The following is a 101,265-nucleotide window of genomic DNA, read 5'->3' as shown; positions in this document are numbered from 1 at the left end:
AGCTGACCGGTACTAATTGGCCGACAACTTGACTACAACAATATTTGCTACGCGTCCACTGTGCGGTTCCCGAGATACGAACGGGCACCCGAGAGCCACACCTTGACCGGTGGCACCCTCGGGCCCAGACATCTCCATAGAGTTACGGCGGTCATAGCGAGAGGGAAACGCCCGGCTCCATTCCGAACCCGGAAGCTAAGCCTCTCAGCGCCGATGGTACTGCCCTGGAGACGGGGTGGGAGAGTAGGACGCCGCCGAACACCCATTCACGAAGGCCCACCCCGACACCGGGGTGGGCCTTCGTCGTACCCGGAGGCACCACCCCAGAGCTAGCACGCGGAAGCCGGATGCGCAGCGCTGATCGCACGGCCGGCCTATCGGTCGCCCGCGGTCTCCTGCCGGCGCACCATCTCTGCGATCCAGGTGGGCGCATAGGGCGACGTGCACCCCGGCGAGGTCGGATAGTCCTCGAGAACGCGCAGACGCTCGCCGATCTCGAGCGCCCGCACCCGCAAGGCGGGATGCTGGATCCCGATCTGCGCCAAGCAGGTGTTCATCGCCCACTGCAGACGCTCGGGCGCGTCCTGCATGCGCGCCTCGATCGCATCGAGCAGCGTGGGCAGCGCCAACCCCTCCGGGCTCTTCACCACGCGCTCGGACGTCAGCGCCCACCCCGCCGCCTCGACAGCCGGGTCCGGGTCAGCCATCCAGGCCACCCTGAGCTCCTCGACCGAGGGACTCTTCTTCACGACGTAGCTCAGCAGCCAGTCCCGGACCTTGGGCGCCGACGTCGTGCGGATCATCGAGTCGAGCTCGGTGGCGGAGAACGCGCGGGGCCGACACACCAGCAGGGCGAGCAGGCGCGGTGCCGTCTCGCCGGTGTCCCAGAGCTCACGCGCGAGCTCGTGCTGCGTCTTCAGCTCCTTGGCGAGCACGCGGAGCCCGGCCAGCTTCACGCCGTGGTCGTCGCCGTGCCGTTCGTTCACCGCACGGATCGCAGGGTCCTCGAGCGCATCCAGGCGCGCAAGGACTGCCTCCAGGCCGGGTGGCGCTGCGGTCACGGTCAGGCCGCCCGCTCAGTACCCCACGGTGAAGCGCGCCTGGTGGTGAGCGCCCTTCTCGATCTCGTCCACGAGCGCAACCGCGAGGTCCGCCCCGGAGATCGTCGACTCGCCGTCGTCGGTGACCACCGGCTCGTCCTTGCCCAGCCGATAGTGGCCCGTCGGCTTTCCCGGTGCCTGCGCGCCGAACACCGGCGGCGGGCTCAGGTAGAACCACGAGACGGGGGTGTCAGCGGCGCGCAACGCGTCGAGGACGTCCGCGTGCGCCCTCGCCTCCGGGAGATAGTCAGCCGGGAAGTCGGGCTGCTCGAGGAGCATGCCGTCACCCGCGCGCAGCGAGCCCGCGCCACCGACGAACCCGAGGCGCGCGCCGTGCTCTGCGCAGGCGGCGAGGAGGTGGGGGACCGCCTCCACGAGCGGCGGCGTGCCCGACGCTGGCGTGGCGACGACGACGACGTCCGCTGCCCGCGCCAGCTCGTCCACGAGGTCGGCATCACCCACGTCGCCCTGTCGGTAGGTCGTCTCGTCCTTGAGGGAGCCGTCGATCACGCGGGACCGTGAGACGACCACCACGGAGTGGCCGCGTGACCCCGCCTCGTGGACGATGTTCCGTCCCGCAAACCCGGTCCCGCCGAACACCACGATGTGCGCCATCCCGGCCACCTCTCACTCAGGACGTGCGCGAGCGCACGCCGAACGTCAACGTGACCCAACCTACGCCGACGGCGGGCCCGGGGCGCATCGGCACGGCCTAGGCTGGCACGGTGGCCCGGCTCTCTCATCCCAGCGTGCGCACCCCGGTCTGGGGCGTCGCGTCGCTCGTCCTGGTCGCGCTTCTCGCGACCCTGGCGGCGGGGATCGTCGGTGGAGTGTTCGAGGCCAGCGCGATCGCGGACGCTGGCGCGACGGTGCGGGTGCTCCTCCCCGTCACGGGCGTCCTCGGCAACCTCGCCATCGCCACCACGGTCGGCGGACTCCTCGCCGCCGCCTTCTTGCTCCCTGCGGACAAGGACCGGTCGCGCGCCCTCACCACGGCGGCCGTGGCCGCTGGGGCCTGGACGCTCGTGGCGCTCATGGACGTCTTCGTCGTGTTTGCCGATGTCCTCGGCGCCCGCCTCGGCGAGGGCGACGTCGGGGAGCTGCTGGGCAGCTTCATGCGGCTTCCCCTCGGGCGGGTGCTCGCCGCCGTCGTCGTGGTTGCCGCCGTCGTCACGGTGCTCACGCTGCTCGTGGAGACGCCCACGGGCTCGGCCTGGCTCCTCGGGCTCGTGGCCGTCGCCCTCGCGCTCGTCTCGCTGACGGGCCACACGTCGGGAGCGGACAACCATCGCGTCGCGGTCTCGGCCATGTTCTTGCACCTCGCCGGCGCCGCGGTCTGGCTCGGCCCGCTCGTCGTGCTCGCGGTGCTCCGGGTGCGCGGCGGTCTGACCGCCACGCTGCCCGTCGTGGTCGCGCGCTACTCGCGGGTCGCCCTGTGGTGCTACGTCGTCGTTGGCGTGTCCGGTCTCGTGAGCGCCTGGGTTCGCGTCGGCTCGCTCGACGCCCTGGGGACCGCGTACGGGGCGCTCGTCCTCGCCAAGGTCGTGCTGCTGGTCCTCCTGGGCGCTCTCGGCTGGGCGCACCGGCGCGGCCTGTCGCGCCGGCTCGCGTCCGCCGACGGCCAGCAGCGCTGGGTGTTCTGGCGGTTGGCGGCGGTCGAGCTCGCGGCGATGGGGGCCGTCTCCGGCGTCGCCGCCGCCCTTGCGGGCACCTCACCGCCCGTCCCGGACGAGGCGCCCGCGGCACCGACACCCGCGCAGGTGGTCACCGGGGAGCCGCTGCCTCCCGAGCAGACCGGAGCGACCTGGTTCACCGAGTGGCGCCCCGACGTGCTGATGCTGCTCGTCGTCGTCGCAGGGGTGCTCGTGTACGTCCGCTGGCACCTGCGCCTGCGCGCGCGGGGCGACCGCTGGTCGGGCGGTCGCACGGCGTCCTGGCTCGTCGGCATGGCGATCCTCGCGTGGGTCACGTCGGGCGGACCCGCGGTCTACGGCCACGTGCTGTTCAGCGCCCATATGGTCCAGCACATGGTGCTGGCGATGGTCATCCCGATCTTCCTCGTCATGGCCGCGCCGGTGACGCTCGCGCTTCGCGCCCTGCCGGCGCGCAAGGACGGCTCCCGTGGGCCGCGCGAGTGGCTGCTCGTGCTCGTGCACTCCCGCTGGGGCAGGTTCTTCGCCCACCCCGGGGTGGCTGCCGCGAACTTCGCCGGCTCGATGATGGTCTTCTACTACTCGGGCCTGTTCGAGCTCTCGCTGACGACCCACGTGGGTCACCTCGCGATGATCGCGCACTTCTCGCTCGCCGGGTACCTCTTCGCCAACGCGCTCATCGGCATCGACCCGGGACCCCAGCGACCGGGCTATCCCCAGCGGCTGCTGCTGCTGTTCGCGACGATGGCCTTCCACGCGTTCTTCGGGGTCACCCTCGTCACGAGCGAGTCGCTCATGGTGGCGGACTGGTTCGGTCTGCTGGGCCGTCCGTGGGGCGACTCGGCGATCGTCGACCAGCAGCTCGGCGGCTCGATCGCGTGGGGCATCGGGGAGATCCCGACGATGCTGCTCGCGATCGTCGTGGCGGTGCGCTGGGCCAAGGACGACGAGCGCACAGCGACGCGCCGCGACCGCCGGGTCGAGCGGTCGGGGGACACGGAGCTCGACGACTACAACGCGATGCTCGCCCGCCTGGCCGAGCGGGACTGACCAGCATCCTGCGAGCCGCTGCCGCACCCGCCCGCAGGCGTTCGAGGTGCGGAAACGTCCATCGGCCGCAACACTGGCCACGGGCGGCCCCTCGCCCACGGACGAAGGAGCGGACATGGGAATCGGTCTAGGAATCTTCCTCATCGTGGTCGGAGCGATCCTCGCCTTTGCGGTGCAGGACTCTATCGCCAACGTGGACCTGACGATGATCGGCTACATCTGCCTCGGCGCTGGGCTCCTCGCGCTCATCATCGCGTTGATCGTGAACGCGCAGCGTTCCAACACGAGCCACCGGACCGTGGTGGAGCGTCGCGACGACGGCCTGCCGCCGTCGGGCTCCACGACCACGCAGCAGACGACGGTCCGCCGCGAGGACCCGCCCGTCGTCTGACGGGTCTACGCCGCGTCGGGCTGTGCGCCCACGGCGCGCAGGACGAAGGCTTCGGTCGCGCGGACGGCGTCCGCGCGACCAGCCTCGTCCTCGCTGAGGTTGCGGCCGGACAGGCAGGCGTTGACGAGGCTCACGGTCACCGTGAGGTCCTGCGGGGGGAGCACGCCGGACTCGATACCCGCCTCGATGATGCGGCGCAGGATCGACTCGATCATGACGACGTGCTCGCGGAGCTGGCGCTGGGTGCCGCGCGAGAGCACGGTGCGCAGGTCGGGTCCGGGAGCCAGGTGAAAGACGCGCTTGAGGCGCATCTGCGCGCGGACGTAGGTGCGCAGTTGTTCGACGGGATCGGCGACGTCGCGCAGGTCCGCCTCGAGTGTCGCCACGTACTCGCTGGTCTCGTGGTTGATGAACCCGACGAGCAGCGACTCCTTGTCGGGGAAGTGGTTGTACACCGCAGTGCGGCCGATCCCCGCCCGCTGGGCGATCTCGGCGAGCGTGATGGCGTCGAATCCGCGGTCGGCCATCAGGGCAGAGAGGGCGGCGAACAGCCGGAGGCGCGTCTGCTGCCGGTGCTCGGCCAGCGAACCTCCGATGATCTTGGGCATAGTGACATCTTGCCATCAGATGTCACGTCCGATGACACGCGCCGGTGTTGCGCTCGCAACAGCGGCGACCCAAGGCCCCACCAGGGTCCGATGCCGTGACCACAGGTGAGGGACGCGACGACCTGACGTGCGTCGTCGTGCCGCCGTCGACGGACATCCTCGGGCTGGCGCGATCCTGGTTCCCGGAGGCCCGGTGGGTGACTGCGCCGAGGTCCGCCGACGACCTGGCGGCGCTCGGGCGCCCGCTGACGGGCGCCCGGTTCCGCGGGGCTGGCGTCACGCCGACCACGGTGACGGGAGAGCTCGAGCTGGGCTCCGGGACCACGCTCGTCGGCCCGACGCCCCTCGGGGAACCCGACGCCGCGCGCTTCGCGCTGCCTCACGCGTGGCAGGTGCACGCCCTGCATGCCCCGACGCCGCAGACCCTGGGATGGTTGCACGCCGTCGCGCGCCACACCGGCGGCGCTGTCCTCGCCGACGGCGCGATCACGCGTCCAGGGATGGGCGCCTGCGTCAACCTGCGGGTGTCGTCCGCGCGGACGCTCTCGGCGGAGGAGTCGCTGAGGCTCGTCCGCGGGGTGACCCCGAGGGCGGTGCTGGTTGGGTCCGACGAGGTCGGCTACCTCCTGGAGGTCCCCTCGAGCTACGACGGCAGCGTGCTGGTCGACGTCCGCACGGTGCCGGGCGGCGTCGAGCACCGGTTCCGTTGGGTCTCGCCCACGGGAGAGGCGGACGACGGCGAGCACCACGGTGCCACGTCCCTCGACGCGATCGCCCGGGAGCGGCTCGTGCCGGTCGTCGCGAGGATCGCGCTCCGGCTGCTCGAGTCGGTCGCGGGTGAGGCGACCGACGCCGACGGTCTGATCGTCACGACCGCCGAGCTGGAGCGTCGCGCCCAGCGGTGACGCCTCAGACCGTCGCGGTGCGTCGCAGCCGGATGTCGTTGCACGCCTCGCACACCGACGCAGGCACGAGCCCGACCGCCTGGAGCCGCCCGAACATCCAGCAGCCCAGGCAGAAGCCCGCGAACGCCTCGAGCGAGGCGGCGATGACGAGGACGCCGAGCAGGACGAGCGTCACCGCGGGTGCGTCGAGCAGCAGCGCGACCGTGGCGGCGACGGTGAGCGTCGCGCCGATCCCCTGCGCGAACCGCTTGGGCGGTCCCGGCACGAGGCGCGCGGGGCCGAGCCGCGGCGCGATGACGCGTTGTGCCACCCAGCCCAGCGGCGACAGCCGGGGCCCCGCGAGGAGCCGGCCCACGAACCCGGCGGCGAGCACCACGACCACGGGGGTCCAGAGCGTCACGGCGGCCGTGAGCGCGAGCACGACGACGCCGGCGGCGACCGTGCGGGCCGCGAGCTCGTTGACCGGGTTGGGGAAGGAGAAGAACGTGCGCATGCACGCATCATCCGTCGCCGGCCCCGATCGCGACGAACCGGCCGCCGAGGGTCCCAGCAGGTGGTCGGTCCGCCCGTGCCACGATGGTCGCGAGCCGCGCACGCGGTCCCGCACCCACCCGAGAGGCACCCATGAGCGAGCGTCCCCGCAGCCGCTGGGAAGAGATGACCGAGCGCAACCCCGAGCACTCCGTCTGGTACGCCGACCGGTTCCGCCAGATGGCCGCCGCCGGGCAGGACCTCGATGGTGAGGCGCGGATGATCGACGCGCTCGCTGGGCGCGGCGCGCGCATCCTCGACGCGGGCAGCGGTCCGGGCCGCGTGGGCGGCGAGCTCGCGCGGCGCGGGCACACCGTCGTGGGCGTCGACATCGACCCGTACCTGATCTCGGTGGCGCAGCAGGACCACCCGAGCGCGACGTGGCTCGTGGGCGACCTGTCTGCCCTGGACCTTCCCGCGGCCGGGATCGCCGACCCGTTCGACGTGATCGTCTGCGCGGGCAACGTCCTGACGTTCCTCGCGCCCGGGACGCTCGGCGACGCGCTCGCGGGGATGCGCGCGCACCTCGTCCCGGGGGGACGCGCGGTCATCGGCCTCGGGGCGGGACGCGGGGTGGAGTTCCGCGAGCTGCTCGACGACGCCCAGCGTGTTGGGCTCGCCACCGACGTCCTGCTCTCGACGTGGGACCTGCGCCCGTTCGAGGCAGACTCGGACTTCCTCGTGGCGGTGCTGCGCGCCGTCTGAGGTGGCAGTGGCCCCAGACGACTCGAGGGGCCGCCGGACGGCGGCCCCTCGATGTGGAGCGGATGACGGGAATCGAACCCGCGCTATCAGCTTGGGAAGCTGAAGTTCTACCATTGAACTACATCCGCATGGGGTGAACCGCGAGCGGTTCGTGGACGATCATACCCAACCTGGCGCTACGGTGGCACCGTGCTTCTCTCCGACCGCGACATCCGCGACGAGCTCGCCTCCGGCCGCGTCCGTCTGGACCCGTACGACCCCACGATGATCCAGCCGTCGAGCATCGACGTCCGGCTCGACCGGTTCTTCCGGCTCTTCGACAACCACCGCTATCCCGTGATCGACCCCGCGGCCGACCAGCCCGAGCTCACCCGCCTCGTGGAGACCGCGCCGGGCGAGGCGTTCGTGCTGCACCCCGGCGAGTTCGTGCTGGGCTCGACGTTCGAGACGGTCGGGCTGCCCGACGACGTCGCGGCGCGCCTCGAGGGCAAGTCGTCGCTCGGGCGCCTCGGCCTGCTCACACACTCCACCGCGGGGTTCATCGACCCTGGCTTCGACGGGCACGTCACCCTCGAGCTGAGCAACGTCGCCACCCTGCCGATCATGCTGTGGCCCGGCATGAAGATCGGCCAGCTGTGCTTCTTCCGCCTGTCGAGCCCGGCCGAGCACCCGTACGGCAGCGCCCAGTACGGTTCCCGCTACCAGGGCCAGCGCGGTCCGACGGCGTCGCGCTCGTGGCAGGGCTTCCACCGCAGCGAGGTGTGAGGTGCCGGTGACCCTGCGGCCGCTGCCCGCCCAGGCGCCCGCCGGTCCGGGCATGCGACAGTCGCGCCACCTGCTCGTCGTGGGCGCGGAGGTCGAGGCGGAGGAGGTCGAGCTCCTCGCGCTCAGCCGGTTCCCGACCACCCGCTGGGAGGTGCCGCCGACGCCCGGGCGGGACGGGGTGCTCGAGCCGGGCCTGCTGCGCACCTCGCGCCACACCGCCCTGCGCGGTCCCTATGCGTCCAACGGCGGCCGCGGGGGCAGCGTCTTCGTGGTGTCGTGCCCGCGCGAGCGGGGGGAGCCGCCCTTCCCTGGCGGCGGCGACCGGGACGGCCTCGGCCGGGCCTTCCCCGCCGGGCTTCCCGTGCGCGAGGAGGACCGCGTGGTGCGGTGGCTCGTCGCCGCCGCGCGCCGGCTGGCCGGGACCGCGGTGCTCGACGGCGTCGTCGTCACGCCCGACCCCGACGCGCAGATCGACCTCACCGTGTACTCGGACGTCTGGCTCGAGCCGGAGGCGGCGCTCGCCGTGGCGCGCCACGTCGACGCCCGCACGGTGTATGCGCCCGGTGGTGAGGACTGGGCCGGACCGCCCGCGCACCTGGTGTCGCCGGCAGACCTCGACGCCGCCGATGCCGCCGAGCTGCACGCCGCCGCCGACGACGTCGACATCGCCGCGCTCACGTCGCCCGAGGCGCTCAGCGGCTATGCGCTGCACCTGCCGCTCGGGCTCGACGGTCTCGTGGTCGTCGAGATCGCCGGTGAGGAGCTGCTGCCGGTCTCCCTGCGCGGCCTCCCCTGGGCCGACGGCGGTGCCATCGCCTACCGCGTGCGCTGGGTTCCCGACGACTTCACCGAGCTCGAGGAGGAGCGTCCGCCCACCGCGCACCGGATCGCTCGGGGGCGGGCGGCCATCTCCGTGGCGAAGCTCACAGGGGCGCTGCACGACGTCGTCGGCGGTGAGATCGCTGATCAGAGCGAGTTCCTGGTGGCCCGCTCCGACCTGTAGCACCCAGGCACCCTTGATAACATTCGGGCAACCCGCGGTTCGCCTGGTGCCCAGCCGACGCCTGCCCTGGGGGTGACCGACCACCCGCCCACCACAGGACGGAGCCGGACGTGCTGGCAGTGCTCCTCGCCCATCTGGTGCTGGCGATCGTCGCGCCCACCGTCATGGGCGTGCTGGGCCGCCGGGGCTACCTGCTGCTCGCGCTCGCGCCGGCGTCGGCCGCGGTCTACGCCGCTGCCCACACGGCTGCCGTGATGCGCGGTGACCACCCCACCGCCGTCGTCGAGTGGATCCCCGCGCTGCAGCTCGAGCTGGCCTTCCGCATGGATACGCTCGCCTGGCTGATGATGCTGATCGTCGGCGGTGTCGGTGCGCTCGTGCTCGTCTACTGCTCGGCGTACTTCTCGGCCGCGGCGTCCGGCCAGCGGCGGTTCGGTGCGGTGCTCGTCGGGTTCGCCGGTGCGATGGTGGGCCTCGTCGTCAGCGACGACCTGCTGCTCCTGTTCGTGTTCTGGGAGCTCACGACCGTCTTCTCCTACCTCCTGATCGGCCACTATGCCGACCGCAAGGCGAGCCGGCGTGCCGCCATGCAGGCGATCATCGTCACCACCATGGGCGGCCTCGTGATGCTCGGTGGTGTGGTCGTCCTCGGCGAGGCGGCCGGGACGTACCGGATGTCCGAGGTCGTGGCTGCGCCGCCCGGGGGCACCGCCGCGACCGTGGCCATCGTCTGCCTGCTCGTCGGCGCTGCGACCAAGGCCGCCCTGATCCCGTTCCACTTCTGGCTCCCCGCGGCGATGGCGGCCCCGACGCCCGTGAGCGCGTACCTGCACGCCGCCGCGATGGTGAAGGCCGGCGTCTACCTGGTCGCGCGGTTCGCGCCCGCGTTCGGCGAGCACGCCGTGTGGCAGGGCCTGGTCGTGGCGCTCGGCACCGGCACGCTGCTGCTCGGTGGCTACCGCGCGCTGCGGCAGCAGGACCTCAAGCTCGTGCTCGCGTTCGGCACCGTGTCGCAGCTCGGGCTGATCATCCTGCTCGTCGGCCTGGGGACGCGCAGCGCCGCGCTCGCCGGGCTCGCGATGCTCGGCGCCCACGCCATGTTCAAGGCCTCGCTGTTCCTGGTCACCGGCATCGTGGACGCGGCCACCGGCACCCGTGACCTGCGCCGTCTCACGGGCGTGGGGCGCGCCCTGCCTGTCACCGCGCTCGCCGGCGCGCTCGCCACCGCCTCGATGATCGGCCTGCCGCCGCTCGCGGGCTACGTCGCCAAGGAAGCAGCGCTCGAGTCTCTCGTGCACGACGGCGCGGGCAACCTCCCGGCGTGGGTGTCCACCTACGTGATCGTCGCGGTCGTGGGGGGCTCCGCGCTGACCTTCGCGTACGGGCTGCGGTTCTGGTGGGGGGCGTTCTGGACCAAGTCTGCGACGGACCTCACGGCGGCGACCGACCCCGACGCGTGCCCCATCGACCCGGCGCAGATCCACCGTCAGTCCCGGCTCATGGTCTGGCCGCCGCTCATCCTCGCGGTGCTGGGCCTCGCCTCCGCGCTCGTCCCGCACCTGGGGGAGGACCTCCTCGCGCCGCACGCGGCCCTGTACCCGGGCGAGGACGGTCACCTCACGCTCTGGGGCGGCGCGGGTCCCGCCTTCTGGCTCACCGTCGTCGTCGTCGGCTCCGGGATCGCGCTGTTCTGGTGGCGCAAGCCGGTCGAGCGGCTGCAGCACCGCATCCCTCGCGGCGTCGAGGCCGACCGGGTGTACCGCCGGTCGATGCGGCTGCTCGACGAGATCGCCGCCGACGTCACCGCCCTCACCCAGCGTGGTTCCCTGCCCTTCTACCTCGGCGTGATCCTGCTGACGACCGTGGTGCTCTCGGGCGGCACGTTGCTGCTGTCGGGCGTCGGGCCCGGCGAGGTGCGGCTGTGGGACAGCCCGGTGCAGGCGCTCGCGGGCATCGTGGTCGTGGTCTCGGCCGTCCTCGCCGCCCGCGCCCGCCGCCGCCTCAAGGCGGTCCTGCTCGTGGGGGTCAGCGGCTACGGCGTCGCCGTGCTGTTCATGATCCACGGCGCCCCCGACCTCGCCCTGACCCAGGTCCTCGTCGAGACCATCACGCTCGTGGTGTTCGTCCTCGTCCTGCGCCGCCTGCCGGCCTACTTCTCCAACCGCCCGCTGGCTGGCAGCCGGTACCTGCGCCTGGCGATCGGCGTCGCTGTCGGGGTCACGATGGCCGCGTTCGCGCTCGTCGCGCCCGGCCTGCGCTCGGCCACGCCCGTCTCGGTGGACTTTCCCGACGAGGCCTACGTCTACGGCGGCGGCAAGAACATCGTCAACGTCACGCTCGTCGACATGCGCGCCTGGGACACGATGGGCGAGATCTCCGTGCTGCTCGTCGCCGCGACCGGCGTCGCGAGCCTGGTCTTCCTGCGGATGCGCAGCGGCGCGATCCTCCGGGCGCCCGACCCCGACGACGCAGACCCCAACGAGCTGGTGCGCGTCAACGCCGCGCTGGGTCTGCTGCCGGACTCGGCCCGCACGGACGAGCGCGCCCGCTCCGAGATCCTCGAGCGGGCCACGCGGTCGCGCGTGTGGCTGGCCGCGGGACGGACGCTCGCGCCGCAGCGCCGGTCCGTGGTGTTCGAGGTCGCGACGCGCCTGCTGTTCCACTCGATGATCGTGCTCGCGATGTTCCTGCTGTTCTCGGGGCACAACGCACCCGGCGGCGGCTTCGCGGCCGGCCTCGTGACCGGCATCGCGATCATCATCCGCTACCTCGCGGGCGGGCGGTACGAGCTCGGCGAGGCAGCCCCCGTGCACCCCGGGCTCCTGCTCGGTGCCGGACTCTTCCTCAGCGTCGGCGTCGGCCTCATCCCGCTCGCCTTCGGGGGCGAGCCGCTGCAGAGCTTCATCGTCGAGACCGACGTCCCGCTCTTCGGGCACGTCAAGCTCGTCACCTCGCTCTTCTTCGACATCGGCGTCTACCTGGTGGTGATCGGCCTGGTCCTCGACATCCTGCGCTCGCTCGGGGCGGAGGTCGACCGCCACGCGGACCGCGGCGACGACGGCGAGGGTGGCGGACGCACCGGCGACACGCTGCTGTCCGACGGGGGCTACGGCGCCGCGCAGGCGTCGACGACGGGGCACTCCTCGACCCAGGACGGGGGCGCGGCATGAGCTTCGACATGAGCCCGAACATCGTCCTCGTCGTCGTCATCGGCGTGCTCTTCGCCGCGGGCGTGTACCTGCTGCTGGAGCGCAGCCTGTCCCGCGTCCTGCTCGGCGTGCTGATCATCAGCAACGGCGCTAACCTGCTGTTCCTGGTGGCCGGCGGCAACGCGGGACGCGCCCCGATCGTCGGGAGCACCGATCCGTCGGAGATGAGCGACCCGCTGCCGCAGGCGATGGTCCTGACCGCGATCGTCATCACGCTCGGCATCGCGGCGTTCGTGCTGTCGATGGCCTACCGCTCGTGGCAGCTTAACGGCCACGACGAGGTGCAGGACGACCTCGAGGACCGCCGGATCGCCCGTAAGGCCGCGGTGAACGCCCCCACCTACACGGACTCCGACTCCGACGAGCCTGAGGGCACGCTCGACGACGACGCCGCCGACACCCGCGACGAGACGACGGAGGAGGCCCGGTGACGCCGGCGCTGCTCGTCCCGCTGCCGGTGATGCTGCCGCTGCTCGGGGCCGGTCTTGCCCTCGCGATGTGGCGCCACGCGCAGGTCCAGCGCATCATCAGCGTCACGGTGCTGAGCCTCATGCTCGCGATCGGTGTAGTCCTGCTGTTCGCGGCGGACAACGGGCCCGTGGTGATCGACATCGGAGGATGGGCGGCACCGGTCGGGATCGACCTGGTCGCGGACCGCTTGTCCGCGCTCATGGTCACGGTCTCGAGCGCCGTACTGCTGTGCGTCCTGATCTACTCGCTCGCCCAGGGTGTCGCCGACGGGGACGACGCCGCCCCGCTCGCGATCTACCACCCCACCTACCTCGTCCTGGCGGCTGGCGTCTCCAACGCCTTCCTCACCGGCGACCTGTTCAACTTGTACGTCGGCTTCGAGATCCTCCTCGCGGCGTCGTACGTGCTGCTGACGCTCGGGGGGACCGGCGAGCGCATCCGGGCGGGGACGATCTACGTCGTCGTCGCGCTCGTGTCGTCGGTGCTGTTCCTCGTCTCGATCGCGCTCATCTACGCGGCGGCAGGCACGGTCAACCTGGCCCAGCTCGCCAACCGGATGGCCGACATCGACCCCGGCGTGCGGATGAGCCTGGAGATCCTGCTCACGCTCGCCTTCGCGATCAAGGCCGCGATCTTCCCGCTGTCCGCGTGGCTGCCCGACTCCTACCCGACGGCGCCGGCACCGGTGACGGCGGTCTTCGCGGGCCTGCTGACGAAGGTCGGCGTCTACGCGATCATCCGCACGCAGTCCCTGATCTTCCCCGACGGGCAGATCAACGGCCTGCTCATGTGGGCGGCGCTGCTGACCATGGTGATCGGCATCCTCGGCGCGGTCGCGCAGCACGACATCAAACGTCTGCTCTCGTTCACGCTCGTCAGCCACATCGGGTACATGATCTTCGGCATCTCGCTCGGGACCGAGGCTGGCATGGCGGCCGCCATCTTCTACGTGGCGCACCACATCACCGTGCAGACCACCCTGTTCCTCGTGGTCGGGCTCATGGAACGCCAGGGCGGGACGACGTCGCTCGACAAGCTGGGCGGGCTCGCGAAGATCGCACCCGGGCTCGCGATCCTGTTCTTCATCCCCGCGATGAACCTCGCAGGAATCCCGCCGATGTCTGGCTTCCTCGGGAAGGTCGGCCTCCTGCAGAGCGGCGTCGCGGTCGGCACACCGCTCGCGATCACCCTGGTCGTGGGCAGCCTCCTGACGTCGATCCTCACCCTGTACGCGATCGTCAAGGCCTGGAACAAGGCGTTCTGGCAGACCCCGCCGGAGGAGATCCAGCCGATGCGCCTGCCGCGCGGCATGGTCGGCCCGACGGCGGCTCTCGTGGCCGTCGGTCTCTCGCTCACCGTGCTCGCGGGACCCCTGTACTCCTACGCGGAACGTGCTGCGTCGACGCTGATCAACCGGGCGGAGTACGTGGGCGCGGTCCTGCCCGACGGCCTGCGCGGTCAGGGTGAGTCCAACGACGTGGTGGACGAGGGCGCGGCCGACGACGTCGACGTCGAGGGGGAGGAGGCGCCATGACCCTGCACCCCCGCCGGCGCGGCTTCTTCCGGCAGTGGCCGACCGCCCTGTGGCTCGCGGTCGTCTGGACGCTCCTCTGGGGCGACCTCACGGTCGGCAACGTCCTCGCGGGTGTCGTCGTGGGCTTCGTCGTGACGTACGCGTTCCCCCTGCCCGCGATCGGGTTCCGCGTGCGCGTGCGCCCGTGGCCGTTCCTGGTGCTCGCCGGGTACTTCTTGTCCGAGCTCACCGTGGCGTCGTTCCAGGTCGCGGGGCAGGCGCTCAACCCGCGGTTCACGCCGCGCGGCGCGGTCATCGGGGTCAAGCTGCGCAACCCCGCGGACCTCTACCTGACCATCACCGCCGAGCTGAGCTCGCTCGTCCCCGGGTCGCTCGTGATCGAGGCGCACCGCCTCACCGGCATGCTCTACCTGCACGTCCTCGACCTCGAGGCGCACGGCGGTGCCGACAAGGTGCGCCAGCACACGCTCGACCTCGAGGCGCGCGTCCTGCGCGCCATGGCGTCCGACGACGAGCTCGCCCGGGCCGGTCTGGCCCGCCACCCGCGGCAGGAGGCATCCGCATGATCTACGCCGTGATCGTCGCCGGGGCGTTCCTCTTCACCGGCGCCGTGCTCGCCCTGGTCCGGGTGGAGCGCGGCCCGACCATGCTCGACCGCACGGTCGCGCTCGACGTCCTCACCGCCACGCTCGTCGGCGCCCTCGCGCTCGAGGCGGGCTGGCACCGGCGCACCGACACGCTGCCGATCATCGTGGTGCTCTCGATGGTGGGCTTCGTCAGCTCGGTGACGATCGCGCGGTTCGCGGCCGTCGAGCCGGAGGACGCGGGTCGCATCCTCACCCGGGAGGAGGCCGCGCTCGAGGTGGCGCGCCAGGAGGAGGCGCAGGCGCGCGCCCTGGAGCTCGAGAACACGCCCGAGCGCACGCGCGCCTCGGCCGAGGAGTCCGAGCACCACGGCGGCGGCGCGGACGGGGCGGTGCGCTGATGACCCTCGATTCCGTGCTCGACGTGCTGGCCGCGGTTTGCTTCCTGGCGGGCGCGTTCCTGTCGCTCGCCGCAGGCGTTGGCGTCCTGCGGTTCCCGGAGCTGCTCGCGCGGATGCACGCGGGGACCAAGCCGCAGGTGCTCGGGCTCATGCTGATGCTCCTCGGTCTCGAGCTCCGGCTGCGCACGGTCGCGGTCTTCGTGGTGATCGTCCTCGTGGTGCTCTTCCAGATGCTCACGTCACCGGTGGCCGCGCACATGGTCGGCCGGGCGGGCTACCGCACGGGCAAGGTGCGCACGGACGACCTGGTGCTCGACGACCTCACCTCCGACCTCGACGCCGCGGGCATCTTCGAGCACCGCAGCGAGCTCACGGCGTTGGCGGCGCAGGACCCCGAGCGATCGGACGAGCAGGGCTGACGAGCGGCGCCGGCGCAGCCCGTCGGACGGTCAGCGGCTGCGCGTCGCGCTACGGCGCTCCAGCCAGTGGTGCACGAGGTTGAGGTACTGCGTGCGCGCCGGCTCGGGTGAGAGCGCGAGGTCGTGGGCCCCGCCCGGGACCTCGACCACCGTGACATCGCGGCCGAGCCTGGGGGCGCGGGCGTGGATCTGCTCGACGGACAGGACCGAGTCGGTCGAGAGCACAGCGGCGTGCGCCGCGTGGTTGTCGCCCGTGGCGTCAGACGTGCACACGAGGACCGGGCAGGCGATGTCGAGGCCGCGTGCGACGCGGGCGTGCCCACGGCGCACCGCGCTGAACCACGCCGCGCGGACCGGGAAGCCCGCGTGCGGCTTCCACGTGAGGTCGTAGTCCCACTCGCCGCCGCTCTCCCGGTGCAGGGCGCGGCCGTAGTGCTCGGCGAGGCCGCCGACGACGGTCCGTGGCGAGACGCGCGAGAAGGCCGCGACGACCGGCGTCAGCAGGACGCGGTGGAACCAGGACTCGTTGAGGTCCAGCCACGGGGAGTTGAGCACCAGGGCGGTGACGCGGCCGGGGCGGGCATGCGCCCAGAGGCTTGCGACGAGGCCCCCGGTGGAGTGGCCGAGCACGACGAGCTCCGTGTGCTCGTCCTCGACCCGGATGATGTGCTCGGCCTCGTCGAGCTCGGTCGCGTAGTCGGCGAGCTCGGTGACGTAGTTGGGCGTCTGGCCCGGACGGAGCGCCCGCCCGTGCTTGCGCAGGTCGAGCGCGTAGAAGTCGTACCCGGCGTCGATGAAGCTCTGGGCCATCGCGGTCTGGAAGAAGTAGTCGACGAACCCGTGCAGGTACAGGACCGCGCGCGTGCTCGCGGGAGCCCCAGCCCGTACGAGGACCGCGTCGAGCGGCCCCTCGGCGTCCGACCCGAGCGGGATCGATCGCGCTTCCCAGGGCCCGGCGAGGATGTCGGGCTCCCATGCGCGTCGTCGTTCTCGTGCAGCACTCATCGTCGCCATCCCCTTGGTCGTCGTCTGGCGACGATCCTGCCAGAGGGGCTGGGACGGGGCCAGCAGGCAGCGGCCGCACGGCCGCGGCGAGGGATCAGGGCACGGGCGGGTGCGTGTCCGTGCCGGTCGTGTCCTCGGTGTCGGCGCGCGTGCTGCCGCTCGACTCGACCTTGCGCGCGGCGTCGGTGCCGATCTTCTCGTCGAGCGTGTCGCGTCCGCGCGTGATCTTGTCGGTGTGCTTGCGCCCGGTCCCGGCGTCGACCAGGCTGGCGGCGCGATCGAGCGCGGCGTCCGTCGCCTGCTCGCCCTTGTCGCTGTTGAGGTAGCCGGTGGCCTTCTTGCGCAGGTCGTCGATGCCCATGACGTGTCTCCTTCGGTCGGTCCGTGTGCCCCCAGGTTCCCCCGGCGGTCTGCGCTGCGCATCTGGAACGACGACGATGTTCCCTGCGATACAGAGTTGAGCGGAATAGACTCAAGGTTGACGCCGTTGGGCCGAGCAGGACGTTGTTACGCCAGGAGGAACCCATGGACATGAAGCTCACGACGAAGTCCCACGAGGCGCTGCAGAGCGCCGTGCAGTCCGCGGGTGCGGCGGGCAACCCGAGCATCGAGCCCGTGCACCTGCTCGGCGCGCTGCTCGAGCAGGAGGGTGGCGTGGCCACCGGGCTGCTCGACGCGGTCGGCGCCGACCGTCACGAGCTTGGCCGGGCCGCGCGCGCCGCGTTCGTCGCCCTCCCCTCGGCGTCCGGCAGCGCCGTGGGCGAGCCGGGCACCAGCAGGGCCTTCGACCAGCTCCTCGCCGCGGCGCGGAAGGAGGCCGCCGACCTCGGCGACGAGTACATCTCCGCCGAGCACCTCCTGCTCGCCACGGCCGCGACGCCGAGCCCGGCCGCCGAGGTGCTGCGCCGCGGCGGCGCCACCCCGGAGGCGTTGCGTGCGGCGCTCCCGCGCGTGCGCGGCACCGCCCGCGTGACCTCGCCCAACCCCGAGGGCACCTACAAGGCCCTCACCCAGTACGGCGTCGACCTCACGGAGGCCGCCCGCGAGGGGCGCCTCGACCCCGTGATCGGGCGCGACTCCGAGATCCGCCGCGTGGTCCAGGTGCTGTCGCGGCGCACCAAGAACAACCCGGTGCTGATCGGGGAGCCCGGCGTCGGCAAGACCGCCGTCGTCGAGGGCCTCGCCCAGCGGATCGTCGATGGCGACGTGCCCGAGTCTCTGCGCGGCAAGCGGCTGATCTCGCTCGACCTGTCCGCCATGGTCGCCGGCGCGAAGTACCGCGGCGAGTTCGAGGAGCGGCTCAAGGCCGTCCTCGAGGAGATCAAGGGTTCGGACGGCGAGGTCGTGACCTTCATCGACGAGCTGCACACCGTCGTCGGCGCGGGAGCCTCCGGTGGGGACTCGTCGATGGACGCCGGCAACATGCTCAAGCCCATGCTCGCGCGCGGTGAGCTCCGCATGGTCGGTGCCACGACGCTCGACGAGTATCGCGAGCACATCGAGAAGGACCCTGCCCTCGAGCGCCGGTTCCAGCAGGTGTTCGTCGGCGAGCCCAGCGTGGAGGACACCGTGGCGATCCTCCGCGGCCTGAAGTCCCGCTACGAGGCGCACCACCGAGTGACCATCTCGGACAGCGCGCTCGTGGCGGCCGCGACGCTCTCGCACCGCTACATCTCCGGGCGCCAGCTCCCCGACAAGGCGATCGACCTCGTCGACGAGGCCGCCTCGCGCCTGCGGATGGAGATGGACTCCTCGCCCGTCGAGATCGACACCCTCGAGCGCGCCGTGAAGCGGCTCGAGATGGAGGAGCTCGCCCTGTCCAAGGCCGACGACCCCGCCTCGGTGCAGCGCCTCGCCGAGCTGCGCGCGCAGCTGGCAGACCGCCGCGAGGAGCTCGCCGGTCTCAACGCCCGGTGGGAGCGGGAGAAGGGCGGCTTCAACCGCGTCGGAGAGCTGCGCAAGAAGCTCGACGAGCTGAGCTCCCAGCAGGAGCGCGCCGTGCGCGAGGGTGACCTCGAGACCGCGTCCCGCATCCGGTACGGGGAGATCCCCACGGTCGAGCGTGAGCTCGCCCAGGCGGAGGAGGCGGAGGTCACCCCGGTGTCCGACGACGATCCCGGCCGGTTGGTCGGCGAGAAGGTCGACGCCGCTGAGATCGCCGAGGTCGTCGCGGCCTGGACCGGCATCCCGGCCGGGCGGCTCCTGCAGGGCGAGAGCGCCAAGCTGCTGAGCATGGAGGACCTGATCGGCGGCCGTCTGATCGGCCAGCAGCGCGCCGTCGCCGCAGTCTCCGACGCGGTGCGCCGGGCCCGGGCGGGGGTCTCGGACCCTGACCGGCCGACCGGCTCGTTCCTGTTCCTCGGCCCCACCGGCGTCGGCAAGACCGAGCTCGCGAAGTCGCTCGCGGACTTCCTGTTCGACGACGAGCGAGCCATGGTGCGGATCGACATGTCCGAGTACGGCGAGAAGCACTCGGTCGCGCGCCTCGTGGGGGCGCCCCCCGGGTACGTGGGGTACGAGGAGGGCGGCCAGCTCACCGAGGCCGTGCGACGTCGGCCGTACTCGGTGGTGCTGCTCGACGAGGTCGAGAAGGCGCACCCCGAGGTCTTCGACGTGCTGCTGCAGGTGCTCGACGACGGTCGCCTCACCGACGGCCAGGGCCGGACGGTCGACTTCCGTTCCACGATCCTGGTCCTGACGTCCAACCTGGGGTCCCACGCGCTGGTCGACCCGACGCTCGACGACACCGCGCGGCACGAGGTCGTCATGAGCGCCGTGCGGGCGCACTTCAAGCCGGAGCTGCTGAACCGCCTCGACGACATCGTGGTGTTCGACCCGCTGAACCTCGAGGACCTGGGTCGGATCGTCGAGCTCCAGGTGCACTCGCTCGCGTCTCGGCTCGTCGACCGTCGCCTCACCCTCGACGTGACGCCCGAGGCCCGGGACTGGCTCGCATTCGCCGGCTACGACCCGGCCTACGGCGCGCGCCCGCTGCGGCGCGTGGTGCAGCGCGAGATCGGTGACCGGCTGGCGCGGGCGCTGCTCGACGGCTCGGTCGTCGACGGCGACACGGTGGTGGTCGACCGCGGTGAGGGTGACGAAGGGCTCACGGTCCACGCCGCCCCACGTCCGTGAGGCGGCGGTAGGCTGGGCGGTACGGGACAACAGGTGTGCGCTGAGAAAACTGGGTGGGCGGCGCACCGCTGGAGGCCACCCGGATGTCCCGCACCACCCAGTCCACCCTCGACCGCGCCCCTGAGGCCGCCCCGGTAGCACCGCGGGCCACCGCGAGCGGTTACCGGATCCTGCCGCAGCTCGCTGGCCGGTGGTTCCTGCCGCTCGCCTTCCTCGCGCGGCTGCCCTTCTCCATGACGGTCATCGGCGTGATGCTGCTCGTCACGTCCACGAGCGGTTCCGTCGCCCGGGCCGGCCTGGCCACGGCGGCCTGCTCGGTGGGCACCGCCGTCGTCGGTCCGCTGCAGGGGCGGCTCGCCGACCGCCTCGGCCAGCGGGTCGTCCTCCTCGTCGCGGCGCCCGTGCACGCCGTCGCGCTCGTGCTCGTGGTGCTCGCCGCGCTGGGCGACCGCTCGCTGGCCGAGCTCCTGACGGTGTGCGTCGTCGCTGGCGCCTCCTCGCCGCAGGTGGCGGCGTTCGTGCGCGTCCGCTGGATGGGCCTCACGGGCGGGCGGCCGGGCTCGCTGCGCACCGCGATGGCCTACGAGAGCACGGCCGACGAGGTCACGTTCGTCCTCGGCCCCGCGCTCGTCGGGGTCCTGGCCAGCGTCGCGCACCCGGCGGTGGGGCTGGGCGTGGCCGCCGCGATGGTGGCGGTCCTCGGTGTCGCCGTCGCGCTGCACCCGACGGCCTCCGCTGCACCGTCCCGCGCCGGGTCGGCGAGCACCGCGCGCGCCGCGGGCATGGCGCAGGTCGCGCGCGCGGTCGCCGGTCCCGTCGTGGGGATGCTCGCCGTCGGCGGATTCTTCGGCGGCACCCAGGCGGCAGTGACGGCGGCGGCGACCGGTGCGGGCCGCCCCGGCCTCGCCGGGCTGCTCTACGCACTCATGGGCATCGGGTCCGCCGTCACCGCGCTCGCGGTCGTGCTGCTGCCCGACGCGTTCGGCATGCGGGCGCGCTGGCTGGTCGGTGCGTCTGGCATGGCCGCAGGCTCGGGTCTCTCGGTGCTCACGGGCTCGCTGGGCCCGCTCGCGCTCGCGCTCGTGGTGACGGGGCTATTCGTGGGCCCGACGCTCGTGACCCTATTCTCGCTCGGCAGCCGCGGGGTCGACCCGCGCGACGGCAGCACTGCGATGACGTTGCTGATCAGCGCGAACGTGGTGGGCGTCGCGGCAGGCGCGGTCCTCGGCGGAGTCGTCGCGGACCGGGCGGCCGGTGTCGCGTTCGTCGTCCCCCTCGCGATGGCGCTCGTGCTGCTGGGCGCGGGTGCGCTGACCCGGACCGGACGGGCACGGGCGAGCTGACGCACGGGTGCGCACCGATGGCGGTGCGCACCCACCCGCCGCCTCAGAACGTGAAGGTGGAGACCTTCTGTCGCAGGTCCGCGGACATGCGCGCGAGGTCCGCGACGGCGTCGCCCATCTGGCCCACGACCTCTGAGCTGGTCGACGCGGCCTGCGCGACGCCCGTGATGTTCGACGCGATCTCGGACGACCCGGTCGCCGCCTCGGTGACCGAACGCGACATCTCGTTGGTCGTCGCCGTCTGCTCCTCGACCGCGGACGCGATCGTGAGCTGGTAGTCGTTGATCGACGCGATCACCTCGGAGATCCGACCGATCGCCGCGACGGCGGAGGTCGTGTCGCCCTGGATCGCCTCCACCCGGCGCGCGATGTCCTCCGTCGCGCGTGCAGTCTCCTGCGCGAGGTCCTTGACCTCGGAGGCGACGACCGCGAAGCCCTTGCCGGCCTCGCCGGCACGTGCGGCCTCGATGGTCGCGTTGAGGGCGAGGAGGTTGGTCTGCTCGGCGATCCCGGTGATCGCCTTGACGACGTTGCCGATCTCCTGGCTCGAGGCGCCCAGGCGGGTGACCGTGACCTCGGTCTCGGAGGCCGTGGACGTCGCGGCGCGCGCGACGCTCGCCGCCTCCTGGGCGTTCTGGGCGATCTCGCGGATCGACGCGCCCATCTGCTCGGCACCGGCCGCGACAGTCTGGACGTTGCGCGAGACCTGCTCTGCGGCAGCCGCGACCACGCCCGCCTGGGCGCTGGTCTCCTCGGAGCCGGACGCCACCTGCGAGTTGGAGGCGGCGAGCTCCTCGGACGCGGCCGCGACCGTCTGGGCGGTCTCGACGACGCCGGACAGCGTCGCCGCGAGCGACTCCTGCGCGCTCGTGAGCGCGCGCGCCATCTGTCCGACCTCGTCCGCGGAGACGACGTCCACGCGGCGCGTGAGGTCACCGCCCGCGAGGGAGTCGAGTGCGGCCTTGACCTCGAGGATGGGGCGGACGATCATCCGCGCGATGGCGAGCCCGACGATCACCGTGAGGACCGCGGCCACGACGATCGCGACGAGGGTCAGGGTGATGGTCTGGTTGGCGTTGCTGGCCGCGTCGGCCGCGATCGCCTTGGTCGCTGCCCCGACCTCGCCGCCGACCTCGCCGAGGCCGGCGATCAGCGCCGCGCCTGCAGCGCCCTGCTCGTCGGTGACAGCCTCGTAGGCTGCCGTGTCACCGGACACGGCGGCGGGCACGACCTCCTGGGTGACGAGCCCGACGTACGTCTCGAACTCACCGACGAGGTCGGTGAGGCGCGCCGAGGGCGTGCCCGTGGCAGCCTGGTACGCCGCCGTGAACGTCTCGCCCGCGACGCTGACCGCGCCGACCGCCGCCTCGATCTCCTGGGCGATCGCCGGGCGCTCCGTCTGCGGGACGCCACCGATCTTGACCGCGAGGACGCGCATGTTCCACACGGCGTCCGTGAGCACGGAGAGGCTTCCGTTCATGTCGCTCGCGCTGTTGGCCATCTTCTGCGCGTCCGAGCGCATCGACGTCAGAGAGACGGTGGCGAAGGATCCGAGGCCGACGATCACAGCGACGGCCAGCGCGACGAGCGCGAGCACCTTCGTGCGGATTCCCGCGTCGCGGAATCGCGCGGTCAGGCTGCGTCCCGTGCGGCGCGCAGTGGTGGTCGTGGTCATGATCTCTCCTCGGGGCGGTGTGTTCCGGGCACACGTGCCGCGCGACAGGCGCGGCGGGTGCGCGCCTGTCCTATCGGCCGTCCGAGCCGAATCGCGAGAGATCCGATGCCGACACAGCGCGACGGGACCCTGTCCGCGGACAGGGTCCCGTCGCGCTGGTGCCGGTGATGGGGCGACGTGTCAGGCGTCAGACCCGGATGAAGGTCGGGTTGTGCTGCCAGATGGAGCGCACCTTGATGGACTTGCCCGGACGCGGCGAGTCGATCTGCTTGTTCCCACCGAGGTAGATGGCGACGTGGCCGGGGGACCAGATGAGGTCGCCGGGCTTGGCCTTCGAGCGGGAGATGACCTTGCCGACGTGGCGCTGGGCGCTCGAGCTCTTGGGGAGCCTCTTGCCGGCCTTGCCGTACACGTAGCTCGTGAACCCGGAGCAGTCGAAGCCCGTGCGCGGGCTCGAGCCGCCGATGCGGTACTTGGAGCCCACGAACTTCTTGGCGATGCGCACGACCGTGGCGCGGCGGTCCTTGACGCGCACCTGGAACTTCTTGGTCGCGGGAGCGGCCTTCACGGCGCCGCGGGGGAAGTACCGCACGGTGATCGTGTGGCGCTTGGCCTTGAGGTTCTTGGGCAGCCGGATCGCGGTCTTGCCGTTACGGAGGGTCTTCGTCTTGAGCGACTTCTTGCCGGCGTAGACGCGTACCTTGCCGGTCGCCGCACGGCCACCTGCACGGACCTTCACGACGATGCGCGTGCCCTTCTTGCCCTGGACGTAGGTCCGCTTCGAGGTGCGGACGACGAGCTTGCTCCCGCTCGTGGGAGCCTGGGCCGCCGCGGTGGGCGCGGCGGTGGAGGCAGCAGCGCCGGTGCTGGCGCTGGCGGTGGGGGCTGCGAGGAAGAGCGAGGCGCCGAGAGCGGCGACCGCGGCGAGACTGATGCTGCGCCGGTTCCGGGCAGGGGAGAGTGCCTTGAGCATGGGTGACCTCAGGACGCCTACGAGGTGAGCTGTCGGGTTCGGGTCGAGGTGGACCCGGCCGGAGAGTTCCGGCTTCACCCCAAGGTCGTCACGTGCGCGACCGGTTGGTGGGTCCCCCGCCGCTGCCGTGTGGTTCTGGGTCACGATCTCCAGGCGGCAGCGCTCGGCGTTCCAGGAGTCGTGGCCGGGAGCGAGCGCTACCGACCCAGCGACGTTAAGCGGTCAACTTCCCAAATGTCACGACGAGATAACGTCCCTCACGAATTCTTCACAACTCTCGCGCGGCGCCGCCACGTAGATGAGAGGACTGCCACCTGTGGATGTGATAGGCGTGACGTGGCCCACACCCCGCCCTAGCCCGTGCCCCCGGCGCGCGCCACGCATGAGAGAACGCTCACGTACTTCTCCTGCCGTCCTCACGCGCGTGGCCGAGACTCTCGGGAGAACAGCCCGGACCTGGAGGAGAATCATCATGAAGTCGCGTACCTGGATCGTCAGCGGAGTGCTCGGAGCGGTCGGCGCGGGAGCAGCGTTCGGCACGGCGCTCGCAGACGACGCGCCGTCGACGACCCCCGCTTCGGGCGCGGTCGTCCTGGGCGCTGGATCCGACGCGGCGGCGACCACGGTGGCGTCGGAACCCAGCGCGTCGCCGACGGCGACCGCCCTGCCGAGCACGACGACGACGGTGACCGTGGCGTCGACCTCCACGACCGTCAGCGCGCCCTCGCCCGTGTCGACGAAGACGGTCGTCACCCCGGCGAGCCCGGTCTCCGTCCAGACCCCCGCGTCGGCGGTCAGCGCCCCGACTCCGCAGTCCGTCAAGTCCGCGCCTACCCCGAGGTCGGTGAAGTCGGCGCCGTCGCCGCGCTCCGCGAAGTCCGCGCCGAGCCCCCGTACCGCGAAGAGCGTCGCGTCCGCGAAGTCCGCGCCGAGCCCGCGCTCCGCCAAGAGCGCCGCCTCGGCGAAGTCGGCTCCGTCCGCGCGCTCGGCCGGCTGAGCCCCAGCTCCGGCCCCTGCTGCGACCGCGCCCCGCTCCGGCGGTGCGCGGTCGCTCTGCGTCTCAGGCCTCCGCGATCTCCACGATCACGGGCACGTGGTCGGACGCGCCCTTGCCCTTGCGCTCGTCCCGGTCGATCGTCACTCCGGCGACCCGGGGCGTGAGTGCCGGTGACGTGTACGCGAAGTCGATCCGCATCCCCTGGTTCTTGGGGAACCGCAGCTGCTGGTAGTCCCAGTACGTGTACTTGCGCTCCTCGGGCACGAACACCCGTGACACCTCGGTGAAGCCCGCCTGCGCGAAGGAGGCGAACGCGGCCCGCTCGGGCGCGCTCACGTGCGTCGCGCCCTCGAAGAGCGACAGGTCCCACACGTCCTCGTCCTGCGGCGCTACGTTCCAGTCCCCGACCAGCGCGACCTGGGCGGCCGGGTCAGCCGTGACCCAGGCCTCCGCGTTGCTGCGCAGCTGCTCGAGCCACGCGAGCTTGTAGGCATAGTGCGGATTGTCCAGGGCGCGGCCGTGCGGGACGTAGAGCGACCAGACGCGCACGCCGGCGCACGTCGCGCCGATGGCGCGGGCCTCCACGACTGCGGGGTCGCCAAACTCGGGCTGACCGGGGAAACCCGCCTCGACGTCGGCCAGGCCGACGCGGGAGAGGATCGCCACGCCGTTCCACTGGCTCAGGCCGAAGGTCGCGATCTCGTACCCGGCGGCCTCGAAGGCCTCCCGCGGGAACTGCGCGTCCTTGCACTTGGTCTCCTGCAGCGCGAGGACGTCGATGTCCTCCCGCTCGAGGAACGCCAGGGCGCGGTCGGCACGGGCACGGATCGAGTTGATGTTCCAGGTGGCCAGGCGCATGGGGGAAGGCTATCGCTGGGGTGTCCCGGCCCGCACGCCTAGGGTGGTGGCATGGGAACGGCACTGGTCACGGGAGCAAGCGCAGGTCTGGGCAAGGAGTTCGCGTGGCAGCTCGCCACCGCGGGCCACGACGTCGTCCTCGTGGCGCGGGACGAGGAGCGCTTGCAGAGGCTCGCCGCCCAGCTGCGCGCGTACGCCGGCGTGCACGCGGAGGTCATCGCCGCCGACCTGGGCGTGCGGGCCGACGTCGAGCGCGTGGCCGAGCGGCTGCGGCAGCCCACCCGTCCGGTCGGGCTGCTCGTCAACAACGCGGGATTCGCTCTGCACCAGAGTTTCTCGACCGGCTCGCTCGAGGACGAGGAGCACGCGCTCGACGTCATGGTGCGCGCCGTGATGGTGCTGTCGCACGCCGCGGCGGGCGCGATGCGCGAGCGGGGGCGCGGGGCGATCCTCAACGTGTCCTCCGTCGCTGCGCTGATGGCCTCGGGGACCTACTCGGCGGCCAAGGCCTGGGTGCGGACGTTCACCGAGGGCCTCGCCGCCGAGCTGCGCGGCACGGGGGTCACGGCCACGGCGCTGTGCCCAGGGCTCACGCACACGGAGTTCCACCAGCGCGCCGGCTTCGGGCGGCTCGCCCCGGAGGTCGCGTGGCTGGACGCGCGCGGCGTCGTGAGCGCGGCGCTCGCTGACGTGCGCCGCGGCAGCGTGATCTCGACGCCGAGCGTGCGCTACACCCTGGCGAGCGGCCTCCTGCGCCTGCTCCCGCGCCGCGTGGTCAGGGCCGCCAGCAGACTGGCCTGAGCGGCTACCCTGGCGCACGTGAGCACCTCGGACGCCTTTCTCTCCCCGACCCCCCGCGAGCAGCTGCGCGACCTGATCCGTGACCTCGCGGTCGTGCACGGACGGGTGACGCTCGCGTCCGGCAAGGAGGCCGACTACTACGTCGACCTGCGCCGCGTCACGCTGCACCACCGGGCCGCCCCGCTGATCGGGCACGTGCTGCTCGACGCGCTCGACGAGGCGGGCCTCGGCCCGGGCGACGTCGACGCCGTCGGCGGCCTCACGCTGGGTGCCGACCCGGTCGCGCTGTCCCTGCTGCACGCCGCGGCCTCCCGCGGGCAGGACCTCGACGCGTTCGTCGTCCGCAAGGAGGGCAAGGCCCACGGCATGCAACGCCGCATCGAGGGGCCCGATGTCGCGGGGCGCAAGGTCGTCGCCGTCGAGGACACCTCGACCACCGGAGGGTCGGTCCTCACGGCCGTCGAGGCGCTGCGCGAGGCGGGCGCCGATGTCGTCGCGGTGGCCGTGATCGTCGACCGCGGGACCGGCGCGCGCGAGGCGATCGAGGCGCAGGGCCTGGCGTACCACTACCTGTTCGGTCTCGAGGACCTCGGGCTCTAGCCCGGGGGCGTCGGCTCAGACCAGCGGGACCAGGTCCGCGATCGAGTCCACGACGTGGCTCGGGCGGAACGGGAAGTGCTCCACCTGGTGCTGCGCGGTCGAGCCGGTCAGCACGAGGTACGTGGACAGGCCGGCCTCGATGCCGGCGACGATGTCGGTGTCCATCCGGTCGCCCACCATCGCCGTGGTCTCCGAGTGCGCGTCGATCCGGTTGAGGGCGGAGCGGAACATCATCGGGTTGGGCTTGCCGATGAAGTACGGCTCCCGTTCGGTGGCCCGCGTGATCATCGCCGCGACCGCACCCGTGGCGGGCAGCGGGCCCTCCGCGCTCGGGCCTGTGGCGTCCGGGTTGGTGCAGATGAAGCGCGCGCCGCCGAGGATCAGCCGCACCGCCTTGGTGATCGCCTCGAACGAGTACGTGCGCGTCTCGCCGAGCACGACGTAGTCGGGGTCGGTCTCCGTCAGCGTGTAGCCCGACTCGTAGAGCGCCGTGGTGAGACCGGCCTCGCCGATCGCGTACGCGCTCCCGCCTGGCACCTGGTCCTGCAGGAACTGCGCCGTGGCGAGCGCCGACGTCCAGATCGACTCCTCCGGCACGTCGATCCCCGACGCCGCGAGGCGGGCGCGCAGGTCGCGCGCCGTGAAGATCGAGTTGTTGGTCAGCACGAGGAACGGCCGGCCGGCGTCGCGCAGGGCGCGGATGAAGTCGGCTGCCCCGGGGATGGCGCGTCCCTCGTGGACCAGCACGCCGTCCATGTCGGTGAGCCACGAGCTGATGGTGCGTTCGGCGTCGTGCGGCATGGCGTCAGACCTCCGGGTCAGGCTCGCGGGACGGGGCGACCGAGGCCGCGCGACGGCTGGCGAGCCAGCCGCGTCCGACCTCGATGATCACGGGAAGCACGCTGATCAGGACGATCAGCACGAGGATCGTCTCGATGTTGTCGTGCACGAAGTCGAACTGGCCGAGGAAGTACCCCAGCATGGTGACGCCGACGCCCCAGAGCAGCGCGCCGATCACGTTGAAGCTCACGAAGTGCCGGTAGGGCATCCGGCCGATGCCCGCGGCCACGGGGGCGTACGTGCGCACGAACGGCACGAACCGGGCGAGGATGATCGTGCGGCCGCCGTACTTGTCGAAGAACGCGTTCGTCTGCTCGATGTGGCTGCGCTTGAAGAAGCGCGAGTCCGGCCGGTTGAAGATCTTGGGCCCGGCGCGGTGGCCGATGTAGTACGCGACCTGGTCCCCGGTGAACGCCGCGACGAACAAGAGCGTGCACAGCAGCCAGAGCGGGAAGTCCATTCTCTCCTGCGCCACGAGCATGCCCGCGGTGAACAGCAGGGAGTCGCCGGGCAGGAACGGGAACAGCAGGCCGGTCTCGATGAAGACCACCAGGACGATCCCGATCAGCGCGTACGTGCCGAAGGAGTCGATCAGGCGGTCCGCCTGCAGCCACTCAGGCCCCAGAGCCGTCACGGTCTCGCCAGCGGGCAGGAGGACGTCGAGGGTCAGCACCCCACCACCTTACGTCGACAATGGTGCGATGAGCCCTGACCATCCACCCGTGCCGGACGACCAGCCCGTCGTCGGCGTCGGCCCGTGGCCCGGTGGCCCGGACGCCTGGCCGCGCACGGCCGCGGGGGTCGCCGACCCCCGGTTCGACCCCGAGCTGCTCGCGGCCGGCGACCGCCGCAACGTCGAGGACCGCTACCGCTACTGGAGCCTCGAGGCGATCGTCGCGGACATCGACACGCGCCGGCACACGTTCCACGTCGCGATCGAGAACTGGGGCCACGACCTCAACATCGGGTCCGTCGTGCGGACCGCCAACGCGTTCGCCGCCGCGGCCGTGCACGTCGTGGGCCGACGCCGCTGGAACCGGCGGGGAGCGATGGTCACCGACCGCTACCAGCACCTGCACCACCACCCGGACGTGACGGCGCTCGCGGCGTGGGCGGCGGAGCGCGACCTGCCGATCGTCGGCATCGACAACGTGCCCGGATCGCTCGCGATCGAGGGCCGCGCGCTCCCGCGCGCCTGCGTCCTGCTGCTCGGCCAGGAGAGCAGCGGCCTCACACCCGAGGCGCAGGAGGCCTGCGACGTCGTCCTGCACATCACGCAGTTCGGCTCAACCCGCTCGATCAACGCGGGCGCGGCGGCCGCCGTGGCGATGCACGCGTGGGTCCTGCAGCACGCCGACCTCCCGGCGGCGGACGTGTCCCACGGGTCAAACGGCCCAACCGCCCAGACGCATCCGTGACAGACTTTATGTTGATAGTGCCCAGCAAACACCACCTGTAGGAGTCATTCGATGGCCATCGCAACCCCCGAGGTCTATGCCGAGATGATCGACCGGGCGAAGGCGGGCAAGTTCGCCTACCCGGCCGTCAACGTCACGTCCTCGCAGACGCTGACCGCCGCGCTCCAGGGCTTCGCGGAGGCCGAGTCGGACGGCATCATCCAGGTCTCCGTCGGCGGCGCCGAGTACGCCTCGGGCGCGACCGTCAAGGACCGCGTCACCGGCTCGCTCGCGCTCGCGGCCTACGCCGCCGAGGTCGCGAAGGGCTACGGCATCACGGTCGCCCTGCACACGGACCACTGCACCAAGTCCAACCTCGACACGTGGGTCCGCCCGCTCCTGGCCATCGAGGCCGAGCAGGTCAAGGCCGGCAAGCTGCCGACCTTCCAGTCGCACATGTTCGACGGCTCGGACATCCCCCTCGAGGAGAACCTCGTGATCGCGGCGGAGCTCCTCGAGCTCTCGCAGGCGGCCCGCACCATCCTCGAGATCGAGGTGGGCGTCGTCGGTGGCGAGGAGGACGGCCACGAGGCCGAGATCAACGACAAGCTGTACACGACGATCGAGGACGGCCTGGCGACGGTCAAGGCGCTCGGCTCGGGCGAGAAGGGCCGCTACCTGACGGCCCTCACGTTCGGCAACGTGCACGGCGTCTACAAGCCCGGTGCGGTCAAGCTGCGCCCGGCGATCCTCGCCGAGATCCAGAAGGCCGTGGGCGACTCGCTCGGCAAGGAGAACCCGTTCGACCTCGTGTTCCACGGTGGTTCGGGCTCGACCGAGGCCGAGATCTCGGAGGCCGTGGACAACGGCGTCATCAAGATGAACATCGACACCGACACCCAGTACGCGTTCTCGCGTCCGGTCGCCGACCACTTCTTCAAGAACTACGACGGCGTCCTGAAGATCGACGGCGAGGTCGGCAACAAGAAGACCTACGACCCGCGTGCCTGGGGCAAGCTCGCCGAGGCCGGCATGGCCGGTCGCATCGCCGAGGCCGCCCGCCAGCTGCGTTCCGCCGGGAACAAGATGTGACGAGCTGACCGGCCGGCCCCGCGAGGGGCCGGCCCTCAGCCGGAACGTCCCGGTACGGCGAAGGCCCCCACGGATCACCGTGGGGGCCTTCGACATCGTCGGGCGGAGGTGCCTACTCGTTGCGCGGCAGGCGCTCGATCGTGAACTCGTCGATCGGGGCGAGCTCGAAGCCCGGGTCCTCGTCGAGGATGTCCAGGAGCTCGCCGATGCGGGTGACGTCGAGCAGGAAGCGCATGGTGGCCGGCGCGCGCAGCACCCGCACGCGGTGCGGGGAGCGCGTCGTCAGGCGCGCGAGGAACGCGACGCCCGAGGAGTCCATGAACGTGACGTGGTGCGCGTCGACCTCGACCGGGAGGCCCGCGGCCTCCGCGTCGGTCATCGCCTCGTTAAAGTCGGCGGAGAGGTTGGCGTCGATCTCACCGGACAGCACGATGCGGGTCCAGGCAGCACCGACGATCACGTGGACGCTCCCGGGCTCGCTGGGCTCGGCGGCGTGCGGCACGGAGCCCGCAGGAGCTGCCCCGGACCCGAGGGTGTCGTGGGGGGCAGGAGGGTTCGCGTCGTGCACGGTGCTCCCTTTCCATCGTTGCGTCGTCGTGCGGTGATCCGCACGTCGCGGCGTGTAGATGCGTCGTGCGCCATGCTTCACTGAGGACACTATCTTTCAGGACGAGCAGAAACCGCAAATATCTCCACGCGTCTCGCGGGCGCGTCGAGCGGGAGGCGAGACGATGGACCAGCGGGGGCAGCGCGAGCACCTCGCCCTGCGCACGCCGCCGACGCCGGTCGGCGTCGATCTCCTGGCGACCGCCATGCAGCACGCGGGGACCGCGATGGCGTTGCTGCGCCGCTCGGGGCACCTGTACTCGATCGACTGGGTCAACGACGAGTTCGTCGCGATGACCGGGTATCCGCAGCGCGCGGTCGTGGGCCGGGCGCCGCGGGACTTCTTCCGGGAGAACTGGAGCGAGTCGGCGATGCTCGACCTCGCGGACTCGGTGAGCTCGGGGACCAAGGTCGACGTGACGTTGCCGTTCGCGCGGCCCGACGGCGGCTCCCTGTGGCTGCGCCTCACGGTGAGCAGGCTGCCCGAGGACGACGCGGAGGGTGTCGAGCGCTGGGTGGCCGTGTTCACGGACAAGACGGACGACGTCGCGCGCGACGTCTCCCAGCTCGAGTCGATCGCCACCGAGCGCCACGCTCGCAACGGCCTCGCGATGCTGTCGCAGGTCTCGGACATCCTGGCGGACGCGGAGCACCCTGCGGTGCTGGCCGACGTCGCGGCGCTGCTCGTGCGGAGCGTCGCGCGCTGGGCGGGGTTCGCCCTGGTCGACGACGGCCTGCGGCTCGTGCACGGGATCTCGACCGGCGCGGTGACCCGCCCCCCGGGAACGCCTCCCAGATCGTCCGAGACCGAGCCGGACGAGGTGGCCCAGCTCCTCACCGGGTCGCGCGAGGGCTCCGTCGCGCTCGACCTGCGTCGCACCTACCCGGACGCGAGCGTCTCCGCCCACCTTCAGGAGCAGGTGCTCGCCGAGAACCCCGAGCTCGCCATCGACCCTTCCCGCGTCGCGGTCCTCGCGATCCCCGGCGCCCGACGCATCCTCGGGCTGCTCGTGGTCGCGCCGTCGGACGGCCAGACCCTGCGTGACCTCGACGACGACGCCCCGCTGCTGAACGTCGTCGTGCGTCGCGTGGGCATGGCGATCGAGAACGTGCGGCTGTACGCCCGGGAGCACCAGCTCGCGGACTCGCTGCAGCGGGCCATGCTCCCCGAGCAGGCGGACATCCCGGGGCTCGACCTCTGGACCTACTACTCGCCCAACTCGGGCCATGCCCAGGTCGGCGGGGACTGGTACGACATCCTCCAGATCCGCGCGGGCGTCGCCGGCGTCGTGATCGGGGACGTCGTCGGGCACGACGTCGAGGCGGCGGCCGCCATGGGCCAGCTGCGCTCGGTGGTCCGGTCGTACGCGTTCGAGCTCACGGAGCCTGCGATCGTGCTCGACCGCGTGGACCGCCTGGTGCGCGGGATGCGCATCCCGCGCGCGGCGAGCCTGGTCTACGCCACCATGACGTGCGTCGAGGACACCTGGACGTTCGAGTACTCGCGGGCCGGGCACCTCCCGCCGCTGCTGCTGCGCGACGGCGTCGTCACGCAGCTGGGCGACGCCGGCGGCTCGCTGATCGGCTTCGGCGAGCGTCCGCGTTCGGCCGGACAGGTGGACCTGCGTCCGGGCGACGTCGTCGTGCTCTACACCGACGGCCTGATCGAGCGGCGCGACCGGTCGTTGCGGGCCGGTCTGGGGGCGCTCGTCGCCGTCGCCGAGTCCATCACCGCGCCCGACGCCGCGGGCGTCGGCGAGGAGCTTCTCGCGACCCTCGCCGAGGAGCCTGAGGACGACGTCGCGGTCGTCATCCTGCGCGTGCCCGACGCGCCCGGGGGCGTCATGCGGCCGGGCTCGAGCCCGCGCCGGCGGCGCTGGGTGCTGCCGAGCGAGGCCGCGTCGATCGGCCGGGCGCGGCACTCGGTCCTGCGGACGTGCGACGCGTGGGACCTGGGCAACGTCGCGAACGCCGAGCTCGTGGTCTCCGAGCTGGTCGCGAACGCCGTGCTCCACGGCTGGGGTCACGTGGCGCTGCGCCTGTTCGACACGGGCGACGGGCTGCGGATCGAGGTCGAGGACGCCAACCCGGCGCCGCCCGTCATCACCGAGGGTCACGCGAACGGCGTCGGAGGCTACGGCGTGCAGATCATCGAGCGGCTGGCGGACTGGGGCTGGCGCCCGAGCGGCGAGGGCAAGATCGTCTGGGCGAAGCTGCGCACCTGAGCCGCCGCGCTCAGGAGGCGACGTCGACCGCGCAGGCGTGCTCGCCGTCGATCCGGAACAGGTCGAGCGCGCCGCAGACCTCGAGCACGAACAGGTCGCGGTCGTCGCAGCCTCGCAGCACCGTCGCGCCGCCGCGGCGACGGCCCGCGTCGGCCAGCGAGATGATGAACGCGGCGCCCGTGGAGTCCATGAACGTCACCCGGCACATGTCGAGGACGAGGAGCTGACGGCGCAGCCCGACGACGCGCGCGGTGATCTCGGGGAACTGCTCGCGGGCGGCGAGATCGAGGTCACCTGCGATCACGAGCGTGGTCGTCGCGGGTGAGGTGGAGATCTCGATCATGCTGCGGTCCTTACGATGGCGGCGCCCCTGCTCGCCCCGACGGGTCCCCAGCACTGTAGTCGCGCCCCGGGCGCCCCGCACCCGAGGGCGGGGCACAATGGCCGGATGGCACACCGACCTCGCCCTGAGAACATCCAGCTCGGCCCGCTCGCCGTCCGGCTGCCCGCTGAGCACCCCGACACCGCCGCGCGCGAGCGACTGGCTGCGGGGGAGGCCGCCGACGACGTCGCGCGAGACCTCCCGGCGTCGAGCCTCGCGTGGGCGGTGCTTGCCGAGGCGGCCCTGCCCGAGGCTCCCGTGACGGCGTACGCGTACGCCCGCACCGGGTACCACCGCGGTCTGGACGCGCTCCGCAAGGCCGGCTGGCGCGGCGCGGGCGAGATCCCTGCGGACCACCCGACCAACCAGGGCTTCCTGCGGGCGCTGCTCGCGCTGGCCGAGGCCGCCGCAGCGATCGGCGAGTCCGACGAGGCCGCACGCTGCCAGGAGTTCCTCGCCGGCTCGGGCACGACGCCGGAGAGCGTCGCGACGCTCCGCGACTGACCCCCCAGCTGGTCTTCCGCCGGAAGTCTCACGGCGCGCGTGATTCCCGGCGGAAAACTGATGGAGGGGCGGGGGATGGTCAAGAACCGGTCAACCGGTAGACTCGCCCGGGAACCCGGGTTGCTGCCGCCCGGCCCGGTGCGCGCTGATGCCAGCGCCAGCACCCCGTCGTTGGTAGCCAGGAAGTGGTGATCGGCTGTGCCAGCCATCGTGGTCGTCGGAGCCCAGTGGGGCGACGAGGGTAAGGGCAAGGCGACAGACCAGCTCGGTTCGCAGGTCGACTACGTCGTGAAGTTCAACGGCGGGAACAACGCCGGGCACACGGTCGTCGTCGGCTCGGAGAAGTACGCGCTGCACCTGCTGCCCTCGGGCATCCTCTCCCCGGGCGTCACGCCCGTGATCGGCAACGGTGTCGTCATCGACATCGAGGTGCTGTTCGAGGAGCTGGACGCGCTCGAGGCGCGCGGCGTGGACGTGTCCCGCCTGCTCGTGTCTTCCGCGGCGCACATCATCGCCCCCTACAACCGGACGGTCGACAAGGTCACCGAGCGGTTCCTGGGCAAGCGCAAGATCGGCACGACCGGCCGGGGCATCGGCCCGACGTACGCGGACAAGATCAACCGCGTCGGCCTGCGGGTGCAGGACCTCTTCGACGAGAAGATCCTCACGCAGAAGGTCGAGGGCGCCCTCGACCAGAAGAACCACCTGCTGGTGAAGGTCTACAACCGCCGCGCCATCACGGTCGAGGAGACGGTCGAGGAGCTGCTCGGGTACGCCGAGCGCGTGCGCCCGATGGTCGCCGACACGTCGCTCGTGCTCAACCAGGCGCTCGACGCGGGCAAGACCGTCCTGTTCGAGGGCGGCCAGGCCACGATGCTCGACGTCGACCACGGCACGTACCCGTTCGTGACGTCGTCGAACGCGACCGCGGGCGGCGTGTGCACCGGCTCGGGCATCGGGCCGACGCGGATCGACCGCGTGGTGGGCGTCATCAAGGCGTACACCACCCGGGTCGGTGAGGGGCCCTTCCCTACGGAGCTGTTCGACGACAAGGGCGAGTTCCTGCGCAGCACGGGCGGCGAGTTCGGCGTCACCACGGGCCGCCCGCGCCGGTGCGGCTGGTACGACGCTGTCGTCGCCCGCTACTCGGCGCGCATCAACGGCCTGACCGACTTCGTGCTCACCAAGCTCGACGTCCTCACGGGCCTCGAGCAGATCCCCGTGTGCGTCGCGTACGACGTCGACGGCGTGCGGCACGACGAGATGCCGTTCGACCAGAGCGACTTCCACCACGCCAAGCCGATCTTCGAGTACTTCGAGGGCTGGACCGAGGACATCACGGGGGCGCGGACGTTCGAGGAGCTGCCGCGTCAGGCGCAGGAGTACGTGCTCGCCCTCGAGGCGATGTCCGGCTCCCGCATGTCGGCGGTCGGCGTGGGCCCGGACCGTGAGGCGACGATCGTGCGGCACCCGCTGCTCTGAGCGCCCCGCTCGCGCAACGACGACGCTCCCCGTACCCGGGCCGGTTCTACCGGCCGCAGGTGCGGGGAGCGTCGTCGTTGCGGGGACGCCTCGGTCAGAGGCGCTTTCCCGCGATGATCCGCTTGGCGGCCTTGAGCTGCTTCTTCGAGCAGTCGCCGCCGTAGCCGGCGTAGTACGTACGGCCCTGGCCGAGACTGCCGTAGCGCTTGGCGCCCATCACGTCGGAGATGCAGTCCGCCATGTGCTCGATCCCCGGGTGCTCGCCCTTGGGATACACCTTGTCCATCGCCTTGCGCAGCGCGACGAAGTCGTAGCCGTACGCGCGGTACTGCAGGATGTGCCCGCACTCGTGGTACTGGGTCGCGACGGCGAGCGGATGGTTGGGATCCAGCTTCTCGCCGAACGCGACGCGGGACAGTTCGATCAGCTCGCGCGAGCCGTCGCTCCACGCGGAGGCGTAGTTGCGGTCCACCTTGTTGACCTTGACTGGGACGCCCTTGCACCAGCGCTTGATGTTCTTCTTGGCCGAACCCGCCCAGGACATCTTGCCGAGCTTGGTCGAGCTCGAGACCCTGGAGATCTTCGAGGCCTTCACCCAGCCGCGCTTGCCCTTGTACACCACCTGGATGCGGCTGTTCTTCTTCTTCGCGCTCACGGCCTTGACGGTGTAGTCGGCCGGGATGGTTGCGCGCTTCTTGGAGCCGCTGGCCTTGGTGTAGACGACCGTCCGGACCTTGGTCTGGTAGCGGGGCGCGGCCTTCTTCTTCGCGGTCACGACCGCTCCGGGCAGTGCCGTCGGTGCGGCTGTGGTGGACACGGTCGTCGCGGCCACGGGCACCGCGGCGGCGCTGGCCACGGCGGCGGGGCTGGCGACGAGAGCGAGGGCGGTCGCGAGCGTCAGGAACGCTCGGGGCGCGCGGGCGTGGGTGGTCATGCGGTTCCCCTCGAGGGTGGTGCCGGTCGTGGTCGTCACGGCTGAGCACGACGGTAGTCGACGATCCCGACATTCCGACAGGCCTGCGCGGGGTGAGACGTGCCGCCCGCCGCGCCGCGCGCGTCCGTAGACTCGGGGCCGTGAAGATCCTCGTCATCGGTTCCGGGGCGCGCGAGCACGCGATCGTCCACCGCCTGGCCCAGGAGAGCGACTCCCACGAGCTCCATGCCGCCCCGGGGAACCCGGGGATCGGGGAGCTCGCGCAGCTGCACCGGCTGGAGGCGACCGACGGAGTCGCCGTCGCCGCGCTGGCGCAGCAGCTTGCCGTGGACCTGGTCGTCGTCGGGCCCGAGGCCCCGCTCGTGGCCGGCGTCGCCGACGCCGTGCGCATGGTGGGCATCCCGGCCTTCGGGCCGAGCGCGGCGGCTGCGGCGCTCGAGGGCTCCAAGGCCTTCGCCAAGGACGTCATGGCGAGCGCGTCCGTCCCCACGGCCATGGCGCACGTGTGCACGCGCGTGGACGAGGTCGCTGCGGCGGTCGACGCGTTCGGTCCGCCCTACGTGATCAAGGACGACGGCCTCGCGGCGGGCAAGGGCGTCGTCGTGACGAGCGACCGTCTCGAGGCGCTCGAGCACGCGCGTACCTGCCTGGCCAACCCTGAGGGCGCGGGGCAGGTCGTGGTCGAGGAGTTCCTCGACGGACCGGAGATCTCGCTGTTCTGCGTGAGCGACGGGACCGACGTCGTGGCCCTCGCGCCGGCGCAGGACTTCAAGCGCGCCCTCGACGGCGACGCCGGCCCCAACACCGGCGGCATGGGGGCGTACTCGCCCCTGCCGTGGGCACCCGAGTCGCTGACGGCGGACGTCCTGGACCGCGTCGCGCGTCCCACGATCGCCGAGATGGCGCACCGGGGGACGCCGTTCGCGGGGGTCCTGTACGTCGGGCTCGCGCTCACGTCGCGCGGCCTGCGCGTCATCGAGTTCAACGCGCGGTTCGGCGACCCGGAGACCCAGGTGGTGCTCTCGCGCCTCGCGAGCCCGTTGTCGACCCTCCTGCGCGCCGCGGCGACCGGTGCGCTCGCGGACCTGCCGCGGCTGCGCTGGAGCGAGGACGCCGCGGTCACGGTGGTCGTCGCGTCGCACGGCTACCCGGGGGCTGTGCGCTCGGGCGAGCCCATCACCGGGACCGAGGACGCAAACGCCCTCGAGGGCGTGCACGTCCTGCACGCCGGGACGGCAGTGTCCGACGACGGCGCCCTGGTCAGCAGCGGAGGTCGGGTGCTGTCGGTGGTCGCGACCGGTGGCAGCCTCGCGGAGGCGCGCGCTCGTGCCTACCGCGGCGTGGACGCGATCGGGTTGCCGGGATCGCACCACCGCACCGACATCGCCGCGCGCGTCGCCGAGGAGGCCTGAGATGGCCTCGATCGGCGGCCTGGGCGTCACCGGGCGTGACCTGCCGGGCTGGCGGCACGTCTACTCGGGCAAGGTGCGGGACCTGTACGAGCCGGCCGGCCAGCACCCGGCGGGCGACGTCGTGCTGGTCGTCGCGAGCGACCGGATCAGCGCCTACGACCACGTCCTGGCCACCCCGATCCCGGACAAGGGCGTCGTGCTGACGCAGCTGAGCCTGTGGTGGTTCGCCCAGCTCGCCGACCTGGTGGAGAACCACGTCGTGACCGCGCAGACCTCCGTCGTGGCGGGCGACGGGCTCGTCCCGGCGGCCGTCGCCGGCCGCGCGATGGTGTGCCGGCGCCTCGACATGTTCCCCGTGGAGTGCGTTGCTCGCGGCTACCTCACCGGCTCCGGTCTCGTGGAGTACCGCGCGAGCAGCACGGTGTGCGGCGTGCCGCTGCCGGCCGGCCTCGAGGACGGCTCCCGGCTGCCCGAGCCGATCTTCACCCCGGCGACCAAGGCAGCGGTGGGCGACCACGACGAGAACGTGAGCCTCGACGTCGTCGCGCAGCAGATCGGGACTGAGAACGCGGAGCGCCTGCGCGACCTGACCCTCGCGGTGTACGCCCGCGCGGCCAGCCTGGCGGCCGAGCGCGGGGTGCTGCTCGCCGACACCAAGCTCGAGCTCGGCCTGGACCCGGTCACGGGTGCCACCGTGCTGGGGGACGAGGTCCTGACGCCGGACTCCTCGCGGTTCTGGGACGCCGAGCTCTGGGAGCCGGGTCGCGCCCAGCCGAGCTTCGACAAGCAGCACGTGCGCGACTGGCTCGTCTCGCCCGAGTCCGGGTGGGACCGCGGCGGGGATGAGCCGCCACCGCCGCTGCCGGAGCACGTGGTTGCCGCGACACGCGAGCGCTATCTCGAGGCGTTCCGTCGCCTGACGGGGCGGGATCTCGCTCTCTGACCCGTGGCGTGTGACCGGGATCACGGCGCCGGCGAGGAATGTTCCACGAGACGGGCTTGCCAGACGTGAGGTTAGGCAGTCCATACTTAGGCATGCCTTCGACTGCTGTGGCCGCCCGTACCGCGCCCGCCTACCGTGCCTTCGCCGTGACGGTCGCGCGCAAGCAGCAGCTGAGCCCCTGCTTCGTGCGCCTGACGTTCACCGGCGCGGAGCTCGCGGACTTCGGCCGTGACTGCCTGGACCAGCGCATCAAGATCGTGCTCCCGGCGGCCGACGGCTCCGCGCCGGACCCTGCCGCCTTCGCCCGCGAGGACTGGTACCAGGAGTGGCGTGCGCTGCCCGAGGACCAGCGCAACCCGTTCCGCACCTACACGGTCCGCGCGGTCCGCACGGCGGCTGACGGCTCCACCGAGCTTGACGTCGACTTCGTCCTGCACGGCGACGGACCCGACGCCGGCCCGGCCTCCCGCTGGGTCGCCCAGGTCCAGCCCGGCGCGGCGTCCGTGATCAACGGTCCCAACGCCCGCTACGAGGGTGCGCCGGTCGGCCTCGAGTGGGCGCCGCCCGCCACCGCGACCGAGTACCTGCTCGCCGGGGACGAGACCGCGGCCCCTGCGATCAGCTCGATCGTCGAGTCGCTCCCTGCGGGCACCCGTGCCGACGCGTTCATCGAGGTGCCGACGGCAGCAGACGCCCTCGACCTCGTGGTGCCCGACGGCGTGACGGTGACCTGGCTCCCGCGTGACGGCGGCTCCGGCGAGGTGGCGCCCCACGGCAGCCTCCTCGACGCCGCCGTGCGCCGCTGCATGGACGCCCGCCAGCGCCACTGCGCCTCCTGCCTGGGCGAGCACACCTGCGGGCTCGCGCAGGCGCTGGGCGCCCCCGACTTCGTCGAGGTCGACGTCGACGACGCGATCCTGTGGGACGTGCCCTCGGCCGTTCCCTCGGTCTCCGCCGCCATCACCGGCTGCTACGCCTGGATCGCCGGCGAGGCCGCCACCGTCCGAGACCTGCGCCGCCACCTGGTGCGGGACATCGGCATCGACCGCCGCGCCGTCGCCTTCATGGGCTACTGGCGGCGTGGCCGCTCGGAGTGCTGAGCGCGCACGCGCCCGCACCTGTCTCACCCGACGGCCCCGCGGTCGGGTCATCATCGCCCGCCTCCGGGCGCCCCATGAAAGGCACACCCACGTGAGCATCTCCACCTCCGGACCCCGCCTGCGCCGCACCGGCGCCGCCGCCGCAGCCGTCCTGGCGCTCGCGGGCCTCGCCGCGTGCAGCACAGACTCGACCACCCCGGCCGCGTCCGCCACGACGTCGGCCACGGACGACGCGCCCGCCGCGTTCCCCACGACGATCGACCACGCCTTCGGTGCCACGACGATCGAGGCGCAGCCCACGCGGGTCGCGGCGATCAGCTGGGCGAACCAGGACTCCGCGATCGCGCTCGGCGTCGTGCCGGTGGCCATGCCGTTCGCCTCGTACGGCGGTGACGAGAACGGCTACCTCCCGTGGACGCTCGCGGGCCTCGAGGCCCTCGGCGAGGAGCGCCCCGAGCTGTTCTCCGACACCGACGGCATCCCCTTCGAGGACGTCGCGGGCCTGACGCCCGAGGTCATCCTCGGCACGTACTCCGGCATCACGCAGGAAGAGTACGACCAGCTGACGAAGATCGCTCCGACCGTCGCCTACCCCGAGGACGCGTGGGGTGCCGACTGGAAGGACCAGCTGACGTACACCGGTCAGGCCCTGGGCAAGACCGCCGAGGCCGAGACGCTCCGCGCGGACATCGAGCAGCAGCTCGCGGACGTGGTCGCCGGCGCCCCGGAGATCCAGGGCAAGACTTTCGCCTACCTCTCGTTCAGCTCGGCCGACCCGTCGAGCGTCTTCTACTACACGGTCGAGGACTCCCGCGTGGAGTTCGTCGAGTCGCTCGGGCTCGAGAGCTCGCCGAAGATCGTCGAGCTCTCGGAGGGCAACGAGGAGTTCTTCGGCACGCTCTCCGCCGAGGTCGTGGACGAGATCGACGCGGACATCGTGTTCGCGTACGTCGACTCGGCCGAGCACCTCGAGGCGGTCAAGGCCGACCCGCTGCTCGGGTCGATCCCCGCGATCAAGAACGACGCGGTGGTCATGCTGGACGACCCGACGTTCATCCTGTCGACGTCCGCGCCCTCGCCGCTGTCGATCCCGTGGGCGATCGACCAGTACGTCCCCCTCATCCAGGACGCCGCGGCCAACATCAAGTGATCTCCTGGGTCCACGGACCTCGGATCCAGCACAGGACCACCCCATGACCGGTGTCGTCACCCCCGCCCAGCCGCGCGTCGTGCGCGCGGCTGGGCGGCGTGCGTCCGCGCTCGGTCTGGGCCTGCTCGGCGCCGCCGTGCTCGTCGTCGGTGTCGCTCTGCTGTCCGTGGCCGTGGGGGCGCGCCAGGTGCCGCTCGCGGACGCGTGGGCGGCGCTGACCGCGTTCGAGCCCGGGAACGTGGACCACGAGGCCGTGCGGTCCCGCGTGCCGCGGACCGTGGTGGGGCTCATCGTCGGTGCGGCGCTCGGGCTCGCGGGAGCGCTGATGCAGGGCATGACGCGCAACCCGCTGGCCGACCCCGGCATCCTCGGCATCAATGCCGGAGCCTCGGTCGCCGTGGTCCTCGGGATCACGTTCTTCTCCGTCGCGTCCCCGAGCGCCTACGTGTGGTTCGCCTTCGCGGGGGCCGCGCTGGCCGCCGTCGTCGTCTACCTCGTGGCGTCCATGGGACGCGAGGGCGCCACGCCGGTGAAGCTCGCGCTCGCCGGCGCGTGCGTGACCGCAGCGCTCACCTCGGCCCTCACCGCCCTGCTCATCACGCACACGAGTGAGCTCGACGTGTTCCGGTTCTGGCAGGTCGGCTCCCTGGGCGGGCGGGGGCTCGACGTCGTCGCGGCCGTCGGCCCGTACGCCGCGGTCGGTGCGGTCATCGCCCTGGCCAGCGGCCGGGTGCTCAACGGCCTGTCCCTCGGCGACGACGTCGCGCGCGGGCTCGGGCAGCGGGTCGGTGCCTCACGTGTGGCGGCCGGGGTCGGGGTCGTCCTGCTCTGCGGCTCCGCGACGGCGGCCGCCGGGCCGATCGCGTTCGTCGGGCTGACCGTGCCGCACATCGCGCGCGCCATCACCGGGCCGGACTACCGCTGGATCCTGGCGTGGAGTGCGCTGCTGGGGCCGGTGCTCGTGCTCGTCGCCGACGTGGTGGGGCGCGTCGTGGCCCTCCCGGGTCAGCTGCAGGTGGGAGTGGTGACCGCGGTCATCGGTGCGCCCGTCTTCATCGCGCTCGTCCGCCGCCGGAAGGTGAGCGAGCTGTGACGGCCGTCCTGACGCCCGCCCCGGCGAGCGGGCCCCCGACGCCCGTCGACCGGGTGCGCGCCGCCCGCCGTGGCAGCCGCCGCCGCGCCGCGGTGGTCTCATGGGTCCTGGCCGCCCTCGCGGTGGTGCTCACCGTCGTCACGCTCACGCTCGGCTCGTTCGACGTCTCACTCCCGGACGTCGTGCGCATCCTCGGCGGCGCCGAGATCCAGGGCGCGACGTTCGTCGTGTGGGACCTGCGGCTGCCCCGCGCGCTGACGGCGATCGGCGCGGGGGCGGCGTTCGGGCTGTCGGGCGCGATCTTCCAGACCCTCGTGCGTAACCCGCTGGCGAGCCCCGACATCATCGGCATCACTGCCGGTGCGAGTGCCGCCGCGGTCGTCGCGATCACCCAGCTCGGGCTGAACCCCGGCCTGGCGGCGCCGGTCGCGTTCGCCGGTGCGCTCGGCGCCGCGGCGCTCATCTACGTGCTCGCGTGGCGCGGGGCGGTGTCCGGCTACCGGCTCGTGCTCGTGGGCATCGGCGTGGGCGCCGTGCTCAATGCCGTCACCAGCTATTCGCTCACGCGCGCCGAGGTCACCGACGTCAGCGAGGCGCTCGTGTGGATCACTGGCTCGCTGAACTCGGCCACCTGGTCGGGGCTGCCCGGGCTGTGGGTGCCGCTCGGAGTCCTCGTCCCCGCGCTCGTCGTCCTGACGCGCTCCCTGGGCGGCCTCCAGCTCGGCGACGACGCGGCGGCGGGGCTCGGCGTCCGGGTCGAGCCCGCCAAGGTCGGGCTCATCGTGGTCGCGGTCGGGCTCGCCGCGATCGCGACGGCGGCCGCCGGGCCCGTGGCGTTCGTCGCGTTCGTCTCCGGCCCGATCGCGCGCCGCCTGACCGGCGGCCACGGCCTCGCGCTGGTGCCGTCCGCGCTGGTCGGAGCCTGCGTGGTGCTTGCCGCCGACTACGCGGGGGCATACGCATTCGGGGACACGCGCCTGCCGGTGGGCGTCGTGACCGGCATCCTCGGCGCGCCGGTGCTGCTCTGGCTGCTGGCGCGCGCGAACCGCATCGGGAAGGGTGGCTGACGTGGCCGACATCGAACCGCAGGACCCCGCCCCCGGGCACCACACGCTCGCGGCGTCGGGCCTGAGCCTGGGCTACGACAACCGGCTGGTGGTCGACGACCTCACCGTCACGATCCCGACCGGCAAGATCACGGTGATCGTCGGTGCGAACGCGTGCGGGAAGTCCACCCTGCTGCGCGGTCTCGCGCGCCTGCTCTCGCCCCGCTCCGGCGTCGTGCTGCTCGACGGCGCGGACATCGCCCGCCGGGCGACCAAGGACGTCGCGCGCGTGCTGGGGCTGCTGCCGCAGTCACCGGTCGCGCCCGACGGCATCACCGTCACCGACCTCGTCGGTCGAGGCCGCTACCCGCACCAGGGCTGGTTCCGGCAGTGGACCCCGCAGGACGACGCGGCGGTCGCCGACGCGCTCGACGTCACCGGCATCCTCGACCTCGCCGACCGGCCGGTCGACGAGCTCTCGGGCGGCCAGCGCCAGCGGGTGTGGATCGCGATGGCGCTCGCGCAGCGCACCGACCTGCTGCTCCTCGACGAGCCGACGACGTTCCTGGACGTCACGCACCAGGTCGAGGTGCTCGACCTGCTCGCCGACCTCAACGTCGACCACGGGCGGACGGTGGTGATGGTCCTGCACGACCTCAACCTCGCCGCCCGGTACGCGGACCACCTGGTCGCGATGAAGGACGGGCGCATTGTGGCCGAGGGCGACGCAGAGTCGGTCGTGACGGCCGAGATCGTGCGAGACGTCTTCGGGCTGCACGCGCAGGTCGTCCCGGACCCCGTGTCCGGCACCCCTCTGGTGGTGCCGATCGGGCGCCACCTGCGTCGTCGGATCCAGACTCTGGTCTGAGGGTCCGGACGACGCCGTGAGGCGGATATCCTGACGGCGGGCCGCCCGAGCCCTCCCGGACCTTCCTCGCTCGTCATCCTCAAGGAGCCCCCGTGGGACGCGTTGTCGTCGATGTCATGCCCAAGCCCGAGATCCTCGACCCGCAGGGCAAGGCCGTCGCCGGCGCGCTGCCGCGGCTCGGGTTCACCCAGTTCACCGGCGTCCGCCAGGGCAAGCGGTTCGAGCTCGAGGTCGAGGGGCCGGTCACGGACGAGGTGCTCGCCGCCGCGCGCGAGGCCGCGACCACCATGCTGTCCAACCCGGTGATCGAGGACGTCGTCCGCGTCGCCGCGCAGGAGGACTGAGGAGCCATGGGCCAGACCGTCAGCTCGCGTCCCCAGCTCGCCACCGGCGCGCGGATCGGGGTCGTCACCTTCCCGGGCACGCTCGACGACCGCGACGCCGCCCGCGCGGTCCGTCTCGCGGGCGCCGAGCCCGTCGCGCTGTGGCACGGCGACGCCGACCTCCACGCGGTCGACGCTGTGGTCCTGCCCGGCGGGTTCTCCTACGGGGACTACCTGCGGGCGGGCGCGATCTCCCGCTTCGCCCCGATCATGGACGTCCTGGTCGACGCGGCGCGCGGCGGCCTGCCCGTGCTGGGCATCTGCAACGGGTTCCAGGTCCTCACAGAGGCGCACCTGCTGCCCGGGTCGATGATCAAGAACGACGACCTGCACTTCGTCTGCCGCGAGCAGGTCCTGTCGGTGCAGAACGTCGACACCGCGTGGACGCGGCTGTTCTCCCCGGGCGAGCACATCACGATCCCGCTGAAGAACCAGGACGGGCAGTACGTCGCGACCGACCGCGAGCTCGACGAGCTCGAGGCCGAGGGGCGCGTCGTGTTCCGCTACGAGGGCGTCAACCCCAACGGCTCGCGTCGCGGGATCGCCGGCATCACGAACGAGCGGGGCAACGTCGTCGGCCTCATGCCGCACCCCGAGCACGCGGTCGAGCCGGGCTTCGGTCCGGACTCGGACGCCGGTCCCCGGGCGGGCACGGACGGCCTGCGCTTCTTCACCTCGGTGCTGAGCGCCCTCGTCCACGCGTGAGCACGACGCACGACGCGGGCGTCGAGCTCGTCGACTGGGACGACCCGGAGGCGGCGCGCATGCGCGCCGACCAGCAGCTCGAGATGGCGCGGCTGTACGCCCCCGAGGAGCTCGTGGGCGACCTCGGGCCAGACGGCCAGCCGTGGACGAGCGACGTCGCCGCACCCCTCGACCCCGCCACGGTCGTGGCGACCGTCGTGGTGCGGGTCGACGGCGTGGCGGTCGGGTGCGGCAGCGTGCGCGACATCTCCGGCACCGACGACGGCGTCGGTGGGCGCCACGCAGCGGCCGTCGGCGAGGTCAAGCGCGTGTACGTCGAGCCCGCGCACCGGGGCCGCGGATACTCGCGGCTCATCATGGTCGCGCTCGAGGAGCACGCGCAGCGCGCCGGTCTGCGGCGGCTGATCCTCGAGACCGGCCTGCTGCAGCCGGAGGCGATCGGGCTGTACCTCGCGCTGGGGTACGAGCCGATCGACCGGTACGGGGAGTACGCCCAGGAGAGCGACTCGCGCTGCTTCGGCAAGACCCTGCACGGCCCGCTCGAGATCCGCGAGGTGCCGTGGTCGGACCCGGACGCGCTCGTGCTGCGCCGCGAGATGCACGAGCTCGAGAACGCGCCGCGCTACCCGCGGATGGTGACCGACGTCGAGGCGGCGGGCGGTTTCGACGTCGTCGACGCCCGCCTGGGCGAGTCGATCCTCGTGGCGTTCGTCGCCTACCGCGACGGCGAGGCCCTCGGGTGCGCGTCGTTCCGCCGAGCCGACCCACCCGCGGACGCCGCCGACCTGAAGAAGGTCTACGTGCGTGCCGCGGGGCGTCGCACGGGCGCGGCGCGTGCCCTCGTGCAGGCCTGCGAGGACGCGGCGCGCGAGCGCGGGCTGCCGCTGATGCTCCTGGAGACCGGGATCCGCCAGCCGGCTGCGATCACGCTGTACCGGTCCATGGGCTACCGCCCGGTGCAGCCGTTCGCGCCCTACGGCAAGAGCGAGTTCGGGTTGTTCTTCGGCAAACGGCTCTGAACACCCGGCTGAACACACGGCGGGCCGCCCAGGGAGTCCCGGGCGGCCCGCCGTGCGCGTCTGGTCCTACCTGCGCATCAGCCAGAAGTACACGACCAGCACCACGACGATGATCGCGGCGACGATCGCGATCGCGATCTTGCCCGCGCTGAACGGGCGCTGACCCGTGACCTCGCCCGTGTTCGCGTTGACCATGACCTGCCACTGCTTGCCGGCGTACATGTACGTGGCGATCCAGATGGGCAGCAGGACGAGCTTGAACATGACGGCCGCGTAGGCGGTCTGCACGCGGGCGATCTTCTGCTCGTCGCCGCCGATCGACCGCTCCACGTCCTTGCGGATCACCGGGGCCATCGCCTTCTTGGCGGTGGCGAGTCCCGCGGGCGGGTCGACGTCGTAACGCAGGGTGGAGTGCCCGGCGAGGTACTCGGGGCGGTAGGGGACGGCCTTGCCGAGCTCCCACGGGCCCAGGGTGTCGAGGGTCTTGGGCGGCACCGACGTGGAGGCGGGGACCACGACGTCGTCGAACGACCGGGTGACGGTGCCGCGCGCGGGGTGCCAGCGCACCTTGCGCTGGGTCTCGCCGTTGACCTCGACCGTGTACCGCTCGCCGCGCTCGCCGGTGTAGTCGGAGCGGGTGTCGGCGTCGAACGTCCAGTGCGGGACGTACGTGCCCTGGAGCGACTCGGTGTCGCCCACGGCCTTGAGCGCGTTGGGCGCGAACCAGCGCGAGCGCACCCAGCTGGCGAAGGCCTCGCGCGCGGCGGCCTGCTCGATCGCGAACGGCACGACTGCCTCCGGCTCGATCATGCCCTCGGGGCTCGAGACGGCGACGAGGTTGCCGCTGCAGAACTGGCACGTGCCGGACAGCGCGGTGCTCTCCGTGACCGCGCGGCAACCCTGGCAGGTCAGGACCATCCCCCCGAGGGAGGCGACGGTGTGCTTCGGGTTGGCGGCGGCCCAGGCGTCGAACGAGTGCTCGTCCACGGACTCGTGGTCGTCGTGCACGATCTCGGTCCGGTGGCCGCATGCGGCGCACTGGAGAGCGCTGGACCCGGGGGCGAAGGCCACCTGGGAGCCGCAGCCCGCGCAGCGGGTCTGCAGCAGGTCCCCGGTGAGCGGCTCGGGTACGGGGGGAGGCAGGTGTGCGTCGGTCATCGGCTCAGGCCCCCGGGACGGGCGGCAGGGGCGGCGGCGTGGCGCCGAACACGGAGCCGAGGGCCGACACTTCGCCGGCGGGCGTCCAGGCGTCCATGCCCTGCTGCCAGACCAGCGTCGCGCGCGTGAACTCGCCGGACGCGGCCCGGGACTCGAGGTCCGCCAGGCCCACGGGACCGACCTGCGCGCCGTCGGCCGCGTAGTACCAGGGCGCGGCCGGAGCCGGGAGGGGCGGGGGGCCGGCCGGGGGCTGCGCAGCGGGGGCTGCGGGGGCTGCGGCCGACGACGCCGCGAGGGACGCGGCCATCTGCTGGCCCATCGCCATGCCCATGCCCATCCCGAGGCCCTCGCCGGCGCCGCCGGGGTTGTTGGCGGCGTCCTCGATCGCGTTCGCCGACTGGAACTTCGTGTAGGCGTCCAGGTTGCCGATCACGGCCATCTGGGTGCGCTTGTCGAGCGCCTCCTCGACCTCGGGCGGCAGCGAGACGTTCTCGATGACGAAGCGCGGGACGGTCACGCCGAACTCGGCGAGGCTGCGGGAGAGCTCGGTAGCCAGGGTCGCGGACAGCGCGTGCTGGTTCGCGGCGAGGTCGAGCACCGCGATCTTCGAGGCGGCGATGGCGGGGCCGAGGTGGGAGACGATGTTCTGGCGGAAGAACTCGGCGACCTCGTCCGTGCGGAACGCCGGGTCGGTGCCGACCAGCTGGCGCAGCAGCACGGCGGCGTCGGACACCTGGAGGGCGTACGTGCCGAAGGCGCGCAGGCGGACCATGCCGAACTCGGCGTCGCGCAGGGTGATGGGGTTCTGCGTGCCCCACTTGAAGTCGGTGAACTGGCGCGTGGAGACGAAGTAGACCTCCGCCTTGAACGGCGAGTTGAAGCCGTGCTTCCAGCCCTTGAGAGTGCTGAGGATCGGCATGTTCTGCGTCGTCAGCGTGTAGGTGCCCGGGGGGAAGACGTCGGCGAGCTGGCCCTCGTTCTCGAACACGGCGACCTGGCCCTCGCGCACGACCAGGCGGGCCTCGTTCTTGATCTCGTTGCCCTGGCGCGGGAAGCGCCAGACGATGGTGTCGCGGCTGTCGTCGAGGAACTCGACGATGTCGACGATCTGGCCACGCAGCTTTTCCATGAAGGACATGCACGCCTCCGGGCGGTCGGGTGCGGGGCGGACGAGCCCCCTGCGGCCGGCTCGCCGCGAGACGAGCATACGGGTCAAGCGCTGGCCACGAAATCCCCTGGACTCGTGCACGTGGGGTGTCCGCGCGCGCACGGACCTGGTAGAACGGGAACAGCCCGCAGGAGCGGGCGCAGGCGCAGGCGTGAGGGGTGAACCACATGAGCGACGACGCAGCGAAGCCCGCCCCCGTGCCGGGCGAGAGCGCGCGCTGGCAGGACCTCCCGGAGCCCGTGGACCCGGCCACGCTCGTGACGTCGGTGCCGGTCACCGACGCCCCGGACCCCGACGGCGGTCATGACCCCAACCACGAGTGGATGATCCGCCACGGCTGAAACCGGAGGCGCAGCGCACACCGCCCCCGCGGCGTCCGTTCCCGTGGTGCTGGTGCACGGGGTGCGGACCTCGCGGACGATGTGGCGCGCGCAGCGCGAGGCTCTTGAGCGGGCCGGGCACCGGGTGATCGCCGTCGACCTGCCCGGGCACGGGGAGCGGCGCGGGACGCCGTTCAGCATCGCCGGGGCCCTCGAGGTGCTCGACGAGGCTGTCGCCGAGGCGGGCGAGCCGGTCCTCCTGGTCGGCCTGTCGCTGGGTGGCTACCTCGCGATCGCCTTCGCCGCCGCGCGCCCGGACGCCGTGGCGGGCCTCGTCGCCGCGGGGTGCTGCACCGCGCCCCGGACTCCGTTGCGGGGGGTGTGGCTGCGTGCAGCCCGCCGGATCGAGGCGTGGCCGGACAGCGGCGAGCGGCTCAACGCGGAGCTCGTGCGGCGAACGCTGACCCCGCAGGCGCAGGAGGACGTGGCGGCCGGCGGCTTCGCCCTCACGGTCGTGGCCCAGATGCTCGAGGAGGTGGCGGAGCTCGACCCGGTGGCGGACCTCGCACGGGTGGCGTGCCCGGTGTGGTTGGTCAACGGCAGGTTAGACCACTTCCGCACCCAGGAGCGCAGGTTCGTGCGCGCGGCGCGGCGCAGCGGGCAGCCGGTCCGGCTCGTGGTCGTGCCGAGGGCCAAGCACCTGGTGAGCCTGGACGCGCCGGGGGAGTTCACGCGCGTGCTCGCCGAGGCGGCGGCGGCGCATCGATGACTGAAAGTTCTTGCAGGCGCAGCAAGGATCTGTCATTCTGGTGCGACACCCCCTGTCGGGATGGCGGCTTAGTCGCCACGATCCCGAGACTCCAGAAAGGCGCCACCAATGAAGGTGAACAGGACCGCCGCAGTTTTCGTCGCCAGCAGCCTCGCCCTCGCGGCTGCCCTGGGCGGCTGCTCGTCGTCGACCTCCAGCGACGACCCGCTAGCGAGCACAACCAGCAGCGCCGAGCTGACGGTCTGGGTCGACGCGAACCGCGCCACCGAGCTGGAGGAGATCGCCGCGAAGTTCGAGGCTGATAAGGGCATCGCCGTGAAGCTCGTGCAGAAGGAGTACGGCGACGTGATGAAGGAGGACTTCGTCAAGCAGGTGCCGACCGGCAAGGGCCCCGACGTGATCATCGGCGGGCACGACTGGCTCGGACTGTTCGTGCAGAACGGCGTGGTCGCCCGGCTCGAGCTCGGCGAGGCTGAAGCCGGCTTCTCCGACGTCGCCCTGCGCGCGATGAGCTACGAAGGCATCACCTACGGCTTGCCGGTCTCGCTAGAGAACATCGCCCTGCTGCGCAACACGGCACTGGCGGACGAGACGCCGGCGACGTGGGACGCGCTCATCGCCGCAGGCGAGGCGGTCGTCGAGGCCGGTGACGCCGAGTACCCGGTCCTCGTGCCCTCAGGGCCCGAGTCTGACCCTTACCACCTGTACCCATTGCAGACGTCACTCGGCGCCCCGCTCTTCGGCGTCAAGGAGGACGGCAGCTACGACCCGGCGGACCTGCAGATCGGGAGCGCGGGTGGGGAAGCCTTCGCCGCGAAGCTGGTGGAGTGGGGAGAGGCCGGAGTGGTGAACACGAACATCACAGGTGACATCGCCCGGGACGAGTTTGCGGCCGGGAAGGCGCCGTTCATGCTCTCCGGGCCCTGGAACCTGCCTGCCATCAAGGAAGCCGGCGTTGACTACGCGATCGAGTCCATCCCGCCGGCCGGAGACAAGCCCTTGACCCCGTTCGTGGGCGTGCAGGGCTTCTTCGTCAGCGCGAAGAGCGAGAACGCGCTCGCGGCCAGCGAGTTCGTCGTCAAGTACCTCGGTTCGGAGGAGGTGCAGCTGGACCTCTTCGCGGCGGGTGGCCGCCCACCCGCGCTGACCTCGGCGTTCGAGATCGCGGCGGCGCAGGATCCGGACGTCGGCAGCTTCGGCGAGGTCGGTCTCGACGGCGTGCCCATGCCGAGCATCCCAGAGATGGGAGCCGTGTGGAACTACTGGGGCGCTACGGAGGCTGCGCTCATCAACGGCACCGCCGGCGACCCGGGCGTGGCGTGGAGCGAGATGGCGGCCAAGATCGAGGCGGACATCAACGGCTGACCGGCGGCGGACCGGGCGTGGTGACTCGCGCTCGGTCCGCACGTCTGGCCCCGCCCCACCTCTCCTCTGGAGCATCGATGACGACCCCACTCGCGGCCCGCGAGGGTGCGCCCGCAGAGCGCGTCCCTCGGGTGCGCTCCCTCCGCGGCCTGCTGCTGAAGATGGCTCTGCTCGGCATGCTCGACGCACTCGTCCTGTACGCACTGCTTGCGCTCGCTGCTCACGAGCAGTGGTGGCTCGCGGGCGTGACCGCCGTCAGCGCCGTCGCCGTGAACGGGGTCTACCTCAGCCGACGCGCCCTGCCGGCGAAGTACCTGGTCCCCGGTACAGCATTCCTCGTGGCGTTCCAGCTCTTCGTCATCCTGTACAGCGGCTACATCGCCTTCACGAACTACGGCGACGGGCACGTGGGCACCAAGGACGACGCTGTCGCGGTGCTCATCAGCAAGTCCCTCGAGCGGCTGCCGGAGTCCCCGGCGTACGACATGGTCGTGGTCGAGCGCGACGGCGACCTCGCGTTCCTCGTCACCGACCCTGACGGGCGCGTCTCGCTGGGGGCCGAGGAGCTCCCCCTCGAGCCAGTCACCGGTGCGCAGATCGACGACGACGGCGTAGCCGTCGGCCTGGAGGGTTACCGCACCTTGAGCTTCCCCGAGATGATCGCGGACCAGCGCAGGATCGGGACGATGAGCGTGCCGGTGTCGGACAACCTCGAGGACGGAGCGCTGCGGACCCAGGACGGGTCGCTCGCCTATCTGTACGCCGCGACTCTGGACTACGACCCCACCGCTGACACGTTCACCGACCTGGAGACCGGAACGGTGTACGCAGACCGCGGCACGGGCGCGTTCGTCGCGGACGATGGCCTGGAGATCACCCCAGGGTGGAAGATCACCGTCGGGTTCGACAACTTCACGCGCGCCTTCACCGAGGACTCGATCCGCGGCCCCTTGCTGGGGGTGATCGGGTGGACGTTCGTGTTCGCCGGAGTGTCGGTGGCCTCCACCTTCTTCGTCGGAGTCCTGCTCGCGCTGCTCCTCGACGACCCGTCGATTCGGATGCGCCGGACGCTGCGCGTGCTGGTCATCCTCCCGTACGCGTTCCCACCGTTCCTCTCCGCGCTCGTGTGGAGCGGACTGCTCAACCCTGAGTTCGGCTTCATCAACCAGACCCTCCTTGGTGGCGCTGAGGTCCCGTGGCTCACGGACCCGCTCCTGGCCAAGGTCTCGATCCTCGCGGTCAACCTGTGGCTCGGCTACCCGTACATGTTTCTGGTGGCGACCGGTGCGCTGCAGTCGATACCGCGTGACTACGTCGAGGCCGCTGAGATGGACGGAGCCGGTCCGGCGACGACGTTCCTGCGGATCAGGTTGCCGCTCCTCATGGTGACGATGGCACCGCTCGTGATCTCGTCGTTCGCCTTCAACTTTAACAACTTCAATCTGATCTACATGCTCACCGAGGGCGGGCCGCAGGACATCTCCACGGAGATGAACGTGGGTGCGACGGACATCCTCATCACGCTCGTCTACAAGGTGGCGTTCGGAGAAGGCAGCGGACGCGACTACGGCCTGGCGAGCGCGTTCTCGATCATCATCTTCATTCTGATCTCGGCGATCGCCGCGTACAGCTTCCGTCGCACCCGAGCCCTGGAGGACGTTCACCGATGAGCACCCCGACGCGCCTGGTCGCCTCGAGCACCGTCCCGCCGCCCCGCCCACTCGCGGCCGGCCAACCCACGCCCCGCCGACGCACGCCCCGCCGCAACGGCCGAGGCGCGATCGTGAAGAACCTCGTCGCCCTGGCTGTGGCCGTCGTCGCCGTCTTCCCGATCCTCTATGTCATCTCGGCGTCGCTCCACCCTCACGGAACCCTCGTCGGCTCGAACTCGCTCTTCAGCCAGGTCGACCTCGCGAACTACATCAGGCTCTTCAACAGCCCCACCCAGCCCTACGGGGCCTGGTTCGTGAACTCGCTCTACATCGGAATCGTCTCCTCAGCCGGCACGGTGCTGCTCGGGGCGCTCGCCGCCTACGCATTCTCGCGCATGCGGTTCACGGGTCGGCGGGTCGGACTGGTGAGCATCCTCCTGGTCCAGATGTTCCCTCAGCTCCTTGGCGTGGTCGCGATCTTCCTGATGCTGATGACGCTGGGGGACGTCTTCCCCGCGATCGGGCTAGACACCCACGCCGGGCTGATCCTCATCTATCTGGGCGGGGCCATGGGCGTGAACACGTACCTCATCTATGGCTTCTTCAACACGGTGCCGGCATCGATCGACGAGGCCGCGAAGCTGGACGGCGCCAGCCACGCGCGAATCTTCTTCACGATCATCCTTCCGTTGTCGGCTCCGATCCTCGCGGTGGTCGCTCTGCTGTCGTTCATCGGTACCTCGAGCGAGTTCGTCATCGCTAGCGTCGTGCTCACCGACCCGCCGAAGCAGACGCTGGCCGTCGGGCTCTTCCAGTTCGTCTCCCAGGAGACCTCCGCCAACTGGTCGGTCTTCGCCGCCGGAGCGGTGCTGGCCGCCGTGCCTGTGGTCGCTCTGTTCTTCGCGTTGCAGAAGTACATCGTCGGTGGCCTGACCGCAGGAGCAGTGAAGTAGCTGGGGGGATGCCCGCTGGTAGGCTCCCCGCATGAGCGCCACACTCGCGGACATCGCGGCGAACGCGGGTGTGAGCGAGGCAACCGTCAGTCGCGTCCTCAACGACCGACCCGGGGTCAGCGCGGCGAAGCGTCAGGCGGTTCTCACCGCCCTCGACCTGTTGGGCTACGAGCGTCCCGCTCGCCTGCGTCGCCGCACGGGTCGCCCTGTTGGCGTCATCCTGCCTGAGTTCACCAACCCGATCTACCCCGCCTTCGCACAGGCGCTCGCCCCCAACTTCGCCCGGCGCGGCTTCACGCCCCTCGTTGGATCGCAGGCCGATGGTGGCCTGCACGAAGAGGAGTACGTCGAGATGTTCGTCGAAGCGGGAGCTGCGGGCATCGTCTTTGTCTCCGGCGCGCACGCCGACTCCACGATCCCCGTTGCCCGCTATCAAGAGCTCCGCGACCTCGGCCTGCCGCTGGCGTTCGTCAACGGTTTCCGTACAGGCATCGATGCGCCGTTCTTCTCGATCGACGATCGCGCGGCCATGGTCCTTGCCGTGCGTCACCTCGTGGCGATGGGGCACACGCGCCTGGGTTTGGCGAGCGGACCCGAGACGCTCGTCCCCTCGGCCAGGAAGGCCGAGGGCTTTCGCGCGGGAGTGGCTGAGGCGCTCGGACCGAAGGCCGAGGCCTTCGTGGTGCAGTCGATGGTCTCCGACGACGGCGGCCTCACGGCGGCACGCGCGCTCCTCGCGGAGGGCTGCACGGCGATCGTGTGTGCGAGCGACATCATCGCGCTCGGAGTCCTCGCGGAAGTGCGTCGTCAGGGGTTGTCCGTGCCCGACGACGTCTCGGTGGTGGGCTTCGACGACTCGACCGTGGCGCGCCACTCGTGGCCGCCCCTCACGACGGTGCGCCAACCGGTGAGCACGATGTCGATCGCCATCGCCGACGCCTTCGTGGGCGAGATGAACAACATCTATGCCCAGCGCTCGGAGTACGTATACCAGCCGGAGCTGGTCGTCCGCGAGTCCAGCGGGTCACGCAAGCGCTGACCCGGCGGAGCGCGCCGCGCCTCGCACGAGTGCTCTCGCGCCGCAGCGCTGTGGCCGCCACGCGAGAGCACTCGCACCGGGGATCACACGGTCGCCGCGGTCTCCTGCCGGAGGTCGGCCGAGCCGACGCGGGCCGCACCGAGCGCGGCGAACGTCGGACCGCCGGTGGTCAGGATCAGCGAGTCGCCCTCCCGGGCGACCTCGAGGGTGCCGAGCGTCAGGGTTGCCTCGATCGCGCGGCCGAGCGCGGAGATCGGCACGACGATGCGTGTGGCGGAGCGGGCCGCTAGCACGGCGATCGCCTCGTCCTCGGTCTCCCGGACGAGCAGCAGCGCCTCCTCGTCGGCGTGGATCCAGCGCAGGCTCCCGGTCTGCAGCGCCCTGCTCGAGCGGCGCAGCGCGATGAGCTGGCGGTAGGCCTCCGCGAGGTGCGGCTCGGCCCCCCACGGGAGCGGGGCCCTGGCGTCCTCCCCGTTGACCCCAGTGATGCCGAACTCGTCACCGGCAAAGATCGTCGGTGTGCCCGGAAGTGCGAGCGACAGGCCTGCGGCGACCAGCTGGAGGTCGTCCCCCGCCCGCTCGGCGAAGCGTGGGGTGTCATGGGTGTCGATCGCGTTCATCGCCACCGTCCGGACGTTCCAGGGGTACGCGGCCGTGAAGCGCCGGTACGTCGCGACGACGTCGGCGGCCGAGTAGCGCGGCTCGATCTCGTACGGGATGCCGAAGTGGTGGAAGACGCCGCGCTGAGGCTGCCGGAGCCAGTGCCACAGGGGCCGCGTGAAGGCCGAGTAGCTCATCGGACCCTGCCAGCCGTCTCCGGTGAAGTCGTGCGCGGCGTCGTTCGTGGACTCGGCGTAGAGCACCGATCCGGGAGCGACGGCGTCCATCGTCTCCCGGACCATGCGTTGCACGTCGCGGTTGAGGTCGACGTCGCCGAGGCGCCCCGTCATGTTGGCGACGTCGATCCGCCACCCGTCGAGGTTGAAGGGCGGTTGGAGCCATCGCGCCACGACGGAGTCGGGTCCGTCGATGAATCGGCGCCGCAGTTCGGAGGAGGTCCAGTCCAGCTTCGGCAGGGACGGGACGTCCGACCAGGCGATGTACTCCTCCTGCGCTGCGTCCTTCCAGTAGTAGAACTCTGACTCGGCGGCGCCGGGCCTGCGGTGCGCTGCGACGAACCACTCGTGCGTGTCGCCGGTGTGGTTGGTGGTGAGATCGCCGACGACGCGCATCCCACGGGCGTGAGCTGCCTCGACCAGGCGGACGAGTGCGTCGTTGCCGCCGAGGAGGGGGTCGACCACGTCGAACGTCGTCGCGTCGTACCGGTGGTTGGAGCCGGCTGGGAAGAAGGGCGTGAGGTAGATGAGCGTGACGCCGAGCCGCTCGAGGTGGTCGAGCCGTTCCACGATGCCGTCGAGGTCCCCACCGAACAGCTGGCGGGGCGTGTCCGGACCGGTGTGGACGACGTCGTCTCCCCATTGCATGGGGAGCGCCCAGTCCGGTGCTGGTCGAGTGTCGGCGCCAGCCGAGCGCGCGAACCGGTCTGGGAAGATCTGGTACAGGATCTGCTCGCTGGCCCAGTCGGGCGCTGCGGGGTGGGCGGTGATGCGGAAGTCCTGCGCGTCGACTGGCTCGAGGTGGTCGATGCCCTCGCCGTTGAGCCAGACAGCTGTGTCGTTCGCGCGGTTGATGAGGAAGCGGTAGCCCGTCACGTCATTCTCTACGGCGAGCGTGCCGGTCCACCACGTGGCGCCGTCGTCGCGGGCAGGGCGCCAGGTGTCGCGGTCCATCTGGTGAAAGCGGGGTTCGCCGTCGACCACGGAGCGGAGGATGACGCTGGGCACACCGCCGAACTCGTGGGGGATGCGGACGCGAACGCGGACGGTGCTCCCGCGTCCCTCGACCGGGTCGGGGACGTAGAGGGGGGAACCATCGTGGTGCGGGAGGAGGTGCGGCTGTGACATGGGAGCTGCTCTCTGGTGCGCCGCAGCGTGGTGTTCGTGCGGTCCGGGTGGCGGCTGTGCCGCCGGGACCACTGCACAGTAGCAAGATCTTTCAGATTCTGAAAGCGCCTTTCAGGCCGTGCTCAGGCGCGCAGCGCCTGGGTGACGTCATCGAGCAGGTCGGCCGGGTCCTCGAGGCCGACGCTGAGGCGGATCGTCGTCTCGGACATCCCGACCGCGGCGCGCCCCTCGGGGCCGAGGCGGCGGTGCGTCGTCGTCGCGGGGTGCGTGACCAGGGACTTGGCGTCGCCGAGGTTGTTGGAGATGTCCACGATCCGCAGGGCGTCGAGGAAGCGGAAGGCGCGCGCCTTGGCGGCGTCGGCGTCGCCCGCGGCCTCGAGGTCGAACGTCACGACCGTGCCCCCGGCCGTCTGCTGCGCGAGCGCGAGCGCGTGCTGCGGGTGCGAAGCCAGGTACGGGTAGCGCACCGGGCCGACGCCCGGGAGCCGCTCGAGCTCGGTGGCGATCTGCAGCGCGGCGGCGCTCTGGGCGCGGACGCGCAGCGCCATCGTCTCGAGGCCCTTGAGCAGCACCCAGGCGTTGAACGGGCTGAGCGACGGGCCGGTGTTGCGGATGAGCTGCTGCACGGGGCCGTCGATGTAGTCGGCCGGGCCCAGGATCGCCCCGCCCAGGACGCGCCCCTGGCCGTCGATGTGCTTGGTCGCGGAGTACACGACGACGTCGGCGCCGAGCTCGAGGGGCTTCTGCAGCACGGGGGTCGCGAAGACGTTGTCGAGGACGACGACGGCGCCGGCCGCGTGCGCGAGGTCGCTGACCGCGCGCACGTCGACGAGGTCCTGCATGGGGTTGGACGGCGTCTCAAAGAACACGACGTCCGCCGGCGTGGACAGCGCCTCCTCCCACTGGGACAGCACGTGGGCGTCGACGTAGTCGGTGCGCACGCCCCAACGCGCGAAGATCTCGTCGAAGATCACGAGCGACGAGCCGAACAGGGCGCGCGCGGCAACGATCCGCGAGCCGCTGGAAACGATCGCGGCGAGCGCCGTGAACACCGCGGACATCCCGGTGGCCGTCGCGTAGCAGCCCTCGGCGCCCTCGAGCAGGCGCAGGCGCTCCTCGAACGTGCGGACCGTCGGGTTGCCGTAGCGGGAGTAGATGAACCGGTCGACGTCCCCCGCGAAGGCGGCCTCGCACTCGGCCGCGCTCTCGTAGACGTAGCCCTGCGTGAGGAAGAGCGGCTCGGAGGTCTCGTCGAACCCGGTGCGCGCCAGGCCCCCGCGGACGGCGAGCGTGTCCGGGCGCGCCGTGGGCGGCAGGCCGCTCACGTCGGACCCGAGGTCGGCAGACCCGCGTTGCGCCAGCCGTTGACGGTACGCATGCCGAAGCGGTCCTGCTCGCCCTCGAAGCCCTCGAGCACGTTGTAGGCAGGGCCCAGGCCCGCCGCGGTCGCCGCCTCCGCCGCGCCGATCGACCGCACGCCCGAGCGGCAGAGGAACACGAGCGTGCGCTCGGGCGTGGCCCCGGCCGCCGCGAGGTCGTCGAGGAACCTGTCGTTGGGACCGGTCGCGGTGTTCCACTCGACGAACGCGACGTCGCCGGCCGCGTCGGCGCCGTCGGGCACGCCGATCTGCTGCCACTCGCCCCGGGTGCGGACGTCGACGAGCAGCACGTCCGGGCGGCTCGCGACGAGCTCGTAGGCCTGGTGCGGGGTGAGGTCTCCTGCATACGTCATGCGGCCATCCTCCGGGCTTGCGGCCGCGGCGTCGTCGTCGACCACCGGAGTTCCCACTGGGTGAGACGGCCGTCCCAGCCCTTGACGGACGGCGGACCCCCGGTGACGCTAGGGGCACGGTCACGAGTGCCAGCGCGTAGCCCCGGCTTGCTGGCCGGCAACCCTCCTTCCGCGGTGGGGTGCCCCGGGTGAGGACCAGGCCCGCCGTCGTCCGGCGTCGGGCAAGCGCCGAGAGGAGCCCCTCATGTGCCCCGACACCCTGTCCCGCCCCGCCTGTACCGACGCATCGCCCGTCGCCCCGCTGCTCGAGGTGATCGGCGCGGACACGCTCGTGCCGCTCGTCGACGGTCGGACGGTGCCGTACGCGAACCTCGACGTCGCGGCGTCGGCCCCCGCGCTCGCGGTCGTCGCCGAGCGCGTCGCCCAGGTGCTGCCGCTGTACGCGAGCGTGCACCGCGGCGCCGGGTACCTCTCGCAGGTCTCGACCGCCCTGTACGAGGCCTCACGCCGGTCCGTCGCCACCCTGGTGGGCGCGCGGGCCGACGACGTCACGATCTTCACCCGCAACACGACCGACTCGCTCAACCTCCTCGCGGGGGCCGTACCCGGGCGGGTGCTGGTGCTCGACATTGAGCACCACGCGAACCTGCTGCCGTGGCACCGGGCGAGCGGCGGGGCGACGGTCGTGACGGGCGCCCCCACGATCACCGAGACGCTCGACCTTCTCCGGGCGGAGCTCGCCCGGGCGTCCTACGCGCTCGTCGCCTGCACGGGCGCCTCGAACGTGACCGGGGAGGCCCTGCCCCTGGCCGACGTCGTCGCCCTGGCCCACGAGGCCGGCGCGCGCGTCGCGGTCGACGGCGCTCAGCTCGTCCCGCACCGCCGGGTCGACGTCGCCGCGGCCGGCATCGACTACCTGGCCTTCTCCGGGCACAAGACGTACGCGCCGTACGGCGCCGGTGTCCTGATCGGGCGGCGGGACTGGCTCGACGCCGCCCCCGCCTACCTCGCCGGCGGCGGCGCAGTCCGGTCCGTGTCGGCCGACGGCGTGACCTGGGCCCCGTCGCCCGCGCGCCACGAGGCCGGGTCGCCCAACGTGATCGGCGCGGTCGCGCTCGCGGCGGCCTGCGACGCGCTCGCCGAGCTCGACGCGGCGGCGGCGCACGCCCACGAGGACGCGCTGCGCGACCGGCTCGAGTCCGGGCTCTGCGGCATCGACGGCGTCGAGGTGCTGCGGGTCTGGGCGGACTCGACCGACCGCGTCGGTGTGGTCGCGTTCGCGGTGCCGGGGCACGACCCGGGCCTGGTGGCCGCCTACCTCGCTGCGGAGCACGGGATCGGGGTGCGGGACGGCAAGTTCTGCGCGCATCCCCTGCTCGCCCGGCTCGGGCACGGCACCGGCGCCATCCGCGCGAGCGTCGGGCTCGGCTCGGGCAGCGAGCACGTCGACCGCCTGGTCGAGGCGCTCGCGGCTTACCTGACCGACGGGCCGGGGGCGAGCTACGTCGTCGTCGACGGGTGCTGGGTGGTCGCCGACGACCCCCGCCCGGTGCCCGACGTCTCGGGGCTCTCGGGGCTCGTCGCGACCGCCGCCGTGGCCAACGCAGCGGTGGCCGGGGGGTGCGCTCCGGGGGCGTGATCCCGGCGCGGGTCGAACGGTCGGGAACGGGCGCGAAAACACTCGGTGACCAGCGCCGGAGTGTCTCGCGCGACACGCCGCAGGACCGTTGTCGCGTGTGGTGGCGGCGTGCTCTGATTTCCGCGTGGAGCACGATCTCGTCCTCGAGGCGCACGGATTTCGCCTTGAACCGCTGGCGCAGCAGCACGTCAGCGACCTCGCCCGCATGGTCGACGCCGACCTGTGGGCGGGCATGAGCGCACCCCTGCCCGAGGGCGAGGTGGGGATGATGAACTACATCGAGGACTCCCTCGCGCTGCCGGGGTGCCTGCCGTTCGCCGTCGTCGACCTGGTCGACGGTCAGGTGCGCGGGAGCACGGCGCTCGTGGACCACCATCCCGAGGCGCGCCGGGTCGAGATCGGCCGCACCTTCTACGATCGTGCTGTGTGGGGCCGCGTGATCAACCCGGCGTCGAAGTTCCTGCTGCTGCAGCACGCGTTCGAGGGACTCGGGGTGTACCGCGTGGCCCTGCGCGCAGACGCACGCAACACCCGGTCGCTGGGCGCGATCGAGCGGCTCGGCGCGACGCGGGAAGGTCTGCTGCGGGGTTACCGCGACGACCGCGACGGCACGCGGGTCGACTCAGTGTCGTTCTCGATCCTCGAGCCGGAGTGGCCGGAGATCCGCGAGCGGCTGCTGAACCGGCTCGACCCGCTGCGGTCGATCGAGGCAAGCATGCCGCCGCTCGCGTCGGTCGGGGCGAGCGTGACGTCCGAGGTGGTGCAGGAGGTCGCGGACGCCCTGCTCCAGCACGGGCCCGTCCCGGTCCCGCCGCGGGCCGCGGCGCGGCGACAGCGGCGGGCGCGGCGCCGACGGCGGTGACTGGCTAGTCTCGCTCGCGTGGAACACGACCTCGTCCTGACCGGCCACGGCGTCCGGCTCGAACCTCTCGGCGTCCAGCATGCCGCTGCGCTCGCGCCGCTTGTCGACGCCGAGATGTGGCGCGGCATGACGTCGCCGCTCCCCGACGACGAGGCTGCGATGACCGCGCACGTGGAGCGGCTGGTAGCGACGCCCGCCATGGTCGCGTTCGCGGTGCGGGACGAGCACACGGACGGTTCGCCCGTCGTCGGCGTGACGACGTACTACGACGTCGCGTCCGCGATGGGTCGCTGCGAGATCGGCAACACCTTCTACGGCCGGGCTGTGTGGGGCACGCACGTGAACCCCGCGGCCAAGCTGCTGCTGCTGACGCACGCGTTCGAGGACTGGGGCCTGGCGCGCGTGGCCCTGCGCGGGGACGCCCGCAACGCGCGGTCGCTCGCGGCGATGCGGAAGCTCGGCGCCCGGTACGAGGGCACGCTGCGCGACCACCGGGTCTCGGCCGACGGGACCCGGCAGGACACGGTCTACTTCTCGATCCTCGCGGCCGAGTGGCCGACGGTGCGGGACGGGTTGCTGGCGCGGCTGGGGGACGCGGGCTGACGTCGGGGCCGGCTCTCTCGGTCGCGGCACCGGACGATTCTGCTCGTATCGACACGTGTGTTGTCGTTCTGTGCAGAACTGCGGCGGACCAGCGGCGCGCCGGTAGCACGGTGTGTCCGGTAGTGCGTATTCCGTAGTACCGTGTGACGCACAAGCGCTGGCCCGTGGCCGCAGGGGGATCACGGGCCGGCGCGATGAGCGGAGGTCCGATGGATACGACACAGCTGTTGAAGGGCGTCCTCGACGCCGCGGTCCTGGCCGTCCTCGCGGAGGCGGATGGTTACGGCTACGACGTCGTGCGGCGGCTGCGCGCGGCGGGGCTCGACGCCGTCGGCGACGCGTCCGTGTATGGGACGCTCCGGCGCCTGTACGCGGCCGGGGCGCTGACGAGCTATGTCGTGCCGTCCGACGAAGGGCCGCACCGCAAGTACTACGGCATCAACAAGCAGGGGCGGGCTCTCCTGGAGAGCCAGCGTGGTGAGTGGCGCGAGTTCGCCGAGGCGATGAGCGCACTCCTGACGACTGAAGGAGCGGCATGATGACGACGCCGGTGCTGAGCGAGCACTTCGCTGCCTACGCGACCCGGGTCCGGGCGCACCTGGCCGACCTCGAGCCCGACGTGGTCGAAGACCTCACCGACGGGCTCGAGGCGGATCTGGCCGAGGCGCTCGCGGACGCGGCGCCGGAGCGGGCGGGCCATTCCGAGGTGGCTGCGGCGGAGGGTGACGAGCTGACCGCACGGTTTGGGGCCCCCGAGGAGTACGCGGCGGAGCTGCGGTCGGCGGCTGGGTTCCCTGCTGCGGGTCCGACCGAGCGTGCCGGGAGGGCTCCCTGGCGCGTCCGCGTCCGTGCGGCGGCGCACGAACTGGTCGCGCCGCTCCGGGCGCAGATCGCCCGCTTCGCCACGACCTCGCAGGGTGCCTTCCTCGTCGGCTTCGGTCGATCGATCGCTCCGGTTTGGTGGGTAGCGCGAGCATGGGTTCTGGGCGGCTTCATCGGCGGGATGTTCACTGTCTACGAGATCCGGTTCATCCCCGAGAGCGACCCGTGGGCCGTGCTGGTCATGGTCGTCCTGGCGTTCCTGAGCGTGCAGGTTGGGCGCGGCGCCTTGCGACTGGGAAGGGGATGGCGCCGTGCCGCGGTTGTTGCCAACGTCGTCGCGGCGGTCTACTTCGTTCCCTACGTGGCGATGGCACAGGACGCTGCCAACCAGATCGCGTACTTCTCCCCCCTTGACTCCTCCGACGAGAGTGCGCCGGCCGACGCCGCTGGCAGCGAAGCCGAGGCTGTCTACGTCGGCGGCGAACGTGCGACCAACCTCTTCGTCTACGGCCCGGACGGCGAGCTGATCGATGGCGCCCAGGTCGTCGACCAGTCCGGACGACCCGTGCTGCTCGCCCCCGACGGCACTCTGGACAGCCCCGATGGCGACAGGATCACGCACTTCTGGGAGCCGCGCACCGACGTCAACGGCCGCGAGGTCTGGAACGCCTACCCGCTCGGATTCTGGGACATCGAGTCGGGCGTATGGGACGAGACCGTGAATCGCTGGACGGCACCTGACGGAGTCGCCGGGTCGACGCAGGCCCCGACGATCGATCGCCTCGTCCCGCTCGCGACCGACGAGGCCGAGACGCCGAGCGACTCGCCGCTGGAAATAGAGCCGAGTGGAGAGCCCTTGGACACGGAGCTGTCGTCTGAGGCGCCGTCCGATGCCCCTTCGACTGAGACCGGAACCGAGTAGCAGCGCGGCCGCCGGGGAGGGAAGCAGCCAGGTCTGAGTCACCGCCCCGGTCTAGCCTGGGAGCACCCGAGCAAAGGAGCCCTCCCGTGCCGTTCCCCACCGCCCAGCAGACCGCCACCTACCTGCGGTTCGAGACCGCTGCGGACGTCACGAAGACGGGCCGCGGGCTCGAGGCCGCGCTCGGCGGCGGCGGGACCACGGGGGAGCGGCTGCGCGTCGAGGTGGTGCGGGACGACGTCGTGCGCCTGTCGATCAGCCGCGGCGGACGGTTCGACGAGCAGCCCACGCACGCCGTGTGCGTCGACCCGTTCGAGCAGGCGGTGACCTTCGAGCTCGAGCACGCCGACGACGTCGTCCGCCTGCGCACGGACGCTGTCGTCGTCTCGCTCTACCTCAGTCCGTTCCGGCTGGACGTGCACCGGACGGACGGGAGCGCCGTCGTCGAGACCTACCAGGACTCGGACGGCGTGTGGTGGCCGTACGCGACGCTCAACGACGAGTTTGTCGTGCGCCGCCGGGCGGGCGTGCAGGACGCGATCTACGGTCTGGGCGAGAAGACCGGCGGCCAGAACCGGCGCGGGCGGGACTTCACACTGTGGAACACCGACGTCCTCAGCCCGACGGCGTCCGGGGAGTTCGCCCTCCAGAAGGCCGCGGACGACCCTCGCTCGGACAACACGAGCACCGAGTTCGACCCGTACTACGTCTCGATCCCGTTCTTCTACCACCACGCGTCCGACGGCGGCGTCGCGGCCTCGTTCCTCGACAACGCCTACCGGTCGCACTACGACTTCACGCCCGACGACGAGTACCGCATCCACGTCACGGGCGGCCAGTACGTCGAGTACGTCTTCGCCGGCCCGGGGATCCCCGACATCCTCGAGGGCTACACGTGGCTCACGGGCCGGACCGTGCCGCCGCCGCTGTGGTCGCTCGGCTACCACCAGTGCCGCTGGTTCAACTACACGCAGGACAAGATCGAGGAGCTCGCCGCCCGGCACCGCGCCGAGGACATCCCCTGCGACGCCCTGTGGCTCGACATCGACTACATGGACGGCTACCGCGTCTTCACCTGGGACACCGAGAAGTTCCCCGATGCCCCGGGCATGCTCGCGCGCCTGGCCGACGACGGCTTCCGTGTCATCACGATCATCGATCCCGGGGTGAAGCACGACCCGGGCTACGCGGTGTTCGACGACGCGCTCGCCAAGGACGTCCTGTGCCGCACCGAGGGCGGCGACCTCTACATCGGCGAGGTGTGGCCGGGGAACACGACGTTCCCGGACTTCGCGACCGAGGAGGGGCGGGCCTGGTGGGGCGAGCTCAACGCCGCCCACGTGCGCTCAGGCCTCGCGGGCATCTGGAACGACATGAACGAGCCCGCGACCGGTGCGATCGAGCCGCACGCGATGCGGTTCGACCACGGTCGCGAGTCCCACGCCAAGTACCACAACCAGTACGCGCTGCTCATGGCGATGGGCACCACGCAGGGTCTGCTCGCGGAGATGCCGGACAAGAGGACGTTCGTGCTCTCGCGCGCCGGTTTCGCGGGCATCCAGCGCTACGCCGCGAACTGGATGGGGGACAACATGTCCCGCTGGGACCACCTGTGGCTCAGCATGCCGATGGCCGGGGGGCTCGGGCTCAGCGGGCAGGCCTTCGTGGGCGCGGACATCGGCGGGTTCATGGGGCACTCCAACCCCGAGCTGTTCCTGCGCTGGATGCAGTACGGCGCCCTCACGCCGTTCTGCCGCAACCACTCCGCCGCCGGGAACGTGGACCAGTACGCCTGGTCGTTCGGGGACGCGGTGCGCGACGCGGTGCGCGCGGCCATCGAGCTGCGGTACCGGCTCATGCCCTACCTGTACGCGGCGTTCCTGCGCGCGTCCGAGACCGGAGCTCCCGTGCAGCGGCCGCTGGTGTTCGACCACCAGGAGGACCCCATGGTCCGCGAGCTTGACGACGAGTACCTGTTCGGACCCGACCTCCTCGTCGCGCCGGTGATCGAGGCGGGCACCACCGCACGGCAGGTCTACCTCCCGGCCGGGACCTGGTACGACTGGCACTCCGGTGAGCGCTTCGACGGCCAGCAGTTCTTGGTCGCGCCGACGCCCATGGACCGGATCCCGACCTACGCCCGCGGCGGCGCGGTGATCCCCATGTGGCCGACCGCCCCGGCCTCGACCGCGGGCCACCACCCGGACGTGGTCGAGCTGCACGTGTTCCTGCCGGGCGAGGGCGACGAGGCCGTGCACACGTCCTTCCTGCAGGAGGACGACGGTCTGACGTTCGCGGCCGACGACGGCGCTCGGGTCCGCACGACGTGCGAGGTGCAGCGCGTGGGGGACCGGGTGACGGTCCGCGGCGAGGTCGAGGGCGACGGGTACCCGGAGCATGCGCGGGGGTGGTTCCGCGTCGTCGTGCACGGGGGAGAGCCGTCGTCAGCCACGCTCGACGGCGAGGCGCTCACCCTCGACGGCGCGACGGCGACGTTCGAGAACGCGCGCGAGGCCTTCGCGCTGACCCTGACGCTCTAGCCGCCCTCCGCCCTCCCGGCTGGCAAACTTCGGAGCACTTCTGCACGGCGAACGCGTGCAGAAGTGCTCCGAGGTTGGTGCGGCTCGCGGCTCGCGATCCGCGCGAGCTCAGCGCGGGGTGACCTCGCCGCGCAGGTGCAGCTTGCCCGACTTCGGGTGGCGGCCCTCGTACGTGAAGGAACCACTCGGCGTCTGCTCGATCGAGACCGCGACCTTGCCCGGCAGCAGCACCGGCTTGGCGAACTCGACCGTCCAGTCGTAGGTCGATCCGCGCGCGACGCCGACGTCGGACAGCGCCCGGGCCGCGGTGTACATGCCGTGCGCGATCGCCCGCGGGAACCCGAAGGCCTTCGCCGTGAGCGCGGACATGTGGATCGGGTTCACGTCGCCGGACACCGCCGCGTACGCGCGACCCGCGCTCGCGGGCAGGGACCACACGATCGGGGCGTCCGCGCGTGCGTCGGCATCGGGACGCTCGACCTCGACCGCCTCGCCCGGCACGCGCATGCCCTTGGCCAGGTACGTCGAGACGCCCTCCCAGGCGACCTCTCCGTCGACCGACACCTGCGCGACGACGTCGAGCTGCGCGCCCCGCTTGTGCGGCCGCAGGTCCTGCGTCCACGTGGTGATCTCGAGCTCGTCGGTCACGGTCACCGGATGCAGCAACGACGCGCGGTTGGCCAGGTGCACCATCCCCAGCAGCGGCGCCGGGAAGTCCGGGTCGACCATGACCGAGGTCGCGACGGGGAACGCGAGCACGTGCAGGTAGCCGGACGGCAGCTCGTCGCCGCCGCGCTCGGCCAGCAGGTGCTGGTACGCGGTCAGGTGCCCGACGTCGGGGCGCACGCCCCGGACGCGGTGACCCACCGAGGGCAGCGCCGGCGACGGACGCGACCCGCCGGGCAGCGCGCCCCGGACCGCCCCGCCGGCGCCGCGCGCATACAGCGCACCGAGCCGCGGCATCGCGACGGTCCGGACCCGCAGGTCCGCGGGCACCTCGAGCGGCGCCATGCTCACGCCCCCACGAGGTTCTGCCCGCACACGCGCAGCACCTGACCGGTGACCGCGCCCGCGTCGGGCGAGGCCAGGAACGCGACCGCCTCCGCCACGTCGACCGGCCGGCCAGCCTGCTTCAGGGCGTTCAGCCGCGCCGCGACCTCGCGCGTCGCGAGCGGCATGCGCGCGGTCATCTCCGTGGCGATGAAGCCCGGGGCGATCGCGTTCGCCGTACCGGAGACGCCGGCGAGCAGCGGTGCCGTCGAGCGGACCATGCCGATGACCCCGGCCTTGGACGCCGCGTAGTTCGTCTGCCCGCGGTTGCCCGCGATACCCGACGTCGAGGCGAGCGACACGATGCGCGGCGCGTCCCTGAAGGCGTCGGACGCGAGCAGGTAGTCGTTGATGCGCAGCTGCGCCGCGATGTTCACCGCGATGACCGAGTCCCACTTGTCCTCGGACATGTTGGCCAGCAGCTTGTCGCGCGTGATGCCGGCGTTGTGCACCACGATGTCGAGCCGCCCGTGGCGTGCCTGGGCGTGCTCGAGGATGCGCTGCCCGGCGTCCTCGGCCGTGATGTCGAGCTGCAGGGCGGTGCCGCGCGTCTCGTTCGCGACCTTCGCCAGGTGCTCCCCGGCCTGTGGGACGTCGACCAGCACGAGGCGCGCCCCGTCCCGGGCGAGCGTCTTCGCGATCGCGGCACCGATGCCCCGGGCCGCGCCCGTGACGACAGCGACCCGTCCCGCGAGGGGCTTGTCAAGGTCGGCCGGGGCGACGACGTCGGCGTCGTTGACCGTGAGGAACTGGCCGTCGACGTACGCCGACTTGCCCGACAGGAAGAACCGCAGCGGCGCGAGCGTGCCCTCGGCGCCTGCGCGGGCGTCACCGGCGAGCACGATGCCGTTGGCGGTCGCCCCGCCGCGCAGCTCCTTGGCGATCGAGCGCACGAGCCCGTCCACACCGTGCCGGGCCGCGGCCAGCGCCGGGGCGTCCGACGACGTCGCCTGGCGCGAGATCGTGACGACCCGCGCGCCCGTGGCCAGGGAGCGCAGCGTCGTCGCGAGGCCGAGCACGTGCTCCGAGTGCTGCTCGGGGTGCGTCACCTCGCTCAGCACCAGCACGACGGCGCCCCAGCGCACGCCCGAGACGGGGTGGCGGCGGACGTCGAGGTCCCAGCCGAGCAGGGCGGCGGCGACGTCGTCGGCGTCCGACGGACCGTCGTCGGGCCCCAGCACGAGGACTGGTCCCGGGACGAGGGGCGCGCCCGGCTTGTGCCGGCGCAGGTGCGCCGGCTGCGGCAGGCCCAACTTCTTTGCGAGCGTCTTGCCGACGCCCGAGCTCACGAAGTTGAGGTAGGTGTCAGCCATCAGTTCGTCCCTCCGTCGGTCGCGGCCTCGAGGATGGTGGCGACGCCGAGGCCCCCGGCGGCGCACACGGAGATCAGCGCGCGGGCAGGGCGCCCGGCGGGCGGGTCGTTCTGCTGGCGCTCGGCGAGCAGCTTCGCGGTCGAGGCGACGATGCGGCCGCCGGTCGCTGCGAACGGGTGGCCCGCCGCGAGCGAGGAACCGTTGACATTGAGGCGGCTGCGGTCGACGGTGCCCAGCGCCCCGGGGAGGCCGAGCTCGGTGCGGCAGTACTCGTCGTCGGCCCACGCGGCGAGCGTGGTCAGGACGACCGAGGCGAAGGCCTCGTGGATCTCGACGTAGTCGAAGTCCTCGAGCGTCAGGCCCTGGCGGGTGAGCAGGCGCGCGACGGCATGGGTCGGGGCCATGAGCAGGCCCTCGTGCCCGTGCACGAAGTCCACCGCGGCGGTCTCGGCGTCGACGACGCGGGCGAGGACCGGGAGGTTGCGCTCGGTGGCCCACTCGCGCGTGCCCAGCAGGACGGCGGAGGCGCCGTCGGACAGGGGCGTGGAGTTGCCCGCCGTCATCGTGGGCTCGGTGTCGAGGCGCTTGCCGAACACCGGGTTGAGCTTGGCAAGCTTCTCGGTCGAGGTGTCGGGGCGCAGGATCTGGTCGCGTGCCAGGCCGCGGTAGCCGGTCACCAGGTCGTCGAAGAATCCGCGGTCGTAGGCGGCGGCGAGGTGGTGGTGGCTCGCGGCGGCGACCTCGTCCTGGGCCTCGCGGGTGATGCCCCAGCGGGCGGTCGTGACGGCCTGGTGCTCACCCATCGACAGGCCGGTGCGGGGCTCGTCGGTGCGGGGTGCGTCGGGCGCGAGGTGCGCGGGGCGGATCTTGGCGAACGCCTTGACGCGGCCCATCGTGTCCTTGGCGTGCGACGCGGCGAGCAGCGCGCGACGCAGCGGCTTGCTGACGGCGATCGGGGCGTCGGACGTGCTGTCGACGCCGCCCGCGATGGCGGACTCGACCTGGCCGAGGCGGATCTTGTTGCTCACGCCGATGACGGCCTCGACGCCGGTCGCGCACGCCTGCTGCAGGTCGTAGGCCGGGGTGCGGGGGTCGAGCGTCGTGCCGAGCACGCACTCGCGGACGAGGTTGAAGTCCTTGGAGTGCTTGAGCACGGCGCCGGCGACGACCTCGCCGATACGCTCTCCCTGCAGGCCGTAGCGGGCGATGAGCCCGTCCAGCGCTGCCGTGAGCATGTCCTGGTTGGAGGCGTGGGCGTACGCGCCGCCGACCTTGCCGAAGGGGATGCGGTTGCCGCCGATGATGTAGGCGTCGCGGGTGGTGGTGGGGTTGGACATGGTTCCCTCTCGCTCCGTTGCGCTAGTTCCTAGCACCGACAGTACCTGATACTGTTAGTTTCGTGAGCCGGATCACCTCGGTCGACGACGACCACGGGACGAACGCCGGACGCCTGCCCTCCACCAGGACGGCCGCGTCCGACGCCTCCGCTGTGCCCGACGGCCGCTCGACCCGCTGGGACGAGCACCGCGCCGCGCGTCGAGCCGAACTCGTGCGCGCCGCCCGCAAGGCCGTGCACCGCCTGGGCCCCGACATCTCCATGGACGAGATCGCCACCCAGCTCGGCACCTCGAAGTCGATCGTCTACCGCTACTTCACGGACAAGGTCGGGCTGCAGAACGCCGTCGGCGAGGCCGTGGTCAACGCGATCCACGACACTCTCGACGCCGCCTACCACCAGGCCTCGACGCCGCGCGCCGCGCTGCAGGAGATGGTCAGCGCGTACCTGGCGATGATCGCCCACTCGCCGAGCGTCTACTACTTCGTCACGCGCAACGTGCCCGTGGCCACTTCGGTCGCGCCGCCCCCGAGCGGCGGGGAGACGGCGCAGTCCGCCCCGCTCAGCTCGTTCCTGCACTCCGTGGTCGCGCTGCTCGCCCGGCCGTTCGCGCAGGAGGTCGGCGGCGACAACTACGACGACGCGCAGATCAACGCCTGGGCCTCGGGCGCCGTCGGCTTCGTCACCGCCACCGGCGAGTGGTGGCTATCCAACCGCGACGCCCCGGGCACCCCGGACCGCGAGGCGTTCGCCACCCAGATCACCGCCTGGCTGTGGGCCGGCCCGATCGGCCTGCTCGCGCGCGACGCCGCCGGGCGCCGCCAGACCTGACCCGCACTGCTCGCCGGCTCGCCGGCACCGCTCGATCCCGCTGGAGACAAAGGAGTCCCGATGAGCACCGCAACCACCGACCGCCGGCCAGCCCCGTCCGCCGCTTCCCCCGACGAGGCCGTCGCGGCCCCGCAGGTCGACGTCGAGGCGCTCGGCGCCCAGCTCCTGGGCCGCTGGCGTGACATGCGCCTGGCCGCCCGCGCGTTCGCCGCCGACCCGCGCATGGCCAAGATCGAGGGCCTGCCCGTGCCCGAGCACCGCGCGCGTGTGCTCGAACAGCTCAAGACTCTCGCCGCCGAGGCCGACGTGCTGCGCGCGTTCCCCACGCGCCTAGGCGGCGCCGACGACCACGGTGCCTCGATCGCGCGGTTCGAGGAGCTCGTCGCCGCGGACCCCTCGCTGCAGATCAAGGCCGGCGTCCAGTGGGGCCTGTTCGCCTCCGCGATCCTGCACCTCGGCACGCCCGAGCAGCAGGACCGGCTCCTGCCGGGCGCCATGGACGTGAGCGTGCCGGGCGCCTTCGCGATGACCGAGTCGGGCCACGGCTCCGACGTCGCGAGCATCGGCACGACCGCGACCTACGACCCCGAGACGCAGGAGTTCGTGATCCACACCCCGTTCCGCGGGGCCTGGAAGGACTACCTCGGCAACGCCGCGCTCCACGGCGTGGCCGCCACGGTGTTCGCCCAGCTCATCACGAACGGCGTCAACCACGGCGTGCACTGCTTCTACGTCCCGATCCGGGAGGTCAACCCCGACGGGACCGCGGGCGCGTTCCTGCCCGGCGTCGGCGGCGAGGACGACGGCGTCAAGGGCGGGCTCAACGGCATCGACAACGGCCGGCTGCACTTCACGAACGTCCGGGTGCCGCGCGAGGACCTGCTGGCCCGCTACGGCCAGGTCGCCGAGGACGGCACCTACACCTCCTCGATCGACAGCCCGGGGCGTCGGTTCTTCACGATGCTCGGCTCGCTGGTCCAGGGCCGCGTGTCGCTCGACGGCGCCGCGCTCAACGCGCAGAAGCTCGGCCTGACCGTCGCGGTCACGTACGGCAACCAGCGCCGGCAGTTCACGGGCGCCTCCGACACCGACGAGGTCGTGCTCCTCGACTACGCCGAGCACCAGCGCCGTCTGCTCCCGCTCGTGGCCCAGGCCTACGCCGGGACGTACGCGCACCACTCGCTGCTCGACCTGTTCGACGCGGTGTTCAGCGGGGAGACCGACACCCCCGACTCTCGCGAGGACCTCGAGACCATGGCGGCAGCGCTCAAGCCGACGTCGACCTGGAACGCTCTCGAGGCGCTCCAGGTGGCGCGCGAGGCCTGCGGCGGCGCGGGCTTCATGGCGGAGAACCGCCTCACCGGGCTGCGCGCCGACCTCGACGTGTACGTGACGTTCGAGGGCGACAACACCGTGCTGCTGCAGCTCGTGGGCAAGCGACTGCTCGCGGACTACGCGAACGACATGAAGGGGATCGACGTCGGCGGCCTCGCGCGCTTCGCGATCGAGAAGGCGGCGGACACGGTCCTGTACCGAACGCCCATCGCCCGCGCGGCCCAGGCGTTCGCGGACCAGGGTTCGGCCCGCCGGTCCGCGGGGCACCTGCGCTCCGAGGAGGCCCAGCGCGACCTGCTCACCGACCGGGTCGAGACCATGGTGGCCGAGGTCGCCCAGGCGCTGCGTCCCGCGCAGAAGATGAGCCGCGACAAGGGCGCCGCGCTGTTCAACGAGCACCAGCACGAGCTCATCGAGGCCGCCCGCGCGCACGCCGACCTCCTGTACTGGGAGGCGTTCACCAAGGGCCTCGGCGAGATCGAGGACGCGGGCACGCGCCAGGTCATGACCTGGGTCCGGGACCTGTTCGGCCTGCACCTGATCGAGCAGAACATGGCGTGGTACCTGATCAACGGGCGGCTGTCCGGGCAGCGCGCCCGCACGGTGACCAGCTACATCGAGCGGTTGCTGCGTCGTCTGCGGCCCCACGCGCAGGACCTCGTCGACGCGTTCGGGTTCGACGCCGGGCTGCACCGCGCGCCGATCGCGACCGGTGGTGAGCGCGAACGTCAGGACGAGGCCCGCGACTACTACCGGCGCCTGCGCGCGAGCGGTGACGAGCCGGTCAGCGAGAAGTCGATGAAGAAGAAGGCTGGTTCCAAGCGCTGACGCACTGACGGCGCCACCCACTCCGCCGAGTCCGATAGTTCGGGCCCGACTCCGATAGCGCTTCGTATCGGACTCGGGACCTGACTATCGGACTCGGCGATCGAAGGGGTGTGCTCAGCCCTGGTAGGCGCCCTGCCAGACCGACGTGAACGGGGCCTTGGAGGCCACGCGGGCCTCGACGGCCGCCGTGACGAGCTTCTTGGCCACCGCGACGGCGTCCTTGACGGTCGCGCCCTTGGCCAGCTCGGCGGTGATCGCGGCCGCGAACGTGCAGCCCGCGCCGCTCACGCGCTCCTCGCCGATCTTGGGCACGGAGAAGATCGTGACCTCGTCGCCCTCGACCAGCACGTCCACGGCGTCGGGGCCGGGCAGCTCCGTCCCGCCCTTGGCAACGACGGCCGCGCCGCTCTCGGCCGCGATCCGCCGGGCGGCCTCGGTCAGGTCCTCGACCGTCTCGATCGCGTCCATGCCGGACAGCGTCAGGGACTCGAAGAGGTTCGGCGTGACGACCGTGGCGAGCGGCAGGATCTGCGCGCGCAGGGCGGTGTCGGTGTCGAGCGCGGCGCCGGGCTCCTGGCCCTTGCAGATCAGCACCGGGTCGAGGACCACGTGCCGCCACGGCTGCGCCGCGAGCGACGTCGCGACCTGGTCGATGGTCGCGGGCGTGCCCAGCATGCCGATCTTCACGACGTCGAGGTCGTGCGTCGAGGTCGCGGCCTCGATCTGGTCCGCGATCACCTGAGGCTCGACCGGCACGAACCGGTGGCCCCAGTCGTTCTTGGGGTCGAACGACACGATGCACGTGAGCGCGCCGACGCCGAAGACGCCGAGCTGCTGGAAGGTCTTGAGGTCGGTCTGGATGCCGGCGCCGCCGGTCGCCTCGGACCCGGCCACCACAAAAGCAAGATTCACCATGTGACCATCTTCCACCCGCACGACCGAGGGTCGCCACGCGCACCCTAGGGTCAGACAGATGGAACGCGACGCCACGCTCGACGCCGAGGATCGCCGGTACGAGCCGTACGCACCGGCAATTCCCGAAGGGGTGCCACGCACGGCGCGGACGTGGACCTGGGAGGGCTGGCAGGTGCACGTCGAGCGCGTCGGGTCGCCCGACGCGCCCGTTCGCCTGCTCCTGATCCACGGCGCGGGCGGCAACGCCGCAGCACTGTGGCCGTTCGCCGCGCACCTGGCCGCGTGCGGCGCCGAGGTGACGGTCGTCGACCTGCCCGGCTACGGGCGCACCCGCCCGGTGGGCCGCCAGCCCATCCTCTACGCCGGCTGGCAGCGGCTCCTCGTCGACCTCGTCGAGGCGGAGCACGACGATCGTCCCCTGCTCGCCGTGGGCGCGAGCATGGGCGGGATGCTCGCGGTCGACACCGCCGCGGTCTCCGGCCGCGTCTCACGCGTCGTGGCCACGTGTCTGCTCGACGCGACCAGGCCCGAGGTGCGCGCCGCCGTCGTGCGGGCGCCCTGGCTCGCGACGCTCGGGATACCCGTGCTGCGACGCGTGCCAGGGGCGCTCGCTCGGCTCCGGGTTCCCGTGCGCTGGATCGCGCCGATGCGGGCGATCTCCAACCACCCGGGCCTCACCGCGGAAGTCCTGCGGGACAGGCGCGGCGGCGGTGGCACGATGCCCCTGCGGTGGTTCCGCGACTTCCTCGAGGCGGGGCCTGTGGTCCGGCCGGAGGCGTACGACGGGCCGCCGGTGCTGCTGGTGCACCCGGGGGAGGACCGTTGGACGCCGCCGGGGCTCAGCACGGACTTCCTCGCGTCGCTCCCGGTGCCGACGCGCTACGTCACCCTGGCCGGGTGCGGGCACTTCCCGGTCGAGGAGCCCGGGTTCAGCACCCTGCTCGACGAGGTGCGGGCGGAGATCCAGCTCGCGCTCGGCGGACGCCCGGACTAGTCCGCCACCGGGTTGCAGCGCGCGAGCAGGTACTGCGTGTAGCCGACGTCGGGCCGCCACGGCTCGAGGTTCCAGCTCTCCTTCTCCGGTGCTCCGAGCAGGTGGCAGCGCAGCTGCTTGTTCATGACGTCGGTGTCGGCCTCCGGCGCGAGCAGCACGAGGCCGTCCCACGCCGCCGCTCCCGCCGCCTGGGACGCGGTCCGTCCCCACGGCGTCGGGAAGACCTGCAGCGACCGGCCGCCCTCGAGCCGGTCTGCCCAGACGACCCGGTCGATCGCCGTGGGCGCGAAGGACACGGTGACCTCGACGGGGAAGGTCGCGCCGTCGTCGGCCCTCGTCCGGGGCGTGATCACGACCGAGGAGCCGACGACGTCGGTCGCCACGCGTGCGCGGCCACCGTGGGCGGCGGTCGCCCGAGGCGTGGTGAGGCCGCCCGAGCCGTCGGTGTAGCGCAGGACGACGGAGCGGTCGGCGGTCACCTCGGGCGCTGCGTCGGGAATCGTGACCGTGAGCGCCGCCTCGGGGGTGGTCAGCGTGGCCGTCAGGTCCGCGCCGCCGTCGAAGCGCGGCGACCCGGTCTCGAGGGCGAGGTCGCCGTCGCCGTCGCCGGACAGTGTCGCCTGCACGACCCGACCTGACGCGGTCGAGGCCGACTCCGCCCGCGACAGTGCTGGGCCGGGGGCGGACTCCGTCGCGGTGGGGGAGGTCGTGGCGGAGGGCGCGGACGTGCTCGGCGCAGGTTCGCCCGGCGACGTTTCCGTGCACGCCGCGAGGGCCAGCAGTGCCCCGACAGCGACGACTGTCGCGGGGCGTGGGGCGTGACGGGGCATGGCGCCCAGCGTAGGACGGGGCGGTCCCCAGGGCGGACGGCTGGGACGTGCGCCCTCCTTGTCGCCGCGGCGGGTGCCCGCTACCTTCGGGGGAACCGGCGCCTGCCGGGCCGATGACAGGAGCGCGCGATGACGCGGCAGACGATGACCTCGACGATCCTCAAGGTGGCGGGCGCGTTCCTGCTCGTCATGATCGGCGCGGCGGTGCTCGCGATCGCGGCTCCCGCGCTCGTCGTCCTCTTCTGACGCGACGGCCGAGCCTGACGTCCCCCGCGCCCGGGTGAGACGCCGGTCGCCGGCCGCTGGCGCGCGGATAGACTGACCGCGCCTCGCCGCACGGAGGAGCACCCGGACGCGCGCCCGCCCCAGGCCAGCGCGCGGACGACGCCAGCTCGCTGTGCGTCGCCCGCACGCCGCGCCCGCCCACCAGCCTTGAGGGAACCGATGACCGCGCCCCAGCCCACCGTGGACACCGTCGAGACCGCCGCGCAGACGCCGGACGAGGTCCAGCCGTACGCCGAGCTCGGCCTCAAGGTCGACGAGTACCAGCGCATCCGCGACATCCTCGGCCGCCGCCCCACGGCCGCCGAGCTCGCCATGTACTCCGTCATGTGGTCCGAGCACTGCTCGTACAAGTCGTCCAAGGTGCACCTGTCGACCTTCGGCGCGAAGACCACCGACGAGATGCGCAAGCACCTGCTCGTCGGCATCGGCGAGAACGCGGGCGTCGTCGACATCGGCGACGGCTGGGCCGTGACGTTCAAGGTCGAGTCGCACAACCACCCGAGCTTCGTCGAGCCCTACCAGGGCGCCGCGACCGGCGTCGGCGGGATCGTCCGCGACATCATCTCGATGGGCGCGCGCCCCGTGGCCGTCATGGACCAGCTGCGGTTCGGTGCGGTCGACCACCCGGACACCGCACGCGTCGTGCACGGGGTCGTGTCCGGCGTCGGCGGCTACGGCAACTCCCTGGGCCTGCCGAACATCGGCGGCGAGCTCGTCTTCGACGCCTCCTACCAGGGCAACCCGCTGGTCAACGCCCTGTGCGTGGGCGTGCTGCGGCACGAGGACATCCACCTGGCCAACGCGTCCGGCGTCGGGAACAAGGTCGTGCTGTTCGGCGCCCGCACGGGCGGCGACGGCATCGGCGGCGCGTCGATCCTCGCGTCCGAGACGTTCGAGGACGGCGTGCCCGCCAAGCGCCCGAGCGTCCAGGTGGGCGACCCGTTCATGGAGAAGGTGCTCATCGAGTGCTGCCTCGAGCTGTACGCGGCCCAGGTGGTCGAGGGCATCCAGGACCTCGGCGCAGCCGGCATCTCCTGCGCGACGAGCGAGCTCGCGTCCAACGGTGACGGCGGCATGCACGTGTGGCTCGACGACGTCCTGCTGCGCGACCCGAGCCTCAACGCCGGCGAGATCCTCATGAGCGAGTCGCAGGAGCGCATGATGGCCGTCGTTGCGCCCGCGAAGCTCGACGAGTTCCTCGCGATCACCGCGAAGTGGGACGTCGAGACCGCCGTGATCGGCGAGGTCAACGACTCCGGCCGCCTGACGATCGACCACCACGGGCAGCGGATCGTCGACGTCGACCCGCGCACCGTCGCGCACGAGGGCCCCGTCTACCACCGCCCGTATGCGCGCCCGGCGTGGCAGGACGGGCTGAACGCCGACGGTGTCGTCGCGGCAGGTCTGGCACGTCCGGAGAGCGGCGAGGAGCTGCGGGCCACGGCGCTGCGCCTGCTCGGTTCCCCGAACCTCGCCTCCAAGGCTTGGGTCACCAACCAGTACGACCGCTTCGTCCAGGGCAACACCGCGCTCGCGATGCCCGACGACGGCGGCGTCATCCGGGTCGACGAGGTCACCGGGCGCGGGGTCGCCCTCGCGACGGACGCCAACGGCCGCTACGCGAAGCTCGACCCCCGCACCGGCGCCCAGCTGGCGCTCGCGGAGGCGTACCGGAACGTCGCGACCGTGGGGGCTCGCCCCCTCGCCGTGACCGACTGCCTGAACTTCGGTTCGCCCGAGGACCCCGACTCCATGTGGCAGCTCGTCGAGGCCATCGAGGGCCTCGCAGACGCGTGCCAGACCCTCGGCGTCCCCGTGACCGGCGGCAACGTGTCGCTGTACAACGGCACCGGTGAGCCCGGCCAGATCGACTCCTCCATCCACCCAACGCCCGTCGTCGGCGTGCTCGGCGTGATGGACGACGTCACCCGCGCGACCGCGTCGGGCTGGCGGAACCCGGGCGAGGCGATCTTCCTGCTGGGCACCACGCGCGCCGAGCTCGACGGATCGGCGTGGGCCGACGTCGAGCACCAGCACCTGGGTGGCGTGCCGCCCCGCGTGGACCTCGCTGCGGAGCGGGCGCTCGCGGAGGTGCTCGTCAACGCGAGCCGCGACGAGCTCGTCGACGCCGCGCACGACCTCTCCGAGGGCGGCCTCGCCCAGGGCCTGCTCGAGGCCAGCCTGCGCTACGGCGTCGGCGCCCGGGTGTCGCTCGGTGCGCTGTGCGAGCGCGACGGCGTCACTCCGTTCGAGGCGCTGTTCAGCGAGTCCGCCGCCCGCGCGATCGTGTCCGTGCCGCGTGGCGAGGAGGTCCGCCTGGTCGACGCGTGCGTGGCCCGCGGCGTCCCGTACCTGAAGATCGGCGAGACCAGCGCGCTCGTGGACGACGCCGAGGCGCTCGTCGTCGACGGCCTGTTCACCATCGGCGTCGGCGAGGCCCGCGCGACGTCGGAGGCGACGCTCCCGCGCATCTTCGGCTGACGGGCGGCGCAGGCCGGCGCTGCTGCGCCCGCGCCGCGCCGCGTTCCGCCGCGCTGCGCTGCCCTACGCCGCGCTGCCCTCCGCCCGCGAGATCGTGAGTTTCGCGTGACTTCGTGACTTTGAAGTCGCGATCTCACGGGGAAAGTCACGAAGTCGCGGGACGGTGGTGGGTAGGGGGGCTGTGGATAGCGGGGCGGAGCAGCCCTGCAGCGGTTGGGTGGGGGTGTGTCCAACTCACCTGCCACCTCACCGCAGCTGCTGCCCGCCGTCACGCTGCCGCCCGTCCATCTTGCGCGCCATGTCCCCGGAGCCACCGCGGCGAAGCTCCTGCGTGACGGGAAGTGGCAGCGGATCCGACGCGGCGCCTACGTCGAGCCCTCGGCGCTCACGGTGTCACCCGGTCGGCATGCCACAGCCACGCGCCGAGCCCTGGCGCGCATCTCCGGCGTCGTGGAGGCGGCACGAGCGCGGGGCGGCGACACTCCGGTCCTCTCGCACGAGTCGGCGGCGTTGCTGTGGGGCCTGCGATTGTGGCGCCTGCCAGAGCAGGTGCACGTCGTCTCGGCGCACAACCCGAGCTCCCGTGCGGCCCCGGACATCGTGCGCCACGTGCTCACCCTGGGCGCCGAGGACGTGACCGAGCGCGGTGGCGTGCGGCTCACCACGCTCGAGCGGACGGTCGTCGACATCGCCCGCGGGCGGCGGGTGCCGCATGGTCTCGTGGTCGCCGACGACGCGCTGCGCCACGGGGCCGACCCCGCGGCGATGGCGGCACTCGTGAATTCGCAGCCGGGGCGTCGCGGTGTCCGTCGTGCTCGCACGGTGCTGACACTGGCCGACGCGCGTGCGGAGTCGCCCTGGGAGACCTTCACTCGCCTGCACGCGCTGGCCGCAGGCCTTCCCGCTCCTGAGCTGCAGATCGTGGTCGCAACGAGGCTCGGTGAGTTCCGCGCCGACATGGGCTGGCGCGACTGGCGCGTGCTGATCGAGTTCGACGGGCTGGTCAAGTACACGGACCTGTCCGGCGGGGATCCGGGACGCGTCGTGTTCGAGGAGAAGCGGCGGCACGACGCGCTCGTCGAAGCAGGGTGGAGGATCCTGCGACTCACCCGCGACGACTTTCGCGACGTCGCAGCGCTGCACCGACGCCTCGTCGCCCTCGTCCCGCCGTCGGTCCGCGACGTGCTGACGCCGCAGCGCCATCTCCTGCTCTGAATGGAGATGCAGGTCGCGTGCCGCGATCCGAACGGGCGCCGCCCGGACCCATGGGCGGGGCTACGGTCCTCACACGAGGGTCAGACCCGCGCTCGCACGCAGTGCATCTGCGGCGGACGCGGCACACGGAGAGCGAGCGCGCTGGTGGCTGGGCAGATCGAGCGAGTGGACGTCGTCGTCGTCGGCGGTGGGGTGATGGGCTCGGCCGCGGCGTGGGCGCTCGCGGGACTCGGTCGCGACGTCGTGCTCTTCGAGCAGTTCGGGCCGGGCCACCTGAACGGCGCGTCGCACGGCGCCTCGCGCATCTACCGGACCGCGTATGCGCAGCCGGAGTACCTCGATCTCGCGCAGGAAGCACTCGGGCTGTGGCGTGCGCTGGAGCGCGAGTCAGGCGCCGACGTGCTTACGCTCACCGGCGGTGTGAGCCACGGTGGGCGGCGCCGCGACGACATCGGCGCGGCGTTCGAGGCCCGCGCTGTCCCGCACGCGTGGCTGTCTCCCGACGAGGCAGCCGAGCGGTGGCCCGGTCTGCGGTTCGAGGGCGTGGTGCTGCACGAGCCGAGCACCGCTGGCCGGCTGCACGCGGACCGTGCGGTTACCGCGTTCCAGCAGGTCGCTCGCGCGCGGGGCGCCGTCGTGCGCCACGAGACGCCCGTGCGCGCGATCAACCCGGTCCCTGGCGGCGTCCGCGTGAGCACCGACGGCGGCGAGCTGCTGGCGGACCGCGTCGTGCTGGCCGCCGGCGCGTGGGTCAACCGGCTGCTCGCAGGCGCACTGGCCGTCGGCGTCGCTCGCGTGGGGGAGGCGCCCCGAGCGTTGGGTGCGGGCCGGGCGCTGCCCGTCGTCGTCACGCAGGAGCAGCCCGCCCACTTCCAGCTCCGCGCCGGCGCTCCGGCGGAGGCGGACTGGCCGACCTTCACGCATGCCCCGACAGCCGACGGATCCGGGCCGCGCCGACCCGCGGACGCCTACGGCATGGCGACGCCAGGCGAGGGGATCAAGGTGGGCTTCCACGGCGTCGGCGTCGTGACGGACCCGGACCGGCGGACCTTCGAGGCCGAGCCCGGTCGCCTCGCCGCGCTCCAGGAGTACGTCGCGCACTGGGTGCCGGGCGTCGACCCCGACGATCTGGAGCCGATCTCCTGCACCTACACGACGACGCCGGACGAGGACTTCGTGCTCGACCGTGCGGGCAGGATCGTGCTCGCGGCAGGGTTCTCGGGACACGGGTTCAAGTTCGCACCGGCGATCGGGCGGGTCCTCGCCGACCTCGCGACCGATGACCCGGACGGCCCGGTCGGCGCGGCAGCCGGCCGGTTCGCGCTGTCCCGCTTCGCACGCTGAGCCTGCGACGCACGATCGGCGGGCACGGCGCTCCGGAGCCGTCAGGGTCCGTGACTTCGCGACTTTGTCGCGAGATCGCGACTTCTATGTCGCGAAGTGGAGGGTGAAGTCACGAAGTCGCGGGCTTCGGGGCAGGCAGGGGTGGGGCTGCGGGCCGGGTCGGGGCGGGCGGGGTCGGGGCGGGCGGGGTCGGACTGGGCGGGGCGGCGGGGGGAGGCGGTGCTTCACAGCGGCTGGCGGCGGCGTGTGAGCAGTTCGTTACGGGCGATTTACTCCTGCCGCGTCCCGCGGAAACACCGCGGCTGAAGACTCCTTCCACGTCCCCGACACCGGAAGGAGCACCGACGTGACCGCTCCCGCACCCGTCACCGCACCCGTCACCGCCCCCGCCTCAGCGCCCGACGACGCCACGCTCGCACCGTCTGCTTCCGGGACCAGGCCGCCCGCAGCCCCACGACTGACCCGCCGCCCCGGCGGCTGGATCGACGGCTGGGACCCCGAGGACCCTGCGTACTGGCAGCACGTCGGCCGGAAGGTCGCGCGGCGCAACCTCGGCGGGTCGGTCTACGCCGAGCTGATCGGGTTCTGCGTGTGGGCCCTGTGGAGCGTCGTCGTCCCGCAGCTTCCCGGCGCCGGGTTCGCCCTGACGGTCGACCAGCAGTTCTGGTTGATCGCCGTGCCGAGCCTCGTGGGCGCGTTCATGCGCGTCCCGTACACGTTCGCGGTCCCGGTGTTCGGTGGCCGCAACTGGACGATCATCTCCGCGCTCCTGCTGCTCATCCCCGCCGCCAGCCTGGCGTGGGTGGTCCAGCGACCCGAGACCTCGTTCGCGGTCCTCCTCGCGATCGCCGGCCTCGCCGGCTTCGGCGGCGGCAACTTCGCGTCCTCGATGACGAACATCAGCTTCTTCTACCCCGAGCGAGAGAAGGGCAAGGCGCTGGGCCTGAACGCGGCTGGCGGCAACCTCGGCACCGGGCTCGTCCAGCTCGCCGTGCCGCTCGTCATCACCGCGGGCGCCGGGGTGCACCTCGAGCGCGCGGGCCTGGTGTTCATCCCGCTGGCCCTGCTCGGCGCGCTGATCGCCTGGCGCTGGATGGACAACCTCGCAGGCGTCGCCTCCGACCCGCAGAGCTTCGCCGCCGCCGGCCGCAACCCGCACACCTGGCTGATCTCGGTCCTGTACATCGGCACGTTCGGCTCGTTCATCGGCTACGCCGGCGCGCTGCCCACGCTGCTGAAGACCCAGTTCCCGGAGGTCGGTCTCTCGGTCGCGTTCCTCGGTGCCCTGGTCGGCGCGCTCTCCCGTCCCGTGGGCGGGATCCTCGCGGACCGCGTCGGTGGCGCGCGCCTGACGATCGTGTGCTTCGGGGTGCTGGCCCTCGGCGCGCTCGGCGCGGTCCTCGGGCTGCAGCAGCACTCGTTCGGCCTGTTCTTCGGCTCGTTCCTGCTGCTGTTCGTCGCGTCCGGCGTCGGCAACGGCTCGACCTACCGGATGATCCCCGCGATCTTCCGCGCCGGCGTCGTACCCGACGGCCTGGGGCGCGCCCGGCAGGCCGCGGCGGGATGCCTCGGCATCGCGGGCGCCGTCGGCGCGCTGGGCGGGTTCCTGGTTCCCCGCGGCTTCGCGCTCTCGACGTCGGTCGCCGGCTCGCTGATCCCCGCCCTCGTCCTGTTCGCGGGCGTCTACGTGGCAATGGCCGCCGCGACGTGGACGGTGTACGTGCGGCGCAGCTCGGCGTTCGCCGCCGAGGGCGTCTGACCATGACAGCCACGCACTGCCCCTACTGCGCGCTGCAGTGCGGCATGCGCCTGGACCTCGCCGCGGCGGCGCCCGCCGCACCGGGACCCGCCGCAGGGCCGACGGCGGTGCTCGCCTCAGCACGTACCCTCCCGGTCACCGTGAGCGGCCGAGCGTTCCCGACGAACCGGGGCGGGCTGTGCCAGAAGGGCTGGACGTCGGCGTCGGTGCTGGTGGCCCCCGATCGCCTCACGACCCCGCTCGTCCGGGGCGCCGACGGCGCGCTGCACCCCGCGGGCTGGACCGAGACCCTCGACCACCTGGCCGAGCGCCTGCGCGCGATCCGCAACGAGCACGGGGCCGACGCCGTCGCGGTGTTCGGTGGCGGCGGCCTCACCAACGAGAAGGCCTACCAGCTGGGCAAGTTCGCGCGGCTCGCGCTGGGCACCGCGAACATCGACTACAACGGCCGCTTCTGCATGTCGTCCGCCGCCGCCGCCGCGAACCGCAGCCTGGGGCTCGACCGCGGCCTGCCGTTCCCGGTCACGGACCTCGACGGCGCGCAGGCCGTCCTGCTCGTCGGCTCGAACCCGGCGGAGACGATGCCGCCGTTCGTCGCCCACCTCGCCGGCGCCCGTGCGCGCGGGGGACTCGTCGTCGTCGACCCGCGACGGTCCGCGACCGCCGAGCTCGCCGCCGACGGCGCAGGCGTGCACCTCCAGCCCACGGCCGGCACCGACCTGGCGCTCCTGCTCGGCCTCGCCCACGTCGTCGTCGCCGAGGGCCTGTCCGACGACGACTACCTCGCCGCGCGCACCTCCGGCCTCGAGCGGATGCGCGGCTTCCTGGCCGCATGGTGGCCCGAGCGGACCGAGCAGGTCACCGGCGTCCCGGCCGCGGAGATCCGCCGCGTCGCGCGGCTGCTGGCGGACGCGAGCCCGGCGCGCCGCGGGGGCGGGGCGTACATCCTCACGGGGCGCGGTCTCGAGCAGTCGCGCCAGGGCACCGACGGCGCGACGGCCGCGATCAACCTCGCGCTGCTCCTGGGGCTCGTGGGCCGCGTCGGCTCCGGGTACGGGACGCTCACGGGCCAGGGCAACGGCCAGGGCGGGCGCGAGCACGGCCAGAAGGCCGACCAGCTCCCCGGGTACCGCTCGATCACCGATCCGACCGCCCGCACGCACGTTGCCGGGGTCTGGGGGGTCGACCCCGCCTCGATCCCCGGGCCGGGCAAACCCGCCGTCGAGCTCTTGGACTCCCTCGGCCGCGCGGACGGCCCTCGTGCGCTGCTCGTGCACGGCTCCAACATCCTCGTCTCCGCCCCCGACGCCCGCGCGGTCCGCGATCGCCTCGCCGCCCTCGACCTGCTCGTCGTCAGCGACGTCGTGCTCTCCGAGACCGCCGCGAGCGCCGACGTCGTGCTGCCCGTCCTGCAGTGGGCGGAGGAGGAAGGGACCATGACGAGCCTCGAGGGCCGGGTGCTGCGACGTCGTCGGGCGCTCGACGGGCCGGCCGGGGCGCGCTCTGAGCTGTGGGTGATGGCGGAGCTCGCCCGCCGGCTCGAGGCCCCGGGGACGTGGTCGACGGACCCGGCGGTCGTGTTCGACGAGCTCGCCCGAGCCAGCGCCGGCGGACGGGCCGACTATGCGGGCCTGTCGCACGCGCGCCTCGACGCCCACGAGGCCGCGACCGACGGCGCCGACGACGCTGGCCTGTTCTGGCCCGTCCCGTCGCCTGAGCACCCCGGGACGCCCCGGGTGTTCCTCGACGGCTTCCCGACGGCGGACGGCCGGGCGCGCCTCGTGTCCGTCGACCACCGCGGCCCGGTGGACGTGCTCGACGCCGACCACCCCGTGCACCTCGTGACCGGGCGCGTGCTGCAGCAGTACCAGTCGGGCGCCCAGACCCGACGCGTCCCGGAGCTCGCCGCCGCCGCGCCCGAGGCCTACGTCGAGATCCACCCCCTGCTCGCCGACCTCTACGGCGTCGACGAGGGCGACACCGTCCGCCTCACGTCCCGCCGCGGGACGGCACTCGCGCAAGCGCGGCTCACGCGCAGCGCCCGGCCCGACACGGTGTTCATGCCGTTCCACTGGCCCGGTGCCGGCAGCGTCAACCGGCTCACGACGAGCGCGACCGACCCCGTCTCCGGGATGCCCGAGTTCAAGGTCGCGACCGTGCGGATCGAGGTGGTCGGCCCCGCCGAGCTGGACGCGGAGCGGGCGCTCGCGGACGCGCACACCGCACGCGAGCTCGCCGGGGGTGCGGCATGAGGGTCGTCGTGGTCGGGAACGGGATGGTGGGCTCGCGGCTGGTCGAGGAGCTGTGCGCCCGGAGCGCGGCGGGGCCCGCCGGTGCGCACGCGCTGGACGTGACCGTCCTGGGCGCAGAGGACTGCCAGCCGTACAACCGGGTGCTGCTGTCCGAGGTCGTCGCCGGCGCGTACGACGTCGCGTCGATCGGCCTGCCGCCCGTCGTCGACCCGCGGATCGGCCTGTGGCCCGGCCTCGCGGCCGTCGCCGTGGACCGGGACGCGAAGCTCGTCACCGACTCCGCGGGCGGGCGGCACCGCTACGACGTGCTCGTCCTCGCGACCGGCGCGACCGCCCGCGTGCCCGACCTGCCCGGGATCCGCCGCGGTGACGGTCTCCTGCCCGGCGTGCACGTGCTGCGGACGATCGACGACGCGCGGGAGATCGTCGCCGCGACGGTCAACGCGCGCCGGTCGGTGGTGCTGGGCGGGGGAGTGCTCGGCGTGGAGGTGGCCGTGGGTCTCGCGCGGCGGGCTGCGGAGGGCCGGCGCGGCGCACGCGGCACCGTCGACCTGGTGCACCCGCGCGGGCTCATGAACGCCCAGCTCGACGCGGGCGCCGGGGAGGTCGCGGCCCAGGCGCTCGGCGGGCTCGGGGTGACGGTCCGCACGGGTGTCGGCGCCGCCGAAGTGCTCGTCGCCGGCGGGCGCCTGGCGGGCGTGCGCCTCGACGACACCGCGACCCTGCCCGCGGACCTGCTCGTCCTCGCGATCGGCGCGGCGCCGGAGACCCGGCTCGCCCGCGACGCCGGGTTGCCGGTCGACCACGGCGTCGTCGTCGGGCACGACCTCGCGAGCGTCGCCGACGGTGACGTCTACGCCGTCGGCGACTGTGCGCAGCCCCCGGAAGGGGTGCGCGGCCTGATCGCACCCGGGTGGGACCAGGCGCGCCGGCTCGCCGTGGCGCTCGTGGCCAGGGCCGAGGGCCGGGCGATCGTGCCCGACGGCGAGCCGCACCTCGGGAGCGCCGGTGCGGGAGGCGACCACGACTCCTGCGCGGGGACCGTCGGGGAGGGCGGCAACGACGTCGTGCGCGTGAAGGGGCGCGGCGTCGACATCGTGACGATGGGCATCTCCGGGACGCAGCGTCCGCCGCGCTGCGACGCCCACCCCCGGCGGACCGTGCGGCTCTCCGACCCGGACGAGGGCCGGCACGTCGAGGTCGTCGTCCAGGGCGGGCGGGTCGTCGGGGCGACGTGCGTGGGCAGCGGCGCGGTCGCGGCCGACGTCGTCGCCGCCTACACCCGCGGGACCCTCGTGCCGCGCGACCCCGCGCAGCTCCTGGTCCGCGCCGTGGGGCCGGTCGCGGCCACGGGGGCGGAGTCGCCCGTGCGGATCCCGGACCGCGCGACCATCTGCCGCTGCAACGGCGTCACCAAGGGCGACCTGGTCGAGTCCTGGGCCGACGGCGCCCGCACGCTCGACGACGTCGCTCGCGCCACCCGTGCGACGACGGGGTGCGGCGGCTGCACCGAGCCGGTCTGCGGCATCCTCGACTGGCTCCGCGAGTCCGACCCGGCCCAGCCGGCCCCGACGCCGGAGCCTGCAACGGCGCGGACCCCGGATCCCCGGCAGGCCCCGCCCCCCACGTCGCCGAGTCCGATAGCTGGGTCCCGAGCCAGATAGGCCCTCCTGTCGCACGCGGGGCCGGGCTATCGGACTCGGCGGGCTGTCGGGATCGGGGCGGGCTGTCGGGATCGGCGGGCTAGGTTGGGCGGGCGACGGGTGGCGCCCTCCACCGCGTGTCGCCGTGCGCTCGTCGTCCACAACGAAGCCCGGGCCGCTGGCATGGCGGAGACTGCCATGACGTGATCGTGGGATGAGTCCCGTTGCCGCACTCGCCTCGTCCCTCTCGGCTCGCGCCACTCCGCGCGGCGTCCTGCCGCGCGTGCACCTGGCCGCCCGAAGTCCACGCAAGCACGTCGCGGCTCAGGTGCGGTCCGGTGCCTGGGTTCGAGTCCGGCCGGGAGCCTTCGTCGAGCGGACGTACTTGCACGGTGCCGTTGGTGGCACGCCGCCTCCTCGCGCCGTCGTGGGCCACCGGACGGCGCTCGCGCACGTCGCCGCGGTCATCGCGCAGTCGCGGAGCTGGCAGGCCCGGGGTGCGTCCGAGGATCTCGTCCTGAGCCACGAGTCGGCCGCGCTCGTCTGGGGGCTGCCGGTGTGGCGGACACCGCGGGTGACCCATCTCAATGTCAGCCACAGCAGATCTGCGCTCGCGGCCACCGACGTCGTGCGGCACGTGCGGACGATCGCACCCACGTCGCTTATCGACATGGGTGGGTTCTGGATCACCGACCTTGAGCAGACCGTCCTGGACGTGGCATGCAGCAGGCCAGCGGCCGACGGGCTCGTCGTCGCGGATGCCGCGCTGCGGGCGGGCGCAGACGCCGAGGAGCTCCGTCGGCTCGTCGCCAGCGCGGCGGGGCGCCGGGGTGTCGTGCGGGCCCGCGAGCTCGTGGAGCTGGCCGACGGCGGAGCGGAGAGCGCGTGGGAGTCGTTCACCCGGCTGCACGCGTTGGCTTACGGGCTTCCGGCGCCGACGACGCAGCTGGCGATCGCGTCGCGGATGGGAGACTTCCGCGCTGACGTGGGATGGGAAGAGCTGCGCTTGCTCCTCGAGTTCGATGGTCTGGTGAAGTACACGGCGCTCGCGGGCGGCGATCCTGGGCGGGTGGTGTTCGAGGAGAAGCGCCGCGAGGACGCGATCGTGGAGCTCGGGTGGCACCTGCTCCGGCTGACTCGCGACGACTTCCACCCGGTCGATGCCCTGTTCGACCGCTTCGACCGCGCGCTCACCGCTGCGGCCCGTCGAACGCTGACGCCCCGCCCCCACCTGCTCGCCCCCGGCCCCCCCACCACCCGTCGAATCGGATAGTTCGGTCCCGAGCCCGACAGTGCCTCCTATCGCACTCGGGGCCGAACTATCGGACTCGCGTGCGCGGTGGGGCTGCGCGGGAGCCGCGTCCGGTGGCATCCGCAGCGCCGCTCACACGGGCGGTGCCGGGTCTGTGAGGAGAGGTTTACGCCCGGGTAACAGCGCGGGCGCTCGGCAGAAATCGGACGCGCCTAGCGTCGTCGGCATGGACCAGACGACTCCCGAGACCCCGGGCACCACCCCCTCGACCAGCGCTCCGCGCCGCGTCGTCGTCGTGGGCGGCGGCATGGTCGCCCAGCGGTTCGTCGAGGCCCTGCGGGACCGCGACACCGCCGGCGCCCACCACGTGACCGTCCTCGCTGAGGAGCCCCGAGCGCCGTACGACCGCGTCGCGCTCACGTCGTTCTTCTCCGGCCGCGACATCAACGACCTCGCCCTGGGTGACGCAACCCTGTGGGACGACCCGCTGGTGCACCTGGTCCGCGGGGACGCCGCGACGTCGATCGACCGGACCGCCCAGGTCGTCACCACGGCCTCGGGGCGCACCTACGCCTACGACGAGCTGGTCCTTGCGACCGGCTCCGACGCCGCCGTCCCGCCCATCGAGGGCGCGGACCTCCCGGGCGTCTTCGTCTACCGGACCATCGACGACGTCGTCGCCCTGCGCGGGTGGGTCGAGGAGCAGGGCCGACGCTGGACCCGCCCGGTCCGCGGGGCCGTGATCGGCGGCGGCCTGCTCGGGCTCGAGGCGGCGGGCGCCCTGCACGCCCTCGGCGCCCAGGCGACCGTCATCCAGTTCACCTCGCACCTGATGAGCGCGCAGGTCGACCTCGGCGGCGGCCAGGCGCTCAAGCGACTCATCAACGACCTCGGGGTCGCGGTCCGCTGCGACACGGCGACCTCGCGGATGCGCCCCTCGCGCCGCACGGGCGCCGTCGGACGCCTCGACTTCGCCGACGGCGGGCGGCTCGACGTCGACGTCGTCGTCCTGGCGACGGGCGTACGGCCGCGCGACGAGCTCGGCCGTGCGATGGAGCTCGAGATCGGCCCGCGCGGCGGCGTTGTCGTCGACGACGCGTGCCGGACCGGCGTCCCCGGCATCTGGGCGATCGGCGAGGTCGCGTGCATCGGCGGTGCCTGCCTGGGCCTCGTGGCGCCCGGCTACGCGATGGCGGAGATCGTCGTCGACCGCCTCCTTGGCGGCGCCGCGACCTTCCCCGGCGCGGACACGGCGACCAAGCTCAAGCTCGCCGGCGTCGACGTCGCCTCCTGGGGCGACGCGTTCGCGACGACGCCGGGCGCGATGGAGGTTGTCTGGGCGGACCCCGTCGGCGGCGTCTACAAGAAGCTCGTCCTCGCCGACGACGGCACGACCCTCCTGGGCGGCGTGCTCGTCGGCGACGCATCGGCGTACGCGAGCCTGCGGCCCATGGTCGGACGCGTCCTCCCTGGGGACCCCGCGGCGTTCCTGCTCCCCGAGGGCGGCGGACCGCGCGCGGACCTCGAGCTGCCCGACGACGCCGGCGTGTGCTCGTGCAACAACGTCTCCGCCGGGACGGTGCGCGGCGCCGTCCGCGACCACGGCTGCACGGACCTCGCGGGCGTCAAGGCCTGCACCAAGGCCGGAACGAGCTGCGGGTCCTGCCTCCCGCTGGTGAAGAAGCTCATGACCACCGAGCTCGAGCAGGCGGGCATCGAGGTCTCGAACGCCCTGTGCGAGCACTTCGACCTGTCCCGCGTGCAGCTGTACGACGCCGTCCGGGCCGCCGGGCTGACCACGTTCAGCGAGGTCGTGGCCAGGTTCGCGACGGACGCCGCCGGGCGCGGCTGCGACCTGTGCAAGCCGGCGATCGCGTCGATGCTGTCCGCCGTCGCTCCGGCCCACGTCCTCGAGGGCGAGCGGGCGACCCTGCAGGACACCAACGACCACGTCATGGCCAACATGCAGAAGGACGGCACGTACTCCGTGGTGCCGCGCATCCCCGGAGGGGAGGTCACCCCCGACGGGCTGCTCGCGATCGGGCAGGTTGCCAAGGACTTCGGGCTCTACACGAAGATCACCGGCGGGCAGCGGATCGACATGTTCGGGGCGCGCATCGACCAGCTGCCGGCGATCTGGCAGCGCCTGGTCGACGCGGGCTTCGAGTCCGGGCACGCGTACGGCAAGTCGCTGCGCACCGTGAAGTCGTGCGTCGGCTCGACCTGGTGCCGGTTCGGGGTGCAGGACGCGGTGGGCCTCGCCGTCGACCTCGAGCTGCGCTACCGAGGCCTGCGCTCGCCGCACAAGATCAAGCTGGGCGTGTCCGGCTGCGCCCGCGAGTGCGCCGAGGCCCGCGGCAAGGACGTCGGCGTCATCGCGACCGACCAGGGCTGGAACGTGTACGTCGGCGGGAACGGCGGCTTCACGCCGCGGCACGCGGTGCTGCTCGCCGAGGACCTGTCGACCGAGGACCTCGTCCGCACGATCGACCGCTTCCTCATGTACTACGTCCGCACAGCCGACCGCCTGCAGCGCACCGCGGCGTGGGTTGCCGACTACGAGGGCGGCGTCGACGCGATCCGCCAGGTGGTGCTCGAGGACTCTCTCGGCATCGGGGCGGACCTCGACGCGGCCATGGCCCAGCACCTCGAGAACTACGAGGACGAGTGGGCGGCGACGCTCGCCGATCCCGCGAAGCTCGCGCACTTCCGCAGCTTCGTGAACGCGCCCGACCAGCACGACGACACCCTCGCGTACGTCGCGGAGCGCGGCCAGGCGCGTCCAGCCACGCCGGCCGAACGCTCCGGCCCCGTCCTCGTCGCGGGCACCACCCTGGAGGTACGGGCATGACCACCGTGACACCCGCCCCCGCCACGGAGCCGACGACGTCGCTCCCGGCCGCAGACACGTCGCCGACGGTGTGGGTCGCCGTCTGCGCGCTGACCGACCTCGCGGTCGAGCGCGGCGCCGCGGCCCTCGTCGACGGCGAGCAGGTGGCGCTGTTCCGCCTGTTCGACGACACCGTCCGCGCCGTGCAGCAGCACGAGCCGTACACGCAGGCCATGGTCATGTCCCGCGGGATCGTCGGCACCCGCCGCGGCGTCCCCGTGATCGTGTCACCCCTCTACAAGCAGGTGTTCGACCTGCGCACCGGGGAGTGCCTCGACACCACGAAGGGTGACCCCGTCGCCCTGGTGACCTGGCCGGTGCAGGTGCGCGACGGCGTCGTCCACCTTGCGCGACCCGCCACGGCATCGGGGGCGGCGTGATCGGGGGCGGCGTGACCGGGCGGGTGGTGCTCGTCGGCGGCGGGCCGGGGGCGGTGGACCTGCTGACGGTCCGCGGCCTGCGCGCGCTGCAGGATGCCGACGTCGTCGTCGCCGACCGCCTCGGACCGGCGGCGAACCTGGACCTGCCTGCGCGCGTCCGGGTGATCGACGTCGGGAAGCGCCCGGGTGCGCACTCGGCGACGCAGGCCGAGATCAACGCGATCCTCGTGCGGGAGGCGCTCGCGGGGAACCGGGTGGCGCGGCTCAAGGGCGGCGACTGCTTCCTGTTCGGGCGTGGCGGCGAGGAGATCGCGGCCTGCCGGGCGCACGGGATCGACGTCGAGGTGATCCCCGGCGTCTCAAGCGTGCTCGCCGCGCCCGCCGCCGCGCACGTGCCGGTCACGCACCGGGGAACGTCGTCGTCGGTGCTCGTGGTGCACGGCCACGACCCGCTCTCCACGCTCGCGGTCACGGCCGTGGTCACGCAGGCCGCGACCGTCGTCGTGCTCATGGGCGTGGCGCGGCTCGCCGACCACGTGGCGACGCTGCTCGACGCCGGGGCGCGGGCGGACCTGCCGGTCGTCGTCACGGAGCACGCAAGCACGGCGGCCGAGCGGGTCACTCGCGCGCCGCTCGACCAGCTCCTCGCGACCTGCGCGGCGGTCGGCGTCCGTTCCCCGGCGGTGATCGTGCTCGGTGACGTGGCCGACCCGGACCTGCTGGGCGTGGACACGTACGCTCATCCCGTGGACACCCTGGCCCCCGCCCCCCTCGTCTGGGCATGACCGCCGCCCCCGAGATCGCGGCAGCGCCGGGCCTCGAGCAGGTCCTGGCCGGGTGCGTCGTGCTCATCACCGCGGACCGCCGCTCGGCCGAGCTCAGCGCCGCCCTCGAGCGCCGGGGCGCGACCATCCGGCACGCCCCGGCGATGCGGATCGTCCCGCACGAGAAGGACGCGGAGCTCGCCGCCGTCACGCGGGCCCTGATCGCCGACCCGCCGGCCATCGTCGTCGCCACGACCGGCATCGGGTTCCGCGCGTGGATCGAGGCCGCCGACACCGCCGGAGTGGCCGACGAGCTGCACGCGGTGCTCGAGCAGGCACGGATCATCGCGCGCGGCCCCAAGGCCCGCGGCGCCATCCAGGCCGCCGGGCTCACCGCTGACTGGGTCGCCGAGTCCGAGACCAGCGCCGAGATCCTCGACCTGCTGCTGACCGAGGGCGTCGCGGGCCAGCGCATCGCCATCCAGCTGCACGGGGCCGGTGCGGACAACCTCGACGTCGAGCTCGCCGCCGCGGGCGCCGACGTCCAGACGTTGACGGTGTACCGCTGGGGCCCACCCGTGGACCCGCAGGCCGTGCAGGACACGGTGCGAGCCACGGCGGCCGGCGAGGTCGACGCCGTCGTGTTCACGTCCGCGCCCGGCGCCTACGCCTGGTTCGAGGCCGTCGACCGTGAGGGCGTCACCGACCAGGTGCTCGCCCGGTTCGCCGACGCGTCGCTCGTGGCCGCCGCCGTCGGGCCCGTGACGGCGCGCCCGCTCCTCGAGCGCGGCGTCGACCCGGTGATGCCTGAGCGCTCGCGACTGGGCGCGCTCGTCCGGGCGCTGGTCAGCCACTACGAGCACGACCGCACGACCGAGCTGATGACCGTGGCCGGCCGTCTCCAGGTGCGCTCGCGCGCGGCGATGCTCGACGGGCATGTCCTGAGGCTCTCGCCCACCGGGCTCGAGGTGCTGCGGGTCCTCGCGGGTCGGGCCGGGGACGTGGTGTCGCGCCAGGAGCTGCTCGACGCGCTGCCCGGGTGCTCGCTCGACCCGCACGCCGTGGAGGTCGCGGTCGCCCGCCTGCGCGAGGCCGCCGGCCAGCAGGGACCGCAGGCGCGCCAGCTGGTGCAGACGGTCGTCAAGCGCGGCTACCGCCTGGCGGTCCAGCCGGCCTGACCCGGCTGCCTCACTGACCCGCCCCCGCCCGCCGGCTCTCGCCACCCGGCTAGCCCGCGACTTCGTCACTTCGAGCGTGACTTCGTCAGCTTGAACCCACGAAGTCGCGCTCAAACTGACGAAGTCGCGGAGGGGCGGGTGCCGGGCGGAGGCGCCGGGGCGAGCAGCCGACCCGCGCGTCCGGCGAGCGGACGGCGCGGCCGGATCGTGAGATGGGACGTCGGTCCTAGGGCTTCCGTGCCAGCCTCGATGACGATCGAAGCGGTGCCAGCCGGGCACCCGCACGGAAGGACGTCCAGATGAAGAGCTCCCTCGAGCCAGTGTTCGACCAGGTCCTGCGTCGTAACCCCGGAGAGGCCGAGTTCCACCAAGCGGTGCGCGAGGTGTTCGACTCCCTCGGCCCCGTCCTGGACAAGAACCCCCAATACGCCGACGCCGCGGTGCTGCAGCGCATCTGCGAGCCCGAGCGCCAGATCATCTTCCGCGTCCCGTGGGTCGACGACGCGGGCCAGGTCAACATCAACCGCGGCTTCCGCGTCGAGTTCAACTCCGCGCTCGGCCCGTTCAAGGGTGGCCTGCGGTTCCACCCGTCGGTGTACCTCGGCATCGTGAAGTTCCTCGGCTTCGAGCAGGTGTTCAAGAACTCCCTGACCGGCATGCCGATCGGCGGCGGCAAGGGCGGCTCCGACTTCGACCCGCGCGGCAAGTCCAACGGCGAGGTCATGCGGTTCTGCCAGTCCTTCATGACCGAGCTGTACCGCCACATCGGTGAGTACACGGACGTCCCCGCGGGAGACATCGGCGTGGGCGGCCGCGAGATCGGCTACCTGTTCGGCCAGTACAAGCGCATCACTAACCGCTACGAGTCTGGCGTGCTTACGGGCAAGGGCATCAGCTGGGGCGGGTCGCTCGTGCGCACGGAGGCCACCGGCTTCGGCACCGTGTTCTTCGCCCAGCACATGCTCGAGACCCGCAACGGCGGCCTCGAGGGCAAGCGCGTCGTCGTGTCCGGCTCCGGCAACGTGGCGATCTACGCGATGCAGAAGGCCCAGCAGCTCGGTGGTCACGTGGTCGCGTGCTCCGACTCGAGCGGCTACGTGCTCGACGAAGCCGGGATCGACGTCGAGCTGGTCCGCCAGATCAAGGAGATCGAGCGCGGGCGCATCGCCGACTACGCCGCGCGCCGACCGGGCTCGAGCTTCGTCGAGGGCGGGCGCGTGTGGAGCGTGGGCGCCGAGGTCGCTCTCCCGTGCGCCACGCAGAACGAGCTCGACGTCGACGACGCCCGCGCGCTGATCGAGTCTGGCCTCAAGGCCGTGGCCGAGGGTGCGAACATGCCGACGACGCCCGAGGCCGTGGCGCTGTTCCAGGAGGCCGGGGTGCTCTTCGCCCCGGGCAAGGCCGCCAACGCGGGCGGTGTGGCGACGTCGGCCCTCGAGATGCAGCAGAACGCCAGCCGCGACGCGTGGACGTTCGAGCACACCGAGGAGCGCCTCGCCGGGATCATGGAGTCCATCCACGACCGCTGCGCGACCACGGCCGACGAGTACGGCCAGCCGGGCAACTACGTGGCCGGCGCGAACATCGCGGGCTTCACCAAGGTCGCCGACGCGATGCTCGCCCTCGGCGTCATCTGACGCCTCGCACCCCCTGCGCCCCAGGAACGGGCGCCGACTGTCGCCTCGAGCGACCGGCGCCTCCCATTCCTGGGGCGCACGTGCGCGCGCACCCGCCTAGGGTCGAGGCGTGCGACACCTACGACTCGACACCGTGGCCCCCGACGACGTCGCGGCTGCCCTCGCCCGACTGCGCTCCGAGCTCGACCTGCCCACGGGCTTCAACCCGGACGTGAGCGCGGAAGCGGAGCGCACCGCCGCGCGCGTGGCCGCGGAGCTGGCGGGTCCGGTGCCCGACGGCGTCGCCGACCTGCGCGCCATGGCGTTCGTGACGATCGACCCGCCGGGGTCGATGGATCTCGACCAGGCGCTGCACCTGTCGCGCGAGGACGACGGGTACGTCCTGCACTACGCGATCGCCGACGTCGGACGCCTCGTCGAGCCCGGCTCGGCCCTCGACGCCGAGACCCGCGCGCGGGCGACCACCGTGTACGGGCCGGACAACCGCATCCCGCTGCACCCCGCGGTGCTCTCCGAGGGCGTCGGCAGCCTGCTGCCGGACGTCGACCGGTTCGCGCTCGTCTGGCAGATCGCGCTCGACGCCTCGGGGAAGATCGCCGACGCGACCGTGCGCCGCTCGGTGGTCCGCAGCCGCGCGCGCCTCACCTACGCCGAGGTGCAGGAGGGCATCGACGCCGGGGACGCGAGCCCGCTGCTCACGGCCCACCCGATGCTGGCCCTGCTGCCCGTGGTCGGTGGCCTGCGCGAGGAGCGCGAGCGGGCGCGCGGCGGGGTCTCCCTCGACGTGCCGGAGCAGGAGATCGAGGCCGACGACGACGGTGGCCTGAGGCTCGCGTTCCGGTCCGTGCTGCCGGTCGAGGGATGGAACGCGCAGCTCAGCCTGGCGACGGGGATCGCTGCTGCCCAGGTGATGCGTCGGGGTGGCGTCGGGATCCTGCGCACGCTGCCACCGGCGGAGGACCGGGACGTAGCGCGGCTGCGACGGGCCGCCCACGGGCTCGGGATCGACTGGCCGCGGGACACGACCTACGGGGAGCTGCTGGAGGTGCTCGACTCGCGGGTCGCCGCCCATGCAGCGTTCATGACCGAGGCGATGAGCCTGTTCCGCGGGTCCGGCTACCTCGCGTTCGTCGAGGCCGTCGAACCGTCGGACCGCACGAGGCACGCGGCGATCGCCGCGGAGTACGCGCACGTCACGGCCCCGCTGCGCCGGCTGGTGGACCGGTTCGGGCTCGAGATCTGCGTGGCGCTGTGCGCGGGCGAGCCGGTGCCGGCCTGGGTGCTCGACGCGATGCCGGAGCTCGGCGCCCAGATGGCGAGCGGCAGCCAGCGGGCGAGCGGCTACGAGCGCGGTTGCCTCGACATCGTGGAGGCCGCCGTGCTGCGCGGGCGCGAGGGCGAGGAGTTCGACGCGGTGGTCGTGGACACGAACGGCTCGGCGTCGTCGGGCGTCGTGATGCTCGCCCAGCCGGCGGTGCGGGGACGCGTCACCGGCGCGGAGGTGCCGCTCGGCGAGGACGTGCGGGTCCGCCTCGTGCGAGCGTCGGTCGAGGACCGCACGGTGGAGTTCGCGCTGGTCTGAGGGGCGGGCGCCGCGGTCAGGTGGTCGGCAGCGCGTCGAGCGCCGCACGCAGGCGCGCAGCGGCGTCGTCGGCCACCGTGCGCAGCGCGTCGTTCTTGGTCACGCCGACCATCACCTGCGGGTCCATCGCCTGGACGATCGTCTGCCCGTCGCCGGCGTCGCGGACGACGACGTTGCAGGGCAGCAGGAGCCCGATCGACTCCTCCGCCTGGAGCGCGCGATAGGCGAGCGGCGGGTTGCACGCGCCGAGGATCACCTGGGCCGGGACATCGACGTCGAGCTTGGCCTTGAGGGTGCCGGCCATGTCGATCTCGGTGAGGATGCCGAAGACCTGGGCGGCGAGGGCGTCCCGCACGGCGGTGACGGTGGCCTCGAACGGCTGGGCCGTGCGGACGGTGAGGACGTAGCTCATGGTGCGCCTTCGTCGGTCGTTCTGGGCGGGCGGGACTCAGCGCCGGACGCCGCCGCCGGCGTTCTCCCAGGCTGCCATGCCTCCGGAGACGCTCGCAGCGTCGAGGCCGAGAGACCGCAGCCGCTTGGCGGCGGTGCGTGAGCGCGGGCATCGGTGCTCCGTCGTCGGTGCTCATGCCCCAGCGTGGCACCGCAGCCTACGATCGGTCCATGCCTCCCCGCCGCCGTACCGACCCCGCTGACGGGCGCGCCGCGCTGGCCCGCTGGCAGGACGGCGCCGACGACCGTGCGACCCGGGCGACAGCCGTGCGCTTCACGCTCGAGGAGCTGGCCGACGTCGCCCCCGGGCGCAGCGTCGAGGTACGCGTCCCGCCCGACGGCGCGGTGCAGGCTGTCGAGGGCCCGCGCCACACGCGCGGCACCCCGCCGAACGTCGTCGAGACCGACCCGCAGACCTGGCTCGCGCTCGCGGCCGGGGAGCTGACGTGGGACGAGGCGCGCGCCGGTGGACGCCTGCGCGCGTCCGGCGACCGCGCCGACATCTCCCACCTGCTCCCGCTCCAGGCCGCCCGCCGCCGCTGAAGCCTCCGCGCGACCCTTCGAGTCCGATAGCCGTGCACCGTCTCCGATAGTGAGCCCTGTCGGAATCGAGCCCGAACTATCGGGCTCGCGGAGCGGGGAGGGGGCCAGGCGGCCCGCCGCCGCGGTTAGGCTCGTCCTGTGACTGACGCACCGCACCCGCCCGCGAGCGACGACGACGACGCAGCCTCTGCGGCCGAGGGCGTCGCCGAGACCGCCCCCGTGGTGGAGCTCGTGGACCCGGCGGCCGTGCGCAGGGCGCCGCGGTTCCGGGCGTTCCTGTGGACGGGTGCGCTGGTGGGGCTCGTCCTGGGCCTCGTCGTCGGGCTGATCGTGTTCCCGTCGCACGACCGCGGCTGGACGCTCGCGATCTTCGTCACGGAGCTCGCCGCCGCGGGGGTGCTGATCGGCGCCGTCGTCGCCGTGCTCCTCGACCGCCGGTCGCTGCGCGCCCGCTGACCTCACCGCGCGCGGCCGCTGACCTCACCGCGCCGGAAGCAGCTCCCGCGCGACCGCCCCGGGCGCCGGAACCGACGTCGCCCCCGCGACCAGCGCCACCTCGACCTGCTCGCCGACCGCGATCCCGCGCGCCCGCGCCGCAGAGCGCGTCAGCGTGAGGTCCGTGCGCCCAGCGGCCGTGCGCACCTCGACGCGCACCTCGAACCCGATCCTCGTGATTCGCGCGACCCGCCCCCCGGTGCCGTGCCCTGGGGCCACCAGCTCCACGTCGTGCGGCCGCACCAGCGCGCCGTCGAGCGTCGTCACCGGGCCGAGGAAGCTCATCACGAACGCGCTCGCCGGGGCGTCGTACAGGGAGTCGGGCGACCCGACCTGCTCGACGCGGCCGGCGTTGATCACGACGATCTCGTCCGCGACCTCGAGCGCCTCCTCCTGGTCGTGCGTGACGAACACGGTGGTCACGGGGAACTCGTCGTGCAAATGTCGCAGCCACTCGCGCAGCTCCTTGCGCACCTGGGCGTCGAGCGCCCCGAACGGCTCGTCGAGCAGCAGCACGCTGGGCCGCACGGCGAGCGCCCGCGCGAGCGCCATGCGCTGGCGCTGTCCCCCGGACAGCTGGGACGGGCGGCGGTCCGCGAACTGCTCGAGGTGCACGAGCCGCAGCAGCTCGTCCACGCGTGCCCGGACCTCCTCCTTGGCGACCTTGCGGATCTCGAGCCCGAACGCGACGTTCTTGGCCACGCTCATGTGCTTGAACGCGGCGTAGTGCTGGAACACGAAGCCGACGTTGCGCTGCTGCGCGGGCAGCCGCGTGGCGTCTCGGCCCTCGATCTCGACGGTGCCGGCGTCGGCGTCCTCGAGCCCCGCGATGATCCGCAGCAGCGTCGACTTGCCGCCGCCCGACGGGCCGAGCAGCGCGGTCAGCTGCCCGGTGGGCAGGGACACCGACACGTCGTCGAGGGCGTGAAAGTCCCCGAACTGCTTGCTGACGGAGCGGACCTCGATGCTCATGGCTTCTCCTCGGGGCGCAGGAACGAGATGACGACGATGCAGGCGACGGAGACGGCGGCGAGCAGGAACGCCGTGGCGTACGCGGCGCCCTGGTCGAAGTCCTGGTACCGCTGCTCGACGAGCAGGGTGGCGGTCTGGGTGGCGCCCTCGAGGTTCCCCGAGACGATCTTCACGGCGCCGAACTCGCCGAGGGACCGCGCCATGGTGAGCACGACGCCGTAGACCACGGCCCACTTGATGGCGGGCAGCGTGATGCGCCAGAACGTCGGCCACGCACCGGCCCCGAGGCTCCGGGCGGCCTGCTCCTCGTCGGTCCCGATCTCGGTGAGGACGGGCACGACCTCGCGGATGACCAGCGGGAGCGACACGAACGCCGTGGCCAGCACGATGCCCGGCAGGGCGAACACGACGCGGAACCCGGCGTCCTCGAGCGCGGGCCCGAACCAGCCGTCCTGCCCGTAGGCCAGCACGATCGCGAGCCCGACGACGACGGGGGACACGGAGAGCGGCAGGTCGAGCAGGGCCGACAGCACGCGCTTGCCGCGGAACTCGGTGCGCACGAGCAGGAGCGACATCCCGACGCCGAAGACCGTGTTCACGACGACGGCGCTCGCGGCCACGACGACCGTCAGCCCGAGCGCGCTGCGCACCGCCGGGTCACCGAGCGTGCGGGCGAGGGTGTCGAGGCCGTCGGCGAACGTGGCCTGCACGACCAGGCTCATGGGCCAGCCCACGAGGAGGACGAGGTAGCCGACGACGACGAGGCGCCGGGCGTGGCGCCAGCTAACCACGGCGCACCGCCGCTCGGCCGATGAGCTCGAGGGCGACGATCGCCAGCAGCGACACCGCGAGCAGGAGCGTCGCGACGGCCGCGGCCGACGTCTGGTCGCCGCTCTCGAGGTAGGACAGGATGCGCACCGAGGCGACCTCCGTGCGCATCGGCAGGTTGCCGGACAGCAGCACGAGGGCGCCGTACTCGCTCAGGGCCCGGGCGAACGACAGCGCGGCCCCGGCCGCGACCGCGGGTGCGAGCGCCGGCGCGACGATCCGCCGCAGGATCGTCAGCGGGCTGGCGCCCAGCGACGCCGCGGCCTGCTCCACGTCGGCGTCGAGCTCGGCGAGGACGGGCTGCACGGTGCGCACGACGAACGGGAGCGTGACGAAGAGCAGCGCGAGGGTGACGGCGGCCTCGGTCGCGGCGACGTCGATCCCCAGCGGGCTGCCGGGGCCGTAGAGCGAGAGCAGCACGAGGCCGGCGACGATCGTGGGCAGGGCGAACGGGATGTCGATCAGCACCTCGACGGCGCGGCGCCCGGGGAACGGGTCACGCACGAGCACCCACGCGATGAGCGTCCCCATGACGACGTTCACCGCGGTGACGCCGAGCGCCTGCGTGACCGTGAGGCGCAGCGCCGCGGCGGTCTGCGCGTCGGTGATGGTCGCGAGAAACCCGGCCCACCCGGCCGAGGACGTCTCGACCACGACGGCGACCAGCGGCAGCAGGGCGAGCACGCTGAACCACAGCACGCCGACGCCGAGGCCCACCCGGGCAGGGGTGCTCGGGCGGCGTCGGTTCCGTGCGGGGGCGGCGACGGCGGTCATGCGCCCGCCCGCTGGAGGCGCGTCACGACGCCGTCGGGCCCGAACAGGTGGGCGTCCACCGCAGCCCAGCCGCCGACGTCGTCGAGCGTGACGAGGTGCTCCGGCTCGGGGAACGGGCGCGCGGGCTCGGTGGCCCCGGGGACGACGACCTCGCCGACGTCCCCGAGCGGGCGGAAGCCGGTCGAGGCGAGCGCACGCTGCCCCTCGGGGCCGCGCAGGTGGTCGAGGTAGTCCTGCGCGCGGGCGGGCGCGTCCGTCGTGACCGCGGCGGGGTTCTGCACGAGGAACGTCGTCGGGGGGATCACATACTCGATGTCCTCGCCGCGCTGGCGGGCGAGGATGGCCTCGTTCTCGGTCGAGATCAGGACGTCGCCGGTGCCGGCGGCGAAGGCCGTCGTCGCGTCCCGGCCGCTGCCGGGGTAGGCGACGACGTTGCCGAGCAGGCGGGCGAGGAAGCCCTCGGCCTCGCTCTGGCTCGGTGTCCCACCCGGCGCTCCGCCAGGCGCCTCGCGGAGCGTGCCGCCAGCGCTGGCCCAGGCGGCGAGCACGTTCCAGCGGGCGGCGCCCGACGACCCCGGGTTGGGCGTCACGACCTCGACCCCCGGGGCCGTGAGATCGGCCCAGTCGGTCACGCCCAGCGGATTCCCCGGACGCACGACGAGCACGACGACGGACTGCGACGCGATGCCGCCCTCGGGCCCGTCGTCCCACGTGGCGTCGACGCGGCCCGCCGTGACCAGGCGCTCGACGTCCGCGACCACCGAGAGATGCACGACGTCGGCGGGCAGCCCCGCGGCGACGGCGCGGCTCTGGTCGCCCGAGGCGCCGAACGCGCTCGACCACGCGACACCCGCGCCCTCGGGCGTCGCCGCCCACGACTCGCGTGCCTCGCCGTGCGCGGCCCGCACGACGGCGAAGCCCACCAGGGTGAGGTGGTCCGGGCTCGCGCTCGCCGGGGTGCAGCCCACGAGTCCCGCCACGACGCCGAGCGCGACGAGCCGCGCTGCGGGGTGCGGGCGGGTGCGGGACATGACGAGCTCCTGGCTGCAGGCTGGGGACGGGCGTGACGTGACGTGACGGTACGGAGCGGACAGCCGTCCGCCCACGGCGGACACCCGCCTTCCCGGATCCTGAGACGCCCGGAGGCGGGCGACTCCGCGGCGCCGGTTCAGGGCCAGTCCCGCATCGTGGTCGCCCGCGGTGTGCTGTGGGAGACTGGCGACGTGGCTTCGCGCGGAGACGGACTGCTCAATCACGACCTGATGCCCGGCGAGAAGGGCCCCCAGGACGCCTGTGGTGTCTTCGGTGTCTGGGCTCCCGGCGAGGAGGTCGCCAAGCTCGCCTACTTCGGCTTGTACGCGCTGCAGCACCGCGGGCAGGAGTCCGCGGGCATCGCGACGAGCAACGGCTCGCAGATCCTCGTCTACAAGGACATGGGCCTCGTGTCCCAGGTGTTCGACGAGACCGCGCTCAACGCGCTCACCGGGCACATCGCCGTCGGGCACTGCCGCTACTCCACGACCGGCGGAGTGACGTGGGAGAACGCCCAGCCGACGCTCGGGGCGACCGCGTCGGGCACCGTCGCGCTCGGGCACAACGGGAACCTCGTGAACTCCGGCGAGCTCGTCGACCTGGTCGCGGAGCGCTACGGCGCCCAGCGTCGCGGGGAGCTCGCGCGCGGCAACACCACGGACACGGCGCTGATCAC

The 101,265-nt window shown here is 72.6% G+C and carries 92 protein-coding genes, 1 tRNA gene, 1 rRNA gene and 2 riboswitches (1 of these 96 running past the window's edge); of the genes, 63 read left to right on the top strand and 31 right to left on the bottom strand.

Features of this window, described 5'->3' with window-relative positions:
* Positions 1-143 precede the first annotated feature (143 nt).
* Positions 144-260: ribosomal RNA gene (gene rrf, locus BMZ30_RS11010) — 5S ribosomal RNA — on the top strand.
* Between the two features lie 114 nt (positions 261-374).
* On the opposite strand, the gene BMZ30_RS11005 is transcribed toward rrf, so the two are convergent.
* The gene (locus BMZ30_RS11005; protein ID WP_219810216.1) at positions 375-1,061 is read right to left on the bottom strand and encodes a DNA alkylation repair protein; all 687 of its coding nucleotides are present in this window, start codon (positions 1,059-1,061) and stop codon (positions 375-377) included.
* Positions 1,062-1,076: 15 nt separating this feature from the next.
* The gene (locus BMZ30_RS11000) at positions 1,077-1,715 is read right to left on the bottom strand and encodes an NAD(P)-dependent oxidoreductase (RefSeq protein ID WP_093378533.1); all 639 of its coding nucleotides are present in this window, start codon (positions 1,713-1,715) and stop codon (positions 1,077-1,079) included.
* Between the two features lie 134 nt (positions 1,716-1,849).
* Between BMZ30_RS11000 and BMZ30_RS10995 the strand changes: the two genes are divergently transcribed.
* Complete coding sequence (locus tag BMZ30_RS10995) at positions 1,850-3,802, top strand: bifunctional copper resistance protein CopD/cytochrome c oxidase assembly protein (RefSeq protein ID WP_229828678.1); 1,953 nt, start codon at positions 1,850-1,852, stop codon at positions 3,800-3,802.
* 115 nt (positions 3,803-3,917) lie between these two features.
* Positions 3,918-4,193, top strand: a complete 276-nt coding sequence (locus BMZ30_RS10990; protein WP_093378528.1) for a DUF6458 family protein — start codon at positions 3,918-3,920, stop codon at positions 4,191-4,193.
* Positions 4,194-4,198: 5 nt separating this feature from the next.
* Here BMZ30_RS10990 and BMZ30_RS10985 read toward each other — a convergent pair whose 3' ends face one another.
* Positions 4,199-4,801, bottom strand: a complete 603-nt coding sequence (locus BMZ30_RS10985; RefSeq protein ID WP_093378525.1) for a TetR/AcrR family transcriptional regulator — start codon at positions 4,799-4,801, stop codon at positions 4,199-4,201.
* Positions 4,802-4,896: 95 nt separating this feature from the next.
* Between BMZ30_RS10985 and BMZ30_RS10980 the strand changes: the two genes are divergently transcribed.
* Positions 4,897-5,706: a hypothetical protein gene (locus tag BMZ30_RS10980; protein ID WP_093378523.1), complete on the top strand. Its 810-nt coding sequence runs from the start codon at positions 4,897-4,899 to the stop codon at positions 5,704-5,706.
* Between the two features lie 4 nt (positions 5,707-5,710).
* Here BMZ30_RS10980 and BMZ30_RS10975 read toward each other — a convergent pair whose 3' ends face one another.
* Positions 5,711-6,199 carry a DUF4395 domain-containing protein gene (locus BMZ30_RS10975; RefSeq protein WP_093378520.1) on the bottom strand — a complete coding sequence of 163 codons (489 nt, stop codon included), beginning with the start codon at positions 6,197-6,199 and terminating at the stop codon, positions 5,711-5,713.
* Between the two features lie 131 nt (positions 6,200-6,330).
* On the opposite strand from BMZ30_RS10975, the gene BMZ30_RS10970 reads away from it, so the two are divergent.
* Positions 6,331-6,942 (top strand): class I SAM-dependent methyltransferase, encoded by a 612-nt coding sequence (locus BMZ30_RS10970; protein WP_093378683.1) that lies wholly within the window; start codon positions 6,331-6,333, stop codon positions 6,940-6,942.
* Between the two features lie 54 nt (positions 6,943-6,996).
* On the opposite strand, the gene BMZ30_RS10965 is transcribed toward BMZ30_RS10970, so the two are convergent.
* Positions 6,997-7,070 (bottom strand) — tRNA-Gly (locus BMZ30_RS10965).
* Positions 7,071-7,131: 61 nt separating this feature from the next.
* Between BMZ30_RS10965 and dcd the strand changes: the two genes are divergently transcribed.
* From dcd to mnhG, 8 genes are all read left to right on the top strand, one after another.
* Positions 7,132-7,707 carry a dCTP deaminase gene (dcd, locus tag BMZ30_RS10960; RefSeq protein WP_093378518.1) on the top strand — a complete coding sequence of 192 codons (576 nt, stop codon included), beginning with the start codon at positions 7,132-7,134 and terminating at the stop codon, positions 7,705-7,707.
* A gap of 1 nt (position 7,708) precedes the next feature.
* A complete protein-coding gene (locus BMZ30_RS10955) occupies positions 7,709-8,710 on the top strand; it encodes a hypothetical protein (RefSeq protein ID WP_244887041.1) in 1,002 nt (333 codons plus the stop codon).
* Positions 8,711-8,820: 110 nt separating this feature from the next.
* A complete protein-coding gene (locus BMZ30_RS10950; protein ID WP_093378516.1) occupies positions 8,821-11,880 on the top strand; it encodes a Na+/H+ antiporter subunit A in 3,060 nt (1,019 codons plus the stop codon).
* Positions 11,877-12,350, top strand: coding sequence for a Na(+)/H(+) antiporter subunit C (locus BMZ30_RS10945; RefSeq protein ID WP_229828686.1), 474 nt, complete (start codon positions 11,877-11,879; stop codon positions 12,348-12,350). The genes BMZ30_RS10950 and BMZ30_RS10945 overlap by 4 nt, the downstream gene beginning before the upstream one ends.
* Positions 12,347-13,924, top strand: coding sequence for a Na+/H+ antiporter subunit D (locus BMZ30_RS10940; protein WP_093378514.1), 1,578 nt, complete (start codon positions 12,347-12,349; stop codon positions 13,922-13,924). The genes BMZ30_RS10945 and BMZ30_RS10940 overlap by 4 nt, the downstream gene beginning before the upstream one ends.
* A complete protein-coding gene (locus BMZ30_RS10935) occupies positions 13,921-14,490 on the top strand; it encodes a Na+/H+ antiporter subunit E (protein WP_093378511.1) in 570 nt (189 codons plus the stop codon). The genes BMZ30_RS10940 and BMZ30_RS10935 overlap by 4 nt, the downstream gene beginning before the upstream one ends.
* Entirely contained in the window at positions 14,487-14,909 is a 423-nt protein-coding gene (locus tag BMZ30_RS10930) for an MrpF/PhaF family protein (RefSeq protein WP_093378509.1), read from the top strand. The genes BMZ30_RS10935 and BMZ30_RS10930 overlap by 4 nt, the downstream gene beginning before the upstream one ends.
* A complete protein-coding gene (gene mnhG, locus BMZ30_RS10925) occupies positions 14,909-15,328 on the top strand; it encodes a monovalent cation/H(+) antiporter subunit G (RefSeq protein ID WP_093378506.1) in 420 nt (139 codons plus the stop codon). Before BMZ30_RS10930 ends, mnhG begins: the two co-directional genes overlap by 1 nt.
* A gap of 30 nt (positions 15,329-15,358) precedes the next feature.
* Here mnhG and BMZ30_RS10920 read toward each other — a convergent pair whose 3' ends face one another.
* Both BMZ30_RS10920 and BMZ30_RS10915 read right to left on the bottom strand, forming a co-directional pair.
* On the bottom strand, positions 15,359-16,333 hold the full coding sequence (locus BMZ30_RS10920) for an alpha/beta hydrolase (protein WP_093378674.1): 975 nt from the start codon (positions 16,331-16,333) through the stop codon (positions 15,359-15,361).
* A gap of 94 nt (positions 16,334-16,427) precedes the next feature.
* Complete coding sequence (locus tag BMZ30_RS10915) at positions 16,428-16,694, bottom strand: Rv0909 family putative TA system antitoxin (protein WP_093378504.1); 267 nt, start codon at positions 16,692-16,694, stop codon at positions 16,428-16,430.
* A 164-nt stretch (positions 16,695-16,858) separates the two neighbouring features.
* Between BMZ30_RS10915 and clpB the strand changes: the two genes are divergently transcribed.
* A complete protein-coding gene (gene clpB, locus BMZ30_RS10910; protein WP_093378501.1) occupies positions 16,859-19,468 on the top strand; it encodes an ATP-dependent chaperone ClpB in 2,610 nt (869 codons plus the stop codon).
* A gap of 83 nt (positions 19,469-19,551) precedes the next feature.
* A complete protein-coding gene (locus BMZ30_RS10905) occupies positions 19,552-20,811 on the top strand; it encodes an MFS transporter (RefSeq protein ID WP_143073186.1) in 1,260 nt (419 codons plus the stop codon).
* Positions 20,812-20,854: 43 nt separating this feature from the next.
* On the opposite strand, the gene BMZ30_RS10900 is transcribed toward BMZ30_RS10905, so the two are convergent.
* The 4 genes from BMZ30_RS10900 to BMZ30_RS10885 all read right to left on the bottom strand — a co-directional run bounded on the left by BMZ30_RS10900 (position 20,855) and on the right by BMZ30_RS10885 (position 25,314).
* Positions 20,855-22,486, bottom strand: coding sequence for a methyl-accepting chemotaxis protein (locus BMZ30_RS10900; RefSeq protein ID WP_093378496.1), 1,632 nt, complete (start codon positions 22,484-22,486; stop codon positions 20,855-20,857).
* 187 nt (positions 22,487-22,673) lie between these two features.
* Positions 22,674-23,459, bottom strand: coding sequence for a C40 family peptidase (locus tag BMZ30_RS10895; RefSeq protein WP_093378494.1), 786 nt, complete (start codon positions 23,457-23,459; stop codon positions 22,674-22,676).
* A 2-nt stretch (positions 23,460-23,461) separates the two neighbouring features.
* A riboswitch (cyclic di-AMP (ydaO/yuaA leader) is annotated at positions 23,462-23,611 on the bottom strand.
* Between the two features lie 85 nt (positions 23,612-23,696).
* Positions 23,697-24,407 carry a hypothetical protein gene (locus tag BMZ30_RS13780; RefSeq protein ID WP_093378491.1) on the bottom strand — a complete coding sequence of 237 codons (711 nt, stop codon included), beginning with the start codon at positions 24,405-24,407 and terminating at the stop codon, positions 23,697-23,699.
* Positions 24,408-24,519: 112 nt separating this feature from the next.
* A complete protein-coding gene (locus BMZ30_RS10885) occupies positions 24,520-25,314 on the bottom strand; it encodes an exodeoxyribonuclease III (RefSeq protein ID WP_093378489.1) in 795 nt (264 codons plus the stop codon).
* A 51-nt stretch (positions 25,315-25,365) separates the two neighbouring features.
* Here BMZ30_RS10885 and BMZ30_RS10880 point away from each other — a divergent pair, with 51 nt between their 5' ends.
* Together BMZ30_RS10880 and pyrE are read left to right on the top strand one after the other, a co-directional pair.
* Complete coding sequence (locus BMZ30_RS10880; RefSeq protein WP_093378486.1) at positions 25,366-26,115, top strand: SDR family NAD(P)-dependent oxidoreductase; 750 nt, start codon at positions 25,366-25,368, stop codon at positions 26,113-26,115.
* A gap of 18 nt (positions 26,116-26,133) precedes the next feature.
* Entirely contained in the window at positions 26,134-26,715 is a 582-nt protein-coding gene (gene pyrE / locus BMZ30_RS10875; protein ID WP_093378483.1) for an orotate phosphoribosyltransferase, read from the top strand.
* A gap of 15 nt (positions 26,716-26,730) precedes the next feature.
* Here the strand turns inward: pyrE and BMZ30_RS10870 are convergent, their stop codons facing one another.
* Together BMZ30_RS10870 and BMZ30_RS10865 are read right to left on the bottom strand one after the other, a co-directional pair.
* The gene (locus BMZ30_RS10870; protein WP_093378481.1) at positions 26,731-27,516 is read right to left on the bottom strand and encodes an HAD-IIA family hydrolase; all 786 of its coding nucleotides are present in this window, start codon (positions 27,514-27,516) and stop codon (positions 26,731-26,733) included.
* Between the two features lie 4 nt (positions 27,517-27,520).
* Positions 27,521-28,228, bottom strand: a complete 708-nt coding sequence (locus BMZ30_RS10865) for a VTT domain-containing protein (RefSeq protein WP_093378478.1) — start codon at positions 28,226-28,228, stop codon at positions 27,521-27,523.
* A 28-nt stretch (positions 28,229-28,256) separates the two neighbouring features.
* Between BMZ30_RS10865 and BMZ30_RS10860 the strand changes: the two genes are divergently transcribed.
* Positions 28,257-28,973 carry a TrmH family RNA methyltransferase gene (locus tag BMZ30_RS10860; RefSeq protein ID WP_093378476.1) on the top strand — a complete coding sequence of 239 codons (717 nt, stop codon included), beginning with the start codon at positions 28,257-28,259 and terminating at the stop codon, positions 28,971-28,973.
* Between the two features lie 51 nt (positions 28,974-29,024).
* Positions 29,025-30,044, top strand: a complete 1,020-nt coding sequence (gene fbaA, locus BMZ30_RS10855; RefSeq protein ID WP_093378473.1) for a class II fructose-bisphosphate aldolase — start codon at positions 29,025-29,027, stop codon at positions 30,042-30,044.
* A gap of 112 nt (positions 30,045-30,156) precedes the next feature.
* On the opposite strand, the gene BMZ30_RS10850 is transcribed toward fbaA, so the two are convergent.
* A complete protein-coding gene (locus tag BMZ30_RS10850; RefSeq protein ID WP_373296860.1) occupies positions 30,157-30,612 on the bottom strand; it encodes an STAS domain-containing protein in 456 nt (151 codons plus the stop codon).
* A gap of 163 nt (positions 30,613-30,775) precedes the next feature.
* Here BMZ30_RS10850 and BMZ30_RS10845 point away from each other — a divergent pair, with 163 nt between their 5' ends.
* Positions 30,776-32,875 (top strand): SpoIIE family protein phosphatase, encoded by a 2,100-nt coding sequence (locus tag BMZ30_RS10845; RefSeq protein WP_177191352.1) that lies wholly within the window; start codon positions 30,776-30,778, stop codon positions 32,873-32,875.
* A gap of 10 nt (positions 32,876-32,885) precedes the next feature.
* On the opposite strand, the gene BMZ30_RS10840 is transcribed toward BMZ30_RS10845, so the two are convergent.
* Positions 32,886-33,218 (bottom strand): STAS domain-containing protein, encoded by a 333-nt coding sequence (locus BMZ30_RS10840; RefSeq protein WP_093378467.1) that lies wholly within the window; start codon positions 33,216-33,218, stop codon positions 32,886-32,888.
* Between the two features lie 105 nt (positions 33,219-33,323).
* Between BMZ30_RS10840 and BMZ30_RS10835 the strand changes: the two genes are divergently transcribed.
* Positions 33,324-33,761: a DUF3151 domain-containing protein gene (locus tag BMZ30_RS10835; protein ID WP_093378465.1), complete on the top strand. Its 438-nt coding sequence runs from the start codon at positions 33,324-33,326 to the stop codon at positions 33,759-33,761.
* A 198-nt stretch (positions 33,762-33,959) separates the two neighbouring features.
* On the top strand, positions 33,960-35,243 hold the full coding sequence (locus tag BMZ30_RS10830; RefSeq protein ID WP_093378462.1) for an adenylosuccinate synthase: 1,284 nt from the start codon (positions 33,960-33,962) through the stop codon (positions 35,241-35,243).
* A gap of 94 nt (positions 35,244-35,337) precedes the next feature.
* Here BMZ30_RS10830 and BMZ30_RS10825 read toward each other — a convergent pair whose 3' ends face one another.
* Entirely contained in the window at positions 35,338-36,216 is an 879-nt protein-coding gene (locus BMZ30_RS10825) for a hypothetical protein (RefSeq protein WP_093378459.1), read from the bottom strand.
* Between the two features lie 101 nt (positions 36,217-36,317).
* On the opposite strand from BMZ30_RS10825, the gene purD reads away from it, so the two are divergent.
* From purD to BMZ30_RS10775, 10 genes are all read left to right on the top strand, one after another.
* Positions 36,318-37,589, top strand: a complete 1,272-nt coding sequence (gene purD / locus BMZ30_RS10820; protein WP_093378457.1) for a phosphoribosylamine--glycine ligase — start codon at positions 36,318-36,320, stop codon at positions 37,587-37,589.
* Position 37,590: 1 nt separating this feature from the next.
* Positions 37,591-38,532 carry a phosphoribosylaminoimidazolesuccinocarboxamide synthase gene (locus BMZ30_RS10815; RefSeq protein ID WP_093378456.1) on the top strand — a complete coding sequence of 314 codons (942 nt, stop codon included), beginning with the start codon at positions 37,591-37,593 and terminating at the stop codon, positions 38,530-38,532.
* Between the two features lie 92 nt (positions 38,533-38,624).
* A complete protein-coding gene (locus BMZ30_RS10810; RefSeq protein ID WP_093378454.1) occupies positions 38,625-39,632 on the top strand; it encodes a siderophore-interacting protein in 1,008 nt (335 codons plus the stop codon).
* Positions 39,633-39,723: 91 nt separating this feature from the next.
* On the top strand, positions 39,724-40,782 hold the full coding sequence (locus BMZ30_RS10805) for an iron-siderophore ABC transporter substrate-binding protein (protein ID WP_177191351.1): 1,059 nt from the start codon (positions 39,724-39,726) through the stop codon (positions 40,780-40,782).
* 43 nt (positions 40,783-40,825) lie between these two features.
* Positions 40,826-41,875 carry a FecCD family ABC transporter permease gene (locus BMZ30_RS10800; protein ID WP_093378448.1) on the top strand — a complete coding sequence of 350 codons (1,050 nt, stop codon included), beginning with the start codon at positions 40,826-40,828 and terminating at the stop codon, positions 41,873-41,875.
* Positions 41,872-42,942, top strand: coding sequence for a FecCD family ABC transporter permease (locus BMZ30_RS10795; RefSeq protein ID WP_229828689.1), 1,071 nt, complete (start codon positions 41,872-41,874; stop codon positions 42,940-42,942). Before BMZ30_RS10800 ends, BMZ30_RS10795 begins: the two co-directional genes overlap by 4 nt.
* 1 nt (position 42,943) lies before the next feature.
* The gene (locus BMZ30_RS10790) at positions 42,944-43,789 is read left to right on the top strand and encodes an ABC transporter ATP-binding protein (protein ID WP_373296861.1); all 846 of its coding nucleotides are present in this window, start codon (positions 42,944-42,946) and stop codon (positions 43,787-43,789) included.
* A gap of 92 nt (positions 43,790-43,881) precedes the next feature.
* Positions 43,882-44,133: a phosphoribosylformylglycinamidine synthase subunit PurS gene (gene purS / locus BMZ30_RS10785; protein ID WP_093378445.1), complete on the top strand. Its 252-nt coding sequence runs from the start codon at positions 43,882-43,884 to the stop codon at positions 44,131-44,133.
* 6 nt (positions 44,134-44,139) lie between these two features.
* Entirely contained in the window at positions 44,140-44,877 is a 738-nt protein-coding gene (gene purQ / locus BMZ30_RS10780) for a phosphoribosylformylglycinamidine synthase subunit PurQ (protein ID WP_093378442.1), read from the top strand.
* Positions 44,874-45,896, top strand: coding sequence for a GNAT family N-acetyltransferase (locus BMZ30_RS10775; RefSeq protein WP_229828694.1), 1,023 nt, complete (start codon positions 44,874-44,876; stop codon positions 45,894-45,896). Before purQ ends, BMZ30_RS10775 begins: the two co-directional genes overlap by 4 nt.
* Positions 45,897-45,962: 66 nt before the next feature.
* Here the strand turns inward: BMZ30_RS10775 and BMZ30_RS10770 are convergent, their stop codons facing one another.
* Positions 45,963-47,054 carry a TFIIB-type zinc ribbon-containing protein gene (locus BMZ30_RS10770; RefSeq protein ID WP_219810215.1) on the bottom strand — a complete coding sequence of 364 codons (1,092 nt, stop codon included), beginning with the start codon at positions 47,052-47,054 and terminating at the stop codon, positions 45,963-45,965.
* Between the two features lie 4 nt (positions 47,055-47,058).
* The gene (locus tag BMZ30_RS10765) at positions 47,059-48,192 is read right to left on the bottom strand and encodes an SPFH domain-containing protein (protein ID WP_093378658.1); all 1,134 of its coding nucleotides are present in this window, start codon (positions 48,190-48,192) and stop codon (positions 47,059-47,061) included.
* A 197-nt stretch (positions 48,193-48,389) separates the two neighbouring features.
* On the opposite strand from BMZ30_RS10765, the gene BMZ30_RS13605 reads away from it, so the two are divergent.
* The 6 genes from BMZ30_RS13605 to BMZ30_RS10740 all read left to right on the top strand — a co-directional run bounded on the left by BMZ30_RS13605 (position 48,390) and on the right by BMZ30_RS10740 (position 54,320).
* The gene (locus tag BMZ30_RS13605) at positions 48,390-48,563 is read left to right on the top strand and encodes a heme biosynthesis protein HemY (RefSeq protein WP_143073185.1); all 174 of its coding nucleotides are present in this window, start codon (positions 48,390-48,392) and stop codon (positions 48,561-48,563) included.
* A 46-nt stretch (positions 48,564-48,609) separates the two neighbouring features.
* Positions 48,610-49,311, top strand: a complete 702-nt coding sequence (locus BMZ30_RS10760; protein WP_280513585.1) for an alpha/beta fold hydrolase — start codon at positions 48,610-48,612, stop codon at positions 49,309-49,311.
* A gap of 108 nt (positions 49,312-49,419) precedes the next feature.
* A complete protein-coding gene (locus tag BMZ30_RS10755; RefSeq protein ID WP_093378439.1) occupies positions 49,420-50,676 on the top strand; it encodes a sugar ABC transporter substrate-binding protein in 1,257 nt (418 codons plus the stop codon).
* A gap of 77 nt (positions 50,677-50,753) precedes the next feature.
* Complete coding sequence (locus BMZ30_RS10750; RefSeq protein WP_093378437.1) at positions 50,754-52,346, top strand: ABC transporter permease subunit; 1,593 nt, start codon at positions 50,754-50,756, stop codon at positions 52,344-52,346.
* Positions 52,343-53,281 (top strand): sugar ABC transporter permease, encoded by a 939-nt coding sequence (locus tag BMZ30_RS10745; RefSeq protein WP_093378434.1) that lies wholly within the window; start codon positions 52,343-52,345, stop codon positions 53,279-53,281. Before BMZ30_RS10750 ends, BMZ30_RS10745 begins: the two co-directional genes overlap by 4 nt.
* Positions 53,282-53,312: 31 nt before the next feature.
* Positions 53,313-54,320 carry a LacI family DNA-binding transcriptional regulator gene (locus BMZ30_RS10740; protein ID WP_093378432.1) on the top strand — a complete coding sequence of 336 codons (1,008 nt, stop codon included), beginning with the start codon at positions 53,313-53,315 and terminating at the stop codon, positions 54,318-54,320.
* A gap of 83 nt (positions 54,321-54,403) precedes the next feature.
* Here BMZ30_RS10740 and BMZ30_RS10735 read toward each other — a convergent pair whose 3' ends face one another.
* The 3 genes from BMZ30_RS10735 to BMZ30_RS10725 form a co-directional block, all read right to left on the bottom strand.
* Positions 54,404-56,284, bottom strand: a complete 1,881-nt coding sequence (locus BMZ30_RS10735; RefSeq protein WP_177191350.1) for a glycoside hydrolase family 13 protein — start codon at positions 56,282-56,284, stop codon at positions 54,404-54,406.
* Positions 56,285-56,406: 122 nt separating this feature from the next.
* On the bottom strand, positions 56,407-57,609 hold the full coding sequence (locus tag BMZ30_RS10730; protein WP_177191349.1) for an O-succinylhomoserine sulfhydrylase: 1,203 nt from the start codon (positions 57,607-57,609) through the stop codon (positions 56,407-56,409).
* Positions 57,606-58,016 carry a rhodanese-like domain-containing protein gene (locus BMZ30_RS10725; protein WP_093378427.1) on the bottom strand — a complete coding sequence of 137 codons (411 nt, stop codon included), beginning with the start codon at positions 58,014-58,016 and terminating at the stop codon, positions 57,606-57,608. The genes BMZ30_RS10730 and BMZ30_RS10725 overlap by 4 nt, the downstream gene beginning before the upstream one ends.
* Positions 58,017-58,134: 118 nt before the next feature.
* Positions 58,135-58,250: riboswitch (SAM riboswitch) on the top strand.
* Between the two features lie 10 nt (positions 58,251-58,260).
* Here BMZ30_RS10725 and BMZ30_RS10720 point away from each other — a divergent pair.
* From BMZ30_RS10720 to BMZ30_RS10695, 6 genes are all read left to right on the top strand, one after another.
* Positions 58,261-59,655 carry an aminotransferase class V-fold PLP-dependent enzyme gene (locus tag BMZ30_RS10720; RefSeq protein WP_093378424.1) on the top strand — a complete coding sequence of 465 codons (1,395 nt, stop codon included), beginning with the start codon at positions 58,261-58,263 and terminating at the stop codon, positions 59,653-59,655.
* Between the two features lie 124 nt (positions 59,656-59,779).
* A complete protein-coding gene (locus BMZ30_RS10715) occupies positions 59,780-60,517 on the top strand; it encodes a GNAT family N-acetyltransferase (protein WP_093378421.1) in 738 nt (245 codons plus the stop codon).
* A gap of 18 nt (positions 60,518-60,535) precedes the next feature.
* Entirely contained in the window at positions 60,536-61,120 is a 585-nt protein-coding gene (locus tag BMZ30_RS10710; protein ID WP_093378419.1) for a GNAT family N-acetyltransferase, read from the top strand.
* Positions 61,121-61,329: 209 nt separating this feature from the next.
* The gene (locus tag BMZ30_RS10705) at positions 61,330-61,659 is read left to right on the top strand and encodes a PadR family transcriptional regulator (protein ID WP_093378416.1); all 330 of its coding nucleotides are present in this window, start codon (positions 61,330-61,332) and stop codon (positions 61,657-61,659) included.
* On the top strand, positions 61,656-62,864 hold the full coding sequence (locus tag BMZ30_RS10700) for an HAAS signaling domain-containing protein (protein ID WP_093378413.1): 1,209 nt from the start codon (positions 61,656-61,658) through the stop codon (positions 62,862-62,864). The genes BMZ30_RS10705 and BMZ30_RS10700 overlap by 4 nt, the downstream gene beginning before the upstream one ends.
* Positions 62,865-62,950: 86 nt before the next feature.
* Positions 62,951-65,401 carry a glycoside hydrolase family 31 protein gene (locus BMZ30_RS10695; RefSeq protein WP_229828696.1) on the top strand — a complete coding sequence of 817 codons (2,451 nt, stop codon included), beginning with the start codon at positions 62,951-62,953 and terminating at the stop codon, positions 65,399-65,401.
* A 108-nt stretch (positions 65,402-65,509) separates the two neighbouring features.
* Here BMZ30_RS10695 and BMZ30_RS10690 read toward each other — a convergent pair whose 3' ends face one another.
* From BMZ30_RS10690 to BMZ30_RS10680, 3 genes are read right to left on the bottom strand one after another with little or no spacing between them, the layout of a single operon-like run.
* Positions 65,510-66,412 carry a MaoC family dehydratase gene (locus BMZ30_RS10690; protein ID WP_093378410.1) on the bottom strand — a complete coding sequence of 301 codons (903 nt, stop codon included), beginning with the start codon at positions 66,410-66,412 and terminating at the stop codon, positions 65,510-65,512.
* A 2-nt stretch (positions 66,413-66,414) separates the two neighbouring features.
* A complete protein-coding gene (locus BMZ30_RS10685) occupies positions 66,415-67,764 on the bottom strand; it encodes a 3-oxoacyl-ACP reductase (protein ID WP_093378406.1) in 1,350 nt (449 codons plus the stop codon).
* Complete coding sequence (locus BMZ30_RS10680) at positions 67,764-69,101, bottom strand: acetyl-CoA C-acetyltransferase (protein ID WP_093378403.1); 1,338 nt, start codon at positions 69,099-69,101, stop codon at positions 67,764-67,766. Before BMZ30_RS10680 ends, BMZ30_RS10685 begins: the two co-directional genes overlap by 1 nt.
* 62 nt (positions 69,102-69,163) lie before the next feature.
* On the opposite strand from BMZ30_RS10680, the gene BMZ30_RS10675 reads away from it, so the two are divergent.
* Positions 69,164-69,931, top strand: coding sequence for a TetR/AcrR family transcriptional regulator (locus BMZ30_RS10675; RefSeq protein ID WP_229828698.1), 768 nt, complete (start codon positions 69,164-69,166; stop codon positions 69,929-69,931).
* A 60-nt stretch (positions 69,932-69,991) separates the two neighbouring features.
* Positions 69,992-72,094 (top strand): acyl-CoA dehydrogenase family protein, encoded by a 2,103-nt coding sequence (locus BMZ30_RS10670; protein ID WP_093378400.1) that lies wholly within the window; start codon positions 69,992-69,994, stop codon positions 72,092-72,094.
* Between the two features lie 114 nt (positions 72,095-72,208).
* Here BMZ30_RS10670 and BMZ30_RS10665 read toward each other — a convergent pair whose 3' ends face one another.
* Complete coding sequence (locus BMZ30_RS10665; protein ID WP_093378396.1) at positions 72,209-73,009, bottom strand: hydroxymethylpyrimidine/phosphomethylpyrimidine kinase; 801 nt, start codon at positions 73,007-73,009, stop codon at positions 72,209-72,211.
* 58 nt (positions 73,010-73,067) lie between these two features.
* On the opposite strand from BMZ30_RS10665, the gene BMZ30_RS10660 reads away from it, so the two are divergent.
* Positions 73,068-74,003, top strand: a complete 936-nt coding sequence (locus BMZ30_RS10660; protein WP_093378393.1) for an alpha/beta hydrolase — start codon at positions 73,068-73,070, stop codon at positions 74,001-74,003.
* On the opposite strand, the gene BMZ30_RS10655 is transcribed toward BMZ30_RS10660, so the two are convergent.
* A complete protein-coding gene (locus tag BMZ30_RS10655) occupies positions 74,000-74,629 on the bottom strand; it encodes a DUF2599 domain-containing protein (RefSeq protein ID WP_143073184.1) in 630 nt (209 codons plus the stop codon). The two genes, BMZ30_RS10660 and BMZ30_RS10655, sit on opposite strands and share 4 nt — an antisense overlap.
* 648 nt (positions 74,630-75,277) lie before the next feature.
* Here BMZ30_RS10655 and purL point away from each other — a divergent pair.
* The 13 genes from purL (at position 75,278) to BMZ30_RS10585 (ending at position 95,495) form a co-directional block, all read left to right on the top strand.
* Positions 75,278-77,599: a phosphoribosylformylglycinamidine synthase subunit PurL gene (purL, locus tag BMZ30_RS10650; protein WP_093378387.1), complete on the top strand. Its 2,322-nt coding sequence runs from the start codon at positions 75,278-75,280 to the stop codon at positions 77,597-77,599.
* 225 nt (positions 77,600-77,824) lie between these two features.
* A complete protein-coding gene (locus BMZ30_RS10645) occupies positions 77,825-78,814 on the top strand; it encodes a hypothetical protein (protein ID WP_093378383.1) in 990 nt (329 codons plus the stop codon).
* Between the two features lie 144 nt (positions 78,815-78,958).
* The gene (locus BMZ30_RS10640) at positions 78,959-80,158 is read left to right on the top strand and encodes an FAD-dependent oxidoreductase (RefSeq protein ID WP_268248168.1); all 1,200 of its coding nucleotides are present in this window, start codon (positions 78,959-78,961) and stop codon (positions 80,156-80,158) included.
* Between the two features lie 346 nt (positions 80,159-80,504).
* Positions 80,505-81,917: an MFS transporter gene (locus BMZ30_RS10630; RefSeq protein ID WP_093378377.1), complete on the top strand. Its 1,413-nt coding sequence runs from the start codon at positions 80,505-80,507 to the stop codon at positions 81,915-81,917.
* 2 nt (positions 81,918-81,919) lie between these two features.
* A complete protein-coding gene (locus tag BMZ30_RS10625; RefSeq protein ID WP_093378375.1) occupies positions 81,920-84,169 on the top strand; it encodes a molybdopterin oxidoreductase family protein in 2,250 nt (749 codons plus the stop codon).
* A complete protein-coding gene (locus BMZ30_RS10620; protein WP_093378373.1) occupies positions 84,166-85,833 on the top strand; it encodes an FAD-dependent oxidoreductase in 1,668 nt (555 codons plus the stop codon). Before BMZ30_RS10625 ends, BMZ30_RS10620 begins: the two co-directional genes overlap by 4 nt.
* A 193-nt stretch (positions 85,834-86,026) precedes the next feature.
* Positions 86,027-87,085 (top strand): hypothetical protein, encoded by a 1,059-nt coding sequence (locus tag BMZ30_RS10615; RefSeq protein WP_143073183.1) that lies wholly within the window; start codon positions 86,027-86,029, stop codon positions 87,083-87,085.
* Positions 87,086-87,290: 205 nt separating this feature from the next.
* Positions 87,291-89,915 carry a nitrite reductase large subunit NirB gene (gene nirB, locus BMZ30_RS10610; protein WP_093378369.1) on the top strand — a complete coding sequence of 875 codons (2,625 nt, stop codon included), beginning with the start codon at positions 87,291-87,293 and terminating at the stop codon, positions 89,913-89,915.
* Positions 89,912-90,334 carry a nitrite reductase small subunit NirD gene (nirD, locus tag BMZ30_RS10605; protein ID WP_093378366.1) on the top strand — a complete coding sequence of 141 codons (423 nt, stop codon included), beginning with the start codon at positions 89,912-89,914 and terminating at the stop codon, positions 90,332-90,334. Before nirB ends, nirD begins: the two co-directional genes overlap by 4 nt.
* A gap of 11 nt (positions 90,335-90,345) precedes the next feature.
* Positions 90,346-91,119 carry a uroporphyrinogen-III C-methyltransferase gene (cobA, locus tag BMZ30_RS10600; RefSeq protein WP_093378644.1) on the top strand — a complete coding sequence of 258 codons (774 nt, stop codon included), beginning with the start codon at positions 90,346-90,348 and terminating at the stop codon, positions 91,117-91,119.
* Entirely contained in the window at positions 91,116-92,276 is a 1,161-nt protein-coding gene (locus tag BMZ30_RS10595) for a uroporphyrinogen-III synthase (protein WP_093378364.1), read from the top strand. The genes cobA and BMZ30_RS10595 overlap by 4 nt, the downstream gene beginning before the upstream one ends.
* Positions 92,277-92,575: 299 nt before the next feature.
* Positions 92,576-93,913 carry an NADP-specific glutamate dehydrogenase gene (gene gdhA, locus BMZ30_RS10590; RefSeq protein WP_093378361.1) on the top strand — a complete coding sequence of 446 codons (1,338 nt, stop codon included), beginning with the start codon at positions 92,576-92,578 and terminating at the stop codon, positions 93,911-93,913.
* A gap of 109 nt (positions 93,914-94,022) precedes the next feature.
* The gene (locus BMZ30_RS10585) at positions 94,023-95,495 is read left to right on the top strand and encodes an RNB domain-containing ribonuclease (RefSeq protein WP_093378358.1); all 1,473 of its coding nucleotides are present in this window, start codon (positions 94,023-94,025) and stop codon (positions 95,493-95,495) included.
* A gap of 16 nt (positions 95,496-95,511) precedes the next feature.
* On the opposite strand, the gene BMZ30_RS10580 is transcribed toward BMZ30_RS10585, so the two are convergent.
* Entirely contained in the window at positions 95,512-95,907 is a 396-nt protein-coding gene (locus tag BMZ30_RS10580; RefSeq protein WP_093378356.1) for a DUF302 domain-containing protein, read from the bottom strand.
* 209 nt (positions 95,908-96,116) lie between these two features.
* On the opposite strand from BMZ30_RS10580, the gene BMZ30_RS10575 reads away from it, so the two are divergent.
* Positions 96,117-96,488: a sterol carrier family protein gene (locus BMZ30_RS10575; RefSeq protein ID WP_093378642.1), complete on the top strand. Its 372-nt coding sequence runs from the start codon at positions 96,117-96,119 to the stop codon at positions 96,486-96,488.
* A gap of 138 nt (positions 96,489-96,626) precedes the next feature.
* Positions 96,627-96,944: a hypothetical protein gene (locus tag BMZ30_RS10570; protein WP_093378353.1), complete on the top strand. Its 318-nt coding sequence runs from the start codon at positions 96,627-96,629 to the stop codon at positions 96,942-96,944.
* Positions 96,945-96,968: 24 nt separating this feature from the next.
* On the opposite strand, the gene BMZ30_RS10565 is transcribed toward BMZ30_RS10570, so the two are convergent.
* Genes BMZ30_RS10565 through BMZ30_RS10550 form a run of 4 tightly spaced genes read right to left on the bottom strand, consistent with a single transcriptional unit; the run spans position 96,969 to position 100,588 of the window.
* A complete protein-coding gene (locus BMZ30_RS10565; RefSeq protein WP_093378351.1) occupies positions 96,969-97,955 on the bottom strand; it encodes a sulfate/molybdate ABC transporter ATP-binding protein in 987 nt (328 codons plus the stop codon).
* The gene (locus tag BMZ30_RS10560; RefSeq protein WP_093378348.1) at positions 97,952-98,746 is read right to left on the bottom strand and encodes a sulfate ABC transporter permease; all 795 of its coding nucleotides are present in this window, start codon (positions 98,744-98,746) and stop codon (positions 97,952-97,954) included. Before BMZ30_RS10560 ends, BMZ30_RS10565 begins: the two co-directional genes overlap by 4 nt.
* Positions 98,739-99,557, bottom strand: a complete 819-nt coding sequence (gene cysT, locus BMZ30_RS10555; RefSeq protein ID WP_093378346.1) for a sulfate ABC transporter permease subunit CysT — start codon at positions 99,555-99,557, stop codon at positions 98,739-98,741. The genes BMZ30_RS10560 and cysT overlap by 8 nt, the downstream gene beginning before the upstream one ends.
* The gene (locus BMZ30_RS10550) at positions 99,554-100,588 is read right to left on the bottom strand and encodes an extracellular solute-binding protein (protein WP_093378344.1); all 1,035 of its coding nucleotides are present in this window, start codon (positions 100,586-100,588) and stop codon (positions 99,554-99,556) included. Before BMZ30_RS10550 ends, cysT begins: the two co-directional genes overlap by 4 nt.
* 192 nt (positions 100,589-100,780) lie before the next feature.
* On the opposite strand from BMZ30_RS10550, the gene purF reads away from it, so the two are divergent.
* Positions 100,781-101,265: the 5' end (the start) of an amidophosphoribosyltransferase gene (gene purF / locus BMZ30_RS10545; protein WP_093378639.1), read on the top strand. The gene runs 1,063 nt beyond the window's last position; 485 of the gene's 1,548 nt are visible here — the first part of the coding sequence; the start codon lies at positions 100,781-100,783; its stop codon lies beyond the right edge, outside the window.

This window comes from Flavimobilis marinus, from assembly GCF_900113055.1.
In the GTDB taxonomy this organism is placed as follows: domain Bacteria; phylum Actinomycetota; class Actinomycetes; order Actinomycetales; family Cellulomonadaceae; genus Flavimobilis; species Flavimobilis marinus.
This window is presented reverse-complemented; position numbering and strand designations above follow the sequence as displayed.

Coding starts and splice junctions, on each gene's coding strand:
- BMZ30_RS10725 (WP_093378427.1), bottom strand. CDS start 58,016: ATGACGTATGCAGGAGACCTCACCCCGCACCAGGCCTACGAGCTCGTC.
- BMZ30_RS10810 (WP_093378454.1), top strand. CDS start 38,625: ATGCCTTCGACTGCTGTGGCCGCCCGTACCGCGCCCGCCTACCGTGCC.
- BMZ30_RS10815 (WP_093378456.1), top strand. CDS start 37,591: ATGGCCTCGATCGGCGGCCTGGGCGTCACCGGGCGTGACCTGCCGGGC.
- BMZ30_RS10720 (WP_093378424.1), top strand. CDS start 58,261: ATGTGCCCCGACACCCTGTCCCGCCCCGCCTGTACCGACGCATCGCCC.
- BMZ30_RS10620 (WP_093378373.1), top strand. CDS start 84,166: ATGAGGGTCGTCGTGGTCGGGAACGGGATGGTGGGCTCGCGGCTGGTC.
- BMZ30_RS10905 (WP_143073186.1), top strand. CDS start 19,552: ATGTCCCGCACCACCCAGTCCACCCTCGACCGCGCCCCTGAGGCCGCC.
- BMZ30_RS10835 (WP_093378465.1), top strand. CDS start 33,324: ATGGCACACCGACCTCGCCCTGAGAACATCCAGCTCGGCCCGCTCGCC.
- BMZ30_RS10665 (WP_093378396.1), bottom strand. CDS start 73,009: ATGGTGAATCTTGCTTTTGTGGTGGCCGGGTCCGAGGCGACCGGCGGC.
- fbaA (WP_093378473.1), top strand. CDS start 29,025: ATGGCCATCGCAACCCCCGAGGTCTATGCCGAGATGATCGACCGGGCG.
- BMZ30_RS10990 (WP_093378528.1), top strand. CDS start 3,918: ATGGGAATCGGTCTAGGAATCTTCCTCATCGTGGTCGGAGCGATCCTC.
- BMZ30_RS10660 (WP_093378393.1), top strand. CDS start 73,068: ATGGAACGCGACGCCACGCTCGACGCCGAGGATCGCCGGTACGAGCCG.
- BMZ30_RS10840 (WP_093378467.1), bottom strand. CDS start 33,218: ATGATCGAGATCTCCACCTCACCCGCGACGACCACGCTCGTGATCGCA.
- BMZ30_RS10870 (WP_093378481.1), bottom strand. CDS start 27,516: ATGCCGCACGACGCCGAACGCACCATCAGCTCGTGGCTCACCGACATG.
- BMZ30_RS10915 (WP_093378504.1), bottom strand. CDS start 16,694: ATGGGCATCGACGACCTGCGCAAGAAGGCCACCGGCTACCTCAACAGC.
- BMZ30_RS10755 (WP_093378439.1), top strand. CDS start 49,420: ATGAAGGTGAACAGGACCGCCGCAGTTTTCGTCGCCAGCAGCCTCGCC.
- BMZ30_RS10930 (WP_093378509.1), top strand. CDS start 14,487: ATGATCTACGCCGTGATCGTCGCCGGGGCGTTCCTCTTCACCGGCGCC.
- BMZ30_RS10625 (WP_093378375.1), top strand. CDS start 81,920: ATGACAGCCACGCACTGCCCCTACTGCGCGCTGCAGTGCGGCATGCGC.
- BMZ30_RS10970 (WP_093378683.1), top strand. CDS start 6,331: ATGAGCGAGCGTCCCCGCAGCCGCTGGGAAGAGATGACCGAGCGCAAC.
- BMZ30_RS10705 (WP_093378416.1), top strand. CDS start 61,330: ATGGATACGACACAGCTGTTGAAGGGCGTCCTCGACGCCGCGGTCCTG.
- clpB (WP_093378501.1), top strand. CDS start 16,859: ATGGACATGAAGCTCACGACGAAGTCCCACGAGGCGCTGCAGAGCGCC.
- BMZ30_RS13605 (WP_143073185.1), top strand. CDS start 48,390: ATGAGCGACGACGCAGCGAAGCCCGCCCCCGTGCCGGGCGAGAGCGCG.
- nirB (WP_093378369.1), top strand. CDS start 87,291: ATGGACCAGACGACTCCCGAGACCCCGGGCACCACCCCCTCGACCAGC.
- BMZ30_RS10900 (WP_093378496.1), bottom strand. CDS start 22,486: ATGACCACGACCACCACTGCGCGCCGCACGGGACGCAGCCTGACCGCG.
- mnhG (WP_093378506.1), top strand. CDS start 14,909: ATGACCCTCGATTCCGTGCTCGACGTGCTGGCCGCGGTTTGCTTCCTG.
- BMZ30_RS10920 (WP_093378674.1), bottom strand. CDS start 16,333: ATGAGTGCTGCACGAGAACGACGACGCGCATGGGAGCCCGACATCCTC.
- BMZ30_RS10575 (WP_093378642.1), top strand. CDS start 96,117: ATGCCTCCCCGCCGCCGTACCGACCCCGCTGACGGGCGCGCCGCGCTG.
- BMZ30_RS10765 (WP_093378658.1), bottom strand. CDS start 48,192: ATGTCCTTCATGGAAAAGCTGCGTGGCCAGATCGTCGACATCGTCGAG.
- BMZ30_RS10845 (WP_177191352.1), top strand. CDS start 30,776: ATGGACCAGCGGGGGCAGCGCGAGCACCTCGCCCTGCGCACGCCGCCG.
- purQ (WP_093378442.1), top strand. CDS start 44,140: ATGGGCCAGACCGTCAGCTCGCGTCCCCAGCTCGCCACCGGCGCGCGG.
- BMZ30_RS10690 (WP_093378410.1), bottom strand. CDS start 66,412: ATGGCGCCGCTCGAGGTGCCCGCGGACCTGCGGGTCCGGACCGTCGCG.
- BMZ30_RS10745 (WP_093378434.1), top strand. CDS start 52,343: ATGAGCACCCCGACGCGCCTGGTCGCCTCGAGCACCGTCCCGCCGCCC.
- gdhA (WP_093378361.1), top strand. CDS start 92,576: ATGAAGAGCTCCCTCGAGCCAGTGTTCGACCAGGTCCTGCGTCGTAAC.
- BMZ30_RS10945 (WP_229828686.1), top strand. CDS start 11,877: ATGAGCTTCGACATGAGCCCGAACATCGTCCTCGTCGTCGTCATCGGC.
- BMZ30_RS10750 (WP_093378437.1), top strand. CDS start 50,754: ATGACGACCCCACTCGCGGCCCGCGAGGGTGCGCCCGCAGAGCGCGTC.
- BMZ30_RS10680 (WP_093378403.1), bottom strand. CDS start 69,101: ATGTCCAACCCCACCACCACCCGCGACGCCTACATCATCGGCGGCAAC.
- BMZ30_RS10895 (WP_093378494.1), bottom strand. CDS start 23,459: ATGCTCAAGGCACTCTCCCCTGCCCGGAACCGGCGCAGCATCAGTCTC.
- BMZ30_RS10595 (WP_093378364.1), top strand. CDS start 91,116: ATGACCGCCGCCCCCGAGATCGCGGCAGCGCCGGGCCTCGAGCAGGTC.
- BMZ30_RS10700 (WP_093378413.1), top strand. CDS start 61,656: ATGATGACGACGCCGGTGCTGAGCGAGCACTTCGCTGCCTACGCGACC.
- BMZ30_RS10800 (WP_093378448.1), top strand. CDS start 40,826: ATGACCGGTGTCGTCACCCCCGCCCAGCCGCGCGTCGTGCGCGCGGCT.
- BMZ30_RS10550 (WP_093378344.1), bottom strand. CDS start 100,588: ATGTCCCGCACCCGCCCGCACCCCGCAGCGCGGCTCGTCGCGCTCGGC.
- BMZ30_RS10670 (WP_093378400.1), top strand. CDS start 69,992: ATGAGCACCGCAACCACCGACCGCCGGCCAGCCCCGTCCGCCGCTTCC.
- BMZ30_RS10880 (WP_093378486.1), top strand. CDS start 25,366: ATGGGAACGGCACTGGTCACGGGAGCAAGCGCAGGTCTGGGCAAGGAG.
- cysT (WP_093378346.1), bottom strand. CDS start 99,557: ATGACCGCCGTCGCCGCCCCCGCACGGAACCGACGCCGCCCGAGCACC.
- BMZ30_RS10615 (WP_143073183.1), top strand. CDS start 86,027: ATGAGTCCCGTTGCCGCACTCGCCTCGTCCCTCTCGGCTCGCGCCACT.
- BMZ30_RS10985 (WP_093378525.1), bottom strand. CDS start 4,801: ATGCCCAAGATCATCGGAGGTTCGCTGGCCGAGCACCGGCAGCAGACG.
- BMZ30_RS10685 (WP_093378406.1), bottom strand. CDS start 67,764: ATGGCTGACACCTACCTCAACTTCGTGAGCTCGGGCGTCGGCAAGACG.
- BMZ30_RS10935 (WP_093378511.1), top strand. CDS start 13,921: ATGACCCTGCACCCCCGCCGGCGCGGCTTCTTCCGGCAGTGGCCGACC.
- BMZ30_RS11000 (WP_093378533.1), bottom strand. CDS start 1,715: ATGGCGCACATCGTGGTGTTCGGCGGGACCGGGTTTGCGGGACGGAAC.
- BMZ30_RS10735 (WP_177191350.1), bottom strand. CDS start 56,284: ATGTCACAGCCGCACCTCCTCCCGCACCACGATGGTTCCCCCCTCTAC.
- BMZ30_RS10740 (WP_093378432.1), top strand. CDS start 53,313: ATGAGCGCCACACTCGCGGACATCGCGGCGAACGCGGGTGTGAGCGAG.
- BMZ30_RS10770 (WP_219810215.1), bottom strand. CDS start 47,054: ATGACCGACGCACACCTGCCTCCCCCCGTACCCGAGCCGCTCACCGGG.
- BMZ30_RS10565 (WP_093378351.1), bottom strand. CDS start 97,955: ATGAGCATCGAGGTCCGCTCCGTCAGCAAGCAGTTCGGGGACTTTCAC.
- BMZ30_RS10580 (WP_093378356.1), bottom strand. CDS start 95,907: ATGAGCTACGTCCTCACCGTCCGCACGGCCCAGCCGTTCGAGGCCACC.
- BMZ30_RS10885 (WP_093378489.1), bottom strand. CDS start 25,314: ATGCGCCTGGCCACCTGGAACATCAACTCGATCCGTGCCCGTGCCGAC.
- BMZ30_RS10975 (WP_093378520.1), bottom strand. CDS start 6,199: ATGCGCACGTTCTTCTCCTTCCCCAACCCGGTCAACGAGCTCGCGGCC.
- BMZ30_RS10860 (WP_093378476.1), top strand. CDS start 28,257: ATGAGCCCTGACCATCCACCCGTGCCGGACGACCAGCCCGTCGTCGGC.
- purL (WP_093378387.1), top strand. CDS start 75,278: ATGACCGCGCCCCAGCCCACCGTGGACACCGTCGAGACCGCCGCGCAG.
- nirD (WP_093378366.1), top strand. CDS start 89,912: ATGACCACCGTGACACCCGCCCCCGCCACGGAGCCGACGACGTCGCTC.